Source organism: Bacillus sp. LK2, assembly GCF_001043575.1.
GTDB lineage: Bacteria > Bacillota > Bacilli > Bacillales > Bacillaceae_G > Bacillus_A > Bacillus_A paramycoides.
This window is the reverse complement of the sequence record NZ_LDUK01000001.1, coordinates 173,015-288,357: the sequence shown is the minus strand read 5'-3', so window position 1 is coordinate 288,357 and position 115,343 is coordinate 173,015. Positions and strand designations below refer to the sequence as shown.

The following is a 115,343-nucleotide window of genomic DNA, read 5'->3' as shown; positions in this document are numbered from 1 at the left end:
ACTCGAAAGACACCGGGCTGGCGGCTCGCAGATATTTGTTTTCGCTCGCACAGTGTATGCGTCATGAAATTCGTGTAAAATATAACAAGAAGTGCGAATGCGACAAAAACAACGGTTATAAGAGTCATGAGGCGAGACCTCCTTTTGGCTAAAATACATATACTTTATATATTGTATCATACGATATTTTGTTCGTGTTACAAAATTCAGAAATAGAAGACTTTGTGTTAGAAAGCGAGGGAGAAAATGGACGTTGTAAGAAGACTAGAACAAGCTGAATATTACGTAGACCTACTATTTAAAATGATTGATGAAGAAAAGTGTCCATTTTATTCTTTAATCATAAAGAAAAAAGCTCGTAAAAAAGATATTGAACGTATACTAAATCTTTGTGAAAATCTGAACGAACAATACGTAACGGAGAAAGCAGAAGGCCTTCTATTGTTCGATGCGCTGTTAGATCAATTTGAAAAAGCGCTTCCACATCAGCTCGAAGTAAACGAAACTGCGGAAGCGCTAGCAAAACAAGGCTTATTTGTGCCACTTATGAATGAATTCTTAGGCATGATTGCGAAAGGATAAATAGATTATTTCTTAACTAATTTTTGATCGGACTCCGTAAAGTTCTCCTCAATATTGTCTAATGATTTCTCAAAAATATCGATGAAGTCTTGTCCGTAAATATTGCGCAGGATCGCAATAAGTTCGATATTTTCTGGGAACTTACCGTAAAAATTACGAAGAGCAAGTGCCCCATTAAATACAGAATTATTTTCAGGTTCATACTCCTCCATTAAGCGAAGTAGTAATTCTTCCCCTTTGTCTGTAATTTCAATGTACGTATTTCGTTTATCATCTTCTTTTTTAGAAAATACAAGATAGCCGCGTTCTTCTAGCTTTTTAGAGAAGTTAAACGCCGTTGATACGTGCATAACTCCAAACTTAGCAATTTCAGAAATAGAAGCCCCTTTTAAATGATAAGCGATTGATAAAATATGGTGTTCATTAATGTTTAAATCGTAAGGTTTAATCCACTGTTGCCAATCTTTCTCTACACATTTCCATAACGCTTTCGATAATTGAGCAATGCGTTGGCTGAAAATCATTGCTTCTTTTACCGAGTAATCTTTTTCTCCACTTTTCATTTACTCACCCACTTTAACATTCTTTTTCATTACTATCTATTATGCCAGTAAAATAAAAATTAATAAAGTCTTTTTGTGAGAATTGTGAAAATTTTTCGGGAAAATGACATTCTATACAAATCATGCATATCTATGGAAACGTTTTATGAGTCGAGAATACATGTGTTGTCTGTACATGTTAAGGGATAACATATATTGTAAATGCATAAAAACACGGCATATCTATGTGATATGCCGTGTTAAGGTCAATTCGTATGAAAAATATTTGTTATATGCAAAAAACTAAGCGTGAATATGTTTACGCTTTTTCTGGAACAGCATCTTGTAGTTTCTCAATTGACTTTTGAATGTCTAAAATTTCTTGTTCAATATGACGCTTATTTTGAGAAATATCTTGTTTCCAGTTAGAAAGAGTGTCGTGCATATCATCTTTTAGCTCTTGAAATACTACTTTACCTTCTGAAGCAGTTTCAACGATTTGACGCTTTAATAACTTTGTATCAGCTGTAATATCAGCTAAAGTCTTTTTAATATCAGTTCCTTTTTCTTTCAGCTTACCGCGCATATCTTTACCAGAAGAAGGAGTTGAGAAAAGAACGGCTAGTCCAGCAACTGCTCCGCCGCAAATTACACCTGTAATAAAGGATTTAGCTTTTGACATAAAAGGAAACCTCCTTATTTTTCGTTCGTATTCATGATGTATAAAAGTGTGCATATGCTTAAGACAAGGAGGTCATTAGCGATAATTTATTTTTATCGTAATTTTTTTCTTCCTTGTACGTGCTATGCATTTACTTTTTTTCGTAAAACAGAAAAGGTTATATCCTCCGGCATTTTGGATGAAGAAACAAGCTATGCAATATATTTCTTTCGGAGGAATTAGCTTGTTATGTACAGTTATGTTTTACGTCTTTTTATAGTGGCACTATTTCACACTATTTGCAATTGTGCTTGCGATGTTTTGTAAATTTTCCATTGTGTATTCATTTTGGTGTGATTTCCAAACAGCACCGAAACCATCGTTTTCACCGTAGCGTGGAATTAAATGAAGGTGGAAGTGGAATACAGTTTGTCCAGCTTTTTCACCGTTATTGTTAAGTAGGTTAAAGCCAACTGGATTAAATTCTGCTTTCATTGCATTTGCGATTTTTGGAACGACAGCAAAAATATGTGATGCGATTTCTGGCGTTAACGCAAAAATGTCTTGTTTGTGTACTTTTGGAATAACAAGAGTATGTCCTTTTGTTACTTGACTAATATCTAAAAATGCAAGTACATGCTCATCTTCGTATACTTTTGAGCAAGGGATTTGCCCGTCAATGATTTTACAAAAAATACAATTGTCCGCTGTATGATTCATCGATCTCATCCTTTCAAATAGCCTTAGCCGTATTTTACCATAATTATATAGGAGAACAAACACGAAAAACAGGAAGCTGACTCAGCTTCCTGTTTTCTGAAGAGGGATTGAAAAAGCATTTTTTATAATTTACGGTTCGCAGACACCTCATTTATTTAAGAAATGCATGGTAAATCGGCTAAAGTTTCTGCCGTAGACACCCCATTTTCAAGTGAAATGATATTGCAATCTTTTTTAAAATGAAATTGTTTATTTTTTAAAACAGTATATGCTCTTTCGGAGACACCCCGTTTCGAAAATGAAACAAATGATCTGGTTATGTGTAAATTTCTTTGTCCAACATGGACACCCCATTTCATGATGACTTCACTATGTTGTTATACTCATCAATTGGTGGTTGCTTTTTCAATGTGTTCCTTCTTCACTAATTATGATGTCCGCTTTCGTAAAAATATATGCCAAGAAATTTAATTTTTTTTTGAAAACATCGATACTATGTAGTGCACGATGATTTTTGGTAAGATGAATATATACATTTCTTAGAAAAGAGAATGAATATAAATGAAGAAAGTGGTGTCGTATGAGCGAGTTATTGCGTGTAGAAAATGTTACAGGAGGATATACGAAACGACCTGTACTGCAAAATGTTTCGTTCTCTGTTAATAAAGGCGAACTTGTTGGCTTAATCGGTTTAAATGGAGCTGGTAAAAGTACGACAATTAAACATATCATCGGTTTAATGGAACCGAAAAAAGGAACTGTCACAATTAACGGGAAAACAATACGTGATGATATGACAGCGTACCGTTCTAGTTTCTCCTTCATTCCAGAAACGCCAGTATTATATGATGAGTTAACGTTAGAAGAACATTTGAAATTAACAGCGATGGCGTACGGTGTAGATGAAACACAATATGAAGAACGCGTAGGACAACTATTACAAGAGTTTCGCATGAAAAATCGTTTGAAATGGTTTCCGTCTCATTTCTCAAAAGGGATGAAACAAAAAGTAATGATTATGAGTGCATTTCTCGTTGAACCATCTCTTTACATTGTGGACGAACCTTTCGTTGGGCTTGATCCTTTAGCGATTCAATCACTTCTTCAAATGATGGATCAAATGAAAAAGAGCGGTGCAGGCATATTAATGAGTACACATATTTTAGCGACAGCAGAGCGCTATTGTGATTCGTTCATTATTTTGCATCAAGGTGAAGTAAGAGCGAAAGGAACGTTATCTGAACTGCAATCACAATTTAACATGCCTGGTGCAACGTTAGATGATATTTACATTGCGTTAACAAAGGAAGAAGATTATGAATAGCACAGCGTTATGGAAAGAACGATTCCGGCACTTTCTAAAAGAAGTTCGTACATATAGTAAATACGTATTTAACGATCATTTGAAATTTATTTTCGTATTTATCATCGGTGCAGGAGCGTATTATTACCAGCAATGGTTACAAACGTTAACACCTTCGTTTCCTACGGCAATCGTTATGGCAGTCTTACTTGGCCTCGTATTAACAGCCGGCTCCATACAAACGTTATTAAAAGAAGCGGATCTCGTATATTTGCTACCAGTTGAAGAAAAGTTAAAGCCTTATTTTACAAAGGCATTTCTCTTTACGTTTATGATTCAGTTATACATAATCGCAATCGTAGCAGCTGCGCTTGCCCCGTTATACTTCCAGCAAATGAAGCAAACAGGAGCGGCTTACATATGGATTGTAATCGCGTTTGTCATTGTAAAAGCGTGGAATTTATTCGTAGCGTGGGAAAAATCATTTTTAACAGATCAAACTGTTCAAAAAGCAGATTGGTTCGTTCGTTTTATCTTAAACGGCTTATTCGTGTACTTCCTTATAGAACGTACTTCAATCATTTTTATCGGCGTAATCATCTTTTTAATGGTGCTATACCTTGCTGTTATGCATCAAAAGGTAAAAGGAAAGCCGCTGAACTGGGAGTATTTAATTTCTGAAGAAGGTAAAAAAATGATGCTATTATACCGCATCGCGAATATGTTCGTTGATGTACCAGCATTAAAAGAGAGAGTATCACGCCGAAAATGGCTTGATTTCATTCTTTCGATGATCGGTGAGAAACGTACATATTTATACTTATATACGAGAACGTTTTTAAGATCGGGTAACTATTTCGGATTATATATGCGCTTACTCGTTCTTGGAGGAGTCATTCTTTACTTTATCCCATTTTTATATGGACGCTTTATCGTAAGTCTTGTTTTCTTATACTTAATCGGTTACCAGCTATTAACTCTTTGGAAACATCACCGCATGAAAATTTGGCTTGATTTATATCCAGTAGGGGTAGAGGAGAAGAAGAAAGATTTTCTTACTTTATTAAATGCGATTCTCGTCATTGGTAGCGGTGTATTTACAATTACATTTGCACTTGCGACGAAAGATTTCATGATGACAGTCATTTTATTTGTCGTAAGCATATTATTTAGTATCGGTTTCGTTTACCGGTACGGGGCGAAACGCATTGAGCGTTTAAACTGAAAGGAATGAACCTATGATTACATATGAAGAGAAGGTTATAAAAGAATTGGAGCAGTGGAAAGCTACATTCATGAAAGATTCTTCTATGATGACACGGTTCTCTAAAAAAGTGCAGGTGAAAGTGCAACAGCTAGTGCCCGCGAAAGTGCAAAAGGTACTAACAGAAACGATTCGGATGATGGTGCAAACGATTAGTGCTGGATCAAACTTTATAAAACCGAAGCTAAAAGAAACGAACTGGTCACTGCAAAGACGAGACGATGAAGTACGTAAAAAATTAGATGAATATAAAAAAGTCGCAGCGGCAGAAGGGGCAGGAACAGGAGCAGGTGGTATTCTCCTTGGCCTTGCTGATTTTCCGCTACTCCTCAGCATTAAAATTAAGTTTTTATTTGATGCGGCAACATTGTACGGATTTGATACGAGTAAAAAAGAAGAACGCCTTTTTATTCTTCACGTTTTCCAACTTGCTTTTTCTAGTGATGATCATAGAAAAGAAATATGGAAAGCAATTGAAACGTGGGATACAGAAGAAGAAAATCATATGGACTGGGAAAGGTTCCAAACAGAGTACCGAGACTATATTGATTTAGCAAAAATGCTCCAGCTCGTCCCAATCATCGGTGCCCCAGTCGGAGCATATGCAAATTATCAATTATTGCAAAGGCTTGGGGAAGTGACGGTGAATTGTTATCGTATGCGGTTGATTAATAGGAATTGATTTGCTTTACAAAAAGAAGGCACCTTAAATGTGTAATTTAGGATGCCTTCTTTTTTGTTGTTATAACTAACTGAATTGTGTCTTTTCTTAGAAACCAAGTCCGCTATAGCTGGCTCCAATTATGATTAATACGATAAAGAGCACAATGAGTAATATAAATCCGCTACCACCGCTCTTACCATCTTTACCATCTTCACCGCCGCCACTACCACCCTTACCGCCATATCCGATATTAACGCCCCTTGTTTTTTATGGGGTTATTTTACTTTATGCTTTTTTAGAAGTAAATTGTTGATTTGTAATAGTGATTTCTTGTCTCTCCGTTGTAACTTCTTGAGATTTGTATTTAGTTTTGGGATCGCCAAATATTAGCATCATAACGCCAAAAGTTGCAATAGCTCCGACAATAACAATAGCCCCCCAGCCAACGTATTCCCAAATCTTTGATTTCGTTTCAGCTTCCACCTTTATTTCACCCCTTATATATTTAGATCTTAATAATAACATACCATATATTCCCTTACTTTTATGTGAACTGTAAACTTTTCCTGATTTATTCATATTTTCCGTGTTTAGAGATTATTTTATTGCTTTTGAAATATTTATAGGTGTCCCCACGGTTTTTAATAGCTTGTATGTTTCTCGACTGTACTTAAGGATTGTAAAAAAACACTCGTAGATACAATCTACGAGTGTTTTTGACGGTATAGGTTTATTTGGGATTTTTATAAAGAAAAGATATTTCAACGAACCGTTAACTAATCATGTTTTAGTTCGAAATTTTTGGTGGTTGAAATGGTACTGATATGATAGTTATTAGAGTATTCAACTGCAACACTAAATTCTTTATTTTTGTCATCTGTTACATAACCAGATATAAAAATTGTTTGAAGATCATTTGGAGTGAATTTATGTTTAGTAATAGTTACATCTACGTTTTCCTCCTCCTTGAAGTATTTAATAGTTTCTTCTTTTGCTTTATTAATGATTTCTTCCTCTTTATTATTTTCCACAGTACACCCTACTAAAATAGTAAATATTAAAGCGAAAAATAAAAATAAAAATAAAAATATGCCAATACTCTTCTTTTTTATTTCCATATATACCCTCCAATAATGGTATCTTTATTATATGACAAAAAATTTACAAACATCGCAGAGTACGGCATCGAGAAGATGAGCCTTTCAATGATTGCGAAAGAAGTTGGAATATCAAAGCCAGCTATTTATTATCACTTTTCATCTAAAGAGGCATTAGTAGACTTTTTATTTGAAGAGATTTTTTCTGGGTATCATTTCGCCAATTACTTCGATAAAGAACAATATAAGAAAGAAAAATTAATCGCAGATGGCTTACATATGTTGTCTGAGTATGAAGGGGAACAAGAAATACTCCGCGTTATAAATGAATTTATTGTAACTGCGACGCGAAATGAAAAGTATCAGAAACGCTTATTTGAAATACAAGAAGAGTTCTTAAATGGATTTCACGATTTATTGAAAAAAGGTGTGGAGCTGGGAGTTGTGTCGCAACATGCAACAGAAGAAAACGCTCATACGTTAGCGCTCGTTATTGATAATATGAACAACTACGTGTTAATGGGATTCCAGTTAAAGCATAAAGAAATTTGGATTCAAAATGTGAAAAATGTAATAAAGGAGGAATAGAGATGAGAATGCAAAAAAATTGGTGGCTCGGTTTTCTTGGATTTATTGGGGTTTATAAAATCCCAAGTATGATTGATGCTTTTCAAGGTGATAAAGGTTGGTTTTCGTTAATTGGTTTCATTTGGCTACTTTGGTTCGGATATTTTATTCCTGAGAAAAAAGACAAGGAAGAAGGGAAATAATAGCATTCTCATTTTCTGTGAAATTATGTAAAATGTAACTTGAGAGAATTCATATATTAGATTACTAGATTTGGAGTGGTTACATGCAGCCATTGAAAAATGAAATTCACCCTGACATGGTCAAGGTGTGGAAAACGCGTTCCTTAATTGAGCTAGGAATTAGTATTATAGTCATTTTGGCATATCTTTTCCTTATGATTAAGTTTAATTGGTGGGCTTGGATTTTCTATGTGCTCATCGGATTAACAATCGTGTATACGCCGTTTGATTACTTTACGTTTCCGAAATTGCGTCAGCGTTATTATAGCTATCAATTAAATGAAGAAGAGCTTGAAATTCAACATGGTCTTTTCGTTGTAAAACGTGTATTAGTTCCGATGATTCGTGTACAGCACGTAACGATTGAGCAAGGGCCAATTATGAGACAATATGGATTAGCAGAACTGCATATTTCAACGGCGGCAACTTCTCACAGCATCCCAGGTTTAACGATGTATGAAGCAGAGATGCTAAAAACGAAAATCGCAGAATTAGCGAAGGTGAGTGATGAGGATGTATAAGAGGCAGCATCCAATCACGATGTTATTAGAATTAAAGGTAACAGACTTTTTACCATTAATTATTTTCATGTTTAGTTTAAACGGAAAGTTCCCATTTTGGTATTTAGTTCCCGCTGGATTCGCCTTAATTACGATTTTTTCAGTGATTGAAAAATGGTATTACACAGTATACTGGGTCGAAAATAACGTATTGCACATTAAGCAAGGCCTCTTTGTGAAAAAGGAGAGTTACTTAAATAAAGAACGTGTTCAAACGATTAATACAAGTTCGAGCGTGTTATATCAAATACTCGGTTTAAAGAAAATTAAAATCGAAACAGCTGGCGGAGGAAATGATCCGGAAGTTAGTTTAGCTGGTATTACGATAGAAGAGGCAACAGAGCTCATTGCGATGCTAAATGAGCCAGCTAAGGCAGTAAAAGCAGAAGAAACAGAAGAAACATCAGAAGAAGTAGTAGAAAAAGAAATCATTACAGAGGAAAAACAAGCGACAGAATACAAATTAACTTGGAAAGAAATTTTGTTAGCATCTGTTACATCGGGCCAATTTGGATTACTATTCTCTTTAATACTTTTCGTTTATAACCAAGTGGATGAGTACATTCCGAAATGGATAAAAAATAGAGTAGAGTCGTATGTAATGGATCATGATATATATGGCTGGATTTACATGGTAGCCATTTTCCTTGTCGTTTCTTGGATTATATCCACAATCGGTTACGCGTTAAAACATGGGAATTTCACGGTGAATCGAAGAAATGATGAAGTCCGTATTTCTCAAGGTTTGCTTGAAAGGAAAGAACTTGTACTAAAGCTACACCGCATTCAAGGGATTACAATAAGAGAAGGTATTTTACGCCAACCGTTCGGTTACTGTGCTGTGCAAGTAGAAGTAATTCAAAGTGAGGGAAAAGAGGAAAAGGTTACGCTGCATCCGATCATTCGAAAAGATCGTGTGCAAGATTTACTTGCGCACTTACAATTACCATATGAACTGAATACAAACATTACATCATTACCAAAAGCAGCGTTGCGTCGTTATTTAATAGATAGTTTTCTACTCTTCGCCATGCTGGCAATTCCGATTACGGGAATAAGTATATACTTTGAAAAGTACGTCATTATGTGGGCTTTATTACCGCTCGCTATCCTCATCTTTACACTTGGATATGCAACATTTAAAACAAATGGTTACAGCGTCAACGGAGAGCAAATTACAATTGTGTATCGCAGTGTCGGGAAATATACAGGGCTTGTAAGAAGAAGACACGTTCAATCAATTGAGAAGACACAATCATATTTCCAGCGCCGAGCACATTTATGTACGTACAAGTTTTCTAGTGCATCATCGAGTTACAAATTAGAGCATATAAGAGTAAAAGATGCGGAGAGAATGCAGGATTGGTATAAGAAGAGAATAAGTGAGAGTTAATTGAATGGCTCGTCTTTCGCGGAAGACGGGTTATTTTTCTATGTAAAAATGGTAGAAAATAATGAATAATATATGTGAAGCAAAAAAGTGAGGTGAATGAGATTGAGAATGAGCAAATTTTTAATTCCGTATTCATTTTCTATATTAAGTTTATTCGTTTCAGTAATGGTACTTCAGTTATATGATAGAATGGAAAGATTTAATGAGGAGACTTCGACCATACTTGGAAATTTAATTCAAGCTACTTCGCAAATGGGAGTCCTTACATTGTATTTTGGAGCACCTATTATTTTAGGTGGATGTCTTCTTGGAGAGTTATTGTTTAGATTTATCATTTTACCATTTAAATTAAGCTATATTATATCTTTACTAGTATATCTTCTTTTAGCCTTTAGTATTGTTTTTATCTTTTGTTTCTTAACGATAGGAATTCCAACTGTATATGAAGATTCTCGTACTTTTCAAGTGATGTGTCTCATGGGGCTAACTATGATTTGCGCTGTTACATTTTTTGTGAGTCGGAATATATGGGAGAAAAAATAAGTTGATAATGGAGTGACCAAATGAAATACACTTGCCCATGCTGCGGATATAAAACATTAGAAGAAGAACCACCAGGTACATATGAAATTTGTAAAATATGTTATTGGGAAGATGATCCTGTTCAGTTTAAAGATCCTGACCTTGAAGGCGGCGCAAATGAAGCTTCGTTAAGACAAGCGCAGAAAAATTTCATTGTGTTTGGTGCTTGTGAAAAGCGATGTGCTGGATTAGTTAGAAAACCGACTAGTGAAGATATAAAGGATGCTAGTTGGAAGAAAATTTGTTAAGTAGTTTATAAATAAAAATGTTATTACTTAAATAAAGAGAAGTAATAACATTTTTTTATTTAGTGAATAAAGAATTACCGCCGTCTTATAAGGTAAAACATTAAAGATGATAAAGTAATAGGAAGGCCGGTTTCCAAAAAGGCTTCTAAATTAAAGGATAGAAAATCTCTGTTGTTAAACCACATAAAGAATAAATGATTGTAGGAAATACCTAACAGTATAAATACAGGAATTCCAACTTTTAATTCGTGACTTCTTTTTACTTTTCTATAACAAAACTCCCCTAATAAACAACCAATAAGAACAGGAATACTTCCAAGAATGACATACATAATAATGGATACCCAAATCGGCCCCCATGAATCTGCATAATTTGGCATTAGTGTATACTGTAAAACATTCACAACAATAGAGAAAACTAGTAAGCATGTTAAATAACTAACGGCAAATTTTTTCAATGGGATCATCCTCTTACTATATAAGTTATGTAAAATGATATAAAAAAGGCATCTAGCAAAAGAACTAGATGCAAATAAAAAACACAAGGGAAGACAAAATTCTTCCCGTTTCCCGTATGTAATTATATCAAAAAATTTATAAAAAACTAGCTTTATTTTTATATAATTGATGTGTGAAGCTATGATGTTGTAGGATTACACTATTTTTATAGTGTTTTTTTATTAAAAGGAGTGAATTATAGTGCTCGAAGTAAAGTTTTATGATTGGAAAAAACAACGTCCTAAAAAACATTATTTGCGTGTGATAGAAGAAATGATTTGTAGAAAGAAGAGCGGCTATCGGCTCTTCTTTCTTTATAGATTACATCCGGCTTCAAGTGTATTCAATTAATGAAGGGAATTTTAAAGAAGTTCTTGATACGATGTAGAAAACTATAAATTTACAAAACTGTATATAAAAACTTATTTTCTGCTAATATGTAATTAATAAATTCATATAGTTGGAGTGATGTCATGCAACCGTTAGAAAGAGAGATTCATTCTAATATGCTTAAAGTGTGGAGAATTCACGCTTTAATTGGAGCAGCAGTTATACTAGCAGTCGTAATTGCATATTTCTTTTTTATGATTAATTTTCATTGGTGGGGCTGGTTGTTTGGATTGCTAGTAACGGGAGCCCTTATATACATACCGCTTGATTATTTTGTATTTCCAAATTTACGTCAACGCTATTATAGTTATAGGTTAAATGAAGAAGAGATTGAAATTCAAAAGGGCATGTTCGTTGTAAAGCGAGTACTTATTCCAATGATTCGTGTGCAGCACGTTACGATTGAACAGGGGCCAATTATGAGAAAGTATAATTTAGCAGAATTACACATTTCAACAGCGGCAACTTCTCATAGTATTCCTGGTTTAACGAAAGAAGAAGCAGAACAGTTGAAAAGACAAATTGGAGAACTGGCGAAGGTGAGTGATGAGGATGTATAAGAGGCAACATCCAATCACGATATTATTAGGTATTAGGGTTGCGAGTTTGTTGCCACTTATTATTCTTGTTTTATTTAAACCTGATGAACAAGTGGAACCTTGGTATTTATTTTATCTTTTCCTTTTGTTTATTTTATGCATTATGGCTATTTTTTCAGCAATTAAATGGTATTTTAAAGTGTACTGGATTGAGAATAATATTTTACATATAAAGCACGGTGTCTTTGTAAAGAAGGAAAGCTACTTAAATAAAGACCGTGTGCAAAATATCAGTACGTCTTCTAACATCATTTATCAAATACTTGGACTTACGAAGTTAAATATAGAAGTAGCGGGCGGCGGTAGTGAGCCAGAAGTGATGTTAGCGGGTATTAAGGAAGATGAAGCAAAACATTTAATCTCTTTATTACATAAGAAAGAAATTACCGTAAATGAAGAAATAGAAGAGGAAGAAAGCAAGACGGTTTATCAGTTAACATCGAAAGAAGTTTTAGCAGCAGCGATTACATCTGGTCGGTTCGGACTAGTGTTTTCTGGACTAGTACTTCTTTACACAAAGTTTGATTATGTTCTTCCGGAAAGGTTCACAAATAAAATAGAAGCGTATGTGATGGGGAATGGTGTCTATAAACTAATTTTGATTGCAGTAATTTTAATGGCGATTTCATGGATTATTTCTACGGCTGGATATGTGTTAAAATATGCAAACTTTAAAATTGAGCGAAAAGGGGAAGAGATTTGTATCGTTCAAGGGTTATTTGAAAAGAAAGAGTTTGTCTTAAAATTGCACCGCATTCAAGCGATTACTGTGAAAGAAGGTATTCTTCGCCAGCCATTTGGTTATTGTGCTGTTGAAGTGGAAGCAATTCAAAGTATTGGATCAGCAAGTAACGAAGTGATGCTACATCCTTTTATGAAGAAAAAATATGTACAGCACCTGCTCACATATTTAGAGTTACCTTATGAAATTGAAGAGGAGATCGTTCATTTACCAAAAACAGCGTTGCGTCGTTATGTCATTATGGGCTGGTTAATAAGTATCATGCTCACTGTTCCAATTGTCGGCGTGAGTATATATTTTAAACAATATATTGCGTTATTTGTTCTTTTACCGTTGTTTATCGTGTTTTCGTTACTTGCGTATGCTAGATATAAAAGTGGCGGTTATGCAATAAGAGAAAATCAACTAACGGTCGTGTACCGTGATTTTTCGAAATATACAGGAATGATGCGACGAAGACATGTTCAAGCAGTAGGCTATAATCAATCGTATTTTCAAAGAGAAGATAAATTATGTACAACTCCCGTAGCGGTAGCTGGGCGCGGTTATGAAGTGAAGCATATGCGAAAAGAAGATGCACTTCGTATATATAATTGGTACAAAGAAAAAGGAAACACCGGTGTGTAATGGTGTTTCCTTTTTGTGTGTCGTGATTTGTTGATAAGTCGATATATTCGAAAAATCGCTAATATAATTTCATGTACCGCGGTCTCTGTACCCCAAATCACGTACTCAAAACCTAAACTAACACATCAAAAGTAGTAACGAATGATGGTCGAGAGAAAATGCTTTTTTGCTGTTCGGCATGTGGATGCGCCTGCGCTTCTGCTTGTGCAGGGCGTTTTTTATGAGCATTTTCGAATGAACGTGATTCTGTCCAGTCTTTAAAGTTTTGCTCTGTTTCCCACATCGTTAAAATGACATATGTATCATTACTTAATGGGCGAAGAACGCGGATTGCCTGGAAACCAGGTTCGTTTTCGATAAGGCCTGCGCGGTTTTTAAAACGGTTTTCAAATACAGGGCGACCTTCGTCTGTTACAGAAATGTTGTTACAAACGATAAAGCCAGGTTGTCCTTTAAATTCTCCAACAGCGTCTAATACGTCATACTTAAGTGAACCTTCTACAGATTCTTCTGTATTTTCTTTATAAAACATATCTTTTTCATTATTTTTTGCAGTGAAATGTGCTTGTTCTAGAGGTGTTTCGTATGAAATAATAGCCTTCATTTTAATGCCCCCTTTTTAGTTTGTCTCTATTATATCAATTCCCTTAAAAAACTTCGAAGATTATATACATAAAGATAGTCCTTTTTCAAATAATAAATGTACCATCATTTGGAAAGAAGGCCGATGTATGAAGAAAGTAAAGTGGACTTTATTAGGCGGGGTAGCAACGTTTGTAGTAGCAATTGTACTCTATAAACTTATTGTGTTAGCTGGTGGCTATATGATGGATGAAAAGCAGCTCGTTTTCCACTCTTCATCACGTATCGTTGACCAGAAAGGAAAAGAAATTACGAAATTATATGTAGAGAATAGAGAGCTCGTACCGATTGAACAAATTCCAAAGTACGTGCAGCAAGCATTTGTGGCTGTGGAAGATTCTCGTTTTTATGAGCATCAAGGAATTGACTATCCTTCTATATTTCGGGCGCTCTATAAAGACACGTTAGCTGGAGAGAAGGTAGAAGGCGGTAGTACGATTACGCAGCAACTAGCTAAAAATGTCTTTTTAACTCGTGAAAAAACATTTACGCGCAAATTGAAAGAGGTCGCAATTTCTCTTCAGTTAGAGCAAAAATATACGAAACAGCAACTTCTTGAAATGTATATGAACCATATTTATTTCGGCCATGGAGCTTACGGTATTCAAGCGGCGGCCAAATTGTATTTTAATAAAAATGTAGAGGATTTAACAGTAGAAGAAGGGGCGATGCTTGCTGGTCTTCCGAAAGCACCAAATGGCTATTCGCCGTACTTATCTCTGGAAAAGAGTAAAGAGCGCCGTGATCTTGTTTTGTCACTTATGCATAAACAAGGCTATTTAACAGCGGAAGATAGTGTTCGTTATCAAGGGAAGACAATCGCTCTTTATAAAAATGTAGATGAACGCGAACTTGCATATATGCCGTATATCGATATGGTTGTCGATGAAGCGGCACGTATATATGGTTTGTCTCATCAAGAAGTACTGCGCGGAGGATATACATTTGTTGTACCGATGGATGAAAAAGTTCAAAAGGTAGCATATAACCAGTTTCAAGATGTAAGCAATTTCCCTGGTAAAGAAAACGGGGCGCAAGGTGCATTTTTATTAATGGATAATCGGACTGGCGGAATTAAAGCGGCGATTGGAGGAAGAGAGTATGTTCCGAGAGGGTTTAATCGTGTCTTTGCAAAGCGGCAACCTGGTTCTGTTTTAAAGCCGCTTATCGTATATGGACCAGCTTTAGAGACGAAAAAATATAATCCGTATTCTTTATTAACGAATGAAAAAAATTCTTTCGAAGGCTATGAACCTCGAAACTATAATCATCAATATACGAAAGAAATGACGATGTATGATGCAGTGTTAGAATCGGCCAATGTACCAGCTGTATCTTTATTAAATGAGCTAGGGGTAGAAGAAGGAAAGCAATATTTAGAGAAAGGGAATGTTCATATTGCGGACTCTGGTTTAAGCACAGCACTTGGTGGATTGAAAAATGGCGTTTCTCCATTTGATCTTGTTAAAATGTACCGCTCTTTTTTAGCGAATGGGAATATAATCGAACCGCACGTTATTGATAAAGTGCTAAATAGACACGGTGCAGTCATTGGTGAATCATCAAAATCTGAAACGAAAGTCTTTTCAAAGCAAACGGCATGGTATATGACAAAGATGCTTGAAGGAGTTGTGAAAGAAGGTACAGCGAAAGCAGGTGTATATAACGGAGCGCTAGCAGGAAAGACGGGTACAACTTCGCTTCCGAATGACGATCATGGCGCAAGGGATATGTGGTTTGTTGGATATACGCCGAATTTAGTTGGAGCGGTTTGGATTGGCTATGATCGCACTGATAAAGAGCATCAATTACAAGATGGAAATGCATCTGCAACGATTTTATTTAAGAAGATTTTAACGAAAGCCAACATACAAGATACAGCAAGTTTTCAAAGGCCAACAGGCGTTGAAACAATCGGACTACCGATTCGCTTACATAAGATTAAAAACGTGGAAGCAAAATTATCATTTAGTCCTTTCGGTTTATTTGCGATGAAACTAAGCTGGACACCGCTTCCTGATGAGCGAATTATGTATCGAATTTATAAAGTGGAAAAAGGAATTCATACTCATGTTGGAACAGTAAAAGGAGCGGGGAAATATGAGGAAAAGTTTATTAATATATTCTCAAAACCGAGTTTTTACGTTGTGCCATATAACACACAAACGAATCGTGAAGGAGAAAAGTCAAAAGTAGCTAAACCGTAGTTTTTCTCTGTGCTATAATAAGAATGTTGTGAAAATAGTAAGCGGTTTTACGAACGTTTGTGTCAATTTAATGAACAACGTACATAATATTATGCATTTTGTTTTTACAAGCTGTATAGTAAAAAAAGATAAATATCGGAATAGAACATATTTAAAGTAAAAGCATCGGTAAGGAAGGGAGCAAGGGTCTTGGTAAGAAATATAAATGAGACATTTTTAAAAGCATGTAGGGGGGAACGCACAAAGTATGTACCAGCATGGTATATGCGTCAAGCAGGTCGTTCACAGCCGGAATATAGAAAGATAAAAGAGAAATATTCTTTATTTGAAATTACACATAATCCAGAGTTGTGCGCTTATGTTACAAAATTGCCAGTTGATCAATATAACGTAGACGCAGCAATTCTATATAAAGATATTATGTCACCACTACCTGCAATTGGTGTGGATGTTGAAATTAAATCTGGTATTGGCCCAGTAATCGATAAGCCAATTCGCTCTTTACAAGACGTAGAAAAACTAGGGGAAATCAATCCAGAAGATGACGTACCGTACATACTAGATACAATTCGTTTATTAACGACAGAAATGTTAGATGTTCCGTTAATCGGTTTCTCAGGAGCTCCATTTACGTTAGCGAGCTATATGATTGAAGGTGGTCCTTCACGTAACTATCATAATACGAAAGCGTTCATGTATGCAGAGCCGAAAGCTTGGTTCGCTTTAATGGATAAGCTTGCAGATATGGTTATTACATATTTAAAAGCGCAAATTAACGCAGGAGCAAAAGCTGTTCAAATTTTCGATTCTTGGGTTGGAACAGTAAATGTAGCAGATTATCGCGTATTTATTAAACCAGCGATGGAGCGTATTTTTGCGGAAGTTCGTACGATGGGTGTTCCAATGATTATGCACGGTGTTGGTGCAGGACACTTAGTGAATGAATGGCACGACTTACCTCTTGATGTAGTAGGTTTAGATTGGCGCTTACCGATCGAAGAAGCACGCGCACGCGGTGTTCATAAGGCGGTACAAGGAAATATGGACCCTTCGTTCTTACTAGCACCTTGGTCTGTCATTGAAGAACATGTAAAAGGTATTTTAGACCAGGGGATGAAACAACCAGGTTACGTATTTAACTTAGGTCATGGTGTATTCCCAGAAGTAAATCCAGATACATTAAAACGTTTAACTACATTTATTCATGAATACTCTAAAGAACAGTTAGCGAAGTAAAGGAGAATAGCTGTATGAAAAAGAAAATTGGTTTGCTTGTAATGGCATACGGAACGCCATATAAAGAAGAAGATATTGAGCGTTACTATACACATATTCGTAGAGGAAGAAAGCCAAGTCCTGAAATGCTAGAAGATTTAACAGAGCGTTACCGTGCAATTGGTGGTATTTCTCCTTTAGCTACTATTACATTAGAGCAAGCTAAGAAGTTAGAGACGCGTTTAAATGAAGTGCAGGATGAAGTGGAATTCCATATGTATCTTGGTTTGAAACATATTGAGCCGTTCATTGAAGATGCAGTACAAGCTATGCATAATGATGGAATAGAAGATGCAATCGCATTAGTTCTTGCGCCTCACTATTCTACCTTTAGCGTGAAATCGTATGTAGGACGAGCGCAAGAAGAAGCAGAAAAACTTGGAAACTTAACAATTCACGGCATTGATAGCTGGTATAAAGAACCGAAGTTCATTCAGTATTGGGTCGATGCAGTGAAAGGTATATATAACGGTATGTCAGAAGCAGAACGTGAAAAAGCAGTATTAATCGTATCTGCACATAGCTTACCAGAAAAGATTATCGCACTCGGCGATCCATATCCAGATCAATTAAATGAAACAGCTGACTATATTGCACGTGGTGCAGAAATAGCAAATTATGCAGTGGGATGGCAAAGTGCCGGAAATACACCAGACCCTTGGATTGGTCCAGATGTACAAGATTTAACGAGAGAACTAAATGAAAAGTACGGCTACAATTCATTCGTATATGCACCAGTTGGATTTGTTGCTGAACATCTAGAAGTTTTATATGACAATGACTTCGAGTGTAAAGTTGTAACAGACGAAATTGGCGCGAAATATTATCGTCCAGAAATGCCAAACGCATCAGCAGCATTTATTGATTGCTTAACAGATGTTGTATTAAAGAAAAAAGAAGAAGTATTGTAATACTAAAAGGGAAGGGGAAACTATTTTGAGGAAAAAAGTTGTGATCGTCGGCGGTGGCATTACAGGCCTATCGACAGCGTATTACTTACAAAAAGAAATTCGCGAAAAAAACTTGCCGTTCGATACATTGCTTATAGAAGCGTCGGGTAAACTTGGCGGGAAAATTCAAACCGTTCGAAAAGATGGATTTACAATTGAACGTGGACCGGATTCTTTCTTAGCGAGAAAAGAGAGCGCAGCTAGGTTAACGAAAGAATTAGGACTAGGCAATGAACTTGTAAATAATGCGACCGGTCAATCGTTCGTTCTCGTAAACAATCGGTTACATAAAATGCCGAGCGGATCAATGATGGGAATTCCAACGCAAATTACTCCGTTTCTATTTTCCGGATTGTTCTCCCCAATTGGTAAATTAAGAGCTGGTTTTGACTTATTAATGCCTAGATCAAAACCAGTTTCTGATCAATCACTCGGGCAATTTTTCAGACACCGTCTAGGAAATGAAGTGGTTGAAAATTTAATTGAGCCATTATTATCTGGTATTTATGCAGGGGATATTGATGAAATGAGTTTAATGTCAACATTCCCTCAAATTTATCAAATTGAACAGGAGCACCGTAGTATTTCACTCGGTATGCGTACGCTCGCTCCGAAAGAAGAGAAGGCTGAGCTGAAAAAAGGAATCTTCCAAACTGTAAAAACCGGTTTAGAATCTTTAGTAGAATCTCTTGAAGTGAAGATTCATGAAGGTACGATAATGAAGGGAACGCGTATTGAGAAAGTTGCAAAACTTGGTGATGGCTATACGATTACTCTTAGTAACGGAAAAGAAATGGAAGCAGATGCGATTATAGTCGCAGCTCCGCATAAAGTATTGCCGTCTATGTTTGCGCAGTACAAGCAGTTTCGTTTCTTCCGTAACATTCCGTCTACATCAGTTGCGAATGTGGCATTAGCCTTTCCAAAGTCTGCAATTCAGCGTGATATTAACGGAACGGGATTTGTCGTATCACGTAATAGTGACTTCTCCATTACAGCGTGTACGTGGACTCATAAAAAGTGGCCGCATACAACGCCAGAAGGAAAAGCACTCCTTCGCTGTTACGTCGGACGCCCTGGTGATGAAGCGATCGTCGAACAAACGGATGAGGAAATTGTGCAGCTCGTATTAGAGGACTTACAAAAGACGATGGATATTACAGCAGATCCAGAATTCACAATTGTGAGCCGCTGGAAAGAAGCGATGCCTCAGTATACAGTAGGCCATAAAGAGCGAATGAAAAAGCTCACAACATTTATGGAGAAAGAATTACCAGGTGTATACTTAGCCGGAAGTTCTTACGCTGGTTCTGGTCTTCCTGCGTGTATTAATCAAGGAGAATTAGCGGCAAAGCATGTATTATCTCATTTGGAGAAAGTAATGGAGACTGAATTAGTCGCACAGTGAAATATTTCAAACAAAACGCCTTCAATTATATTGAAGGCGTTTTGTTTATTGAATAAAATACCTGTTAGCCAATAAACATATATAAGTTATTTGGTTTTATAACTGCATCTTCAGCATATATAACCCACTCAGTTAAATTTTCAAAATCTAAATGATAAGAATTACCTTCGTTCATATCTTCAATAAAATACGGTTCATTAATGAGTATTCCTTGAATCATATCTTCCGTAATGTCTTGCATGTCAAACCACATATGTTCACTTTTTCCCTCTTCGTAGGAGACACCAAACTTAGCGAGAAAACGAAAATCTTCATTCGATTGCTCAATGTAAAAAATGTTGCTGAAATACCCGAAAGTATTTTTCGCATTATAAGCCATACGATCCGTTTCACTATTTGTTTTATAGAACATGAGTCCTGTAGCTTCCTCGTGTTCTTTGAAAAAGCTTTCGATATATTCTTCGGTAGTATTACATTTAAACAAGAGAACAGATGGAGATTGATGGTATTCATCTCGGTCATCCATCCCACCGAGAAATACGTTTTGTGCATCGATTGGCTGTAGCTTCACTTCTTCATCCTCAATTGAAGATAATTGATCCATACTCGTTTTATGTCCAATGTAAGATAAACCTTTTTCCCACGGAACGGCTACTGTATGTATGGAACCTTGCTGACTATGTGCGATAACGATAGGCTCATTCATTGGGACTTGGCCATTCTCAACGGCATTATTAGCAAATGTTTGAAAAAGATCGCCAATGCCGTAGTAGGAAGAAATACGATTTGGAATAATTAATTCTATTTCTGTTACGCCTGCTCTTAAAAGGCCGTGTGTATGAAACCAATATTGCGTAGGCTCGCCTTCTGTATCGTCTTCATAAACAGAATGAATAACGTATAAGTCAGGAATGTCAGGCAATAATTCATTCTCAACGTGATATTCAATATAGTTTCTAGATATGACCTTCATGGCTGCACTAGAATCGATTACAAATAACAAGTCCGGTGCAAGGTGCCATAAAAATTGCAACTGATGGAAAAAACAGCTGAGTACATCGTCTACAAATAGTGTACGTGTGAAAATCTCAGTGCCAAAAGCAGCATCTTCAAAAGTACGATCTACGATTGTGGAATCTTGTCTATTGTACATTTTATATTCTTCTGGATCATCCGTTTCATCTATGTGTAGCTCATATGGTATGACTTTTTCATTCAGATGTAACTCTACAATAAGGCTTGTCTCATCACTATAGACAATTTTTAACTCATCAACTTTAGTAGAGATAGTTTCTAGCCGTTGTTTTAACTGATCAATTGTAATTCTAGTTGGTATAACAGCAATCATATCTGAAAAATGACGTTCTAATGTTCCATTCATAGCTGCGCGGTATGTTTCGGTTTGTGCTTGCATCCAATCACTCCTATTCAAATGAATCCATTTTACATGCCAATGAACTTTCGATATTTTCTGTTTTTTATCTCTTTAATATTATAAATCGCATTCGTAGAAGGTGTAAAATTATTATTTTGTATTATAGTTTGATAACTTGTAAATTAAATAAATTTTTTGTAAAACTTGTCGAAATATCATTCTATATAACGAATCATTTGTTATGATAGAAATGCTGAGAAAATATGAATTAAGGAGAGGAAAATGGCTGTGAAGAAACTCTTAAGTGTCTTTTTATCATTGATACTATTGCTTTCATTTACTGGAACTTTAGCGCAAGCAGAAGAAAATACTTCTATGTCGGTAGAAAAAGCAATTCAAGTATTTAAGCAGCAAGGGAAAACGAAGGGGATAGTGGAAGGATATATTGTCGGATATACGCAAAGTCCTTCTAAATACACCAAGGATCCGGCTAAGTTTGACGACACAAATGTGGCAATTGCCGATTCGCCAAACGAAACGAATCCAGACAAGATAATGCCTGTTCAATTGCCAAAAGGCGATGTGAGATCGGCAGTAAATGTGAAAGATCACCCTGAAAATATCGGGAAGAAAGTTCAATTAACAGGGACTCTTGAATTATATTTTAGTAGTCCAGGTTTAAAATCAGTAACAGCTTATAAGTTTCAAGGGGAAGAACAAAACCGTGTTAGCGATGTAGTGGCTTCACCAAACGGCGGGGAAGTTGCAAAAGGAACAGCGGTAACATTAACAACGAATACAGAAGGAGCAACAATCTACTATACGTTAGATGGAGCTAATCCTACAAATAAAAGTGTTCGTTATAACGGACAAATTATAGTGAATGAAAATAGTGTAGTGAAAGCAATCGCAGAAAAAGAAGGGCTTACTTCTTCAGCGGTTTCGACATTTTCGTTTATTATCGTAAAAAATGAACCAGTTCGTATTCATGATATTCAAGGGAAATCACATATTTCTCCTTATAACGGGAAGAAAGTAAACAATGTGGAAGGCGTTGTCACAGCGCTTGATAAAAATGGCTTTTATATAGAAGATAATCAACCGGATAATGACCCAGCTACGTCAGAAGGTATTTATGTATACAAAAAAGATGCAAATGTAGCGGTAGGAGATCTTATTCAAGTTGATGGAGTAGTAGAAGAATATGTTGGACCTGGATATGCAGAGCGATTTGAAACAGATTTAACGACGAAAGAAATTAAGGCGAGTCGTATTTCAGTACTTGCAAATAATCAAGAACTACCAGCACCGATTGTACTAGGGGAAAATGGTGTGAAAATCCCTGATCAAATTATTGATAATGATGGATTTGGTTTATTTGATCCGAATGAAGATGCGATTGATTTTTATGAGAGTTTAGAAGGTATGCGCGTTACGATGCCAACACCAAAAATTATCGCTCCTCAGAAAAATGGTAACTTATACGTAACGGTTAAAAATGGTGGCAATAAGGTGGCAACACAATTTGGTACACCACTTTTAGATGAAGACCAATTAAATCCAGAACGTCTTTCTGTAAAGGTACCTCGTGATTATGTAGCGAAAGCAGGTGATACTTTCACTGGAGATATAACAGGAGTAGTAGGATATGACTACGGTTCATACCGCATTTCGCCAGTAACGGAATTACCATCTGTAACGGACGGTGGATTTAAGCAAGTAGGGGCAAATATTCAGCCACGTCTTGATAAGTTAACAGTTGCTACATATAATATTGAAAACTTCTCAGCGAATAAAAAAGAAACATCAGATGAGAAAGTAAAAGCGTTAGCTTATTCTATTAAATACAATTTAAAAATGCCAGATATTATCGGTGTAGAGGAAATGCAAGATAATAATGGAACAATAAATGACGGTACAACAGATGCTTCTTTAAGTGCAAAACGTATCATTGATGCCGTATTAGAAATTCGTGGACCGAAGTATGAGTATGTAGAAGTTGCGCCGAAAGACAATCAAGACGGAGGAGCACCTGGAGCGAACATTCGCGTCGGTTTCTTCTATAACCCATCACGTGTAAAATTAGCGACAGTACCGAAGTTATTAGATAAAAACGTAGTTCGCATCGGAGACGAAAATGCATTATTTGAAAGTACACGTAAACCATTAGCGGCAGAATTTACGTTCCAAGGACAAAACATCGTTGTAGTTGCAAATCACTTAAATTCAAAATTAGGAGATGCAACGCCATTTGGAAAAGTACAGCCGCTCGTATTAAAGAGTGAAGAGAAACGAGTACAATTAGCACAAGAAGTGAATCGTTTTGTAAAAGGTATTCAAGAAAAGAACACGAATGCGCCAGTTGTTGTTCTAGGTGATATGAATGATTTCGAATTCTCAAAACCACTAAAGGAACTGCAAGGAACGATATTAAAAGATATGTTAAACACAGTGCCGAAAGAGAACCGCTACACGTACATTCATGAGGGGAACGCACAAGTGCTAGATCATATTTTAGTAACGAATAATATTGCACCGCACACAATTATAGACCCTGTACACTTAAATTCAAACATTATGAAAGAACATGGACGTGTAAGTGACCACGATCCAGTACTTGCTCAAATTGATTTGAAGAAGGCTTCTTAAAGTGAGAGAACGCTTAGGTATCTAAGCGTTCTTTATTTTGTGGAAAGAGGCCCGAGCAATAGTATATAACTAATTTTTAGGATTATATATAGAAAATCCTTTTTTTGTAATTTTTATGATAAAATTGATTGAATATTTAATTTTCGTGAGAGGAGGGGACAAAAGATGTTAGCTCGATTAAATGGGAGATTAATGAATCAGCTTGGTATTTTTTTCAGTCTTGTTGTACTGTTTCAGTTTGTAGCAGATATAACAGGGCTTATGCAACATTTAGATACGTTGTATTTTGCAATAAACAACGCAATTTCTTATATAACCTTTGGTTTGGCAGTTATCTTTACTGTATTAGGCGCTAAAGAGGAATTAAGTAAATACGCAATTATTTTATTATGTTTAGTAGTAGGTGTTAGAGCAATTTATTATGCAGCTATTGTTATTTTGTGGAGTTTGGCTGGTACACCTTAAAAGTGCAGTATCGCATTTAGCTTTTTTAAAATAATAAAACCTAATTTCCTATGTAACATAAGGAAACTAGGTTTTTATAATGGCTGAAACGCCTTTCTACATCGATCTCGCCTTTGAAGTCTTCTCATATACCTTTTTTTGTCCCGTTGTAAACCTTTTATATACATGAATAAGCCGATAAGGAAGAAAAATGCACATTGCATAATTAAAATGTACGGTGACATTCCCTGTAATGGTTGTTTCGGATCATACAAATGAATAGGTGCTCCGCCAATTGTAGGGAATATTGTATTTATTAGGACGTAAGGAATGGAAGTAACTGCAAATGGAAACAGAATTGCCATGTAATCTTTTTGTGACCATGTGGACGCTGCTAAACCTAAGAGGGCCATTAAACCAGCGAATAAAAAATTAATCCCAATATATATAGAAATATAAGTAAGGGGAGAAGAATAATATAACTCTGCGAACATCCCGTTGTCGTTTATCATGCCAGTACCGGTGGCTGGTTTTCCATTTGGAATTGTTAATTTGCAAAATAATAAAGAAAGAATGAATGGTAAAGTATAAAGAAATCCCCCACAGAAAAATGTAGCGATATACTTTGTAAAGGAATACGAGAAGATGGAAACGTCCTTACTTATAAAAGCTTTGAAACCATCGGATTTATCGGAATTATAACTTGTACTAAATGGTAAACTTGCAATAACTGGCATTAATAATAAATAAACATCCATTTCATTATCCCTAAATCCAATCCATTTAACAGCTGTTGTTATCGACCCATTCGCTACGTCTCCTAAATAACGAATAACATAATAATAATGATAAATAGAAATAAGAGCTAATCCACTAAACATAATAATTAAAGAAACACGATTACCAAAAGCTTGCTTTATATTTAAACGAAGCGCACGCACCATGACTGAAAAAGCCTCCACTATTTTTATAAATATGTCTATGTTCTATATTACTATTAATTGTAAAGATTTTCTTGTTTTTTTATTTGATTATTAGAAAAAGAGAAATTTATGTGCTGTTAAGTAAGGTTTCACTGTAGAAGAGGATTGTCAGAGTGAAAGGAAAAGAGAGGGCATATTGAATTCTAGTTTAGACAAACTAGAAAAAGCACTATTCGATCATATACATAAAGAAGAGTTAGAGAGAATTAGGCTTTCTATGTTGAAATAGTAAAACGGTGATGTTGAGATTTATATCTTAAGATCACCTTTTCTTTTTCTCTTTTCTTCTGATACACTATGACAGTATTATATAAATTGACTGGAATTTTTTCATACTGGGAATAACTAAAAAAGAGAACTTGTATAGAATGTAAGCGTGTGGTAATATCAAATATGTACCGGTTGACTATATTATCCAATTGGTCATTTTTGGAGGTGACGATGTGGCTATAGATCGAAAACGTTCTATTATTGAAGCTGCAACAAAGTCTTTTTCAGCATTCGGTTATAAGGCGACGACGATGGATCAAGTTGCGAAGTTAGCGAATGTAGGAAAAGGAACAATTTATACTTTTTTCAAAAATAAAGAAGAACTATTTGGCGAAATTATTTCTAATTTAATTACAGAAATGAAGCAAGTTGCAAAAGACGCAATTCGTTCAGATATTTCATTTTTTGAAAATGTACATAAGGCATTATATAGCATTTTAGAATTTAGAAAAGAACATCAGCTCATGATTAAACTCATTCAAGAAGAGCGTGATATGGGAACGAAAGAAGTACAAGAAGTGATGCAACAAGTAGATGTGGAAATCGTTTCTGTCATTCAATCTTATTTAGAGATTGCGATTGAAAAAGGTGAAATTAGCAAATGTGATCCAGAAATTACAGCATTTATTATGCTTCGCTTATACGTATCCCTTATTTTTGATTGGGAAAAGAATCATGAACCGTTAGAAAAAGAAAAAATCGCAGAATTATTTGAACTTTATTTACTAAAAGGATTGTCAAATTAAGATAATCCTTTTAATATTATAAAAAATGACCAATTGAACAAATTGGTCATATGTTTAATTTAGGGGGGATAATAGAAAATTTACTATTATATTGAGAAAAAGTTGCATAGTAATAAATTCGGGGATAAGGCATATGTATGAACAGAATATAGCCTTTTTGTTTGTGTAAAAATGACCGAAATGAGATTTTGGTCATTTTGAAAAGGGGGAGAAATTATGAGAGGGTATAAGTTGCTTAGTAAAGAATTTGCAGAGATTATAAAAAGTAAAAAAATATTAATCCCAATTATTGCGGTTTTATTTGTGCCGATTTTATATGCGGGTATGTTTTTATGGGCTTTTTGGGATCCGTATGAACAGTTAGGAGATTTACCGGTCGCGGTAGTCAATTTAGATAAAGGTGCAGTATTTGATGGGAAACCAATTGAAGTTGGGAAAGGGCTCGTTGATAACTTAAAAGATAATAAAAGTTTTAAATGGGAATTTGTAAGTGAAAAAGAAGCGAAAGAAGGAATGGAAAACAGGAAGTATTACATGTTAGTACGTATTCCTGATAACTTCTCTAGCAATGCTACAACGTTATTAAAGGACGATCCGAAACCATTAAACTTAGAATATATTCCAAATGAAAGTTTAAACTTCTTATCTTCACAAATTGGCGGGACAGCAATCGAAAAAATTAAAGGTGAAGTATCAAGTACGTTAACGAAAACATATGCAGAGAAAATGTTTGATTCCATAAAAGATGTTTCAAAAGGATTAGCAGATGGAGCGGAGGGAGCAAATAAATTACATGACGGAGCTAGTGAATTGCATGACGGTTCAAGTAAAGTGACGGATGGACTCTATACACTTCAAGGGAAATCAGGGGAGATGAAGGATGGAGTTGGAAGGTTAGTAGATGGATCTAATAAATTAATAGATGGGTCTGGAAAAGTAACAGCAGGTTTAAATACGTTAAATAGCAAAACGGGTGAGATGCAGACAGGTATAGGGAAATTAATAGATGGATCTGGAAAAGTAACAGCAGGTTTAAATACGTTAAATAGCAAAACAGGTGAGATGCAAAAAGGAATTGGCGAATTGCGAAATGGATCTGAGCAAGTAACCAACGGTTTGAATACATTGGTAAGTAAATCAGGTGAATTAAAAACGGGAACAACTGAACTATCAAATGGTATGGAAAAACTTGTTGGGGGACAAAGTCAATTAGAGAGAGGGTCCCAAGAGATTCAAAAGGGTTTGCAGGAGTTAAATAATAAAGTACAAAATTCTGTTGCAGGTCTAGAGGAAATGCAGTCGAAAGTTCCTTCTATATTAAATACAGTAAATCAGAAAATAGATGGAGCTGGAGAAAATGTAAATCAGTTAAATGAACTCACTCAATCCACAGCAGGGGATGCAAAAAATGCGGCACAAGATGTAGCTAATTTGCAAAAGCAAATTGAGAGTTTACCAAAAGAATATCAAGAGCAGTTACAACCATTTATAACAAGTGCGGCAAAAAGTACAGCGACAGTGCAACAGAAAGCCATTGGAGTAGCAGGTGGAACAAATAAATTAAATGAAGAAGTAAAACAATTAAAAGGTGAAATACATCAAACGACAAGTGGAATGCAAAATAAACTACCGAATCCAAAAGAGTTTAAAACTTTAACGGGTGGTATTGAGAAATTAAAGGATGCACAAAACGAATTTGTTAGTAAGTTTCATGGATTTGGTGAAGGGTTAAGTGATGCTAAAGTAGGTGTAGATAGGTTAAAGAATGGCTCAAGTCAATTAATTGATGGAGTAACTCAATTACAAAGTGGATCTGGAAAAGTAACAGCAGGATTAGGTCAATTATCTGTAGGAGCAAATCAACTGTCAGGTGGAGTAACTCAATTAGCAGAAGGCTCAAGCCAAGTAACAGGCGGTTTAGGAACGTTATCTGTAGGAGCAAACCAAATGTCAGGTGGAGTAACTCAATTAGCAGAAGGCTCAAATCAAGTGACAACTGGCTTAGGCACTCTAAATGGTGGTCTAAATACAATGTCAACTGGTTCAACCCAACTAATCGACGGAGTAAATAAACTAGCTGACGGATCAGGAAAAGTGACAGATGGACTCGTAAAAGTAAACGATGGATCTAGTGAACTTGCTGAGAAACTTGGTGAAGGCGCAGAAAAAACAGGTGAAGTAAAAGGAACAGATAAAACGTATGATATGTTTGCAAGCCCAGTAAAAGTGAAGACGGAGAAAATGGCGGAAGTTCCAAACTACGGAACTGGATTTACACCGTATTTCTTATCGCTCGGTTTATTCGTTGGGGCACTTTTATTATCTATCGTATACCCATTACGTGATACAGTAGGCGTTCCAAAATCAGGGTTTAGCTGGTTTATTAGTAAGTTTGGAGTTTTATTATCAGTAGGGATTATTCAAGCAATAGTAGCAGATTTCATATTATTGTTCGGATTAGGTGTAGAAGTACAAAGTATTCCATACTTCATACTCTTTAGTATTGTTACGAGTTTAGGGTTTATTTCATTAATTCAATGTTTAGTAACAGCGTTTGGTGACGCAGGGCGTTTCATCGCTATCTTAACATTAATTATGCAGCTTACAACAAGTGCTGGAACATTCCCGCTAGAATTAATTCCGAAGTTTTTACAACACTTTAATGCCTGGTTACCGATGACATACTCTGTATCAGGCTTTAAAGCAGTAGTATCGAGCGGAGATTTTAACTTCATGTGGCAAAATATAGGGATATTAATGATCTTTATCGTTTTATTATCACTCGGTACAATCGCTTCGTTAACTTGGATGCATAAACGACAATTTAGAAATATTGCTGAAAATCAATCGGTTGAAGCTTAAATAAGGAAAATAAAAAAAGGCACCGAAATGGTGCCTTTTTTATTTGTCTTGTTTTATTGGTTGAGAAAGTTCATTTGTTTTTCTATTTTTACGGAACAAGTATATAACAATACTTATAAGAATAATTGTAGCTACAATCCAAATAAATGGGCCATATCTTTCAGCAAAAGTATATAGTTTCATGTTGCTGGCAATGTCCTCTTTTGTTTTTCCTATTAGAATTTCAGAGCCACTATAACCTTCAAGTGTATCTCCTTTTTTTATACCAAAAATAAGAGTGTCTGATTTGTTTTCTATTCCTGTGTATCGGTATCCTTTACCTTTAATTGTTAATTGAGTATCATCTTTTTTTAGTGTGTAGTCTTCGGCGGAAATATCTTTGCCTGACAGTGTAATTGGTTCCATTGAGAAGCGGATTTCTTTTAATGCAGGAAGAGCTTCATTGTTTAGTAAGAGCTGCTTTGCAATATGCTGCTCGGTATCAATGTTTTTCCAATTTGCCTTTCGCCGTTTATATGTATTAATTTCAAGAAGTGCGAATTCTTTATTTTGAAGTTTTTCCTCTGTAATAGGTTGTGTAGTAGTTAATGTTCCTTTTAATAAAATCACACCGTCTTTTGCAGATTGAAAGGAAGAGACTTCCTTCGTTTCTTTTAATGTATTGATAGCACCTCTATAATCTTCTTTTCCTAACAAAACAGCTCCCGTATGTACAGTTAAAATAAGATATAGGATGCTTAATACTATAATAGCTTTTTTCACTATTTCCCCTCCAAAATATGTATAAGTTAATCATAACATAATTTTCCATATGAAATTTTTCAATTTGAATAATAGGTTACAGACATAAGAGTGATAAGTAAATTAAGAGAAGTGTGGATGAGAGGAGTAAAAATGAAAAAGAAATACAGTTGTAAGAAAGGTGAACTGTACTTCTCTTTTAGCTGAAAAGTATTTTATCCCGTAAAAGCCCGATTGGTGTGGGTTAATAATCAGTGGGGATGAATGAACCCCCACCGATTAAAGTTTCACTTTATTGAATTCTTTTTCTCTGTATTACATTTAAAAACTCTTCAATATTCGAGCTTAAAATTTGTCCCACCATTATATATTCGTCTTCATAGTAAAATATTAGTTTTTTATCAAATAATGTTTTTTTCGTCTCTATGGATAGGATTTTTTTATATTCAAATTCCGCAATCAATGCATTTTTACAATATTTGAATGATTGTCCATAAAAAATAACCCTCCTATTAGTGGCAAGTAACAATCCGGAACGAGGGACATTATGCGTAATAATATAGCCAGTAAGTGAACATCTTAAAGTGGATAAAATGTTTTCTTCATGATGTAATAGTTGTTTTGCATCCTCTAAAATTTGATTCATTGCATATAATCCTTTTTTATTTAAAATACAATCTATATGGATATTATTATAGCAAGAAAGACCATACACCAAATATGCAACATTGCATATTTGGTGTATGGTCTTTTGAATATTACTCAACATTGTTATTACTTTCCAAAGAATATCTTTTCCTTAATTTTACTATATTTTATGTGTAGACTAAACGAAAGAAAGGAATCACAACAATTTGAATAGAATCATATTACAGGTGAGTTGATAGTATGAGACAAAAATCTCACTTCTATTTCATCATATATCCGCTAGTCTGCTTCTTAGTTTATACACTATCTCCGATCTTGTTTCATAAAAAAGAATATACAAGTATGAAAGATATATTTGGAATGCTTGCATTCTACTATGTGTTAATTAGTGGATATTACCTTATTGATATTTTAAGTGAAAGAATAAAGAAAAACGGTAAAGAAAAATAGTAAAGTTTTATTATATAAAAACTGATGGAGGGTAACAAAATGACCGAAAGCGAAATGAAATTTCGAGATACGACCATTCGTAACTTTTTTGATAAAGAGGATCGTTTAAAATCGATTCCAGGTCAAAAAAAGAAAAAGTTAGTGTTATTAGAGCATTTAGTTAGCAAATTAAATACAGAGAATCAATATACAGAGAAAGAAATGAATACATTCATTAAACAATATCATGAAGATTTTTGTACAATTAGACGAGAGTTTATCGTGCATGGGTTTATGGATCGCGAGGATAATATGTATCGTGTAAATGAGAGAGAAGTGTGGACGAAGTGGGAAGAGTTATAAATGTAATGAGGAATAGGTTTAAAAACGATAACTAATTTAAATAAAGACAAACTTATTCTTCTTATTCTTGTACTTTTCGTTTTCACTAGCTTATTAGCGAGCATGGCTGGATTGATGCAGGAAATATCTAAACTGTAAAGATATGTGAGAAGTATAACTATACGCTTATATGAAAAAGGTGGTTTGGGTATGGACAAACCACCTTTTATGATTCTTTACACTAAAACTTTTGTCTCCAATCTTTCTTTCTGACGAAGATGATGTGCAAAATGCATAGAAATAAGCTGGAACCATTCTGCCGCATTTAAGTAACCAAGCCCGGGGTGCTCTACTTTACAATCATTTGGAATAGAAGTAAGTGTTGGCTCAATGTTTTTAACAACTGTAATTAATTCCAGAAAACGTTCTTGTACTTCCTCTTTGTTAGGTGGATTTTCGGGTGTATATCCCGGATGATCTGGTAATTTTATTTGTATGTCAGGGAAAGCACCCATTATATATACTTTTTCACCCATATCCGTTTTTTTGTTAGTTACAGATGGCGTTTCAGTTTTACATTTCGCGATTGCATCTAACTGCATATATGTAGCCGAAAGCAAATGATTATACATTTGACCAAGAGACCATTCTTCTGTAGAAGGTTTCATTCTAAATTGTTCGAGAGAGTACTTTTCTAATTCCCCTATGTAATACGTCGCTAAATCCTCAAATTTGTTCATATTGTTAGCTCCTTTTTATGAAAATGTATTTGTTGATACTTACTATAAAGGGGGGATACTGACAACATTATGTCAGTAGTGAAATAAAAAAATTAAAGTTTTAACATCTTTTTTGCTTCATCACGTATTTTTTCAGAAAGAATTTTTGGCTCTAGTACTTGCACTTGGCTCCCCCAGCTTAATACCCATTGAAAGACTTCATCTATATTTCTTGATTTCAAAAAGACATGAAAACTATTATCTTGATGTTCGTATGAATCTATAAAAAAGTACCGTGATTCAATAATTTTATGTGCAATATGGGGTGGGAATAATAAATGAATCGTAACAGTTCGATTGTTTTCAGGTTGATAGTCTTGTAAGGAAAAATCTTCAGTTTTTGTAAAGAAGGCTTGTTCTTGTTGCAATTCATCCATTCGATCTAAACGAAAATTACGTATTTGTTTTCGAAGTAAACAATGAGCAACGATGTACCAAATTCCTGAAATGTTGACTAAGCCATAAGGGTGAACAGTTCGTTTTATTTTCGTAGTTTCACGCGGCTTAAGATACGAAAAAGAGATAGCTTGCTCTTTCTGAATAGATTCTTGCAATAAGAAAAGTAGGTTTTCTAGTTTTTCTCGCTCAGGTTGCTGATGTGAAAATATAGGAGAAAGGAAACGGAAAGCTCCTCTCAGCTCTTCAATTTTCTTTTGTTGATCAGTAGGGAGGACAACCTCAAGTTTTTCTTTTGCTGATTGCGCATGTACAGAAAAAGAAGAAGTGAAAGTTTTCTCAATATAATCACCGCCTAATAAAAGAGTAACGGCTTCTTCGGGCGTAAGCTGAATGGGTGGTAAGAAATAACCATCCATTAAGGAATAACCGTGACCAGGCATTGAAAAAATGGGAACGCCGGATTCACTGAGTGCGTTCATATCTCGATAAATTGTTCTTTTACTTGTTTCAAATTTTTCGGCTAAGCTATGTGCAGTAACAGTTTGTCTTCTTTGTAATTCAATTAATATAGCTAATAAACGATCCGTCCGATTCATGAAATATCATCCTTTATTTTATAAATATTCGTACTGTGAAATTCTAAAAGTAGTATATATCTTTCTGTAATTAACAGACTTTTTCCTATGTATAATATTAATATAGTAAAATCATAAGAACCTGTATTGCAGTTTCCAATAATATACTATATAATCAGGATAAGAAAACGTTTTCATGCAAAGGGGGAAAATTTCGTGTCGACTATCGAGGACGTGGCGAAATTAGCGGGGTTATCAAGGACAACGGTTTCTAGGGTGATTAATAATCATCCATATGTTTCAGATGAGAAGAAAAAAAGGGTTCAATTAGCGATGAAGCATTTAGGCTTCGTTCCTAATTCTGCGGCGAGAAGGCTTCGTAAACAAAAAACAGAAACAATTGCGGTGCTTGTTCCAAGGATTACAAATCCTTTTTTTAGTAGATTTATTGAAGCAATCGAGATTGCTGCTTCTGAACATAAATATAAACTGATTATTTGTCAAACAAGATATTTACCGGAAAAAGAGATGGAGTATTTACAATTATTATCTACGAAACAAGTAGATGGGATTATTCTATGTTCACTAGAAAATCCGTGGGAGGATGTAGAGCCATACTTACAACACGGTCCAATCGTGTTATGTAATGAATATATTGAGGAAGCAAACGTTCCAACAGTGAAATTTGATCATGCGCAAGGAGCATACATAGCTGCCAATCATGTGTTAGAACAAGGATATCGTAATCTTATTTTTTGCCGTGGCAACGAAACGAAAGTAGTGAGCCAACAGCGAAAAATGGGCTTTTTACGCGCTATTACTGAAAAGAGTAGAGAAGTGGAAGCAATCGATTTTCTTGAAAACGCTTTCTCTTGGGATGATGGAAAAAGAATATTCCATGAAGTATTAAAGGACAAAAAAAATCCTACCGCGATTTTGGCAGGAGGCGACGAGGTTGCAGCTGGAATTATCTCAGAGGCGAAACGCCATAACTGGAGCATTCCAGAGGATCTCGCTGTTATCGGTTTTGATAATCAAATTTTATCACAGATTACAGAGCCAGGTATTACGACAATTGAACAGCCAATTGATGAAATGGCCCGAAAAGTTGTCGACTTAATGATGGATAAAATCCATACGAAAAATTATCGAAAAAAAGAATTGTATGAGTTTGAACTGGAGCTCTTGGTGAAAGGTTCAACGATGAAGGAAAAGATGTTATTAGCCTAGTAGACTATGTCTGCTAGGTTTTTTTATGTTCACAAACTACTATTCTTCGTGAACGCAATCGTCACATTTGTTATGGTATGCTTCGTGTTGCTCATCAATTTCCTTCCCGCAATGAGCACAAGTTTTCGTCGGTAAATTTCTGAAAAACTCCATTGGTTGATCGATCATGTCAATCCCTCCATTTCCATTTCTTACTATCATTGTATTAGTACAAAAAATAAAAGTCAATAACTGTTTTATAACAAAATTGAAAATTAATGAAAAAGTTTAGGAAATGGATTATAGTTAACAATGTAGGATGTAAGTAAAAAACTTTCTCAAGTACGGAGAAAAACTGCATTGCTACTCGGTTTTAGAAAGGATGGATACATATGAAAATGACTGTTGTCGGCTTTTGGGGCGGCTTCCCAGAAGCGGGAGAAGCAACGTCGGGGTATTTGTTTGAACACGATGGTTTTCGTTTACTTGTAGACTGTGGTAGTGGTGTACTAGCACAGCTTCAAAAATATATAACACCATCTGATATAGATGCAGTTGTACTGTCGCACTATCATCACGATCATGTTGCAGACATTGGGGTGTTGCAATATGCGAGATTAATTACGAGTGCAACGAAAGGACAATTACCGGAATTACCAATTTACGGTCATCTATTTGATGAGAATGGATTTAATTCTTTAACGTATGCACCGCATACGAAAGGAATCGCATACAATCCAGAAGAAACACTTCAAATTGGACCATTCTCCATTTCATTCTTAAAAACTGTTCATCCTGTTACATGTTTTGCGATGCGTATTACGGCTGGCGATGATGTCGTTGTATACAGCGCTGATTCAAGTTATATTCCTGAATTTATTCCGTTCACAAAAGATGCTGATCTTTTCATTTGTGAGTGTAATATGTATGCGCATCAAGAAGCTGCGAAAGCAGGGCATATGAATAGTACAGAAGTAGGAAGTATTGCAAAAGATGCGAATGTAAAAGAACTTTTATTAACGCACTTGCCGCATACTGGCAATCCATCTGATTTAGTAACAGAAGCAAAACAAATTTTCAGTGACCACACTACGCTTGCGCATAGTGGTTACGTTTGGAATTCATGAGGTGATACGATGTTATTTATTGATAATAAAGGGATTACAGATCCTACTATAAATTTAGCTATTGAAGAATATTGTGTGAAGAATTTAGATATTAACGAAACATATTTACTGTTCTATATTAACGAACCTTCCATTATCATTGGTAAAAATCAAAATACGGTGGAAGAAATTAATGCTGATTACGTAAAAGAAAAAGGCATTCACGTCGTTCGTCGTCTATCAGGCGGGGGTGCAGTATATCACGATTTAGGAAACTTAAACTTCAGCTTTATTACGAAAGATGATGGAGATAGTTTCAGCAACTTCAAAAAATTCACAGAGCCTGTAACGAAAGCACTTGGTAAATTAGGTGTAAATGCAGAGCTAAGTGGTCGTAATGACATTTTAGCTGAAGGTAGAAAAATTTCAGGTAACGCACAGTTTTCAACGAAAGGTCGTATGTTTAGTCACGGTACGTTACTATTTGACTCTGAAATCGATCACGTCGTATCAGCGTTAAAAGTAAAAATGGATAAGATTCAATCAAAAGGAATTAAATCAATCCGTAGCCGCGTTGCGAATATTACAGAGTTCTTAAACGAAAAAATGACGACAGAAGAGTTTAGACAACTTCTTCTAGAAACGATCTTCGAAGGTGAAACAAAAATTCCAACGTACGAATTAACAGAAGCTGATTGGAAAGAAATCCATAAAATTTCTGAAGAGCGCTACCGCAATTGGGATTGGAACTACGGAAAATCTCCAAAGTTCAACTTACAACATTCACACCGCTTCCCAGTTGGACAAGTTGACGTTCGTCTTGAAGTGAAAAAAGGAACGGTAACAGAATGTAAAATTTACGGCGATTTCTTTGGCTCACTAGATGTTCATGATATTGAAGAGCGTTTAACAGGCGTACAATTTGATAAAGACGCATTCACTGCAGCTTTAGAAGGTGTAGATATCGCGCGCTATTTCGGTAATATAACAACAGAAGATTTCTTACATTTATTCTTCTAAACAGAAGAGGCTGTCATAAAAGACAGCCTCTTTCTTTTTGTATAGATTGTCGTCTTTTGTCGGTAAATCGATATATTTAAGAAATCGCTGATAAAAATTGAGTTACGGTCGATATATCTGAAAAAGCGAGTGCATATTATCCTAAAATGATTTCAGCAATAGCTTAACTATATGCTTGCACCCTTTTCTTGTATAGATAATTCCCTTATCCTTCCAAAGTGTTCTGGGAAAAGTAGTCATTGTATATTCAGTTAATGGAATATCACTTGCTACTTTAATTTTCTTTTAATATAATTAATTTAGAATTTTTAAATATTCTAAATTTTATAAAGGTGGGATTTATGTGAATCTCGTTCAATCTTTGGCTGAAACGGCAAAAAAGAAGGGGGATAAACCGGCTTATATATTTATGGATCAGTCGGTCTCGTATGACCAATTAAACAAAATGGTCAAGAGGTTTTCTAGCAATTTAGCAAAAATGGGCATTGGAAAAGGGGACAATGTCGCATTAGCTGTCGGCAATTCGCCACATTTTTTAGTAGGCTTATACGGAACGATGAAAGCTGGCGCAACTGTCATTCCGATTAATCCAATTTATACAGCAGATGAAATGCATTATATTTTACAAAATGGAGATGTAAAAACAATCATCGTACTCGACGTCCTTCTACCTGTTATACAATCTCTTACAACAAGACTTCCTTCACTTGAAAATATCATCATATGCGAAACCTCATCAGATTTTACTCATACAGAAACGGAAAAAATGAAAACGTTTACTAGATTTATAGGAACTGGAGATTTAACTTACGAAGGCCCTCAACTAGATGAAGAAGATGTTGCCGTTATTTTATACACTTCAGGTACAACAGGAAAGCCAAAAGGTGCTATGTTAACGCATAAAAATTTATATAGTAACGCTAACGATGTTGCGTCATATTTACAATATACTGCGGATGATCGCATCGTTGCGGCACTGCCGATGTTCCATGTGTTCTGTTTAACTGTTGCGGTAAATGCGCCAATTGTGAACGGTGCGACCATTTTAATGTTACCAAAGTTTAGTCCGAAAGAAGTATTTCGCATTTGTCGTACGTATGGGCCGACGATTTTTGCGGGTGTACCGACAATGTATAATTACTTATTTTTATTTGAAGAAGCAAGTGCAGAAGATGTGAAGACGCTTCGTCTTTGTATTTCAGGTGGTGCATCTATGCCTGTTGCGCTTCTGAAAAACTTTGAAAAACGTTTTAACGTTATCGTTTCAGAAGGATACGGTTTATCAGAAGCATCACCTGTTACTTGTTTTAACCCGTTAGATCGTCCTCGTAAACCAGGATCAATTGGTACAAATATTTGGCATGTAGAAAATAAAATTGTGAATGAACTTGGTGAAGAAGTACCTGTCGGTGAAGTTGGTGAGTTAATTGTTCGCGGGCCTAACGTTATGAAGGGATATTATAATGCACCAGAAGATACAGCGGCGACACTTAGAGACGGCTGGCTTTATACAGGGGACTTAGCGAAAATGGATGAAGAAGGTTACTTCTATATTGTTGATCGTAAAAAAGATATCGTCCTCGTTGGCGGTTATAACGTATATCCTCGTGAGGTTGAGGAAGTGTTATATGGCCATGATTCGGTAGCTGAAGTTGTCGTAATCGGTGTTCCGGATGAGAACTTAGGAGAAGCAGTGCGAGCTTACGTCGTTCTGAAACAAACTAACGTAACAGAAGAGGAACTTATGCATTACTGTACGTTACATTTAGCGAAATATAAAGTACCAAAGAGTATTGAATTTTTAACAGAGCTGCCGAAGAATACAACTGGTAAGTTGTTAAGAAGAGCTTTGAGAGAGAAAGCATTGCAAGTATAAAAATAAAGATATCCATCTCTATGACTGTATGTTATAGAGATGGATATCTTTTTGTTTTTTAGAATTGGCTAAGCTATAAGTTCGTATAAAAGAGTTTGCTGATTTAAAAGATCATTGGGGCACGAAGTATACGAATATTTTAATCCAAGAAAATATTTCAGTTGGAACAGATAATGGATGGGCTCCAGATAAATCGGTAAGACGCGCAGAAGCAGCTCAATCTATTGCGAAGACAGATAAGTTAAAGAAATAAATCGAAACTAAAATCAGTGGGACGCCATTCCCGCTGATTTTTAGCGTGTATGGCGTTTCTTATATAATAATTTTAAATTCCGAGTTGACACATGTGAATTGCGGAATTAAAATGAAAAGAAATCAAACAGAATACAATAGAAGCTAATCAGAGAAACTGAAGGCGCACAACGTTCACTTTTGTGAATGGATTGTGTGCCTTTTTCTATTGTACAAACTAAGGGGGCTTTATATATGAAACAGTGGAGTAAGGCATCATTAATGAAAAGTACAGGTGTTTTATTATCAGCATTTGTCCTTTTGTCGGGGTGTGGATCGGCAACATCCACTAACAATTCTGAAGGAAGTGCAGATAAGAAGACAGTTGAACTTTTAAATGTTTCATATGATCCAACGCGTGAGTTATATCAAGATTTCAATAAAGACTTTGCGAAGTATTGGAAAGAGAAACATGGGCAAACAGTGAATGTAAAACAATCACACGGCGGATCTGGAAGCCAGGCGCGTTCTGTTATTGACGGGTTAGAAGCAGATGTTGTAACGCTAGCACTCGCTTATGATATTGACGCAATTAGTAAGAAAAAACAGTTAGCAGAAGATTGGCAGAAGAGACTGGCCGATAATTCAACTCCTTACACATCGACAATTGTATTTCTCGTTCGAAAAGGAAATCCAAAAGGGATTAAAGATTGGGATGATTTAACGAAAAAAGGTGTGTCTGTCATTACACCGAATCCAAAAACATCTGGAGGAGCACGCTGGAACTATTTGGGGGCGTGGGGATATGCGCTGAAGAAGTATAACAATAGTGAAGATAAAGCGAAAGAGTTTGTCGGTCAAATTTATAAAAACGTAGAAGTACTTGATTCTGGTGCGCGCGGGGCAACGACAACTTTCGTTGAAAAAGGAATTGGTGATGTGTTAATTGCTTGGGAAAATGAAGCATTATTATCACAAAAAGAGCTTGGAAAAGATAAATTCGAAATTGTAACGCCTTCGATTAGTATACTTGCAGAACCACCAGTAGCTGTTGTAGATAAAGTAGTTGATAAAAAAGGAACGAAAAAAGTAGCTGAGGGGTATCTTGAATATTTGTATTCAGAAAAAGGGCAAGAAATTGCAGCGAAAAACTTTTATCGCCCTCGTAATGAAAAAGTAGCGGAAAAGTACGCATCACAATTTCCGAAAGTTCAATTATTTACAGTAGATGAACTATTTGGAGGCTGGAAAAAAGCGCAAGAAAAGCATTTTAATGATGGAGGCGTATTCGACCAAATTTATAAAAAATAAGGGGGGATGAGGTGAAGGATTGTGAGGAAGAAGAAGCGTGTTTTACCGGGGTTTGGATTATCTCTTGGATTTACAATGTTATATATGAGTTTATTCGTACTTATACCACTTTCTATCGTATTTATTCAAACTTCACAGCTAGGCTGGAAGAAGTTCGCACAAGTTATAACGAGTGAACGCGTGTTGCATTCCTATCAAGTGAGTTTAACGACTTCACTTGTAGCGGCGGTTGTAAATGCTATTTTCGGTTTATTAATTGCATGGGTGCTCGTTCGCTACACCTTTCCAGGGAAACGATTATTAGACGGACTAATTGATTTACCATTCGCTCTTCCGACTGCTGTGGCTGGTATTACACTGACGACGCTTTATGCGGAAAATGGTTGGATCGGAAAAATATTTAGTGTGTTTCATATAAAAATAGCTTTTACACCGCTCGGAATTATTGTTGCACTTACGTTTATCGGCTTACCATTTGTCGTCCGAATGGTGCAACCAGTGCTGCAAAGTATTGATAAAGAAGTAGAAGAAGCAGCTTCTAGTTTAGGAGCCTCACGCCTTCAAATATTTGTGAAAATCATTTTACCAGAAATATTCCCAGCTCTCCTTGCTGGTTTTTCACTCGCTTTTGCGCGGGCGTTAGGGGAATATGGATCTGTCGTTTTCATCGCTGGTAATATGCCGATGAAAACAGAAATCGCACCACTTATGATTATGACGAAACTAGAACAATATGATTACGCCGGAGCAACAGCCGTAGCGGCTGTTATGCTTATTATTTCTCTCCTTTTTCTTCTCCTTATTAATATGCTTCAAAATTGGAGTAGAAGGCATGAACTGAGAAATGAATAGGAGGGGAGAAAATGGAACCAACATTACTAGAGAAGAAAATAGTAAAAAGCATATCGGCTAAAAAAGAATCTAAATTTGTACCAATTTTATTAATTACGATAACAATTTTATTTTTATCTCTCTTTCTACTACTACCGCTCGTGACAATTTTTATGAAAGCTTTTGAACGGGGAATAGATGTATACATTGCTGCCGTAACAGATCCAGAAGCATTTTCGGCGATTCGATTAACGCTTCTCGTTGCTTTAATCGTTGTACCGCTTAATACGATATTCGGAATAGCAGCAGCATGGCTTATTACGAAGTTTCAATTTAAAGGAAAGCAGTTATTATTATCTCTTATTGAACTGCCGTTTGCAGTGTCACCAGTTATCGCAGGGTTAGTGTTCGTTTTACTTTTCACACCGAGAGCCGCATTTGGCGGATGGCTATTGGAACATGGTGTGAAACTTATTTTCTCTGTCCCAGGCATTATCATTGCAACGATATTCGTAACGTTCCCGTTCGTTGCACGTGAATTAATCCCGGTTATGCAAGCACAAGGGAAAAGTGAAGAAGAGGCAGCTCTGTCACTTGGTGCAAGCGGATGGAAAATGTTTTGGCGTGTTACGCTTCCGAATATAAAATGGGGTCTTTTATACGGCATGATTTTATGTAATGCCCGCGCCATTGGTGAGTTCGGAGCTGTTTCCGTTGTGTCTGGTCACGTACGCGGTGTTACAAATACGATGCCGCTTCATATTGAAATCTTATACAATGAATATCAATTTTCAGCTGCATTCGCTGTGGCAACTTTAATGTCATTCATCGCAGTTCTTACGCTCGTTATAAAAAACTGGATCGAATGGCGAATGGAAAAACGACAATAAGGGGGGATTGCGATGAGTATTCAAATTCACGGCGTATCAAAACAATATGGTACATTTCAAGCGTTAAAAGACATCCGTTTAGATATTCCAAAAGGAGAACTTGTTGCCTTATTAGGCCCGTCAGGTTCTGGAAAAACGACGTTATTACGAATTATTGCAGGGCTAGAAGAAGCGGATGGAGGCTCTATTTCATTTGATGGGGAAGATTTAACAGACATTCACGTGAAAAACCGGCAAGTCGGTTTCGTCTTCCAGCACTATGCGCTTTTTAAACATATGAATGTGTTTGAAAATGTCGCTTTCGGTTTAAAAGTAAGGAAGAAAAGTGTAAGGCCTTCAGCAGAAGCAATAGAAGAAAAGGTAACAGAATTATTAAAGCTTGTAAAAATGGATGGCTTTGCAAAACGTTACCCAGCGCAATTATCTGGCGGACAACGCCAACGTATTGCATTAGCCCGGGCACTTGCAGTAGAACCGAAAATTTTATTGCTAGATGAACCGTTTGGTGCACTTGATGCGAAAGTACGGAAAGAATTACGAAGATGGCTCCGGAAATTACATGACGAATTTCAAATTACGAGCGTATTCGTAACGCATGATCAGGAGGAAGCATTAGACGTTGCAGACCGCATCGTTGTGATGAATGAAGGACGAATTGAACAAATGGGAACGCCAGAAGCAGTGTATGAAAATCCAGCAAGCCCGTTTGTATATGACTTTTTAGGAAACGTAAACTTATTTCATGGCCGTGTTCATAAAGGAAAACTAGATTTAGGCTCTGTAGAACTAGAAGCACCAGAGCATACACACGTTTCTAACGTAGACGGAGTAGCGTATGTAAGGCCACATCATTTATCGATTTCTCGTACGGAGCAAAGTGTAGAGGCAATCCCGGCGAAAGTAACATACTCACATGCAGTTGGCCCTGTCGTATATGTAGAATTAAAACGAGAGGGAACAGAGGAATATTTAGAAGCAGAAATTAGTAAAGAACAGTTTAGACAATTGAACATTCAAGCTGGTGAGTCTGTATACGTACAGCCGAAAGAAGTGAAGGTGTTTATTCCGGAGGATTTTGTGATTTAGGAGAGTAGTATTGTAAATAAACTTAAAATGAATTAATAATAAAAAACGATAATAGTAGGTCGTCCAAAAATGTCTTTTGGATGACCTCTTTTTTGTTTTACTGTGCTATCTTATTGTTATGTGAAGTATAGTTGAGGAGTAGTTTATGAACTTAAAAAGTAAAAATGGTTTTTATGTAAGAGAAGATGTACATGGGGAAACTGTATTGGTATCTCAAAAAAATTAGGAGAGTGTATAGAATATATAAATAGATTTAACGTTCCTGGAGTGCAAATATGTGATATGTACTATGAATTAGAAGATATAAACTTTTTAAATGAGTGTAAAAATATTACCCATTTAATGTTACATAACATGTATTTAAAAGATGTGTCGAGTATATATGATTTGAATAAACTTCAAGGTATATCAGTAATTGATTCTAATTATAAGTTAGAGTTAAATAAATTAACAAACTTAGAGAGCTTGACGATGTACTGTGATAAAAAGGTGACAGGTTTACAGGAACTAACGAATTTAAAATCACTTTCTTTATGGAAATACAGTCCTAAAAATAGAGATTTGACTGAATTGAAACATTTACGAAATTTAGAAGATATAAGGATTACACAATCCAGAATAGATTCAATTAATGGTATTGAAAATTTTAAGAAATTGCAGTCGTTACAATTAAATTATTTACGCACATTAAAAACGATAGAGCATTTAAAGTATGGGAGTAGAGAATTACTTACTTTAGAGATGGAAGCATGTAAAAATATCGAAGATTTTTCTGTTATTCAATATTTAGAGTCTTTAGAGGTTTTGTACCTTTTCAATTGTGGGGATATACCGACAATACGTTGTATACAAACATTAGATCATTTAAAACGTTTTTCTTTTGTGAGAAGTAATGTTGTAGATGGTGATATTAGTTTCTGTGAGGGAATAGAATTTGTTAGCTTTACAGATAAGAAGCATTACTCTCATAAAAATAAGGATTTTAATGGTATATAAGAGGGTATTATAATGAAGTTTCCATAAGATGAAGATGGGCAAGTACTGAATAAATAAAAAGAGTGTTTAATTACTTTCAAGGAGAAAATATGGATATATATATTGAAATGCACAAGCCTGCAACTGAAAAAAATGAATATTTTCTTGTGCTAGATGAAAATGATAACTTTGAAAATGATAAAATATTAAATTTATTATCATCGGTTAATAGATATATAGTTGATGTTGATACAAGCATGGAACGATTTATGGAAACAATGATATCGAGATTTCATTTATATATTTTAGTGAATTGTGAAGGGGTTCAAGAGGAATTAACAAAGGTACAAAATTACATGTGGGAAAAAGAATTAAAAGAGTTAAACTGGAAAAAATCCACTGTAAAGAGCACGATTTTAACGAATCAGTATGATAATACAACTAATATTTTCGATGTGATTTCTCCTGTATGTATGGAGGGGAGTCTTATGTTCCTTTTCTCTGAGAAGGAAGTAAACGAAGAAGAGTTAGAAAGTATCATAAAATATATAAAATTTGATCAGACAAGAGTATATTTTAATAAAGAAACAATTGAGCTGGCGGGGAAAATGGGTTATATAGTAGGACATTTTACAGATGAATATTATGTAGTATCTTTACGTTCGGAAAAGCAAGTATTTGTTTGTTATGCGGTAGAAGGTTTATAAAATTAGAACTATTTATAAGCGCATCACAGTATTATTTAGATGATTAATATGATGTGTATGGGAAAAATTAAAAATGGAGAGTTTTTATGCCTATAATATTCGATATCTATACGAAGGAAGATATTTCTTTGTATGAATATGCAAGCTTTTTCTTTGAAACAATCGGAAAAATCGGATTGGAGTTTACAAAAATAGCACACTACGAACCAATTAATAAAGTATTCGAAACTGAAAAAGCTATTGAGATGTGGATGCATGAAGAACCAGGGTGTTATGATGATGAGCTAGATGCAATGGTCGGTACTGCTGGTGGAATGCTTGGGAGAGGAAGCGGCTTTTGGTATAGTGTAGCGTGGTGGAAAGATCCTAGGGGGAAGAGTATCAATTATTTAACAATATCATTCGCAAAAAAGAGTTTTACTAAATATAAACAGGAAATATTAACGGTTTTTGAGGAACTATTAGTTAGGTTTAATGCTATATACGGATGTATTAGTGATGAAAAAATAATAGATAGACAACATATAACAGGTACGATAAAGAATAGAATACCTGGGATCTTTGCATATAATTATTTTGGTAAATTATTTGTTGAGGTTATAGGAGAGGGGAAACTTCAATCTCTTTCATGGTCTAACTCCGTTCCATTAAATGAGGGATTACTAACAGTTTTAAATGATAAGAAGGAAGAAGAGTTTTTACTATTAGAAAAACAAATGAAAGAGCAAATTGGATTGAACCTTTTTAATGGTAAATCAAATGATTACCCGGATGTGCTGAAGGGATAGGAACAGATTAAGTTTATTTTCAGGTGGGAGTCTTACTGTCCACAATAGCGTCTTATTATTAATAAAAATACATGAAAGTAAAAGGACAACAGGTAACGGTTGCGTATGCTAAAAAGAAAGGAAAGATATAGATCGAACGGGTGGTGAAATAATGCATGATTTGTTAAAAGATACAATTTATCGAGGAGACATTGTAAACGCGATAGCACATGCAAATAAAATAAGTATTGAGGAACTAGAAGATTTATTAATGGAATGGTCTTTTAATGAACCCAATATCATTGTATGCACTTTCTTGACTAGTTATTTAGAGAGCCGAAGTGATGCTAGATTACATTCACTAGCATCAGATATTTTATGTCATCCACTATGTCATTTGGAGGGTGCGTATCTAGCTGCTTTTTATCATGCAAAGAAGTGTATAGAATTGGAGCCTAATAATATGCAATATAGAGAGTTTTTATTGTTTTTTGCGGGTGTTTCAGAGAATGTTTTTGAAGAAAAATCAGCTATGAATTGGGCAAAAGAAATATTAAAAGATGACCCAAATAATGAAGTAGCTAAAAATTATATAAAAGAGAATTTATGAACAAATTGATATACAGTTAAATATTTAAATTCAATAATAGAAAAGTGATTTCTAAAAAGAAGAGCTGACGTGGGCTCTTCTTTTTTATACATATATTTTATATAAACAATTAGGTATGATGTAGATAATAAGTTAACGGTATTCTAAGATGCACTGCAACGTAAAATTACACATTAGTATGATGTGAATGCAAAATGATTGATGAATAATTCTAGAAGACATATCCAAAGGGATCCAAGGACGCGGCTAATTGCTAAGGTAAGAGAAAATAGACAGGGGCATTTTGAAAGTCTACAAAAGCAAACCTTATGCGTGCGTCTAATGATATAGGAAAAGAAAGAGGGAATTAGCGGTGTGGATAGATTTTTTAGAGTTTATTATAGTTTTGAGTTTAAGCCTTGTATTAACCTTAATTATTTTATTTCAAGACGGTTATCTAATTGATATTAAAGAAAGTACGAGTAAGAATAGGTTTTTATTAAGTATTCAAATTATACGTATGTTACTAGGAACATGGGTAATATTTGTTACGGAAACTACTATAATTGCCATCTCAAAATTGACCGCAATTCAACTAATTATTTTACTTATTATTTGGGCATTCTCGAAGTATGTACAAAAAACTCATGAAAATTGGTTAATTACTATAATTGCTTTTGGTATTTATGGTGTTGGTACTTACTTGTATATTCAATTTGCTTTTAGAGGCTATTAATATATCACCAGAAAAGTTAGTGGTTAGAAAGATTCATTTGTTAAATGTGTGTATGAATGGGTGGAAGGTGCGAGTCACTACGATTTATATGACCAACCAGAACCGGTCAAAATAGCAGTTGAAAAATTAACAAGTTTCTATAACGAAAATTTATAAAAGTAATTTTGTTTTGAATTGCACCTCTAATTGTTAGGTTTGCATCTAGCAATTAGGGGTTTTTATTGTGAAGATTGATGTGCTTAATATTTACGTTAAACGTGCATAACAAGATATAATAGAAGAAATCAATAAGGAGGCTGGCTGTGAAGAATCTTCGTTATTTCAATATATTTACTATGTTAATTGTTTACACACTACTTATGTTTTACATCGGCTGGAACGGTTGGGTTTGGCTCAGTACGGTATTCGGCTGGGAGTCTTGGGGGTATTACGCTTTTGTAGTCGGGTTTATCTCATATGCGTATATTCTCGTGCAAGTATTTAAGTTTCTTCCATTCCTACGAACGATTGGTTCGATATGGTTTGCGGTTATACAATATGCGCTTATGTTATTGCCGTTAGCCGATATTGCCGTCTTATTATTACAGTTTTCAGTGGAGAAAGAAACAGCAATTATTTGGACAGGAACGGTCGTTTTACTCGTGTTCGTCTTGATCTTCGCATATGGGGTATTTAATGCATATAGCCCGGTTGTAAGAAAGTATGATGTACATATACCGAAAAAAGTAGAGGGTCGCAAAAGTTTACGCATTGCGATGGCTTCTGATATGCATTTCGGTAAATTATCTGGTGTATCGCATTTAAAGAGACTAGTCCACCATGTAAATGAAATGAAGCCAGATATTATTTTACTGCCTGGTGATATTATTGATGATCATCCAGGTGTGTTCATTCAAAAAAACATGGGACACATTATGAAACAAATGAAAGCTCCATTGGGCGTATATGGTGTGTTAGGGAACCACGAATATTACGGACGAGCGGTTCCGGAATTTTTGCAAGAAATGGATAAGATTGATATTCGTATTCTTTTAGATGAAGTCATTACAATTGAAGATCATTTTTATCTCGTTGGAAGAAGAGATAAAACAGAGCGAGATCGTCAAAGCTTTGAAAGTTTAATGAGTACTGTGGATTTATCGCTTCCTGTTATTGCGATGGATCACCAGCCATTTGAATTAAAGCAGGCAGCGGATGCCGGCGTTGATATACTATTATCCGGTCACACGCACCGCGGACAAATGGCGCCGAATCATATTGTAACGAGAAGAATGTACGAACTAGACTGGGGATACGCACAAAAAGGTGCATTCCACGCCATTGTTTCTTCTGGATTCGGATTTTGGGGACCACCGCTCAGACTTGGAAGTAGATCTGAGATTGTGCAGGTGGAAGTTACGTTCGAATAAGTGTATTTAATAGAGAGCTAATGGCTCTCTATTTTTTTAAAACAGAACGTTTGTATTTGGATTGCAAAATGGTATATTTACTCTCCCTGGAAAAAGAGATACTATAAGAAGACTCTGCTTGAAAAAGGGGGATTATAAGTGGTCATATCAGATGTAATATACGGTGAGTTTAAAGCAGATCAAGTGTTAGAAGAATTAATTTTAAGTAAACCTGTACAAAGGCTGAAAGGGATTCATCAGGCCGGAGCGAGTTACTTAATGAACGAGAAATGGAATGTAACGCGTTTTGATCATTCAGTTGGTGTTATGTTGTTAATTAAAAAGCTTGGTGGTTCAGTAGAAGAACAGATTGCCGGTTTACTGCATGATGTATCGCATACTGCTTTTTCTCATGTGATTGATTACGTTTTTGATAACGAAAATGAAAGTTATCATGAAGAGATATTTAGCTCTGTCGTTAAAAACTCAGAAATTCCGGCGATTCTTTCAAAACATGGCTATCGCTATGAAGATATTTTGTTAGACGATTCGAAGTGGACATTACTTGAAAGATCAGCACCAGAGTTATGTGCTGACCGAGTTGATTACACATTGAGGGATATGTATACATACGGATATATTTCTTTAGAAGAAGCTCAAAATTTTTTAGAGGACTTAATCGCAGTAAATGGGAAAATGGTTCTTCAAAACATTGAAATTGCAGAATGGTTTACGAAGACGTATTACAAAGAAGTAATCGATTTCTTTATGAAGCCAATTAATATTTATGGAAATGATATGTTAGCTAAAACGTTAAAATTAGCTCTTCATAAAAAGATAATCCATCCAGATGATTTCCTTCTTGAAGATCATGAGCTTATATCGAAATTACAGCAATGCAAAGATCAAGAAGTAGATACTTTATTAAGCAAAGTTCATCCAAGTATAGACGTAAAAGAAGATAGAACTGATTATGATTTACAACAGAAAAATAAAGTACGTCTCATTGATCCTCCATTACTTTGTGAAGGGAAAATCGTTCAGGCGTCTGTCGTATCAGAAAAAATAAGGCAGATGAGTGATATCGCTTATGAAAAAGCGGTGAGAGGGATGTATGTGAAAGTGATTTCGAATTAAAAAAGAAGTAGTGCACCGTTTCTAATGCGCTACTTCTTTTATTAATTGTCAAACCAATTCCAAATCTCAATATCTCCAAGAGTCGCATAACGTACGTGCGGTGAATTTTGTAATTTTAATAACTCTTTCGACGGTCCAGTAATGACAATACCATATACTTTTACTCCGTTATCCTTTACATATTCATAGCGTTTATCTAAGTTTAGTTCGCTCTCATGAAGCATAGAGACTTTGCTTACCGTTTTTTTATGTGTAGAAAGAATGCGCATCATTTCTATTACTTTATCTTCTGGCGTTTTCTGCCTGTCTGTTTCATTATCAAGGAATCTTACATGTTCTGGAAACCCTATAGCTTCCCCGCCATGTAGGATGTAGTCTTCTACATTTGTTTTTTCTTGGCCCGTATCTAAAGCGTACCATACAGGAGTTGGAGGGAGTTCTTGTGCTTCAAATACACTATATAAAAGTGGTTCTAATTCTTGTAAAGTGTAGGGTTTATCGAAGGATATTGCTACTTCGGCAACGGTTCCATCGTGTACTTTTGCGAGTGTATCCCATACTTTTTTTGAAGCTTCTTTTAAATAATCGCCCTGTTTTGTTTTTGGATGAACAAAGAAAAGTTTTGGCTGATAGAATGTATTCATCCAAGATTTGTTCGTGACCTCTACAGATGACAAGAAGCTTTTTGTTTCTACTGTCCCGAGTGACATTTCTTTTTTACCGACGGTTTTCACTAAATCAAAGTGGCTGTTCGTGCGGAAAAAAGCTTCTACACTTGTTCCGCCCCCCATAACACGGCTATTTGGGATAGTCGCTTCAAGTGCAAGAGAAGGAACATCTCTTATTTCTTTTAGTCTTTTATCATTATCAGCTTGAAAATAAAAGGCGGATAATACCCCGCCGATCATATATATAACGATACAAATTGCTAGTATAAAACCAAGCGTTTGTAAACGGTGTTTCCACTTAATTTTCCAAAAAGGAACTTTAAGATCTTTTGGTGGTAACTTTTTCTTAACTAGTTCTGTTTTTGCTAACAATTCATCCAAATGAGCTTCACATTCTTCGCACGTTTCAATATGACTTTCTAACTGTTCTTGTTCATCATGTGTGAGCGTTCCTTTTTCATATTTCTCCCACAGTTTTTTAAACTCTGCACAACCCATCAGTATCACTCCTTTATGCTTCTCGTTTCTTTTCGTCCTCGGTGTAATTCAATTTTCACCTTTGCTAACGAGAGACCGATCATGTCTGCTATTTCCTTATAGGAGAATCCGTAGTAATCTCGTAGTAGTAACACATTTCGTCTTTCGAGCGGAAGAGAGGATAAACTTTGTAACCAACTAGTAATCTCATGTTTTACGAAATATGCATGCTCTGTACTTGGCACGTTTGGTAAATGGAATTCTTCAACTGTAGTTGTTTTATATTTCTTTTCTTTTCGGTGCCAATCGATAAAGGCGTTATAGGCGATTGTAAACAACCACGGCCTAATTTCTTCTCCTTTATAATAGTCAATGTGGACGAGCATTCGGTAAAATGTTTCCTGCATGAGATCTTCTGCACAGTAGAAATCTCCGGTTAGGGAGAGAAGATAGCGAAATAAATCGTGCATATGTTGTGAGTAAATTTCTTCTAGTGTTTGACTTTGTTTCACTACATTTCCCTCCCTTCATAAATAACAACGAAATACATATAAAAAAGTTACAATTTTTTATGGAATTATAGTAAAAAACGTCAAGAATTGGATAGAGTTCTCTTTTATCATAATACATATAAGGCGGGTGAACAGAGATGGAAAGCTATGAAACACAAATTCAAAGGTCAATTGATTATATTGAAGAAGATGTAATGGAAAAACAAACGCTGCGTAATTTAGCACGTATTGCAGGTTTTTCTGAATCGCATTTTCATCGTGTATTCCAGGCGTTAGTAGGTGATACAGTAATGGAGTATGTTCGGAAGAGGAGGTTAGCCCGGGCAGCTTATCAACTTTCTCATACGGACGAAAAAGTTATTGATATCGCATTTGAACATGGCTTCCAATCTCATGAAACGTTCACGAGAGCCTTTAAAAAATTATTTCAAATGACACCAAGTGAGTATCGAAAACAAGAAATTGAAACACCGATGTATTATAGAGTCAATGTAAAACAACGAAAATTAAATCCATATTTAGGGGGCATACAAATGGAATATCGTATTGTAAATAAACCGGAATTTTTAGTTGCTGGATATGAATTGAAGACAACGAGTAAAGAAGGGAAAAATCATCAAGATATCCCGGTCTTTTGGCAGGAATATTTACAAAAGGATCTTGGAACGACGATTCCGAATCGTAAAGATACGAGCCAATGGGTAGAGCTTGGACTATGTACAGATTTTAATTTAGAAACAGGGGACTTCACATATATTATCGGAATGGAAGTTACAGATTTTGAGAATGTACCGAGTACAATTGCACAGCGTACTTTCCCGGCAGCAACATATGCAGTATTTACAACACCAAAAGTTCCTCATGAAGAAATGGTATCTTCTATCCATCAAACATGGAATGCAGTATTCTCAGAATGGTTCCCGCACTCAGGATATGAACATTGCGGAGTTACAGAGTTTGAACTATACGATGAGCGTTGCCACGAAGATAAGAGTGAGTTTGCTCAAGTAGAGCTTTGGATACCGGTGAAGAAAAAATAATAGGAGAAGAGCGAATCATTGAGAGATGGTTCGCTTTTTTATTGTGTGGGAGAAGGCTACTATTGATAGTTTTTGTCGATAAATCGATATATCTTGAGAATCGCTGATATATTTAGAGTTACGGTCAATATAATTTCACTTACCGACATACCGCTCTGAAAAGAGAAAATATAAAAAGGTGCTATATAAAAGCACCTTTTCTTATGAAATAAACGGAAACACAATAATAATCGCCGTTCCTTTCCCAAGTTCACTATCAATGGAAATCGTTCCGTTATGAGCATGAACGAGCTGCTTTGTAATGGCTAGGCCGAGTCCAGTTCCGATGTTACTTTCTTCTGTATTTGTTCCTCTGTAATATCTTTCGAATAAAAGTTCTTTCGTTTTATCATCCATTCCTTTTCCGTTATCTGAAATAGATAGTGTAAATGAATTTGCATTTTGCGAAAGTTTTACGATTACGTTTGTCGTTTCATTATTATGTTTTACAGCGTTTGCTAATAAGTTTTCGATAATACGCTGGAACCATTTTTCTTCAATAAAATATTGGATTTTGCTTGAACTTGGCACAAATTCAATGTTTTGATTTTGTAGTGTCGGGTTATTAATAAATTGTAATAGTACTTTTTGGACGAACTGATTAATTTCAACATTTGCGTGTTGCGCAGGAAGAGTATCATTTTTTAGTTGATACGTTAAGCTTAAGTCGTCAATTAATGTAGTCATATATTGAGATTTTTCTTTCATTACATGACCAAATTGTTGAATGTCTTGATCAGTCCAATTGTATTGCTTCGATTCTAGTAATAATGCATAGCCGTATATAGAGCTAAGCGGTGTTTTTAAATCATGCGTCAAACCAGTAATCCATTCTTCACGTGTTTGTTGCAGTACTTCTCTCATTGCATCGTTCTTTTTCAAAGTAATAGAAAGGTGCTCTAGCGAGTTTGTAACATCTTTAAATATGCGGAATGACCATTTCTCTTTACCTGAGCGCCGGAATCGAATAGGTTTTCCTTTTTTACTAACAGGCTCTTCATATTTTCCTCCGGCTATGTTTTTAAGCCAGCGCATCGTGTGTAATAAAGGCTTTCCAAACTTATTTCCATACCAAATTGAAAGAATGACTAAATAAACAAACACAATAAGGAGGATTAAGCTGCATCCGATTAGAAATTTCTTAGTAAATACATCATCTATTTCATCATCTGGGTAGTAGTGCTCATTTTTTGCTGATACAACGGCGAGATGACCGCTATTTGAATCGTAAAAACTAGATGTGTTTTCTTTATGATTCCACGGTTCTTTTTCATTAAGGACAGTCTTTATCGCTGAAAATGTTTTTTTCTTTCCGGCTGGATAGGAAAAAACTTCTTCGCCATTGTTATTAAATATTTTCAGTGTTGCTTTTTCTTTAGAAAGTAATTGTTTTTCTTGTTCAGTTAATGCAAATTCATTTAATGATAAAGAAGGATGTCTTTGTTGTATCGTTTTTAGTAATGTATTACTTTTTAGTTTGGCACCGTAAATAATGAGTACTGGTTTCTCTTCTAATTTAATTTCCCAATAAGTAAATTTATAAGGATTCTCTATACTATTTTGTAAATATGCAATTAAGGATGTCTTTGTATAAGAGGTCGGAACATCACTAGGTGTATTGAAGTTGTAAAGGACCTTTCCATCCTCACCTACAATTTGAAGCCAATCATTTTTTTCTACTATTAAATCTTTCACCTCAGATTTTAAGGTTATGTCATTATTTTTGGAAGAAATATATTCGGAAATTGTAAAGCTATCAGAATCAGAAATGTTAGGTGCATATAAAGTGCTAGTAAGAAGGAAAATTAAATAAGAAAGAGAAGCAACTACAGCGATAAGGAGCGTAAATAAAACGAAAACGTGTTGTAAGATAAACTGGATTATAAGTCGCTTATTAAAATTCATATCGTTAACCTACTTTGTAATGAACTTATAGCCAAGTCCACGAACTGTTTTTATGTATTCTGGTTTACTTGGATCTTGTTCAATTTTTTCGCGTAGTTTTCGAATGTGGACCATAACGGTATTATCATCGCCATTATAGGCAGGCGCTCCCCAAACTTTTTCATATATTTCTTCTTTCGAAAATACGTAGTTCGGATTCTCACAAAAGAAGAGTAGTAGTTGAAAGAGTTGAGCGGAGCATTCGACAATGCTACCATCTACTGTTAGTTCCGCAGAATGTTGATCGATTTCAAACCTCCCAAATGAAATGGAGTGTGTTTTTTGTTCTTGTATGCTTTGTTTCATATGTCTTCTAAGTTGAGCTTTCATACGAGCCACTACTTCTAGCGGATTAAATGGCTTCGTAATGTAATCATCCGCACCGTATGAAAATCCAGATATTTTATCTAAATCAGATGTTTTCGCTGTTAGGAAGAAGATAGGACAATCTGTCTTTTGGCGAATGATAGGACAAATATCGAAGCCGGACTGCCCAGGAAGCATTACATCTAAAATAATTAAATCATATTCATTTTGTTCAATGAGAGATAAAGCTATTTCCGCAGATGTTGCAGTTGTAATATGAGAAAACCCTTCTTTTTCAAGAATGGTAGTTAGTAATTGTAAAATTGCTGTTTCATCATCAACAAGTAAAATGTTTGCATGATACATATGAATCCCTCCTAATTTCCTCGAATATCATATCATCTTTTTGTAACTTATGGAATTTTTAAGGAAAATTTAAGGTTTTCTTTCACAAAAAATTAAGATTCAAATGATATGATAAAAGTAACATGGGGAGGAGATGAGTGTGAATCCGTTTCAAACGATGCGAGCTAGATATTTTTTAATTGTATTTGCACTATTAATTTTGGTAGCACGAAGTAGTAATGAATTGCTAGAAAGTACATTTCATATACAGAATTCTTCTTTTATAAGTATTCTTATATTTTATATCCTTCCGATAATGTGGCTCTTTTATGAGTATAGAAAGCACCGTGTTTCATTTGTACACTTTATTAATAAAAACGAAGCATTTAACCTGATGCAAGTTTTGTATATCGCGATTATGCTATGTGTTTTTAGTTACGGCTATCTTATTTTGTACATGTACAGCTTTGCATGGATTACACCAGATTTTATTATGAATGCACTACATGAACCAATTATAGATAGTACAAGGGGATATTTATACCAAGTTATTATGGTTGTATTTATTGCACCTATTATTGGTGAATTTGTTTTTCGAGGATTTTTACTTCAGCGTTTTGCAGCAAAATGGGGAACTAGCATAGCGATGATTGCTGTAGCACTTTTATTTGCTTGTTTACATGTTGATTTCCTCGGTGCAGTCGTGTTTAGTATCGTACTATCAATTGTATATATTCGTACGAAAAGCTTACTCATGCCAATTGTTATTCATATGTTAAACAATGCGTTTGTGCTCGGTGCTTCTTTTCTAGTAAGCAGAGAAAATATAATGAGTTTTGCAGATTTTTCGAACTATACGACATTCTTTCCGGGACTAATTATTTTTATAGCGGGATTGAATTTAGTACTTATCTTTTTATTTGTTAATCGCAAATATTGGAGTAAAGAAGTTCCGGCTATATATGCGGAGAAGGCAAGAAGTTTTTCAAACGTAGTGGGAGATAAATAAGATGAAGAAGACGTTTGAGAAAATATTGAAGGAAATGTAAAAGCTTTTGTGAAGAGATCCTGTAGTAGATACAATCGTCTTCCAGGAGTCTTATTTTAGGGACATTAATAATAGTCAATTTTATTGTAGAAGAAATGATGAAGCGCATCTTCAGACAGTATGTGAAAAATGAAGAGAAGTATGTTAGGGTTCATAAAATTTTTGAAAAGTAATGGGGGCTTTCATTTCATTTTGTTTTATTTTATGAAAACTAAAGCATCATTAATTCGAAATTTGAAAGGGATGTATAAAATTATATGAATGAAACGATATCGTCAAATAAGTTTTTTTATTTGATTCTACTTAGTTTAGTGCTGATTACGACAGTAAATGTTGTTCTTCGCTGGGAGGAAGCTTACTTTTTCATGTATTTAGCGCTCCATTTATTAGGAATATTATGTATAAGTGGTGGAATAGTTGCTCAGAAAAAGCAAGAAGAAAGTGTTAACTACATGTGTGTGACCGGTCTTATTTTACTTTTAGCTGTACAAGGTATTATGAAATATAGTTCTTTTTCTTTGCAAGATTTTAGTTTATTAATAGATGTGCTTCCTTAAGGAGGATAATTATCTATGTTATCGAAGTAGCAAATAGGCTATATATTTGTTTTAGTCGGTTTTATTACGATTATTATAACGACGTTATTTTTCCAAGACTATGAATATGTACGCTATGTAAAAGGTGCTGGTTTGTAAGTGCGTTTCTTATACCAGATTATGAACCGAAGAAAGTGTCTAAAAATAGGTGAAACTCTTCTTGTAATAGAAGAGTTTTTTTATGTAAATAGAAGGAGCTAGAACAATTCTAACGATTAGCTTGTTCTAATTTAGAAAGTACGAACTTACAATAATAATAGACAGGCAGCATAGGGGAGGGAATAACGTGAGGAAAGTTATTAGGTGGTCGCTTTTTTTGTACGTTGGTTTTGCGCTATTTATATACTGGTATTTATTTGGATGGAATCATGAAATTATTCCGGATATGTATAAAGGAACGAGTGCAGATCCACAAACATTTATGAATGCAAGAGAACTTACGCTAAGCCAAGATTATTCGCGCGTGAAAAATTTGCTTTTCTTTTTAGCAACACCTCTTGAATGGATTATTTTACTGTTTGTGCTCGTGCTCGGTATTTCAAGACGATTTGAGAAATGGTCGAAGGAAACGACTAAAATAAGCGTCTTGCAAGTCGCGATTTATTTCTTTTATTTATCGTTACTTACAACAGCACTATCATTACCAGTACAATGGATCGGGCGTAAAGTATCTGTTGATTACGGAATTTCAACGCAAAGTACACAAAGCTGGATAAAAGATCATGTCATCGATTTTTGGGTGAATTATGCTACGATGTTACTCATTGTTTCTGTTCTTTTATGGCTCATCCGTAAATTCCCGAAGAGATGGTGGTTAGCAGGATGGGCACTCTCTGTACCGTTTACAATCTTTTTAACATTCATACAGCCTGTTATTATTGATCCACTTTATAACGACTTCTCGACGCTGAAAAATAAAGAATTGGAAACGAAAATTTTAGCTATAGCAGACAAAGCAGACATTCCAGCTAAACACGTATATGAAGTAAATATGTCGGAAAAAACGAATGCGTTAAATGCATATGTAACAGGAATTGGCCCTAATGCTCGCATTGTAATGTGGGATACAACACTTCAGCAATTAAAAGATAAAGAGATTTTATTTATAATGGCCCATGAAATGGGACATTATGTGATGAAACATATATATTGGGGCGTTGCGAGTTATGTCTTGATATCGTTTATAGGTATGTATTTAATTAGTCGTATTTTAAATATGTGTATTCGAAAATGGGGAGATACATTGCAAATTTCAAAATTGGCGTGTTTCTCAATTTTACCTTTATTTTTCTTAATTTCTTCTATATTATCTTTTGCGGTAAGCCCTGCATCAAATTACGTATCTCGTATAGAAGAACGAGCGGCAGATCAATATGCTTTAGACATGACGAAAGATGGTAAATCAGGGGTGAAAACTTTTCAATACTTATCAAAAACAAGTTTAAGCCAAGTAAATCCGCCGGCATTAGTGAAGTTTTTCTTATACACGCATCCGCCGATTTTTGAAAGAATTCATACGTTTGAACAATATGAGAAACAAAACAAAAAGAAGTAGCGATTATGCTACTTCTTTTTTATAGAAATATAAGTTTGATATTGGGAATATTTATCATTGCTTTTTATTGTGATTTTGTAAATAATAAGCTATAAAATTCTAAAAATCTGTATATAAAGGAATAAAGGTGGAAATATGTATTTTTTACAAAATTTAAAAGTGAAGTATAAATTATTCTCGCTTATCTCATTAGCTGTTTTGGGCATGGTAGTTATGAGTTGTGTAGCAATTAATTCTATTAATAAGATTAAGCAGGACACAGAGGTTGTAGTAGATGATTATCAATATTCTGCAATTTTATTAGAAGGAATGCTTCGTACACAAAATTCTTTAGAATATAACTTACTAGAATTAATTACAGTGTCACAAAATGAGGGGGCGAATAAAGAAGGGATTATTGGTAATATTGAAAAGGATCTTAAAAAATATGATTCTTTATTAAAAGAATATGATGATGGCTTCAATTTAAGTAAGCAAGAGGATGAGCTGTTCCAAAAGATGAAGAAGTCTTTACCAAGTTATATGGATACATATAAAAAGTTGTTTGAAAAAGCGAAGGTAACAAACGAATCTCAAATGGTAAACGAATTTCAAAAGGAATTAAAACCAAAGGGAGTAGAGCTAGCTGGTTATGCTGTAGATTTAGAAGCGTATGTTTCAAATTTAGCTGACCAAGTATTTAAAGATTCTCAAAAAATGATAGATCGGTCCATGATTACTTTTATAATTCTTGTAGTAGTTATCACAATCGTTATATGTATAGTAAGCTATATTATTAGCAAGCTTATAGTTGCTCCTTTACAAACAGTTAGTCGTATGATGGAAAGAGCAAAAGAAGGAGATTTAACTGTATATGGTGATTATAATGCTAAAGATGAATTAGGTGTATTAGTAAGTGATTTTAACGAGATGATTGCAGGGCTAAGAGCAAATATGCAAGAAGTAGAAAGTAATATTCAGCTTTTATTCCAACATGCAGATGGAGTAGTATCTGCATCAGAAGTATCTAGCAGTGCAGCAAAGAAAATTACTATAGATATTGAAGAAGTTGCAAATGGGGCAGAGAGCCAAAAACAAGCAATGGAACAAACGGCGGGTGCAATGGAAGAATTGACACAAGGAATGCAAAATATAGTGAATACATCCTCCTCTGTAAATGAATTATCTGCACAATCAGCATTAGACGCAGAGAGTGGCAATAAGTTAATGAAGCAAATGATTCAACAAATGGATACAATTCAAGTTTCAGTATATAGTGGTGTTAAGCAAGTAGAGGCTATGAAGGAACAATCAGAAGAAATTGTCAAAATCATTGATGTTATGCAAGGGATTACATCTCAAATTAATTTATTAGCATTAAACGCCGCAATTGAGGCTGCACGTGCTGGGGAAAGTGGAAGAGGGTTTGCGATTGTAGCGGATGAAGTACGAAAATTAGCAGAACAATCTAGTGATTCTGCAAAACAAATTGAGAAGCTTATTACTCAAGTTATGGGAACAACGAATCATACGGTAGACATGATGGGAAAAGTAGATAATGAGGTACAAGCAGGTACACAAGTAGTAATGCACACAGAAAAAGTATTTGGAAAAATCACAGAAAAAGTGCAACAAGTATCTGAACAAATTCAAACGGTATCTATGTCTACAGATGAAATTGCAGCGAGTAGTGAGGAGATTTCTGCTTCTGCAGAAGAAATGACTCGAATTTCTCAAAGATCATCTGATCGAACTGATAGGGTAAAAGAGTCTATTCAACAACAAGAAAAATCTGTTCAAGAAATCTCGGTTTCAATTGAACATCTGCACAGCGTAGCAGGGGGATTAAAACAGATTGTTTCCCAATTTACTCTTCAAAAGTAGTAATGTATTTAAGTATATATATTGGTGAAACTCCTCTCAATAAATAATAAAAGATCATCCTTTGTAAGAAAAAAAGGATGATTTTTTTATAGATCCTACCTTTGACATTCTCTTTTTTTACAGTTTTTTAATTGTAATATATAATAATATGTAATGTTTTTAGAATTTTTAGTTTATAAAAAGCAATTGGAGGAGGAGAAGGTTGTTTAATAAAAAATCAATGCCGGCTATAAAAATGATCCTTTCGATGTCTATTTTCGGATCGATTGGATTTTTTTCAGTACAAACAGGTTTACCTTCCTTTGAATTAGTGTTTATTCGCTGTATTTGTGCGACTTTATTTTTAACATTATGTTGGTTCGTAACGGGGCAATATAAAAGTGAGAAATGGAACAAAAAAGAAATTATACAAATATTAGCTTGTGGTGTATTTCTCGTTTTTAACTGGGTATTTTTATTTAAAGCATTTGAAGTAATGTCGATTACAATTGCGATTTCTGTCTATCATCTTGCCCCAATCATCGTATTAATGATTGGCAGTATCGTATTTAAAGAGAGGCTAACAGTATTTGCGGTTATGTCGATCGTTATTTGTTTTATCGGTACAGTGTTAGTAGCTGGTGTAGATGGGAATGTATCGTTAGAAAAGCTAATGTCATCTGGAATGGTGTGGGCACTTCTTGCGGCGTTATTTTATGCTTTTACAACGTTGCTAGGAAAAGGAATTAAGCATACGAGTGCATATGCGATGACATTTTTACAAACATTTTTAGGCATATTTTTATTATTACCATTTATAGATTTCGGGGCGTTTCAAGGACTAACACAAACTAACTGGACAATGATTCTCGCAACAGGACTTATACATACAGGGTTCGTGTATTACTTATTTTTTGACAGTTTAAGAGAGTTACCGACGAGACTTATTTCTGTATTAGTATTTTTAGATCCTGGCGTCGCAATTTTATTAGATACCGTCTTTACTGGATTCAAACCGACTAGTATGCAAATTGTAGGGATTGTTCTTATATTTGTAGGAATGGCGCTTACTTTCTGGAAGCCGAGGGATGAAAGAGTGAAAGTGTACTCAGAAGCATGATTTATTTTGATAATTGAATAATATTGTAAGGTTTTGGAGTTTTCAATACAATCAAAAAGAGGTGAAAAAAGAAAAAGGTGGATGACTAAGATGAGGAAAATTAAGCGAAACTTTTAAAAAATTAACGTTATAATTATATTGATATACTATTTTTTTAGAAAAAAGTGCGGAAATCCCGCGCTTTTTTCTTATTTTAAATCGTTAATTTGTATATTTATTCGATTGATTATAATTTGATTCATGGAAAAATAAGGTTAAAAATAAGGCGTATAAAGTTACTTTTCATAAGAAAAATATACGGTTTAGTAACTTTATTATTAATGAAGTTTAAAGGGAAGTATGTGAAATATAGTTCACAGATTAGACAAATATTATATAGATAAGTGTATTGTTACTTTTTCGTGAATTCTTTATATTAGAAAAAAATATGTTTTTTTTAGGGAGAGAATACAGTGAAGAAAAAGATTTTAAAAGTAGCAACAGCTTTAACAATTATGGGTGGAATTGGATTAAGTGCAGAAGGTACTACAGCAAATGCTGAAGTAGCTGTGAAACAACAACAAGCTTCATCTGTTACATTTAAAGATGTACCGAAAGGGCATTGGTCTTATGAAGCAATCCAAAATCTAGCAGATTGGGGAATCATTGCTGGTTATGGAGATGGAAAGTTTGGTTTTGGTGATAATGTAACACGTGAGCAAGTAGCGGCGTTAATTTACCGTACGATTGATGGGGACCAATACTTTGATGAAGATCATGAGTTTGTAAGTACATATAACGATATCGTTGATGATAACTCAACAATGTTCCCAACTGAAATTTTAGCATTAACAGAACTAGAAATCTTTAAAGGCGATGATAGTGGAAATTTCAGACCAAAAGATACGTTAACACGTGCAGAAATGGCACAAATTTTAACGGAAACATTTGAATTACAAGTAAAAGGTACACCAGGATTTAAAGATGTACCAGCAGGACATTGGGCAGCTAAGGCAATTAATGCAGTAGGTTCAAATGGTATTTCAGCAGGTGACGGTTCAGGTAACTTTGCACCAGGTATGAAAGTGACACGTGAACAATATGCACAGTTCCTATACAAAGCAATTTTAAATGATCAGCAACAATAATTTATGAAAAGAGCCGGTGTTATACAACACCGGCTCTTTTTTTGCTTAAAATAATAATGGATAAATACAATTTCGGAAAAAATCTGTTAAATTTTCAAAAAAAACTTCCTTTTCTGAAGATTTGTTATATAATATAAAACATAAAATCAAATCTGTTATAAGACAGTTTAAGAAGGGGATGCTAATATGTCGACGCAAACTTCACGGGTTACACTCGTCGGAGAAATATTACCAGCGTACAACGAAATATTGACACCTGAGGCGCTTAGTTTTTTAAAGGAACTACATGAAAATTTCAATGAACGCCGCACGGAACTTTTGCAAAAACGTGTGGAGAAACAAAAAAGAATTGATGCAGGAGAGTTTCCGAAGTTTTTAGAAGAAACAAAGCATATACGTGAAGGGGATTGGACAATCGCCCAGCTTCCGAAAGATTTAGAGGATCGTCGCGTGGAGATTACTGGACCGGTAGATAGAAAGATGGTCATTAACGCTTTGAATTCAGGAGCACATCTTTTTATGGCAGACTTTGAGGATTCGAATTCACCGACTTGGAGAAATGCTGTCGAAGGTCAAATTAACTTACGAGATGCTATAAAGGGAACGATTTCACATAAAAATGAAAACGGAAAAGAATATCATTTAAATAGTAAAACAGCTGTATTAATTGTGCGTCCGAGAGGGTGGCATTTAGAGGAAAAACATATGCAAGTTGACGGGAAGAACATGTCTGGCAGTTTAGTAGATTTTGGTCTGTACTTTTTCCATAATGCGAAGGAGCTTTTAGCAAAAGGAAGTGGCCCGTACTTTTACTTACCGAAAATGGAAAGTTACTTAGAGGCAAGATTATGGAATGACGTTTTCGTATTTGCTCAAAAGTATATCGGCATTCCGAATGGAACGATTAAAGCGACTGTATTAATAGAAACGATTCACGCTTCATTTGAAATGGATGAAATTTTGTATGAACTAAGAGATCATTCTGCTGGTTTAAACTGTGGACGATGGGATTATATATTTAGTTTCTTAAAAAGCTTCCGTAATCATAATGAATTTTTACTTCCGGATAGAGCGCAAGTCACGATGACAGCGCCATTTATGCGCGCGTATTCTTTGAAAGTTATTCAAACGTGTCATCGTCGTAATGCACCAGCAATCGGAGGGATGGCAGCACAAATCCCAATTAAAAATGATCCGGAGGCAAATGAAGCAGCTTTTGAAAAAGTGCGTGCTGATAAGGAGCGCGAAGCTTTAGATGGTCATGATGGGACTTGGGTTGCCCACCCGGGACTTGTACCGGTAGCGATGGAAGTATTTAATTACATTATGAAAACGCCAAATCAAATTTTTAGAAAACGTGAAGAAATACGTATAACAGAAAAGGATTTATTAGAAGTGCCAGTGGGAACGATTACAGAAGGTGGCCTTCGCATGAATATTAGCGTCGGTATTCAATATATTGCATCTTGGTTAAGTGAACGGGGAGCAGCTCCAATTTATAACTTAATGGAAGATGCGGCAACAGCGGAGATTTCAAGAGCACAAGTATGGCAGTGGATTCGCCATGAGGGTGGAAAGCTAAATGATGGCCGTAATATTACTTTTAAATTGATGGAAGAATTAAAAGAAGAAGAATTAGCGAAAATAGAAAGAGAGATTGGTAAGGAAGCGTTTAAGAAAGGGAGATTTGAAGAAGCTACAAAGCTGTTTACAAACCTTGTTCGTAACGATGAGTTCGTACCATTTTTAACATTACCGGGTTATGAAATTTTATAAAAAAAAGAAAAGGGGATGGAACATATGAAAAACGAAAGAATCGAGAAATTACAGGAAAGCTGGGAGTTAGATGAGCGCTGGAAAGGGATCGTGCGCCCGTATTCAGCTGAAGATGTAATTCGTCTGCGCGGATCTATTGATATTGAACATACGTTAGCATGCCGCGGTGCAGAGAAGCTTTGGCAATCACTTCATACAGAAGATTATATTAATGCACTTGGGGCATTAACGGGAAACCAAGCAATGCAACAAGTGAAGGCTGGATTGAAAGCAATTTATTTAAGCGGTTGGCAAGTAGCGGCAGATGCGAACCTTTCTGGACATATGTACCCAGACCAAAGCTTATATCCAGCGAACAGTGTACCAGCTGTTGTAAAACGAATTAACCAAACACTTCAACGTGCTGATCAAATTCAACATATGGAAGGAAGCGGTGATACAGATTATTTCGTACCAATTGTGGCTGATGCAGAAGCGGGATTTGGCGGACAATTAAACGTATTTGAGTTAATGAAAGGTATGATTGAAGCGGGTGCATCAGGCGTGCATTTTGAAGACCAATTATCTTCAGAGAAAAAATGCGGACATTTAGGCGGTAAAGTACTATTACCGACGCAAACGGCGGTTCGGAATTTAATTTCGGCACGTCTTGCAGCGGATGTAATGGGGGTACCGACAATTATCGTCGCAAGAACAGATGCAGATGCGGCAGATTTAATTACGAGCGATATCGATCCTGTTGATCAAGAGTTTATTACAGGGGAAAGAACACCAGAAGGATTTTATCGTACGAAAGCAGGACTTGATCAAGCAATCGCGCGTGGTTTAGCGTATGCACCGTATGCAGATCTCGTTTGGTGTGAAACGTCTGAGCCGAATTTAGAAGATGCAAAACGATTTGCGGACGCAATTCATAAGAAATATCCAGGGAAGCTACTCGCTTACAACTGTTCTCCTTCATTTAACTGGAAACAAAAACTAGATGAAAAAACAATCGCGAGCTTCCAAAAAGAAATCGCATCATACGGTTATAAATTCCAATTTGTAACGCTTGCTGGATTCCATGCATTAAACTACGGCATGTTTGAATTAGCGCGCGGTTATAAAGAGCGTGGTATGGCAGCCTACTCTGAATTACAGCAAGCAGAGTTCGCAGCAGAAAAACATGGTTACTCTGCAACGCGCCATCAACGCGAAGTTGGAACAGGTTACTTTGATGAAGTAGCACAAGTCATTACAGGCGGTACTTCATCAACGACAGCTCTAAAAGGATCTACGGAAGAAGCACAGTTTACGAAATAAAGATAGAAGTAGGTGCCGATTATAGGCACCTATTTCTATTTAAAATATCCAATCTAATATAGTGAATATGCCAGTAATAGCAGAAAAAAGAAGGAATGCGAATAATGCTAGACAGCCCCATTCAAATAGTTTGTCTTTCCATGTTTCTTCATAATCATCAATTAGTTCTTCTACCACTTTTTTCTGCAATGGTTGTAAGGGATGTTCGGTGTATAATCCTGTAATAATGTCATGTTCTCCTTTGAATTTTAAAGCACGTATAATATGATAAGGATCGTTTCCCATCGATTTTTCAAATTGTCGACATGCTTCATGCATAACATCGGTTTTGTCTTTTTCAAGATACCAATATCGTCCGGCCATTTCTGGGTATTGCAATGTATAGTAAATATCCCCGAGTCTTTTTCGAAAACCTAACTCATTAGGATAAGTAGCGATTAATCCGTGTAATCGATCTCTTGCTTTTCCTAGATTTTTATTTTCAATATCGTTTTCGATTTTCTTTAATGTTTTTTCAGGAACTTTGTATGTCATGTATTCCTCCATATTGAAATTGGCATGGTTCTATTTTATAAGAAATACTAAAATTTTGAAATTTTATTTTCAAAAAAGCTTGTACATTTTATTTTAAGTATGCTATGATAATTTCAGTTGAATAGTTAAATTAAGCAATCCATATATTATCAAGTGCCGAAAACGAACGAGAAAAAGTATGTGAGAACTAGTTTATGTTTCGTGTTTGATAATGTGTGGATTCTTTTTTTATACAGGAAGACTAAAAAAATTGTATTTTCTTAGGAGGAAATAATCATGGCAGTAACAGGACAAGTAAAATGGTTTAACAACGAAAAAGGCTTCGGTTTCATCGAAGTTCCAGGCGAAAACGATGTATTCGTACATTTCTCTGCAATCGAAACTGAAGGTTTCAAATCTTTAGAAGAAGGTCAAAAAGTTAGCTTCGAAATCGAAGAAGGTAACCGTGGACCTCAAGCTAAAAACGTAATCAAACTATAATTTTATAGTTTATGATGGAAAAAAGGATGGCTTATGCCATCCTTTTTTTTATTGAGATATATGTACGTGACTATTATATTGGTAATAAAGACGAACCTTCTGGTGAATAAAGGAAGGGGGATAAAGTGACGGTAATTGATTTGAAGAAACCACACTCTAATTTTTTAGATGAAGAACAATATATAATCATATTACAAGTTGAAAGAGACACAGAGAATCTCGGAAGAAAATATGAATATGAAGAAGAAAAAATAATAGTTTTTTTGAGGATGAAGAAGCGTGAAGGAAATGGTAATCGGTATGTAAAAAGGCTTTCCATAAAGGAAGGCCTTTTAGTGTTCTTTTACAGCTCTTTTCTTTTCACGTTTCTTACATTCAGGGCATTTAGATTTAAGAAAAGGTTTCGCAAAGAGCAGCAATATAAAAAATAAACCAAATATAATACTAGCTGAATTTTTTACGATAACAATGCTGCTATTTTTCATTTGGATCGTTGGATGATCATGCTTTTCTTCCATGAGAGACCTCCACATATCGAGTTTATACTTCAATTATAGCAAAAAGAACTGCTGTAATTATATGAAAAAAGGAATGTATTGCATAATACAAATGGCATGAATTCTTTTTTTTTACATATAGAATCCTCTTTTTATATAGGTTGTTTCGTTATTATCTTTATATTATTATTAATGAATTTATAGTGTGTTTGATAAATTATAAGTATTTGTAAAGAATTTTAGAATGTAAACCATTTCCTTTTTACAGATGCTACAATTATTTATGCAGCTGCTACTATAAATGGAAAATGAAAAAGGAGACAGTAGACTATGGAAAGTAAAGTAGAGCGTTATGTCGAAAATTATGTTGTAAGCAAAAATACGATGGCCTTACTTCCTGTTGTTCTAAGTGAAAAAAAGGTTGTTACGCGAATTGTTGAAATGGAAGATTCTTTTTTCGTATTTCAAAAGCCACTTGATATTATAGAAAGAAGTTGTCGGAAACATGGTTCTAGTTTTTTTGGTAGAAAAGAAGGAACGAAGGAGTTAACTCGTATTACACATAAAGCTCCTATCGCAATTAGCCCGACAGATCAACTTTATTTTTTCCCTACGTATTCTTATTCTAGAAAAGAGTGTGCGTGGTTGTCTCATTTTCATATTGAAAGTAATAAAGAGCTAAAGGATGGAAATCTAATTATTAGATTTATTAATGGTTTTGCTGTGAAATTAGAAATATCAAAAAGTAGTTTTGAAAATCAGCAAAATCGTACAGCGAAATTGCGAACAGAGTATGAAGATCGTAAGAAAAAACAAGGAAATCCTTGCTTTAAAGAGATTGATAAAAGGGATGAATCAACATTAAGGCCAGCTTATGAGAAAGTGTATTTTGTTAGGGAAGAGGAGGTGTAAAAGGAAAGGGATGGGGGGACTCATCCTTTTTTGATTTCCTTATATATTCCATTTAATTACCGAATTATTAGTTCTCTAATAATTTTAAATGGTGTAAAATTACAATATAAAGGTTATTTTCCTATATATAATTAATGTAGTGTGATTGCATATCATTTTATATTCCAGGCATACATGATAGTTCTCTCCTTATAAATTTCGAATGTTACCTATTCAGAGTACAGTATTAATACTATCTTTCTTATATTTATTAATACTTATCGTGATTGATAGTATACGCTTGCTAAAAATTTTTTTTGTAAGAACTAGCCAGTAGAAATAACCTTACGCGTAGTAAGGTTATTTTTTTGGAACATACGGATTATCACTTTCTATATATTCTTCTTTTTCATAATCTGTGCGTGGTGTCTAAATTATCTTCATATCCTGTCGAATATTGAAAGATTATTATAGTTTAATAAAGAAGGAATTCTAACGAAAGATATGGAACCTTAATAATTACATCTTCACATGTCATATCTACCATTTCCTCTTTCCTATAAGCAATGATACAGTAGAGGGAGTAATTAGAGTAAAGGGGTAAAGTGTAGAATGGATTTTCAGACAATCAAAGAGTATTTTTCACCAGAAAATATGGATCATATTGTTGAAAGTTATAAAGCGTTCGGACCACTTCTTGGTATTGGTTTACCGATGATAGAGGCGCTCATTCCAGCATTGCCACTCATTGTGTTTGTGTTGGCGAATGCTGTTGCATTTGGCTTTTGGTATGGATTTCTTTATTCATGGCTTGGATCAGTAATAGGAGCGTTACTTGTATTTTTCATTATCCGCCGCTTTGGAAGAAGTCGTTTTTTCTCTTTTGTAAATAAACATGAGAGAGTACGAAAAGCAATGGGGTGGATTGAAAGGAAAGGGTTCGCACCAGTTTTCGTCATATTTTGTTTTCCATTTACACCGTCTGCGCTTATTAATGTTGTAGCTGGTTTATCACGTATTAGTGTGAAACAATTTGGACTAGCATTAGCATTTGGAAAGCTTGTTATGATCTTTATTTTAACTTATATCGGTCATGATTTAACTTCGTTTATTCATAATCCGGTGAAATCAATTATCGTTGGGATTGTTATTTTTATTTTATGGTATGTCGGTAAAAAAATTGAAGTGAAATTAGAACTACATTAAGAATAGTCTTCTTGTAAAGGCAAGCTTCATTATTAAAGGGCGAGGGGAGAAGCGAATGAAGAAAACTTTGAAAAAAGAAGGCCTAGAGTGGATGAGAACAATCTTAATAGGTGTACTATTAGCTGTATTTTTTCGAACGTTTTTCTTTTCAACGTACGTTGTAGAGGGGAAGTCTATGATGCCGACATTGCAAGATGGCAATATGCTCGTTGTGAATAAGGTGAGTTATCAAGTAGGGGACTTGAATCGATTTGATGTTGTCGTTTTTCATGCGAATAAAAAAGAGGACTATGTAAAGCGAATTATCGGTTTGCCTGGTGATCATATTGAATATAAGCATGATAAATTATATATAAACGGACAATTTGTGGATGAACCTTATTTAGAGACATATAAAAAGCAAGTGAATGGGCGACAACTAACAGGTGATTTTAAATTAGAAGAATTAACGAATGAAAAATTTGTGCCACCCGGATATATTTTTGTAATCGGTGATAATCGTCTTGGTAGCTGGGATAGTAGGTATTTTGGTTTTGTGAAAGCTGATACAGTTGTCGGTAAAGTTGATTTACGATATTGGCCAATTCAAGAGGTGCAAACGAATTTTTCAAAAGGTTGATATACTAAGTAGAAGTATAAAAAAAGGCAAACAACTCGGTTTGTCTTTTTTCGTGTCCTATAATACAATTATAGTAGCAAACTAACGTTCGTTATGTAAGTGAAAGGTGTGGTTACATGTCACTTCGATTTGTGATTGGTAGAGCTGGAAGTGGAAAAAGTGCACTTTGTTTACGTGAAGTGCAAGAAGAGTTAAAACAGCGTCCACGAGGGAAAACAATATTATATCTTGTGCCAGAACAGATGACATTCCAAACGCAGCAGGCGTTAATTGGGAGCGAGGATGTAAGAGGTTCGATTCGGGCACAAGTTTTTAGTTTTTCGCGATTAGCGTGGAAGGTGCTACAAGAAGTGGGCGGAGCAAGTCGTCTTCATATTGATGAAGCTGGTGTGCATATGTTACTTCGTAAAATTGTAGAATCCCGTAAAGATGGACTATCTGTGTTTCAAAAAGCAGCAGAGCAAAACGGTTTCTTTGAACACCTTGGTAGTATGATTGCGGAGTTTAAACGTTATAATGTGACGCCGTCTAACGTATATGAAATGTGGCAACAATTAGATGCGCACAGCAGTAGTGCAGAGCAAAAGTTGCTCGCGAATAAAGTGTATGATTTACAGTTGTTATATGATGACTTTGAACGTGCTTTAATTGGAAGATATTTAGATTCAGAAGACTACTTACAATTATTAGTTGAGAAGCTTCCAGACTCTGAGTATGTAAAAGACGCGGAAATTTATATAGATGGATTCCATTCATTTTCTCCTCAAGAGCTAGAAATTGTTAGAGGGTTAATGAGATTAGGAACTAGAGTAACAATAACATTAACGCTGGATGAAAAAACGCTAGCACAGCCAGTGAATGAACTGGATTTATTTTATGAAACGATGTTAACGTATGAAAAAATAAAACAAGTAGCGCGTGAAGAGAAAATGGAAATTGAAAAAACGGTTCCACTTATGGAAAAGCAGCGTTTTCATTCGCCAGCATTAGCGCATTTAGAAACTCATTATGAAGCGCGTCCAAATGAAAAGTTTCACGGAGAGGCGAGTGTAACGATTAGTACAGCGGCTAATTTACGAGCTGAAGTAGAAGGCGTAGCTCGTGAAATTCGAAGACTTGTGGCGGATGAAGATTATCGTTACCGAGATATCGCAGTACTTCTTCGTAACGGAGAAAGTTATTACGATGTAATGCGAACTTTATTTATGGATTATAATATCCCGCATTTCATTGATGAAAAACGCCCGATGTCACATCATCCGCTAGTAGAATGCATTCGTTCTGCTTTAGAGATCATTAGCGGGAATTGGCGCTATGATGCGGTGTTTCGCTGCATAAAAACAGAGCTTTTATATCCATTAGACGTAAGAAAAGAAGCGATGCGTGAAGAGATGGATGAATTTGAAAACTACTGTTTAGCGTACGGTATACAAGGAAAGAGATGGACTTCTGAAGATCCATGGATGTATCGACGTTATCGTTCACTTGATGATGCAAGCGGAATGATAACAGATAGTGAACGTGAAATGGAAGAGAAAATTAATCGCCTTCGTGACATTGTAAGAACGCCAGTTATTCGTATGCAAAAAAGACTGAAGCGTGCTGGAACAGTTATGCAAATGTGCGAAGCAGTATACTTATTTTTAGAGGAGCTTGAAGTTCCGAAAAAGTTAGAAGAGTTACGTATTCGTGCAGAAGAAAGCGGAGATTTCTTATTTGCGACAGACCACGAGCAAGTGTGGGAAGAGGTGATGAGTCTTCTTGATACGTTCGTTGAGATGCTTGGCGAGGAGAAGATGTCCCTTTCTATGTTTACTGATGTCATGACGACAGGTCTTGAGGCGCTTCAATTTGCGAACATTCCACCGTCACTAGACCAAGTGTTAATTGCTAATATTGATCGTTCTAGATTATCAAATGTTAAAGCGACATTCGTTATTGGCGTAAATGAAGGAGTGATTCCAGCAGCACCTATGGATGAAGGTATGCTTTCTGATGAAGAAAGAGATGTTCTTACCGCTGCGGGTATCGAATTAGCACCGACAACGAGACAAACATTATTAGAAGAACAGTTCGTTATGTACCAAATGGTGACGAGAGCGTCTGAGAAATTATATATATCTTGTCCGCTTGCAGATGAAGAAGGCAAGACGTTACTTGCTTCTAGCTTTATTAAGAAAATAAAAAGAATATTCCCTGATGTGAAAGAAGCGTTTATAACAAATGATGTAAATGACTTATCACGTTCGGAACAAATCTCATACGTAGCCACGCCAGAAGTAACGTTGTCTTACGTAATGCAGCAACTGCAAACGTGGAAGCGCTACGGATTTGAAGGCAATTTAGATTTTTGGTGGGACGTATATAACTTCTACGTTACTTCAGATGAATGGAAGCAAAAAAGTAGCCGTGTGTTATCAAGCTTATTCTATCGAAATCGTGCACAGAAATTGAGTACAGATGTAAGTAGAGATTTATATGGAGATACAATTAAGGGAAGCGTCTCTCGTATGGAGCTATTTAATCGTTGTGCGTACGCTCATTTCGCACAGCACGGTTTATCGCTAAGAGAGCGTGATATTTTCAAACTTGATGCACCAGATATTGGTGAACTATTCCATGCGGCGCTGAAGAGAATTGCAGACAAGCTATTACGTGAAAATCGTACTTGGGCGGATTTATCAATAAAAGAGTGCGAGCACCTTTCTGCTTTAGTAATAGAAGAAATTGCACCGTTATTACAAAGACAAATTTTATTAAGTTCGAATCGTCATTTTTATTTAAAACAAAAACTACAACAAATCATTTTCCGTACGTCACTTATTCTTCGTGAACATGCGAAGTCGAGTGGATTTGTACCAGTTGATTTAGAAGTTCCATTCGGTATGGGTGGTACTGGATCACTTCCGCCAATGGAATTTGCATTGCCAAATGGTGTGAAGATGGAAGTAGTTGGCCGTATTGACCGTGTTGATAAGGCGGAAGATGAGAGTGGTACGTTCCTTCGTATTATTGACTATAAATCAAGTTCAAAGGCGTTAGACTTAACAGAAGTGTATTACGGATTAGCACTTCAAATGTTAACGTATTTGGATGTTGTTACTTCAAATGCACATACGTGGATGAAAAAGGGTGGTACTGCATCACCTGCGGGCGTATTGTATTTCCATATTCATAACCCGATCGTTGAGATGAAAGGCGATGCATCTGAAGAAGAAATTGAAAAAGAAATTTTAAAGAAATTTAAAATGAAAGGACTTGTACTAGGAGATGCTGACGTTGTTCGTTTAATGGATAATAAACTTTCAACAGGAAGCTCTGATATTATTTCTGCTGGTCTGAAAAAAGACGGTAGTTTTAGTGCGCGTTCTAGCATTGCAAGTGAGCAAGAGTTTAACGTACTTCAAAAATATGTACACCATACGTTTGAAAATATCGGTAAGGACATTACAGAAGGTGTTATTGATATTGCTCCGTACAAAATGGGGAATAAAGCGGCATGTACATTCTGTAACTTCAAGTCTGTTTGTCAATTTGATGAATCACTTGAAGATAATCAATTCCGTACGTTAAAAGATATGAAAGATAGCGAAGCGATGGAGAAAATAAGAGAGGAGGTCGGCGAAGAATGATAGAAAATTGGCCTAAAAAACCAGAGGGTAGTCAATGGACAGATGACCAGTGGAAAGCGGTTGTAGCGAATGGACGTGATATTTTAGTTGCAGCAGCAGCTGGATCAGGGAAAACAGCGGTATTAGTTGAACGTATTATTAAAAAGATTATTAACGAAGAAAATCCGGTAGATGTCGACCGCCTGCTTGTTGTAACGTTTACGAATGCAGCAGCGCAAGAAATGAAAAACCGAGTTGGGGAAGCGTTAGAAAAAGTATTGATTGATGAGCCAAGCTCACAGCACATAAGAAAACAGCTTAGCTTATTAAATAAAGCTTCCATTTCGACAATTCACTCCTTTTGTTTACAAGTCATTAGAGGATATTATTACATGCTTGATGTCGATCCTCGTTTTCGTATTGCGAATCAAACAGAAAATGAGTTATTAAAAGAAGAAGTGCTAGATGACATATTAGAAGAAGAGTATGGAATCGAAGATAATCATATCTTCTTTGAACTCGTTGATCGTTATACGAGCGACCGTAGTGACGATGACTTACAACGAATGATTTTAGCACTTCATACAGAATCAAGAGCGCATCCAAACCCAGAGAAGTGGCTTGATAAATTAGTAGAAGCATACGATGTTGAAGGAAAGACGATTGAAGATTTAGTGTATGCTTCTTACTTATTAGAAGATGTGAAATTCCAGCTTGAAACGGCGGAAGAGCATATTCGTAAAGCAACTGAACTAGCAATGCTTCCTGACGGTCCAGCACCTCGTACTGAAACTTTACAAGTAGATTTAGCTTTACTTGGAACGTTATCAGGCGCAGCTCGCGAGTCGTGGACAAGCGTTTATGAAGCGATGCAAAATGTATCGTGGCAAACGTTAAAGCGTATTAAGAAAAGTGATTATAATGAAGATGTTGTAAAACAAGTAGATTCTCTTCGTAATAAAGCGAAAGATGAAGTGAAGAAATTACAAGAAGAACTATTTAGCCGCAGACCAGAAAGTTTCTTACGAGATTTTCAAGATATGCATCCTGTATTAGAAAAGCTTGTTCAGCTCGTAAAAGTATTTACAGGTCGTTTCCAAGCGATAAAACGAGATAAAGGAATGGTCGATTTCACAGATTTAGAGCATTTCTGTTTACAAATTTTAAGTGAGCAAAATGAAGATGGTGAAATGCGTCCATCAGCAGTAGCGCTTCAATATCGTAATAAATTTGCTGAAGTATTAGTCGATGAATATCAAGATACGAACTTTGTGCAAGAATCGATTATTAAATTCGTAACGAAAGATTCTGAGAGTGAAGGAAACTTATTTATGGTTGGTGACGTAAAACAGTCAATCTATCGTTTCCGACTAGCAGAGCCAGGCCTATTCTTAGGGAAATATAAACGTTTTACATCAGAAGGATTAGACGGCGGAATGAAGATTGATTTAGCGAAAAACTTCCGTAGTCGTCATGAAGTGTTAGCTGGTACGAACTTTATCTTCAAACAAATTATGAGCGAAGAAGTTGGGGAAATCGATTACGACGCTGATGCTGAATTAAAGCTAGGTGCTAGCTATCCAGAAGGTGAGGATGTAGCGGCTGAACTATTATGCATCCAGCAAACGGAAGAAGAAGTAATAGATGGAGAAGAAGGTGCAGAAGTAGAAAAAGCGCAGCTTGAAGCTCGTCTTATTGCGCAGCGTATTAAAGCGATGGTCGATTCAGGTTATGAAGTGTATGATCGTAAAAATAATAGTATGCGCCCAGTACAATACCGTGATTTCGTTATTTTACTTCGCTCAATGCCATGGGCCCCGCAAATCATGGAAGAGTTAAAGTTACAAGGAATTCCGGTATATGCTGACCTTGCGACTGGTTACTTTGAAGCGACAGAAGTAAATATTATGATGAACGTATTCCGCGTTATTGATAATCCGATGCAAGATATTCCACTTGCAGCTGTACTTCGTTCGCCAATTGTTGGACTAAATGATGAAGAACTTGCGACGCTTCGTGCTCATGGAAAGAAAGGCTCGTTTTATGAAGTGATGAGTTCATTCTTAAAAGGAGCACCACTTGAAGAAGAGAAAGAACTACATGATAAATTAGAATGGTTCTATAATTTACTGCAAGGATGGCGTGAATTTGCACGCCAACAATCTCTTTCCGATTTAATTTGGAAAGTGTACGGTGAGACAGGTTATTATGATTTCGTTGGAGGCTTACCAGCTGGAAAGCAACGACAGGCGAACTTGCGAGTATTATATGACCGCGCAAGACAATATGAAGCAACATCGTTTAGAGGATTATTCCGTTTCTTACGTTTTATAGAGCGTATTTTAGAACGTGGTGATGATATGGGAACGGCGAGAGCTCTCGGTGAACAAGAAGATGTTGTACGAATTATGACGATTCATAAAAGTAAAGGGCTAGAGTTCCCAGTCGTATTTGTAGCTGGACTCGGTCGTCGTTTTAATACACAAGACTTAATGAAGCGCTTCTTACTTCATAAAGATTTCGGTTTCGGTTCACAATTTATCGATCCTCGTAAACGAATTAAATATACGACATTATCGCAACTTGCAATTAAGCGTAAAATGAAAATGGAATTAATTGCGGAAGAAATGCGCGTACTATACGTAGCTTTAACCCGTGCGAAAGAGAAGCTAATTTTAATTGGAACGGTTAAAGATGCCAATAAAGAAATGGAAAAATGGCTTGATGCACGGGAACATGGAGAATGGTTATTACCAGACCACATACGTGCTGGAGCGTCATGTTATTTAGATTGGATTGCCCCTTCACTATACAGGCACCGTGATAGTGAGATGCTTCTTGAGTTAGGGCAAGGAAATATTCCGGCTGAAATTTATGAATATGATACTAGCTGGAAAGTAGAATTTATTGAAGGAAAAGATTTACTTGCACCAGAACCAGTTCAAGAAGAGAAACAAGAATTGTTAGAAGCACTTCGTGAGAAAAAGGCTGTTCCGTTAGAAAGTGAACGGAAAGAAGAAGTGTACGACAGATTAATGTGGGAGTACGGACATGAGGATGCAACATCTCACCGTGCGAAACAATCTGTAACAGAAATAAAGAGAAATTATCAGTCTGAAGAAGGCAGCGATAACGCCTTTATTAAAAAACTTCGTGCACCAATTAAAACACGTCCACGCTTTATGGAGAAAAAAGGATTAACGTATGCCGAGCGAGGAACAGCAGTCCATGCCGTTATGCAACACGTAGATTTGAAGAAACCGATTACGATTGAAGTTCTTCAGGAACAAATTGCAGGAATGGTAAATAAAGAACTATTAACATTCGAACAAGCTGAAGAAATAGCAATCGAAAAAGTGCTTTCATTCTTTGAGAGCAATCTTGGTAAAAGGGTATTAGCAGCAAAAAGTGTTGAACGTGAAGTACCATTTACGATGATGCTTTCAGCAGAAGAGGCGTATCAAGATTGGCAAGGCAAGAGCGAAGAAACAATACTCGTCCAAGGGGTTATCGACTGCATGATTGAAGAAGAAGATGGAATTACTTTAATCGACTTTAAAACAGATACGATTGAAGGAAAGTTCCCAGGCGGATTTGATCAAGCGAAACCAATCTTAGAAGACCGATACAAAGTGCAGCTTTCACTATATGCAAAAGCGTTAGAGAAAAGCTTGAAACATCCTGTGAAAGAAAAGTGTTTATACTTCTTTGATGGGAATCATCTTGTAAATATTGATGAATAGAGAATTTCGTTAGAAATGGGCTGTAAAATGGCAACTTCTGAGAAAACATTAAGAACGTGTGAAAAGGGACACAAATACTATAAAAGTAGTGATTGTCCAACTTGCCCGGTTTGTGAGAAAGAAAAGCATCCAAAAAGTGGCTTTCTATCTTTGCTCTCATCACCAGCGAGACGTGCGTTAGAACAGCATGGAATAACGACTGTAGAAGAGCTCGCGAAATATAGTGAAAAAGAAATTTTGAAACTGCACGGTATGGGACCTGCATCTTTGCCAAAGCTTAGAAAAGCGTTGGAAGAGAGTGGACTATCATTTAAATAAAAGGTGATGTATTGAATAGTTTTAAAAGAAAAGACGTGAATGTAGAACCTATTCATGAAAAATTAAATGTATTGCGTAATGAAATAAAAGAGATGGGTGGAATAAACGATCTCGATTGGTGCGGTAAATTGTTGTACCCGTATTATGAACATTTTAATGATGGTAAATTGAGATATCGATCAGGTTCATTGGTAGCATTTTTGGGACTTCTCTGGGAGTGGGAAGATGAAAGTGGGTTTCCATTTTATACAGGTACTCAGGAGTACGATTGTCATCACTTTGATATGTATTTAAAGGAATTTCTAAAGTACGCTCCTAAGGTTAAGAGGCAATTTCCGAATATTTATCTTGCTATTGTTGAATCACTGATGAAGTTGGATGAAAGAGAACGATGGGAAAATGAATTTCCTAACATATGTAAGGACCTATTTGATAATGTTAGAGAGAAATTGTTCCATAAAGATGTTCAAAATATAGATTATGATAAGGTATACCAAGAAGGGCGAATGCTTTATTAAAAGCAATATCGGTTACTATGTTACGTGAAAAGAGGTGTCACCTAATGGGACACCTCTTTTATTACGCTGTTGCAATTTGATCTTGGTCTGCAACGTCCGAATCAAATGTATTTGTTGCACTAACGCCGCTAAAAGTATTAACGACAAATCCAACATTGGAAGCCCCAGACCCGTTATAAGCTTTCGTATTTTCTTTCGGAGATACGTTATAAAAATCCCCTAAATTGAAAGAGCCATTACTGTTTTGAACGACGAGATTCCCCACAACTGAAGGCATACCATTCACCTACTTCACTAAGCTTTTTAATTATTATATGAATTATTTATTGGAAGGTTCATCAGTAATGTATTGGCGGATTTGCATAATCCGAGAGTTATTAAAAGCATAATCAACATTTCCAATTTGAAAGCAACCAGAAGTTAAAAGTGTTCGCACTTCAACGTTGTTTACTTCAATAAAAGGACACTCATTTATAATATTTACTTTTACATCTGTTGTTCGCTTTGGAATAGTAATGTGTTCATCTGTGAAAATTTCAAAATCCTCTAAGCGACCTTCTCCTTTTAAATAACAAGGAATTTCCCGATGAACCAAAAGCGCCCTGCTTTTTAATTCCATTTGATTTGCATCACCAACTTGAAATACTGCAGCAATCCCCAAAGAAATAATAGAAGCATTTTGGACAACTGGAACATGATGTAACATAATTTTGAGTCTCCTTAACCTCGAGTCGCAGGGACAGCTGATACTAATGGTACAAACGGTCCCTCTGTAACGGATTCGAATGGCGTATCAAGAATAGAAGTAAGGATGAGAAGGTTTGCATCACCAATTAAAAATAATGCGGAAGAAGAAACCCCGTTCATTTTAATTTGCCCTACTTTTAACTCACGGTTTACAACATTTAAATTCATCCATACTCACTCCTTTCGGAAATTGCCCGGTATGTGTTGAATAAAAGATAGGAAGGCTTTGTCAATATCTTGTTTCATCGCTTGAATAATGACTTCGCGCAAATACTCTGGATCTGTTGAAATACCTTCATATGACTGAACTTGTGATAAATAATAAGGGAGTCTATGTTCCATCTGTTTTTTTATGTCATCAATCATCATTTGTCGATACATCTCATCAAGCGGTGTTCGCTCTTCGTGTTCAAAATGGAGAATTCGATTATATGCTTCTTCATCTAAGTAGCGATGCATTTCTTGAAGGATACCTTGATAAAAGTCTGGATTTGTTTCTGTTTCAGGATTTACTTTCAGCGTTTCTGTATCCACTTCAAAATCTTCAATTTGCTGCCCTTTTTTCGCAAATGGATTCAAGCCAATATTTAAAGTACCATTTAAGTTTTCTACTTTTAATTGATCGAATTTATATTCCACTTTTCCTATAGAAGAGGAGGGGCGACTTTTTAATTCATTAAGCTCTTCTTGTAATAGGCGAACTTGATTTTCAAGATTGAGAATGGTTTCTTGCTGCATTTGAAGAGCTTGCTGAAGTTGGTGTAAATAAGTATATATATCTTGATTCATTTTGTGAAACCTCCTTTTCAATAGGGAGGGTATATTACTACTATATATTTATGATAAGGATGGCCTAAGAAGAACTAGTGAAAGGCTTAAGGGAAATAATTTGTCCTTTTGCAGTTAAAGGGCGAAGAGGTGCTGTAAACCCGCCGGTATTTGAGAATTTAGAAAGAGCCTTAATACTACCCGCAGTTCCGATTTGGAAAACGGAAGATGTCGTAATGCTATCGATTTTAATATTGTTAATGATGATACTTTGGTTTACATAGAAATTCAATGTAATCGCCTCCTTTAGGTAGAACCGATTATTGCTTGATCGATTACATCTGAATCATTTACAGTCGTTGAACTTTGATAATTGTAGACAGAGATATTATCACCAACATTAAAGGAGCCGGCCCCGGCAAAAGCACGTGAATAACTAATAGGTCTAATCGCAAATACATCTCCAATATGAAAAATACCACTTGATCCAATATTAACGATACGAATATGTCCGACCATAGCTGGCATACAAAACACCTTTCATTTTTAAAATTTTCTTTTCTACTATTGTATGGGCGTTTTCAATAAAATGTGTACTTTTTTTAAATAAAAGAAACACACACGTTATTACGTATGTGTTTCGAGCATTTGAGTGTGCATGTAATCCGTATGTGTATGCCAAATAACATTTAAGAGCCTGTCCAGTTCCTGGCTACAATCCACTGTTTTTTGAGAAGTCATTCCGTAGCGTTCAGCAAAATAGATCATTTTTTCGCGTTTTTTTTCGATTGCTTGCTCAAACATTGAAATCGGCTCCATCTCTCAATAAATTTTAAGTATATATGTAGTACATATTATACAAAAATTCCATAAAAAAGAAACATCTTCGCTAAAAAAAGTATAATTTCTACATTTTATGTCAAATCACGGATGAGGAACGAATATAAGAAGGGAGGAATATTGTAAAAATTAGCGTGCAGGGGAAGGTTTTTTTCTTAAGGATGCGAATACAATTAAAGGGTATGAGTTTTAGGATGGAGAGTGGAAATATTGCGTTTTGTAACAGCGAAGAAGGAAGAAAAGGTATTTGTTGGTATTGTGGACGAAGAGGAAGAAAGAGTATTACATTTAAGAGAAGCGCAAAGACAAAAGGGTGAAAAGGTCACAATTCCGATTACAATGTTAGAATGCATTGAAAGAGGAAGCGAATGTCTTGAGAAAGTGTGTGATATTGTAAAGTGGGCGAAGAAAAATGCGGGAGCGGCGTATTATCCGTTAACAGAGGTGAAAATTTTAGCGCCGATTCCAAGGCCGAGAAAGAATATTTTGTGTGTTGGAAAAAACTATCGTGAGCATGCGGTAGAAATGGGTGGAGTAGAGTCTATCCCAGAAAATATAATGATCTTTACGAAAGCGCCAACAACAGTTATTGGAATTGATGAGCAAATTAATGGTCACCCTCATGCAACGAATGAACTAGATTACGAAGGAGAACTAGCGATCATTATTGGTAAGCGAGGAAAACAAATTAAAAAAGAAAAGGCTCTTGACCACGTTTTTGGATATACGGTTATAAATGATGTAACTGCTCGGGATATTCAAAGGAAACATAAACAATTTTTCCTAGGGAAAAGTTTCGATACATTTTGTCCGATGGGACCGTATTTAGTCCATAAATCATTAATTGAAACGCCGAATGCATTACACATTGAAACAGTAGTAAACGGAGAGGTAAGACAAACTTCAAATACGAAAGAAATGATTTTTTCAGTAGAAGAAATTATTTCAACTATAAGTAAAGGCATGACATTAGAGCCAGGCGATGTCATTGCGACGGGGACACCAGCCGGTGTTGGGAAAGGTTTTACGCCACCGAAGTTTTTGCATGCTGGTGATGAAGTTGTTATTACGATAGAAGGAATTGGTACGCTGAGAAATATAGTGAAGTGAAGGAAAGAGCTATCTTGTGAAAAGATAGCTCTTTATTATGGGCGTGGATTATTGGAATAATCTAAAATAGCGAAAATATACAATCCGATTAGTGCTAAAGTACAAATCCCAATTAGCATTACCGCAAGTGCGCTTCTTTCGCGACCAAAACCGATAATTGTAAGAAAAACAGCAGTCCAAAATGACGCTTTAAGTAGTGTGAATGTATGAGGAGTTGAATAGTGACTGAGTAACGTTGTGGATAATATGAAGCCGATGAATGTAATAGAAATAAAAATTGTAGCTAAATGGTTAATGTGTTTACCATATTTCAACAGCATACAGTTGTCCTCCTCTTAATAAAAAAACAGAATATTCGATTTTATTTTACTTTAAATTATTGAAAAAGGAAAGAGGCTGTCCTAAAATATAGGACAGCCTCGCTATTATTAAGATAATACAGCTTTAATTTTTTGGAATGCCCACTCTAAATCTTCTTCAGAGATTACTAGAGGTGGTGCGATACGAATTACGTTTTCATGTGTTTCTTTACATAATAGACCAGCTGCTTTTAGTTGTTCACAGTAAGGACGAGCTGGCTCGTTTAATTCGATACCGATGAATAAACCTTTACCGCGAACTTCAGTAATCATTGGGTTATCAATTTCTTTTAATTGCCCAACTAATTTTTCTCCTAATTGAAGAGAACGCTCTGTTAATTTTTCTTCTTCTAATACTTCAAGAGCTGCGATAGAAACAGCACATGCAAGTGGGTTACCACCGAATGTAGAACCGTGAGAACCTGGCTCGAATACGCCTAAAATGTCGCGGTTTGCTGCAACACAAGAGATTGGGAACACACCGCCGCCAAGTGCTTTACCAAGTATGTACATGTCAGGAGTTACATTGTCCCAGTCGCAAGCAAATACTTTACCAGTACGGCCTAAGCCTGTTTGGATTTCATCTGCTACGAATAAAACGTTTTCTTTTTTACATACTTCAAAAGCTCCTTTTAAGAAACCAGCTGGTGGAATGTTAATTCCTGCTTCACCTTGGATTGGCTCTAAAATGAATGCAGCTGTATTTGGTGTAATCGCAGCTTTTAACGCTTCTAAATCACCGTAAGGAATTACAATAATGCCAGGAAGCATTGGACCGAAGCCACGCTTGTACTCTTCGTTTGATGACATAGAAACAGCACCCATCGTACGTCCGTGGAAGTTATCTTCACAAACGATGATTTCTGCACGGTTTGCTTCTACTTTTTTCACATCGTAAGCCCAGCGACGAGCTGTTTTAATTGCAGTTTCAACAGCTTCTGCACCTGTATTCATAGGAAGTACCATATTTTTATTAGTTAGTTTCGCAACTTTTTCGTACCAAGGGCCTAATTGATCGCTATGGAAAGCACGAGAAGTTAACGTAACGCGATTTGCTTGATCGATTAAAGCGTTGATAATTTTTGGATGACGATGACCTTGGTTAACTGCAGAATATGCACTTAGTAAGTCCATATAGCGGTTTCCTTCAGGATCTTCTACCCAAACACCTTCTGCTTTAGAAATAACGATTGGAAGTGGATGATAGTTATTTGCTCCGTATGTGTCTGTAAGTTCGATAATATCCTTAGTTTGAATCATGATTGTTCCCCCTTTTGTTATTACAAGAAGTTTGTAAATACTCTAAATATTATAGCATTTAAATATAAAAAAGCGAAACATTTCCTGAAAATAAATGAACATGTTATCATATAAAGTGAAAAAGTGTGAAAAGAGGAGGTAGGGATACGATGATACATATGCATATTACAGCATGGGCGTTAGGATTAATTTTATTCTTCGTTGCGTATTCACTTTATTCGGCAGGAAGAAAAGGTAAAGGTGTACATATGGGACTTCGTCTTATGTACATTATCATTATTGTGACAGGTTTTATGTTATATATGAGCATTGTGAAGACAGCAACAGGTAGCATGCACATGTGGTATGGTTTAAAAATGTTAGCTGGTATTTTAGTTATTGGTGGAATGGAAATGGTTCTTGTAAAAATGAGCAAAAACAAACCAACAGGGGCGTTTTGGGGCTTATTTATTATCGCGCTGGTAGCGGTATTTTATCTTGGACTGAAATTACCATTGGGCTGGCAAGTATTCTAATAAAGAAAATAAAACCACCTTATGCTCTCAAATATTTGGGAGATAAGGTGGTTTTTTATTTTATGTTGCATCGAGATGCAACTCTTCTCCGCTTACTTTCGTAAATCTTAAAATATTCTTATTAGAGGAAGAGTAGCGCACGAAATGATGTTGCAATGTACAAATCATTTCTTCGTTATCGAACAAAAGAATATTTACTCCTTCGCACGGTCCATCTTTCGGTAAGAATGATAAATAATTATGACAATACATGCAATCATATAAAGAGTAATTAAGCGATTGCAATGAGTCGGTTAACAATGTAAAGACAGAGTCGGGTAACTCCTCAAGCCATTCATTATAGCTAAGAAGTAATTTTTTTCGAATTCGTATCATTTCCCCGTTTTGAAGAGGATGTTGTTCATTTGCAATTTGTAATATGTTTTGTTCATAAAAACGCGCTGGTAGCCAATTGTTGTTATATAAAATTTCAAAACCATCATCGGCGATATCTTCTAATAAAAAAGCTTCATCATTTTCATCATCAAAGAATACCCATTCATTGTTTATATATTCCACATTACCGATTGTATGGGCGCGCGGTTGGTTATACAAAATATGTTTACGTTGTGCCATAGTTCATTTCTCCTTTTATAGAAGTAGTTATTCTTGTTATGGACAGTTCGTACGTTCTTTATAACTAGACACACCTAAAGATAGATGGGCATACAATAAAACACGCTACACACAGTGAAACTGCTATTCCATATATGGATAGTTAGTTATCGTCAAGTTTGTTGTTTTTATGTATCCGCACTCATAGGGTGGGGATTACTGCACGTTCAGAAACTGATATTAGATTAGGAAGGATGATTCTTATGTGCGGGATTACAGGATGGGTGGATTATAAACGCTCATTAGAAGGGGAAAGGGACGTCGTGACGAAGATGGCGGAAACGCTAGCGAAACGCGGACCAGATGATAACAAAGTTTGGATTAAAGGGAACGTCGCATTTGGGCATAAGCGGTTAATCGTTGTAGATCCTGAAGGTGGTAAACAGCCAATGACTTGTTTAAAAGACGAAACGAGTTATGCGATTTGCTATAACGGAGAGCTCTATAATACAGAAGATATTCGGAAAGAGTTATTAAGAAGAGGTTATACATTTAAAGGGCATTCTGATACAGAAGTACTATTGGCATCTTATATTGAATGGAAGGAAGAATGTGTCGATCATTTAAACGGTATATATGCGTTTGCAGTATGGGATGAGAAAAATGAAAGAGTCTTTATTGCCAGAGATCGATTAGGTGTAAAGCCACTATTTTATAAATATGATAGCGGCCGATTATTATTTGGTTCAGAGTTAAAAGCGATATTGGCACATCCAGATGTAAAGACTGAAGTAACGTTAGAAGGGTTGTCAGAAATATTCGGTTTAGGGCCATCTCGAACTCCTGGTCACGGTATATATGCTGGTATTCAAGAACTGCGCCCGGGCCATGCAATGACGTTCTCAAAAGACGGTTTATGTATATGGAGATATTGGAATGTGGAAAGTAAAAAACATGAAGATTCATTTGAAGAAACAGTAGAGAAAACACGTTTTTTATTACAGGATGCGATAACGAGACAATTAGTTTCTGACGTACCGCTATGTACATTTTTATCGGGTGGTGTAGATTCAAGTGCTATAACAGCAATTGCCGCAAAAGAATATGAAAGATCAGGGAAAGGGCAATTGCACACGTATTCTATTGACTATGAAGATAACGAAAAATATTTTAAGGCGAATGCATTTCAGCCAAATTCAGACGCACCTTTTATCAATTTAATGACGGAAACGTTTCGAACGACCCATCATCGTTGCGTCATTTCAAATGAACAACTAGCACAGTATTTAACAGAAGCAGTGCTCGTTCGCGATTTGCCTGGTATGGCAGATATTGATTCTTCATTATTATGGTTTTGCCGTGAAATAAAACAAGATTTTGTCGTTGGTTTATCCGGAGAATGTGCAGATGAAATATTCGGTGGTTATCCATGGTTTTATAGAGAAGATGATTTACAGTCAAGTGCATTCCCATGGATGCGCTCTACAGAAGCGCGTGAACAACTTCTAAAGAAGGAGTGGAGAAGTAAACTAAATTTGCAACAATATGTACAGCGTCGCTATGAAGAATCCATTCAAGAAGTACCGATTTTAGAAGGAGAAAGTGCGCTAGAAGCGAAGAGACGACAGTTATTTTATTTAAACATGGTTTGGTTTATGACAACACTATTAGACAGAAAAGACCGTATGAGTATGGGGGCAAGCTTAGAAGTACGCGTTCCGTTTGCGGACCACCGACTTGTCGAATATGCTTGGAATATTCCTTGGGAAATGAAAATGTATAAAAACCGCGAAAAAGGTCTATTGCGTAAAGTGTTAGAGGGATTACTTCCAAATGATATATTGTATAGAAAGAAAAGCCCGTATCCGAAAACGCATAATCCGCACTATACGAAAGCAGTAACAGTATGGCTCCAAGATTTATTAACGGATAAAGGATCAATTTTACATGAACTGTTCGATAAAGAGCAGCTTAGTGGATTGATCGAGTCTGGCGGAAGTGCATTTCAAACGCCATGGTTCGGTCAATTAATGACAGGGCCACAACTTTTAGCTCATTTAGCGCAAATTCATGTTTGGTTTAAAGAGTATGGGGTAAATATTAAAGAGTAGGGAAAGGGCGGCTTGCATGTTGTGTAAGCCGCCTTTTCTTCTATTTCACTTGAATATAAATATATCTATTGTATTTTCCATCATCTGTTGTTGCGGTTAAAACAACGCGTCCAGTTTTTAAAGCTTTCACATGAGTCGTATTATTTTTGTTTTCCAGTGCAATGATGCTTGTGTCACTACTTTTCCAAACTATATTTTTATTTGTTGCATTTTCTGGAAGAACGGAGGCAGATACAAGTTTTTCATCTCCTTGCTTGATCTCAAAAGATCGTTCGTCTACTTTGATGCCTGTAACAGGTACATGATTTGGCTCAACAGTTACTTGACATGTTGCTACATATTCGCCAGTAGCAGTTGTTGCAGTAAGTGTTGCAGTACCAGCTTGTACAGCATGGACAATTGCTTTTTCATCCGTTGCTTGTATTGTTGCAACAGTTAGATTGTCACTTTTCCAAATTAACTTTTTATTTGTAACGTTTGGAGTGATCTTCGCAACGAGTTCAAAGGTTTCTCTTTCTCTTAAAGAGTGTTCTGATTTGTTAAGTGTAAGGCTAGTAGGGAATGTTTCTAGTAAATTCTCAGGTGTTTTTGCATCCCAAGTCATAGGTTTATTCGAGCGTAGTGCTTGTGCTACAACTGCCGCTGTATCCATATTCGTCATAGGAGTTGTAATAGATGATTTTGCTAGAATTCCAGGGCCGTTCGCCGCCCAGAAAATTGTCTTTTCTTCAGGAGATTCTCCTCCATGTCCGTAGTCTTTTCCTCCATGATCCGTTGTCATAATAACAAGGCTATCTTCTAATAAACCAGCGTCACGAATTGCATCTAATACAATCCCTACATTTTTATCTGTTTTTTCAATTTGTTGCATATATGCGGGGCTGCCGTAGCCTTTAGAATGACCAGCTCCATCAATATCATCAAAATGAATGAATGTGACCGCAGTATCTTTGCCTTCCGTTTTAATATAATTTGAGATTTTTGGTGCCAATTGGTCATCCGGGACAGACTCTAAGTGAGCGCCTACGGATTGTTCGATAATCCCTTTATTAATTGGACTCCATCCAGCAAATGAAGCCATTTTTGCGTAAGGTCGTTCTTGTTTTAGTACTTTCATAAAGGATGGATAAGGTGAATTTTCAGGGAATGCTATTGACCCTGCGATTGTATTATCCAGTTTTGTTTTATCAGGTGTTACACCATGTAAGATTCCGCCCCAGTTTTGAGCGCTAATCGTTGGTGAAAGAGCTTGCGCATTATAAGTGCTGGCACCATTAGCGATAAAATTTTTAATATTAGGGGCATTAGCATCTTTAACAGCAATACCAGCTCCATCTAACCCGATAATAAAGACATGTTTGTATGGATAGTTTGTAGATTGTTTTAGCTGTTCTTGAAGAGGGAGTATGTCCTTTTCATCAATTTTTCCATCTTCATTTAAATCAGCCCGCTTAATTTCATTCCAGTTTTGACTATTTACATCTGATCCGATGTATTGTTTTACAAAGTTTAAATCATTTTGTTCAAGTAAACCATCACGTGTTATATCTAAAGAATTTCCAACAGTTAGTTCTGCTGTAGCGGCTTTTTTTCCGTCTTCAGAAATGGCTTGAATTGTTGTTTTCCCAACGCCTTTTCCAATTACTTTGACTTTTCCATCTATCGCTTCAACGTCTGCGATGTTTTTATTACTGCTTGTCCAAGTTACCTTTTTATTTGTTGCGTCTAAAGGCTGGATATTGGTTTGTAAATAGGTGTAACCATCAACATTTAAATGAATAGTTGGTTGGTCAATGGAAATGTCAGTAACAGCAATCGGAGGAGCGGATTGATACATTTTTTGAACATCTGTAGCCGTTACTGCTTTTCTTAGGATAGATACTTCATCTAGTGTTGCGTCAAAGTTGTTTCCAAATAAAGTTCCTTTCCCATCAACTCCAATTTTTGTTGTGTAATTTGTATCGATTGTACCTTTCATTTTACTAATATCAATTTGTTGTTCTAGCTTTCCGTCTTTATAAATAGTTGCATATCCATCGCGGTCATGAGAAATCACAATATGATGCCAAACGTTATCAGCGATATTTGGAATAGAGGCATCCAGGCGGGAGCTACCGGATGTTTTGAAATTCCAAAGGAGAGCCTTATCCTTTAAACCGATAAACCGATAAACCACCCTAAGTTTCCACCGCTATTCCAATCTTTATTTGAAATGATGGCTGGATCAGCATTTACTCCGGAAGATTTTACCCAAAAGGATATTGTGAAGTCTGTATGTTCTCCAAATTTTAATTGTGAAGTATCTCCTAAGTCGATATAGGAAGCATTTTTCTGTGAGGTTGATTTAAACTTGAGAGCTTTATTTATGCGTCCGTCTGTAAATGAAGGATTACCATTTTCATATGAAATTATGTGATTGGATGCGGAGCTATCATTTAGATTTCCCTCGAACGATAGCTTCATAATTTCGTCAGTGAGATTTTCTTGTTGCATTTGTATTGCTGGATTAGGTGCTGCTAAAACGTTAAATGGAATTGTTGTGGATAGGATTGTACTCATGGTAAGTGTAGAAATCAGTACTGCTTTTTTAATAAAAGGCTGTGTCATTTTAAATCCTCCTTATAGGTTCCTTTAATTAGAATTCAACGGAATTCTGTTTCCTTTTCTAAGATAAATAGTAAAGTACAAATTTTGAGAAATAATAACCGGAATATTGAGATTTTTTTAAGCTGTTGTGAAGTTCCACACTGATTAAGAATAATACGAGAATATGACAATTAATATTAAATAAATTGTCATATAAAATTTAAAATTATATTATAAATAATACTTAATTAGAATTATTATTTTGACGTATTTATTATTACTTGTTATAATTTGAAACAAACGTTCTTGAAAAAGATTCTCATTTCCAAAATTGAGGTGTTATATAGATGACGAAAAAGAAAATAGGTTTGCTTGTAATGGCGTATGGAACGCCAGAATCATTAGATGATGTAGAGGGATATTACACTCACATTCGCCACGGGCGTAAGCCGTCTGAAGAAGCGCTTCAAGATTTAATTGAGCGTTATACAGCAATTGGAGGAATTTCGCCACTTGCAAAAATTACGAAAGAGCAGGCACATAAATTAACAGATTCATTGAATAAAATGTATACAGAGTATGAATTTGTTTGTTACTTAGGGTTAAAACATATTGCTCCATTTATTGAAGATGCAGTAGAAGAGATGAAGCGAGATGGAATTGAGCAGGCGATTAGTATCGTATTAGCACCGCACTATTCTACATTTAGCATTAAAGCGTATAATGACCGTGCCATTCGTCTTTCAGAAGAAATAGGTGGTCCTGTTATTGAACCAATTGAACAATGGTACGATGAACCAAAATTTATTTCCTGTTGGGCAGATCAAATTAAAGAAACGTTTACTAAAATCATAGATAAAGAGAAGGCAGTTGTTATTTTCTCCGCACATAGTTTACCGGAGAAAATTATTGCAGCGGGAGACCCTTATGTAGAGCAATTACAGCATACAGCGGACTTAATTGCGGCAGAAGCAGATATAAAGCATTATACGATTGGTTGGCAAAGCGCTGGAAATACACTAGATCCATGGATTGGGCCAGATGTGCAAGATTTAACGAGAGATTTATATGAAGAGCATGGCTATGAATCTTTCGTATATTGTCCGGTTGGCTTTGTGGCAGAGCATTTAGAAGTTTTATATGATAACGATTATGAATGTAAAGTTGTAACTGATGAATTAAATGTTGCATACTTTAGACCAAATATGCCGAACGCTCAACCCACATTTATCGATTGTTTAACTGAAATTGTTTCCGAAAAAATGAAGGAAATAGTTGACAAGAATTTAGTTTTCAATAATAATTAGTTTATAATAATTTTAAATAAATAATAATTACTATGAAAGAAAGAGGAGGATCTCCCTTGATGAATCCAAATAATCGCTTAACAACAAACCAAGGTGCTCCAGTTGGAGATAACCAAAATTCTCGTACAGCTGGTCGACGTGGACCGGTATTGTTAGAAGACTATCATTTAGTAGAAAAACTTGCGCATTTTGATCGTGAACGTATTCCAGAGCGCGTTGTGCATGCACGCGGTGCAGGTGCTCATGGTGTATTCGTAACGAAAAACAGCATGAAGCAATATACAAAAGCAGCATTTTTACAAAATGAAGGAACTGAGACACCTGTATTCGTTCGTTTCTCAACGGTTATTCATGGTCAAGGTTCTCCGGAAACAGCTCGTGATCCACGTGGGTTCGCTGTTAAATTTTATACAGAAGAAGGAAACTACGATATCGTAGGTAACCATTTGCCTGTTTTCTTCATTCGTGATGCAATTAAATTCCCTGACATGGTGCATTCTTTAAAACCAGCACCTGATACAAACGTTCAAACACCAAATCGTTATTGGGATTTTATGACGTTAACTCCAGAATCTACACATATGATGACATGGGTATTTTCTGATTATGGTACACCGGCAAACTACCGTGAAATGGAAGGTTTCGGCGTACATTCATTTAAATGGATTAATGCAGAAGGTAAAATTGTATACATTAAATATCATTGGAAACCACAGCAAGGCGTACGTAACTTGAGTGCGAAAGAAGTGGAGCAAGTACAAGGGAAAGATTTCAATCATGCTACTCGTGACTTATTCGATGCAATCGAAAAAGGAAACTATCCAAAATGGGATTTACACGTACAAGTAATGCAACTAGATGAAACGGATTCTTTAGATTTCGATCCACTAGATCCAACGAAAGTATGGCCAGAAGATCGCTTCCCATTAATAGAAGTAGGGACAATGACGTTAAATCGTAACCCGAAAAACTTCTTTGCGGAAGTAGAACAAGCGGCGTTTACTCCGAGTGCAACTGTAAATGGTATTGAACCATCTGAAGATAAATTATTACAAGGTCGTTTATTCTCTTATCCAGATACACAGCGTTATCGCCTTGGTGCAAACTATCTACAAATTCCTGTAAACTGTCCATACGCAGCTGTTCGTAATCAACAACGTGATGGTGCGATGCAAATTAATCAAAACCCATCTACAATAAACTACGAACCGAGCCGTCATACTGAAAATCCAGTTGAGGACCCAGCTTACCGTGATTCAACTATGAAAGTAGAAGGCTACGTATCTCGTGAAAAAATTGAGAAACCAAATGACTTCAAACAAGCGGGTGAGCGTTACCGTTCATTCTCTAAAGAAGAGCAAGACAATTTAATTGCAAACTTAACAAATGACTTAAAAGACGTAAATGAACGCACAAAACTACTCGCTATTTGCAACTTCTTCCGTGCAGATCATGATTACGGAATGCGTTTAGCTCAAGCGTTAAATGTTGATATTACGCAGTATGTAGGGAATGCTCCAAAATAAATAGGAAAAGACGTCCGATTCTCGGGCGTCTTTTTTTATGTAAAATATGTTGTAATCTTGTCGAATAAATTTTACGTATAAGAGGTGTATTTCATGAATGTCGCTATTTTTATTATTGCGTTATGTGTCTTTTTATTTGTAGTGTTTGCTATTGTAAAAATGTTTATAGCAATCGGGAAACAAGGTGATGAACGTGCTACGTTTATAAAAAATAAAGCGATGGCTGAGACATTCCAAATTGCTATGGGATTAATGGCACTTGAGATGATGCCGTTTATTTATCATCGATTTAATGAAACAGTAGGAACGCCGTTTAATCCAGTTCGCTTTTTAGCTGTAATAGCGGTGGCGTTTCTTATTATATTAAGCGCAAATAAAAGGAAGTACGGTGATTCGTAATTTATGCGGGGGTATTGTTCATTTCAGTTATGTCGGAATTTGTTGGTAAATCGATATGTTGTATCGAAACGTCGATATAACTAAAGAAGCAATCGGTATAATTGAAAAATCGTCAATATATCCGAAAAGTCGTTGATATATTTACCATAATGCTAGATGGGATATGCACGGGCTTAAAAAAACAATATGTATCAATCCCGATATAAAGCAAAAACGATAATCATAACAATCCCTCCTTTATTTAATAGGGTTAAGCAGCCTGAGTTCTACATTGATAGGAACTCAGGCTTTTTTATGCGAAAAATTTATGAAATCGTTTCGGAATAAAGCTTAAGACAAGAAAGAGTGCGATTTCACCTAAAATAGCGACAATGATATTGAATAAGAAAGTACGGAAATTTACAGTAATGTGATTGAGGATAGCGTATTTCCAGTAGGATAAGCTCATGAAGATCCCTCCTTATAGCGTTTTTTATAGTATATAAAAATTGTTTCGTAAAAGTGCATGTCCTAGTTTGTAATTTGTAAAAATACAAAATAAATTCTCAACAAAATCTCAACAATTGAGTAAGAAAAGAACATGGAATATATTACCTGTTCCATTACATAGAAATAGGAGTATTTACAGAAAAAATTTTTAGAATTAACATAAAATTTACAAAAAACAAATAAATTGTTGAAATAATACAAACAAAAATATATACTCGTTATATACTTTTTACAAAAAAAGGATGTGATAGGGTGATTTACACTTTTACTTAGGGATATATGATTGATTCATTTTACAGATTCGAAAAAAATTAAGTGAGGAGAAATGAATATGTTTCGATTTATGAAATCTCCAATCGGTATAGCGGTTGGGGTAGCAGCAGTAATATTGGCATCACCAAAAGCGAGAAAGGGATTACGAAAACTTGCAGTAAAAACAGTATCGGCTTTTCTTGGTGCAAAAGAACAAATGCAAAGTGCTGGTTCAGAAATGGAAGAAGCTTTGCCAAAAGTGAAAGAAGCGGCACGTAAAGTGGCTGTGAAAACGGTATCACCAATTATCGGAGCGGTAGAAGCTGTTCCAAATACAATTTCTAAATTCCAGGAAAAATGGGTTTCTCGTGTAAATGCGTATCATTCTGAGCAAAATATAGATTATGAAAATTTGCCCGTCAGTCCTTAAGTACTACATGAGTAATAAATCTTTTTACTTCCTTCAAGACGATAAGGAGGATGATGATGCAAAGTAAAACATTAAAAACGAGATTTATACGATCGTTACCTGGAAGAATTCGAATTGAAATTTATAAGTTAAAATACAACAAGAATATGGCGAACTTGATATTAGACCGATTTAGTCAAGCGGAAGGTATTTATCAAGTAAGTCCCTCAATTTCTACAGGAAGAGCCCTTATTACTTACGATATCAACAAGACATCTCTACATAACATTTGCAAAATAATTCAGCTTATAGAAGAACAAGTGACGAAGCGAAAGAAAAGTAGTACAGATAACGGTGACGAAAAGAAGGAATTAATAGATTGTTCATCTAGTGTAGTTTCTTGTAATAATGACACTGTTCATAGAAAAAAGGATGAAGGTGTGCCGTTACCGCTAGCACTTTCGGTTGTTGGGTTAGGTGCTTTCGGCATAAAACAATTATTTATGGGTAGATCTGCCTTAGCTAGAAGTCCTGGTCTTTTTTATGTATCCGGAGCTTTATCCGTTGTGACGGGTTATCCGTTCCTGAAACGAGGATTCAAAAAAATGGTTGCTAGCAAAAAGGTGAATTCTGATCTTGTGCTTGGTGTAGGGACTCTTGCACTTGCGCTTGCGCGGGAGAATATTGTCGTACTTGCCGGTCTTAGTCTATTAAACTACTTAAATTGGAAGCGTAGTCAAGCAAACATAAACGAAGAAAATGAGGCGTATAAAGAAAATCTCCTCTCTCCAGAGATTAAAGCGTATAGTGAAAAACAATCAAAGTGGGGAATGATTTTTGGAGGAGCAACTTGGGCTTTCACTAGAAATCCTTTGCGTGGAATGGCAGTGTTGTTAGCGGCTAATCCGAAACCAGCTGTCTCATCGGCAGAATATGCGTGGCGACAAGGTGACCTCGTCGCGAGAGAAAGAGGATATGTCATTCCAAGCGGTGGGTCGTTATCGCAATTGTCTCGAACAAAAACGATAGTATTAGATGATACATCTCGTATATTCCAGGCCTCAGCAGAGGGGATGAGTTGTATTTCGCAAGATGAAAATGAAGGGCAAGTTTGGTGCACGGTGGCTTCTCTTATTGAGAAAAGTGAGCATGTATGGAAAGAGGAAGTCGTGCAACGGGCTGCGCAAACTGGAAGAACATTAAGAAAAGCGTTTGAAGTTCACGTAGAGAATGAAGGAATAAAAGGTGAAATTCAAGGAATAACTTCCTTTTTCGGAAGTAAAGATTTTGCCGAGCGAAATGGTGTAGATATAAGTGCGTATGAGCTGGAAGCGAAGAGGCTTGAAAAAGAAGGATTCCAAGTTCAGTACGTCGCTAAAAATAAAGAATGCCTCGGTCTACTAGTTGGATCAAAGGTTACTATTATTCCTGAATTCAAAGAAGTAGTGAATGGGTTACATGAAAACAAATGGAGTATAGGCGTTTTGCAAAATAATTTACATGTAAACCGTAGCATTCTTTCTCATTATGGTGTGGATGATAGCTGGCAGCAGGGGGATGCTGTCGAACGGGTAAAATTGCTTCGTTCAAATGGAGAAGAGGTATTATTTGCAACTGATCAAAATACCGATTTTCCGTCTATATCATTTGAAGAAATAAAAAATATCTCTCAATCTACAGCGTATGCAAACCGAATCAATATGTTGGTGAATGAGCATTTCCGCGCAGCGAAAGTGTGGAATGTGGTGGGAGAGATGTTAGCGGTTTGGTCTATATTCACAGCACCTGTAATCGCCTTATTTGCAAATGCTTTATCGTTAACGTTTTTATCTAGGGCGAAAAGAATGAGCGAGAAGATATTTTCTTATGGAGAATTGTCGAAAATGGATTCTTCTCAGCCAAAAGTGGTTCCTGCCAAACAAGATCAAATTCCGTGGTATACATTTAATCAAGAAAAAGTAATGAATAGATTACAAGTTGAGAAGCAATATGGATTAAGTAATGCACAAGTGAATATGCGAAAAGAAGAATACGGAATGAACCAAATTGAACCGAAACCGTCAGTTCCTTGGATTGTATCGTTTATGGGCCAATTTAAAGAATTTACATCGCTTATTTTACTCGGAGCAGCTGGATTATCTGTTATATCTGGTGGCTGGTTCGATGGATTAGCGATGGGGACAATTCTCGTTGTAAATGCAATAATTGGGACGCTTCAAGAGCGGAAGGCGGAAAAGGTAGTTGAGGCTTTAAATCAATTCCGAGCCCCTATTTGTAAAGTAATACGAGAAGAAGCGGAAATAGAAATATCAAGTAGTGAACTCGTTCCTGGAGATATTGTCTGCCTTGAAGCGGGAGACCGTGTACCTGCTGATCTTCGCGTTGTTAACTCTTGGAACTTAGAAATTAACGAAGCGATGTTAACGGGAGAATCACTTCCAGTTGAAAAGAAAGCGGACGCTGTGTTAGAAGAGTGTTCGTTAGCAGAGCGAAACAATATGCTCTTTATGGGGACGTCTGTAACACGAGGTAAAGCGGTAGCAATTGTAGTAGAAACAGGTATGCATACAGAGATGGGCTATATGATCTCCTTAATGAAAGGGGAAGAAACAGAGCCTACGCCATTGCAGCAAAAGGTGACATCTATTAGTAAAACATTTATTAAAGGAGCGTTTGTGGCTGGCGGTCTTGTACTTGTGGCGGGGCTACTAAGGGGACTGCCAATTACGCAAATGATTACAACATCGGTTGCTCTTACTGCTTCTGCTGTTCCAGAAGGATTACCAATTATGATTACGATTGCTTTAAGTGCGGGTATATTCCGTATGCAAAAGCAAAATGCGCTCGTTCGAAAGCTTTCGAGTTTAGAAACACTCGGTAGAACGACGGTTATTTGTTCTGATAAAACGGGAACTCTTACGAAAAATGAAATGACGGTTAAAGTAATTGCTACGCCGAATCGTTTATGGAGTGTAACCGGTGATGGGTATGAGCCAGTAGGGACGATTGCTGATGTAACTTCATCTAAAGTCGCTGCTGCTGTCGATACGGAGATAGAAGAGGCTATTTATCATAAAACGGAAAATGTGCCGCTAGAAAATCCGGATTTAGCTCGTATTCTTCAAATTGGTGTTCTTTGTAACAATAGTAAATTAGAGCAGGAAGATGATTTGTGGGTTGTAAAAGGTGATCCGACTGAAGGAGCTTTATTAAGTTTGGCTTCTAAAGCAGGGGCATTACAGGAAGGTATGGCGTCGTTTGAACGCCATCATGAAGAACCATTTGATTCAGAGACGAAAATTATGAGTGTTGTTTGTAAAGAGAGTAACGCTGAAGAGTTATATAAGTTTTCAAAAGGTTCTGTAGAGGCGATTCTTACTCGTTGTAAATGGTATCAAGATAACGGTCAAATATATCCGTTATGTGATAAGCAAAAAGAAGTTATTTTACAACAAAATGAAGAGTTTGCAAAACAGGCCTTACGAGTATTAGGTTTTGCGTACAGCAACGGCGAAAGTGATGATCTTACTTTTGTTGGATTAGTCGGTATGATCGATCCGCCAAAACCTGAAGTGGAAGAGAGTATTCGTGAAGCGATTGAGTTAGGTGTGAAGCCAGTAATGATTACGGGGGATCATCCGACTACAGCGATTTCTATTGCGAAACAAACTGGAATTTGGAATCGTGAAGATCGTGTTTTAACGGGATTAGAAATTGATAACATGACAGATGAGGAATTAAAAGAAGTTGTGAAAAGTACATCTGTTTTTGCTCGTGTGACTCCGGCTCATAAATTACGAATTGTAACGGCCTTCCAATCCGACGGTCAAATCGTCGCGATGACTGGAGATGGTGTAAATGATACACCGGCTATAAAAAAAGCGAATATCGGTATTGCGATGGGGCAAACCGGAACAGAAGTTACGAAAGAAGCCGCTGATTTGATTTTGAAAAAGGATCATTTCGGTTCAATTGTTGAAGGGGTAAAAGAAGGTAGAACGATCATCGGAAATATTCGTAAAGCAGTTGGTTGTTTATTGACGGGGAATTTAGCGGAAGTGTTAGTGACTAGTGCTGCTGTTATAGCGGGAATGCCGATTCCGTTAGTGCCAATTCAAATTTTATTAATGAATCTTATTACCGATGCTTTACCAGCGATGATTTTAGCTGTAAACCCTGGAAACAAAACGAAGCAAACGAAACGCCAAGATATTGTTGATAAAGATTTGTACAAAAAAGTTATTACAAGAGGAGTATTACTTGGGGTAGGTTCGCTCGCTGTATTTGGTATTAGTTTAGCGGCTGGAGTACCACTTCCAGTAGCACAAACATCAGCATTTGCAGCTTTAGTTGCCGGGCAGCTCATTCAAACTTTCTCTTGGAGACAAGAGGGATCAGAAGAAACAATTCGCGATTGGTCAAAAGACCGGTTCTTTATTACAGCGTTAGGAACGTCTTGGCTTGTATTATTATCAGCTATATATGTACCTCCGCTAGCTCGTATATTCCATACCGTTCCGTTAACGCTCACACAATGGATACCTGTTCTTCTCGTAGCGGGCACAGTGTCTCAAATCGCGAAACCTATTATTAATTTAGTTTCATATAAGAATACTGATTTAGTAAAACCAGTAGTTTCTGAATCTGCATTATTAAAAACAGTGTAAAGGAGCAATGAAAATGATACGAAAAGTTTTTATTGGATCTACTTTAGCGCTAGCAAGTGCCGCTTTATTACCTGTCGTAAGAAATACACTTCGTCCACTTGTTGAATCGGGGGCAAGAGGTGTGAAGTCTACTTTTGAAACAATTAAAGAGGAAGTAGAAGATATTATTGTGGAAGCGAAAATGGATAGAATGCAAAAGCAATTTGAGAAAGAACTTTCTTATGTGGAAGATGACATTACTGATGAGCAAGAAGTGATAGAAGCGGCAGCTGAACAAGCGCAAGATGAAGTGGAGGAGATTAAACATGATGCATAAAGCTGTAGAAAAAGATGTGGATCACCATTTGGAAAAAGCGTTAGAGCACTTTGAACAGGCATTAGATTTAAGTGTAAAAGCAGCATCGGAAAATAAAGCGATGCAAAAAGAAATTGCTACGAAAATGGGTTCATTCACTGGTGACATTTTCCACTCGGTTCGTGAAAAAGGAAAAGAAAACCGCATGAATATTATGAAATGGTTCACTCTTCCTCGCTTTTAAGGGCGGAGTACGAAATGGAAAGAATATAGGGGGCTTTTACCTCCCTTATTCATATTCCATACTATGTATGTCGCATTAATTTTCGGAATGTTCGGAATTATAAATTTTATCAAGGGGTGAAAGAATTAAATGGCGGCATGGATGATGATATTAGCATTAACGTTTTCATCAAGTATCGATAACTTAGGGGTAGGAATTTCTTATGGGATTCGCAACATACGAATTAGCCATTTTTCTAATCTTATCATTTCGGTTATTTGCTTTTTGTTTAGTGTGGCCGGGATTTATTTTGGATTATGGCTTTCAAAAATTTTGCCTGGGATTATGCCAGTAGTCATCGGTTCTTTCTTATTAGTTGTCATTGGTCTTCGAATTGTATTATTAGCAATTCCGCGTAAGGTGGTAGCTGAAGGAGCGGAAGGTGAAGTAGCATCTACGGAAATAAATGGTTTAACGAAAAATATAGGTGAATCTGGAGGAATCGGGTTTGTAGAATCTATCTTTCTTGGCATTGGTCTGTCTGCTAATGCATTAACGAACGGATTAGGTGCTGGTTTATTCGGTTTGAATCCGATAGCAATATGTGTTACTGCGGCAATTGGTAGTTTCATAACAGTTTGGGGCGGAGTTGCATTAGGGAGAAAGATAGCTCACGTTCGTATTGGAAAATTTACTTTAGGGCAATTTGGAACATTGATCAGCGGAACGTTACTATTAATTATTGCATTTGCTGCCTTTTTTTGATTGATTTATCCCGCTATTTTCGGGCTGATAATCAGTGGGGTGAACAAAACCCCTACTGATTAAAGTCCCACTTTATAGAAAGAGAAAGGGATGATAGTTTTAACATCAGATGAATAGAAGGTGAGAGAAAGTGAGATTGCTTTATAAAAGGTTGAAGTACTCTGAACTTGAGGCTGAATTACAATTAGTAGAAAGTGTTTTAAGTTCAGGATATTTTATTTTATTAGATATATTCTTTTTGTCTTCGTTATTAACAGTGTTAACTTTTTCCTTGCACCATTCATTTCTAGTTGCATTTTTCATTTTTATTAGTTCTTATATTGCTTGTAGTTGCATATTTTTTTTATTGAGAAAATGGTTGCAATAAGTTGCACTATTAAACTTTGCAGAAGAAGCTGTCTTGAAAAATTTCGATTTTTTGAGGTGGCTTTATTTTATGAATTGTAATATATGTTTACAAAATGTAAACATATATTACGAATTCCCGCCTTGTAACTTGGCAAAAAAATTTGTTAATATAATTGTATAGAAGTTGTAGTTATCTTGCGTGTGTCAACTATGATTATTCTCATGAATAGAGGGGAATGGAATATGTCTGAAGGAACTGAAAGAAGTAATCTTGGGTTGTTATTAAAAGAATTACTGAAGGAAAAGTCTTTGTCAATGCGAAAACTGAGTGTGCTTACTGGAATTGATACTGCTACTATTTCAATGATTATAAATGGTAAGCGAAAAGCAAATCCGAAGCATTTGCAAAAGTTTGCAGATTGCCTTGGTATTCCGATTGCAGATTTATTTGTGGCGGCAGGTTATTCTATTGAAACAAAGCAGGAAGAACAATCTGATATTCAAGTATCCATTAATAACATTGAACATTTACTTGAATCTTCACAGTTATATGATCAAAAGTTTAGTATCGCGAATGTAGAGCAACAATTGGCTAATTACGAACAATATTCGCAAACAGAAGAAGGAAAAGAAACGATTGAAAAGGGGTTTACTGAGAAGATTCAGAAGGTAAGTAGTATTGGACCATTTATTAATGATTTGAAAGAATTGTATGAGAGATTTACGAAAAAGAAGGGGACACCTGTAGAACTAGCTTTAATGGGAAGTGCTCTCATCTACTTTATTCTATCAGTTGATGTAATTCCGGATTACATTTTTCCTATCGGTTATTTAGATGACGCTGTTGCTGTGCAACTTGTTTTAAATTTGTTATTGAAAAGATAAGATGCTTATATGAATAGATAGATAAAGATATTTATATACCAATAGTTTGGAATATTTGTGTTGTTATGAATATACGAAAAAGGTGTACCCCGTGTTAGAACGGAGTACACCTTTTTCGTATGTTGGTAAGTTTTAGTTCATGGATCTTTCTGTATACTCATAAGCTTTCTCGCCATGCATCGAAATATCAAGCCCCATTTGTTCTTCGTGCTCATCTACACGAACAGGGAGGAAGAAGTTAATGGCTTTAATGATGGCATACGTCATAATGATCGTGAATGCATATGTTGCCCCAATTGCTATAAGTTGTTTGAAAAGAAGAGCTGCATTTCCGTAAAATAATCCGTTAGCGCCATCGCTATTTACAGACGTTGTCGCGAAAAGTCCAGTTGCAATACCGCCCCAAGTTCCTCCGATGCCGTGACATCCAAATGCATCGAGTGTGTCATCATATCCGAATTTGTTTTTTAAGAAGAAGACAGCGTTGAAGCATAATATACCCCCGATTGCCCCGATAAGAAGGGTGGAGAATGGTGTAACAAATCCGCAAGCTGGCGTAATTGCAACTAGACCGGAAATCACCCCACAAGCAGCTCCCATTGCGGTTGGTTTTGATTGGAAGAACCATTCTGAGAGCATCCAAGTTAATGCAGAGGCAGCAGCGGCTATATTTGTATTAATAAATGCAGTTAAAGCTACGTCATTTAAGGATAATGCACTACCGACGTTAAAACCGAACCAGCCGAACCATAGTAAGCCCGCTCCTAACATCGTAAATGGTAGATGGTGAGGGGAGGTACCGCTTATGTTTTTTCGTTTTCCGAGGAAAATCGCTAATACAAGACCGGCAACACCAGATGTGATATGAACGACATTACCGCCAGCGAAGTCTAACGCGCCGAGTTCTTTTAGCCATCCACCGACGCCCCATACCCAATGAGCGACAGGGTTGTAAACGATTGTTGTCCAGAGAAGGATAAAAATAAGAAAGGCTGAAAATCGCATTCTTTCAGCGAATGCACCTGAAATTAAAGCGGGAGTTAAAATAGCGAACATGAGTTGGAACATCATAAATAAATTGTGAGGAATAGTAGATGAGTAGTCTGGATTTGGTGCGTAGGTAACTCCGTTTAGGCCGAACCAATCAAGCGTACCTATAAGTCCGTGCCAATCTGGTCCGAATGATAAAGAATAACCAATAACAACCCATTGAATTGAAACGATAGCCATTGCACTATAGCTGTGCATTGTCGTGCTGAGTACGTTTTTACTGCGAACCATGCCTCCATAAAAAAGTGCCAATCCTGGTGTCATCAGCATGACCATTACTGTAGATACAAATATAAAAACCGTATCTCCTGTATTCATTCTTTTCCTCCTCCTGTAATGTTAGAAAACATTACATTATTTCGTTATGTTTCATATCATATTAGAAATTAAAATGAAAATCAACTGAATTTTTAGATAATTTTATATCTTATGTGAGAAAATCTCACATGTGTTATTTTTGGTGAAGGGAATTAGCCGTATGCGATTTGTTCTAATAATTGGTATAATATTCTTACAATTAGGGATTTGGGGGATGCATGTGAAAAAAATATGGACTAAGGAACTATTCATTTGTTTTTGTTTAGCTGTCGTTTTGTTTGTACCAGTACATACTTTTGCGGACGAGAAAAGAGAATGGCGGGATGAAGTGATATACTCCATTATGATTGATCGCTTCAATAACGGAGAGCCGAAAAATGATAAACAATTGGATGTTGGAAATTTAGAAGGGTACCAGGGCGGAGATATACGAGGGATTATAAAAAGATTGGATTACATAAAAGAAATGGGTTTTACTACTGTTATGCTTTCTCCACTTTTTGAAAGTCAAAAATACGATGGATATGATGCGCGTGATTTTCAAAAAGTAAATGAACATTTCGGAACAGAAGCAGATGTGAAAGAACTTGTAAAAGAGGCTCACGGAAAAGGGATGAAAGTTGTATTTCAATTTCCATATGGAGAAAATGAACAACAATTAATTGATTCGATGAAATGGTGGATAAAAGAAGCCGATTTAGATGGAAGTTATGTTATAAATAGTGAAAAAAAGCCGCGAGCTTTTTGGGATGAAGTGCAAAAAGATTTGCAGGCGATAAAGGAAGATTTTCGCATTATGACAAAAGAAGATAATGAATACTATAAAAAAATAGTAGAATCATTTTCAAAAGCAGATATGTCTGTGAAGTCTTTATATGATGTGAGTGAAAAAGAAGGAGAATTCGCTACGTTTTTAGATAATCAGGAAACAGAGAGATTTGCACGTATTGCAAAAGAAAATATGTATTATCCGCCGTCTCGTTTAAAACTAGCGCTCACTTATTTATATACATCTCCGGGGATACCGAATTTTTATTACGGAACTGAAATCGCATTAGATGGAGGGAATGCTCCGGATAATAGACGATTAATGGATTTCAAATCAGATGAGAAATTTATGCAGCACATAACAAAGTTAGGTGAGCTTAGACAAACTAGACCATCTTTACGACGTGGTACGTTTGAACTTCTGTATGATAAAAGTGGAATGAGTGTGTTAAAGAGAAAATATAAAGATGAAGTAACACTAGTAGCGATTAATAATACGAAAGAAACGCAAAAAGTTTCCTTACCTGTAAGTGCAATCGGAGAAAAGAAAGAGTTAAGAGGGTTATTAGAAGATGAAATTATAAGAGAAGAAAACGGGCAGTTTTATCTCGTTTTAAAGCGTGAAGAAGCGAATGTGTATAAAGTTGGAGAAGAAACGGGTATGAATTGGCTATTTATATCTCTAATCGTTGGTGTAAACGTGTTATTTATTGCGTTCTTAATTGCGGTTAAAAAGAAGCGTAAATAATGAGACATTCTCTTTTGAGATTCAATTGATAGTGTAGGGTGAGGTGTGGCGTTTGAGGAAAAAGAAGTTGTTCGTTCTATGTTTATGTCTTCTTATCGTATTTGTAAGTCTGTATTTTTGGGACAACGGTGACGATGGAAAGTTTGTTCAGTGGGGTGATAGTGTTCATTCTGTTGATACAGCAATTCTGAAGAGAAATAACATTAAATACAAAATAGAAAATGATAAAGTATACATTCCTGAAAAATCATTTAATGAAGCGATAATGTGTTGCTCTTAAAAATGTGTACAACTTAAAATGTGATAACTCTTAATAAGTAAAAAACTCCTCTAATGAGAGGAGTTTTTCTTTTTAGCGGTAGTTAATGAACTGTACGTCGATTGGTAAGTCAGCGCTACGAACGGCTGCGATTACTGCTTGCAAGTCATCACGGCTTTTCGCTGTTACGCGTACTTGGTCATCTTGAACTTGTGTTTTTACTTTTAATTTCATTTCTTTAATGATGTTGTTGATTTTTTTAGCGTTATCTTTATCGATACCTTGTTGAAGTGTTGCGCGTTGGCGAACAGTGTTACCAGTCGCAGCTTCAACTTTTCCGTAGTCCAAGTTTTTAATTGGAACGTTACGTTTTACAAGTTTAGAAATTAGAACGTCTTTTACTTGGTCTAATTTGAACTCATCGTCAGAAGTTAAAACAAGTACTTCTTTTTCTAATTTAATATCACTTTTACTTCCTTTAAAGTCATATCGGTTTTGGATTTCCTTTAATGCGATGTTAATTGCGTTAGTTACCTCGGGTAATTCTACTTTCGAAACGATGTCAAAAGAACTATCTTTTGCCATAGTTAGCACCTCCAAATAAAATTCTAATCTTTCTTGCGCCTAAAGGCTATGTACTGTACATACTAAAGTATAGCTGAAAACGAGTCTAGACTTAAGTGTTTTCATACTTATATTCATGTAACCTCATTTTATTATAGTGAATTTTGGGCAGTTGGACAAATAAAGGAAAAATCGTGTTATAATTAACTTTTGTTTGGAATGATAAAAAAGATAATTTTATATATATAGAAGGGAATTAAAAAATATGTATTTGCAATTAGGATCGATTGAACAGGTAACTGTTTTACGCGAAACGGAAATCGGATATATGGTTGGGAATGAAGAAGAAGAAATCTTCCTACATAAAAACGAAGTAGCTGGAGAAATTCAAGAAGGCGATACGATTGATGTATTCTTATACCTTGATCACCAAAATCGTATTTCAGCAACAATGAAGGAACCAATTATTACAACATATGATTGGAATTGGGTAAAGGTTGTAGAAGTTATTCCTAGTTTAGGTGTCTTTGTTGATATTGGTGTATCAAAAGATATACTAATTCCAGCCGATGAGTTCCCGATTTATATGCCAGTATGGCCAGAAGTAGGCGATGAATTATATTGTACGCTAAAATTAACGAATCGTGATCGTTTAATTGCTCTTCCGGCAAGAGATTCAGATATGCAAGAAATTATCGTAGATGCAACGCCATCTATGCGTAATAAAAACGTAAATGGACGTGTGTATCGCTCACTTCAAGTTGGTTCATTCATACTAACTGACGAGCATTTCCGTGCTTTCTTACACCATACAGAAAGAAAAGAACAAGTTCGCATTGGTGAACGTGTAACGGGCCGTATTATTGACGTGAAAGATGACGGTACAATCAACATTTCACTTCTTCCTCGTAAAGAAGAAGGAATGGAAGACGATGCAGCGGTTATTTATGAATATATGGAAGAACGAGGCGGAGCAATGCCGTTTTGGGATAAGAGCCACCCAGAAGATATTAAAGAACGTTTCAACATGAGTAAAGCTGCATTTAAGCGTGCGCTTGGTAAAATGATGAAAGAAGAAAAGATTTACCAAGAAGAAGGCTGGACTTACTTTAAGAAGTAAAGTGAATGAAAAAAGAACCATTTTTTCTCTAGATTTTTAAGAGAAGAGATGGTTCTTTTTCTATATTTTATTCTTACAATCCGCGCGGTGATGTAGTAGAAATGGCAGATGGAGAAGGAAAAGTAGTCGCGAGCTACGAATATGATGCTATTACTCTAAGGTATTGTTCGCAGAAGGATAACCAATGGAAGAAGGTCATATGGTGGAAAATTAGGGGAGCTAATCAAATAATTGAAATGAACCTTCATTCTTTAGGAAATATGAAGTAAAGAGGCTGATAATATGCATATTTGGACGCTGACGAATTGGGAAGAATATTATAATTTAGAAGAGGAGAGCCACCGTGCTGGATTACGATTGAAATTTGATAAAGATGTTGATCCTGAAGTAAGAAGAGCCATTAAGGAATTTTGTAAATGGTTGCGCCGAGAATACTTTTTCCCAATTAGAGTACCTATTTATGTGAAAACTTCATATAAAATAAAGGCAATGGATGGAGAGTTAGTCTATGGTACTTTCTTTGGGCCGTTTGATCGAAATGTTGAGCCGTATATTCGCATTTCGACAGGGGATTATTATGATACGCTAGAAAAAATGGGAAAAGATAACGCTTTGGGAGCATATCTGGTTACTATTGCGCATGAGTTGACCCATTATTTCCAATGGATTAATGATATAAAACTAACGAGAATTGGATATGAGAGGCAGGCCACTGTTTATTCAAGGTATATTATTGATGAGTATCAAGAAACTAGAGAGCATCCGTAAAGTAGAAACTGTATAGCTAATCGGAAGTATGGCATAAGCAGTGCGTTATGGAGTGAAATACGGGAAAAAGACAGCTAGATGGACAATGAATAAGGTGAAGGATAAATGAAAAAAGTGAGAATAATATAATTGTAATTTTGAGAGAAGAGAAGGAGAATTATGGATTTTACATTCGAAAAAGTTCAACGTATTGAAGAGGAGAATATATATCGTGTCAGCAATGTAATTGATATATATGAAACGGATTTGTTTGATGATGATGATCGTAATGTTGAGAATTTAAATATACTTTTTCAAGAAAGAATGAATCAGTTTATCGTACAGGTAGATAAATCTGACAAACAAAGTTTAAAAGAAGAATTAAATTCTAAAAACATTTCCTATACAATTTTTGATTTGGGAAGAAACAATATTTTCTTTGTATTCGAGTCTATAAGAAAGGAAGAAGTATCATATATAATCAATTTATTTTATAGCTTAAGCATAGAAAACGCTATGGCTATTATTTGTTTTGGAAACTGCGTTAGCATTAAATTTGAGAAAATAAGTCAAAGTAAATTCATGGAGTGTTTAATGGGAGGTTGTTTGGTTCCGCAAATCAAATTAGTGCCATCATCGGCGTGTGCGTTCATTCGATATGATGGTGCACTGTTAACAGTTGCTAGTAATGATTTGAATATCTGTAACGAATTTGTAGGTTATAAAAAAATGAATGATTGAATTACTTCTCTGATATTTAGGAGCTATACGGGGGGATGTCTGAATTATCAAATGGAAATAAGTGTGAGGAATCCCCCTTTGAAAAGGAGATATGCATATGGAATTTTATAACACCGGATATCTTATAATTTCCTACGATAGAGAACTTATCTATAAAGATTGTATTATTGAGGGATTATCACAAACGATTTTAACAATATGTAATGAGATTCGGCCTACATTTCCGGATTATTGGTTTTTCCCTTGGTGTCATTCAAATAAAAATGATCCCATTGCTCAGGTGATAAATGGAAGGTTAAAGATTAGTAAAGAAGAGCATGAAAGTGGTCAAACTTTTTTAAATACACTAATGGAGGAAGAAAAGTTCTCATGGCCGAATGCTTTTAAAAATTTAGAAGATGCAAGATTCTTTAAGCAAAATTACTTAAAGGGGATAGAAAATTTAGAGATAATTAGTGTGAATCTTTCAGAAGAATATCGGACGGATTTTTTGATGAATCAATTGGTAGGAAGGGACCCTAGTGTTTCTATATATGATTTTCTCGAAAGTTCATTACCTGTTGATGTTAAAAATGATGAAATATTAGGATTTGATATATGTGGCTTTAGTAACAATGATTTTTATTCCTTTATTCATAACAATCTACAAGAGGATTTTGGCAAGAAATTAAATGCCTTATCACTTGTTGATAAGTATGAAGATGCAAAGCAGATTATCCATCTAATTGATAATGGGGAAATTGAGGCAGAAGAGATATTGTGGTATCCGTGGTTAATTGTGAAATGCATATAATTTGTTAGAGAAAGAGGTATAAGCATCGAATTAAAAGGGAGGTATGAAAGTGCAAGATAATGTACTGGAACAATTAATAAAGAGCCTTTCAGTATTATCCCCCGAAAAAGAACGTGAAATAGCAGCGGTTGATTTAAGTGATATATATGAGAGTACTGAAAGATTCGAAAAATTGCTTGAAAATATTATAAGATCTCAGCAAGATAAAGAAGATTTAATAGATGCGCTAATTGAAGTGGAAGTAGAGTTAGATCATATTAATTGGCATTATAAAAGTTTGAAGAAAAAGTTGAAGATATTGATGAAAGATTAAAAAGCACGATCTTATCTTTTTAGATAAAATCGTGCTTTCTTTTAGTTCCCTTGCTCCAAAAGATGAGAAAACGTATCTTTTAAGTCGCTATCATTTATTTTAATATTTGCCTTTTTTAATTCATCTTGTAATAATTTTTGACTGTATGAAGGATCGGCAAGACGTTCTTCTTCTATGTTTTTACGTATAGAGTCTTTCACTTCATCGTAAGGTTTTAAATCTTTTTTGTCAGTTAGTTTAATAATGTGATAGCCGTTTGGTGATTTAACAGGATTGCTAATTTGCCCAACCTTTAATTTGTAGGCAGCTTTTTCAAATTCAGGTGTCATTTTGCCTGCCCCGAAGTATCCAAGGTCTCCACCCTTATCTTTTGATGCTATATCTTGAGATTCTTGTTTTGCTAATTCTTCAAATGAAGCACCAGCGTCTAACTTTTTCTTTATTTCATTCGCTTCATTTTCGTCACTTACTAAAATGTGACTAGCTTTAATCTCTGGTTTATAGTAGTCTTTCACATCTTTTTCGGTAACGCTTTTCTTAATGGCCTCATTCATTGCAAGTTTGAATTTGATTTGCTTTTTGAAATCATCTTCATCTTTTAAACGATTGTTTTCTAGTACTGCTTTAAATTGATCTCCGTATTGATCTTTCGCTTTTTGTAATTCTTTATTCACGGCATCGTCAGATACTTTATATTTTTTAGTGATAACATCTTGTGCTATCATTTCGTATAGCATGTCTTTTCCGTAACGGTCTTTCAATTGCTTTTCGAAATCGCCCTTCGTAATCGTTGAGTCTGTTGCTGTAGCGATTGTGGCCGAGTCGTTTTTTTGTCCGCAAGCAGATAACGTTAATATACTTATTAGTGCAGTGATAATGAATATATGTTTCCCTCTCATGCTAACACCTCATCCGAATATGTTATCGCTATTGTAGAATATAGAAGTGAACATGAAGTGAATTTTCAATGTTTTTTCCCTGTAAAATGTAAAAAAAGTACATCAACATTAATGTTGATGTACGATGTAATCAAAGATGATCTGTTTTCTTAGAATATGCACGCTTACCTTGTTCTATATTTTTTTGCTCTTGTTCATTTTTTTGAGTACGTTTTGCATTATTATCACGTGCTTTTTTGTCGTTATCGCTCGTATGTGGCATATGTATCAACTCCATTTCTAAACGTTGTACGTTTATCATTTCCTTTTTCGTAAAGACTATGTATAGCGGTGCATTCATGAATAATAAAGGTGGATTAGAAATGGATTTGAAGCTGAATTATACTGAACTTATTAAGAAGTTAGTCGTCGTAATTATTGCAGGCTTATTAAATGCGATTGGGATGAATTTATTTTTAACACCAGCGAAAGTATATGCGAGTGGATTTGCTGGATTGTCTCAGTTATTATCACAAATATTAGGTGACTTTTTGTCTATTCATATATCTACGGGGGTATTGTTTAGTTTATTTAATATTCCTGTCGTTATTTTGGCTTGGAAAAAGGTTGGGAAGGCTTTTACATTTTTTAGTTTTCTTTGCGTTATATTTATGACTTTGTTTTTAGAAATTATCCCAGTTAGAGCGGTTTCGAACGATATAATATTAAATGCCATTTTTGGTGGTATTATTTCAGCTATTGGGGTAGGAATTGCTTTAAAGTGGGGCGCCTCTACAGGTGGCTTAGATATTATCGCCATGATTTTATCAAAGATAAAAGATAAGCCTGTCGGTACGTATTTTTTCTTCTTTAATGCACTTATCATTATCGCTGCTGGTTACGTATACGGATGGGAAAAAGCGTTATATACTTTGGTCACTTTGTATGTATCGACGCGAATTATTGATGCAATTCATACTCGTCATGTGAAGATTACCGCATTAATTGTTACGAAGAATGGAGCGGATGTGCGAAAAGCGATTCATTCTCGTTTAGTGAGAGGGATTACAACTATACCAGCAACAGGTGCGTATACAAATGAAAATAAAGAAATGTTAATGATTGTTATTACTCGTTACGAGCTATACGAATTAGAGAGGGTCATTAAACAAGTGGACCCAGGTGCATTTACAAATATACTGCAAACGGTCGGAGTGTTTGGATTGTTTAGAAAAGATTAAAGAGGACCAAAGCTGGTCCTCTTTTTTAATGTGAATTCGTAATGTTTTGCAATTGCTCCTGCATTTCATGTAGCTGAACTTTTTCAGCAGTTGAAGAGTTTGCATAAGCAGAGTGCAAAGCGTTTTTTGCCCTATAAACGAGTTCCTGTTGTTCAGCACCGCTTGAACAAGAAACGGCATTTGCAACAGCGTCTCTAGCTTGTTGGAATAGTAAGTTCCCCATTTAAACCCCTCCAAGAGAAGAGTTACTTCTTGCTTTTTCTGCCTCAGCTAATGTACCTCTGTACGGGAATCTTGCAGCATGCTTCATAACAGCATCGGCTCCTTGTTGGATAAAACGTTTTGATTTGTTCTTTTTACCCATTCGAAAAACCCCCTTTATTTAACTGAAAACAATTGACACGCTTTTTCGCGTCTAATAATAGTATGAGCGTTTTGCGAGAAACTATAAGCAGGGAATTTTTAGATTACAATCCAAGAACCTCTTCTAAATATAGAGCGATACCATCTTCTTCGTTTGTTAACGTTGTGTGGTTTGCGAGTGATTTTAATTCAGGGATCGCATTTCCCATTGCAATTCCATGACCAGCAAATTCGATCATTTCAAAGTCGTTATCCTCATCACCGAAAGCGATGATTCGCTCTTTTGGAATGTTGTAATGCCCTGAGATTTTTTGTAATCCGACAGCTTTATTTAGTCCGCTTTTTACAATTTCAATAATTGGCCAAGGTGCACCCCATTTTCGATGGTCAATTACTTCAGCGTGCATATCTGTTAAATGCTGACGAATTGCAGCGGAATGCTCGTCATGTGCGTCGATTAATAAGCAAGTTGGATGGTCGTTTAAAATATTTAATAAATCTCCTGTGAAAATCTTTGGAGAACCGAATTCAAAAATATGTTTTTTATCTTCATCAATTTCACGAACATACACATCATCCATGACTTCGGCATATACATTTTTCACGCCAAAATCAAAGCAAGCTCGGACGATTTCTTGCGCTGTTGAAAGTTCAAGAGGAGAGTGGTGTGTTCCCCAACTTGAATCAAGAGGGTGATGCACGTAAGCTCCATTGAAGTTTACGATTGGTGTATTAAGACTAAGCTCTTTATAATAATCGTAACTAGCGCGGAATGGACGCCCTGTTGAAATAACGACAATATGTCCTTGTTCTTTTGCTTTTGCAATTGTGTTTTTAGTTCTTGGAGAAATTATTTTGTTGTCTGTTAATAATGTTCCGTCTAAGTCTAATGCGATTAAATGTTGTTTGTTCATAATTTCACCTCTTATAATAATTTTTTTGTGTCTATCTGTATTTCCGTTTTTAATATGCAGAAATAAGAGGTTGGGCTAGGTGAAACCACCGTAGATGGAAGTTTCACTATATATCCATCTTACGTCGCAAAGTGCGGTGATGTCCACTATTTCTCGCTGGAAATTAGGAAAAGTCAACATCTTTTTAGAAAGTTCAAACAATGTTTCTTTCATTATGTACAATTTGTGAAAAGGGTTACATTGCTTGGGCGATGAGACATATAATGAACATGTAATCTTCTCGTATATGTTTGACTCTCCTTTGAAACTAGCCTAAAGATAGGTTGGTTTCTTTTTTTTCAACAAATATAACGGAGATTCCTGCTTAAGCTTGTGTAATTATATATATGTAAGTGGATAAACAGTAGTACTTGTTTCCTAAACATGACAGAAAAGCTTTCTTTTAAAATGGATATACTAATGAGGCAAGACGTCATGGAAGGAGAATGAAAATGGGACAAAATCGTAGGTTTCGTTCTGGGCAAAAAGCACCAAATGATGGTATTTATGTAGAAATTGGTGAAACGGGAAGTATGGTAAAGGATCCGCAAATGGTGAAATTAACTGTCGGGGAAAGGTTTCCAGAGAATACAAATCATAACCGTCAGTGGACATATAAAAGAAAACCGTAACAGAAGCCGCAATAGTTATTGCGGCTTTTTTGATTTGGAAAATGAATGTTACCTTGTTCTTTTTCCGATAATAAGTTTGAAATACATAAGCAAATTTATTGTATAAAAAAGTAAGTTGGCGTATAATCAAATCAAAGGTCAAAGAAAGTCAAACATTTGGAGGGCTGTAAAGATGGACTTAAATCAAATGACAACGAAAACACAAGAAGCGATTATGAGTGCTCAATCTTTAGCGGTATCTCATCATCATCAAGAAGTAGATACTGTTCATCTATTGCTTACATTATTAGAGCAGCAAGATGGATTAGCAGTACGTATTTTTCAAAAAATGAATGTCGATATAGAAGCATTAAAAACAGGTGTAGAAAGTTTAATTAAGAAAAAGCCTTCTGTAACTGGAGGCGGGGCAGAAGCAGGGAAATTGTATATAACGGGTGCTTTGCAACAACTGCTTGTTAGGGCAGGGGCTGAAGCGGAAAAATTGCAAGATGATTATATTTCAATAGAACATGTATTACTTGCCTTTTGTGAAGAAAAGGGCGATATAAATCAATTATTTATAAAATGTAACATTACAAAAGATACTTTATTACAGTCTTTAATGACAGTTCGGGGGAATCAAAGAGTGACTAGTCAAAATCCAGAAGCAACTTATGAAGCGTTAGAAAAATATGGCCGTGATTTAGTGGCTGAAGTAAGAGCGGGGAAAATTGACCCTGTTATTGGCCGAGATAGTGAAATTCGCCGTGTAATCCGCATTCTTTCACGCAAAACGAAAAATAACCCTGTTTTAATCGGGGAACCAGGTGTTGGTAAAACGGCAATCGTTGAAGGATTAGCGCAGCGTATCGTGAAAAAAGATGTACCAGAAGGGTTAAAAGATAGAACAATTTTCGCTTTAGATATGAGTGCGCTCGTAGCTGGAGCAAAATTCCGCGGTGAGTTTGAAGAACGTCTGCAAGCTGTATTAAATGAAATTAAAAAGAGCGAAGGCCGCATTTTATTATTCATTGATGAACTTCATACAATTGTAGGGGCTGGTAAAACAGAAGGAGCAATGGATGCAGGAAATATGTTAAAACCAATGCTTGCTCGTGGTGAACTGCATTGTATCGGGGCAACAACGTTAGATGAATATCGTAAATATATCGAGAAGGATCCAGCGTTAGAAAGACGTTTCCAACAAGTATTAGCAGAAGAGCCAACTGTTGAGGATACAATTTCAATTTTACGTGGTTTAAAAGAGCGTTTTGAAATTTATCACGGTGTAAATATTCATGACCGTGCAATTGTAGCGGCATCAGTGTTATCAGATCGATATATTTCAGATCGCTTTTTACCAGATAAAGCAATTGACCTTGTTGATGAAGCTTGTGCAACAATTCGAACAGAAATTGATTCTATGCCAACAGAATTAGATGAAGTAACGCGCCGCATTATGCAGTTAGAAATTGAAGAAGCTGCCCTTGGGAAAGAAAAGGATCTTGGTAGCCAAGAACGTCTAAAAACATTACAACGTGAATTATCGGATTTAAAAGAAGTTGCAAGTGGCATGAGAGCAAAATGGGAGAAAGAAAAAGAAGACATTCACAAAGTTCGTGACTTACGTGAACATTTAGAACGTTTGCGTCGTGAGTTAGAAGAAGCAGAAGGTAATTACGATTTAAATAAAGCAGCTGAGCTTCGCCACGGAAAAATTCCAGCTATCGAAAAAGAGTTAAAAGAAGCGGAAGAAATGGGCGCGCATAATAAACAAGAAAATCGTTTATTACGTGAGGAAGTAAGTGAAGAAGAAATTGCAGATATTGTTTCACGCTGGACTGGTATTCCTGTCGCAAAACTCGTTGAAGGCGAACGCGAGAAATTACTACGCTTAGAGCAAATTTTATCAGAGCGTGTAATCGGACAAGAAGAAGCAGTAAGCTTAGTATCAGATGCAGTTCTTCGTGCTCGTGCTGGTATTAAAGATCCGAATCGTCCAATTGGTTCATTCATTTTCTTAGGTCCTACGGGTGTAGGTAAAACAGAGCTTGCAAAAACGTTAGCACAAACGTTATTTGATAGCGAAGAGCAAATGATTCGTATCGATATGTCTGAGTATATGGAGAAACATGCGGTGTCACGCTTAATCGGTGCGCCTCCTGGATATGTTGGATATGAAGAGGGCGGTCAATTAACGGAAGCAGTAAGACGTAAACCGTATTCTGTTATTTTGTTAGACGAAATCGAAAAAGCACATCCAGAAGTATTTAATATTTTATTACAAATGCTAGACGATGGGCGCATTACAGATTCACAAGGACGTACAGTAGACTTTAAAAACACGGTCATTATTATGACTTCAAATATTGGATCTGCGCATTTATTAGAAGGGTTAGAAGAGGATGGTTCTATTAAAGAAGAATCACGAGACCTTGTTATGGGGCAATTACGAGGACATTTCCGACCAGAGTTTTTAAACCGTGTCGATGAAATTATTTTATTCAAACCTCTTACAACGAATGAAATTAAAGGTATTGTTGATAAAATTGTAAAAGAATTACAAGGTCGTTTAGCTGACCGTCACATTACTGTAGAATTAACAGACTCTGCGAAAGAATTCGTTGTAGAAGCCGGTTTTGATCCGATGTACGGAGCTCGTCCATTGAAAAGATACGTACAACGTCAAGTGGAAACAAAATTAGCACGAGAATTAATTGCAGGAACGATTACTGATAATAGTCACGTAGTTGTTGATGTAGAAAATAACGAATTAGTCGTTCATGTGAAATAAAAAAAGAGTTCGGATAAAATCCGGACTCTTTTTAGTGTTGTTCTACTGGCTCGTTTGGAATTGCAGCTGAAATCGCTAATACTAATACCGCAAGAACAACTGAGAAAATAGACGCTTGGTTAAAATCGTATGCACCGCCAGTCATAGAGCCGATTACATAGCTCATCATATGTACAAGCAAGAACGACCAAATTAATGCCCAAATAAAACGCATATTTTACACCTCTATTCGTTCAATCTGTCCTTATTGTAACACAATTGAAAAAAGAATATAGAAAAATATTTGTAGATTTTTCAACGCAAATTTGCATTCTGTTCATACAGTATAAAAGAGTGGTTTTATACGTTTAGAAAATAAGGCGGGAGAAAAATGAGTATTACGGAACGTTTCTTTTACTTAGAAAAAGAACCAAGTGTAATGTATTTACCGGAGAAGCCAAATGGATTTTCTGTTATGCTCCTTGGGGACTATAACTATTTCATTGAGAATGGTACAAGTTTATGGACACAGCATGCGGGAAGAGCTTGTTTTTTAAATGGCCTTATTGAAAGGGGCTACACGGTCTTTTCATCTAATTTATACGGAAGGCATTGGGGAAACGATCAATCTGTTCGTCTGGCAAAGCGTTTATATGATGTCGTTCTAAGAAAAGAGACATTAAATGCGAAAATGCACATTATGGCAGATGGTATGGGGGCGCTTGTAGCGCTTGAGATGATGAACAAATACCCTGAATGTATACGATCTGTCGTTATGTTAAATCCTTGTTTAGATTTACCAGAATATGTGGAATTTGAGAAGGAACACAAGTTTTTTTATAAAAGATTAGTTAAAGAATTAAGTTTGGCATACGAGTCAAAAGAAGCAGAGTTGGAATCAAAAATAAATAAGAAATCATTTGCATATCTTCCTTCTTGTGTACCGGTTAAAATTTTCGTATCCACACAAGAAAAAAGAGGGAGAAAACAATTATTGCGTAAATATGAGCAAATGAGGCAATTAAAACAATGTGATACCTCTGTCTTATTCCATCTACAGGATGTGAAATATAAAATGGTTAGGCAAACGTGTGATTTCTTTAAAAAATATGAAGAAGAATTGTGAAGCTCCCATATACATAAATGAGGAGCTATTTGTTTAAAGGAGAAAGGGCTGGTGATATGAAACGCGTGCTTATTATAGGTGCACTTACGTTTGTAGGTTATCACCTTGTGAATAAAATGATCGCAGAAGAAGTGGAAGTGTATGGGCTTGATTTTGATGATTTAGATGGTATGACGAAAATTAATGAAGAGAAATTATTTTTAATTGGCCGAAATGCGTTGTTTACGTACTATTCTATCAGGGATGAAGACGGATGGCGGGTAGTAGAAGAAGATAGTTTTGATACGGTTTACTTTTGCTTGTATGAGCCGAATCAGCAAAGTGGATTTCGGAATGAAAGGGTCATATTACAATATTTAAAGCGTATTGTAAGGCTGTGTAAAAAAAATAAAGTAAAGTTAAATTTAATTTCTTCTATTGAAATAGGGAGCACTGAAGAATCCGAAAATAAACGTCTATTTTCGAAAGTAGAAGAAGGGTTGAAGAAAGGAGAACTGCAATATAGTGTATTTCGAGTTCCTACATTATATGGACCGTGGCAACC

122 protein-coding genes and 6 pseudogenes (2 of these 128 running past the window's edge) are annotated in these 115,343 nt (G+C 35.8%); 85 read left to right on the top strand and 43 right to left on the bottom strand.

The window, feature by feature from the left end:
* Positions 1-128, bottom strand: partial view of a hypothetical protein gene (locus tag VK90_RS01470; RefSeq protein ID WP_000172692.1) — the 5' portion only. It extends 67 nt beyond the left edge of the window; only the first 128 of its 195 coding nucleotides appear in the window; the start codon lies at positions 126-128; the stop codon falls past the left edge of the window.
* A 118-nt stretch (positions 129-246) separates the two neighbouring features.
* Between VK90_RS01470 and VK90_RS01465 the strand changes: the two genes are divergently transcribed.
* Positions 247-582: a DUF1878 family protein gene (locus tag VK90_RS01465; protein ID WP_048369843.1), complete on the top strand. Its 336-nt coding sequence runs from the start codon at positions 247-249 to the stop codon at positions 580-582.
* A 5-nt stretch (positions 583-587) separates the two neighbouring features.
* On the opposite strand, the gene VK90_RS01460 is transcribed toward VK90_RS01465, so the two are convergent.
* The 3 genes from VK90_RS01460 to VK90_RS01450 form a co-directional block, all read right to left on the bottom strand.
* Entirely contained in the window at positions 588-1,145 is a 558-nt protein-coding gene (locus VK90_RS01460; protein ID WP_002170706.1) for an HTH-type transcriptional regulator Hpr, read from the bottom strand.
* 298 nt (positions 1,146-1,443) lie between these two features.
* The gene (locus VK90_RS01455) at positions 1,444-1,806 is read right to left on the bottom strand and encodes a YtxH domain-containing protein (protein WP_048369842.1); all 363 of its coding nucleotides are present in this window, start codon (positions 1,804-1,806) and stop codon (positions 1,444-1,446) included.
* 264 nt (positions 1,807-2,070) lie between these two features.
* The gene (locus VK90_RS01450; protein ID WP_001016832.1) at positions 2,071-2,505 is read right to left on the bottom strand and encodes an HIT family protein; all 435 of its coding nucleotides are present in this window, start codon (positions 2,503-2,505) and stop codon (positions 2,071-2,073) included.
* A gap of 580 nt (positions 2,506-3,085) precedes the next feature.
* Here VK90_RS01450 and ecsA point away from each other — a divergent pair.
* Genes ecsA through ecsC form a run of 3 tightly spaced genes read left to right on the top strand, consistent with a single transcriptional unit; the run spans position 3,086 to position 5,754 of the window.
* Entirely contained in the window at positions 3,086-3,829 is a 744-nt protein-coding gene (gene ecsA / locus VK90_RS01445) for an ABC transporter ATP-binding protein EcsA (protein WP_033718801.1), read from the top strand.
* Positions 3,822-5,033 (top strand): ABC transporter permease, encoded by a 1,212-nt coding sequence (locus tag VK90_RS01440; RefSeq protein ID WP_048369840.1) that lies wholly within the window; start codon positions 3,822-3,824, stop codon positions 5,031-5,033. Before ecsA ends, VK90_RS01440 begins: the two co-directional genes overlap by 8 nt.
* A 13-nt stretch (positions 5,034-5,046) precedes the next feature.
* Entirely contained in the window at positions 5,047-5,754 is a 708-nt protein-coding gene (ecsC, locus tag VK90_RS01435) for an ecs operon protein EcsC (protein ID WP_002170710.1), read from the top strand.
* Positions 5,755-5,841: 87 nt separating this feature from the next.
* Here the strand turns inward: ecsC and VK90_RS27875 are convergent, their stop codons facing one another.
* The 3 genes from VK90_RS27875 to VK90_RS01425 all read right to left on the bottom strand — a co-directional run bounded on the left by VK90_RS27875 (position 5,842) and on the right by VK90_RS01425 (position 6,854).
* Positions 5,842-5,985, bottom strand: coding sequence for a YjcZ family sporulation protein (locus VK90_RS27875; protein ID WP_082147747.1), 144 nt, complete (start codon positions 5,983-5,985; stop codon positions 5,842-5,844).
* A 36-nt stretch (positions 5,986-6,021) separates the two neighbouring features.
* Positions 6,022-6,219: a hypothetical protein gene (locus VK90_RS01430; RefSeq protein ID WP_176547725.1), complete on the bottom strand. Its 198-nt coding sequence runs from the start codon at positions 6,217-6,219 to the stop codon at positions 6,022-6,024.
* Between the two features lie 293 nt (positions 6,220-6,512).
* Positions 6,513-6,854: a hypothetical protein gene (locus tag VK90_RS01425; protein WP_048369837.1), complete on the bottom strand. Its 342-nt coding sequence runs from the start codon at positions 6,852-6,854 to the stop codon at positions 6,513-6,515.
* A 15-nt stretch (positions 6,855-6,869) separates the two neighbouring features.
* Between VK90_RS01425 and VK90_RS01420 the strand changes: the two genes are divergently transcribed.
* The 6 genes from VK90_RS01420 to VK90_RS01395 all read left to right on the top strand — a co-directional run bounded on the left by VK90_RS01420 (position 6,870) and on the right by VK90_RS01395 (position 10,425).
* Positions 6,870-7,421, top strand: a complete 552-nt coding sequence (locus VK90_RS01420) for a TetR/AcrR family transcriptional regulator (protein WP_048369835.1) — start codon at positions 6,870-6,872, stop codon at positions 7,419-7,421.
* A 2-nt stretch (positions 7,422-7,423) separates the two neighbouring features.
* On the top strand, positions 7,424-7,603 hold the full coding sequence (locus VK90_RS01415) for a hypothetical protein (RefSeq protein WP_048369833.1): 180 nt from the start codon (positions 7,424-7,426) through the stop codon (positions 7,601-7,603).
* An 83-nt stretch (positions 7,604-7,686) separates the two neighbouring features.
* Positions 7,687-8,163 (top strand): PH domain-containing protein, encoded by a 477-nt coding sequence (locus VK90_RS01410; RefSeq protein WP_025149436.1) that lies wholly within the window; start codon positions 7,687-7,689, stop codon positions 8,161-8,163.
* On the top strand, positions 8,156-9,595 hold the full coding sequence (locus VK90_RS01405; RefSeq protein WP_048369828.1) for a PH domain-containing protein: 1,440 nt from the start codon (positions 8,156-8,158) through the stop codon (positions 9,593-9,595). The genes VK90_RS01410 and VK90_RS01405 overlap by 8 nt, the downstream gene beginning before the upstream one ends.
* Before the next feature lie 108 nt (positions 9,596-9,703).
* Positions 9,704-10,138: a hypothetical protein gene (locus VK90_RS01400; RefSeq protein ID WP_048369826.1), complete on the top strand. Its 435-nt coding sequence runs from the start codon at positions 9,704-9,706 to the stop codon at positions 10,136-10,138.
* 20 nt (positions 10,139-10,158) lie between these two features.
* A complete protein-coding gene (locus VK90_RS01395; protein ID WP_048369822.1) occupies positions 10,159-10,425 on the top strand; it encodes a CPCC family cysteine-rich protein in 267 nt (88 codons plus the stop codon).
* Between the two features lie 74 nt (positions 10,426-10,499).
* On the opposite strand, the gene VK90_RS01390 is transcribed toward VK90_RS01395, so the two are convergent.
* A complete protein-coding gene (locus VK90_RS01390; protein WP_048369821.1) occupies positions 10,500-10,883 on the bottom strand; it encodes a hypothetical protein in 384 nt (127 codons plus the stop codon).
* A gap of 356 nt (positions 10,884-11,239) precedes the next feature.
* Between VK90_RS01390 and VK90_RS27870 the strand changes: the two are divergent.
* The 3 genes and pseudogenes from VK90_RS27870 to VK90_RS01380 all read left to right on the top strand — a co-directional run.
* Positions 11,240-11,311: pseudogene (locus VK90_RS27870) on the top strand (protoporphyrinogen oxidase); the annotation flags it as partial.
* A gap of 85 nt (positions 11,312-11,396) precedes the next feature.
* Complete coding sequence (locus VK90_RS01385; protein WP_048369819.1) at positions 11,397-11,873, top strand: PH domain-containing protein; 477 nt, start codon at positions 11,397-11,399, stop codon at positions 11,871-11,873.
* The gene (locus VK90_RS01380) at positions 11,866-13,281 is read left to right on the top strand and encodes a PH domain-containing protein (protein ID WP_048369816.1); all 1,416 of its coding nucleotides are present in this window, start codon (positions 11,866-11,868) and stop codon (positions 13,279-13,281) included. Before VK90_RS01385 ends, VK90_RS01380 begins: the two co-directional genes overlap by 8 nt.
* A gap of 112 nt (positions 13,282-13,393) precedes the next feature.
* Here the strand turns inward: VK90_RS01380 and hmoB are convergent, their stop codons facing one another.
* Positions 13,394-13,885 (bottom strand): heme-degrading monooxygenase HmoB, encoded by a 492-nt coding sequence (hmoB, locus tag VK90_RS01375; RefSeq protein ID WP_002170722.1) that lies wholly within the window; start codon positions 13,883-13,885, stop codon positions 13,394-13,396.
* A gap of 127 nt (positions 13,886-14,012) precedes the next feature.
* On the opposite strand from hmoB, the gene VK90_RS01370 reads away from it, so the two are divergent.
* From VK90_RS01370 to hemY, 4 genes are all read left to right on the top strand, one after another.
* Entirely contained in the window at positions 14,013-16,130 is a 2,118-nt protein-coding gene (locus tag VK90_RS01370) for a transglycosylase domain-containing protein (protein ID WP_048369814.1), read from the top strand.
* 189 nt (positions 16,131-16,319) lie between these two features.
* Positions 16,320-17,366 (top strand): uroporphyrinogen decarboxylase, encoded by a 1,047-nt coding sequence (hemE, locus tag VK90_RS01365; RefSeq protein WP_048369812.1) that lies wholly within the window; start codon positions 16,320-16,322, stop codon positions 17,364-17,366.
* 14 nt (positions 17,367-17,380) lie between these two features.
* Complete coding sequence (gene hemH, locus VK90_RS01360) at positions 17,381-18,316, top strand: ferrochelatase (protein WP_048369810.1); 936 nt, start codon at positions 17,381-17,383, stop codon at positions 18,314-18,316.
* 25 nt (positions 18,317-18,341) lie between these two features.
* Positions 18,342-19,763, top strand: a complete 1,422-nt coding sequence (gene hemY / locus VK90_RS01355) for a protoporphyrinogen oxidase (protein ID WP_048369808.1) — start codon at positions 18,342-18,344, stop codon at positions 19,761-19,763.
* A gap of 64 nt (positions 19,764-19,827) precedes the next feature.
* Here the strand turns inward: hemY and VK90_RS01350 are convergent, their stop codons facing one another.
* Positions 19,828-21,177 carry a DUF4026 domain-containing protein gene (locus VK90_RS01350; RefSeq protein WP_048369805.1) on the bottom strand — a complete coding sequence of 450 codons (1,350 nt, stop codon included), beginning with the start codon at positions 21,175-21,177 and terminating at the stop codon, positions 19,828-19,830.
* Positions 21,178-21,420: 243 nt separating this feature from the next.
* Between VK90_RS01350 and VK90_RS01345 the strand changes: the two genes are divergently transcribed.
* Both VK90_RS01345 and VK90_RS01340 read left to right on the top strand, forming a co-directional pair.
* Positions 21,421-23,787: a DUF6359 domain-containing protein gene (locus VK90_RS01345; protein WP_048369803.1), complete on the top strand. Its 2,367-nt coding sequence runs from the start codon at positions 21,421-21,423 to the stop codon at positions 23,785-23,787.
* A 165-nt stretch (positions 23,788-23,952) separates the two neighbouring features.
* The gene (locus VK90_RS01340; RefSeq protein ID WP_002170728.1) at positions 23,953-24,252 is read left to right on the top strand and encodes a hypothetical protein; all 300 of its coding nucleotides are present in this window, start codon (positions 23,953-23,955) and stop codon (positions 24,250-24,252) included.
* A 74-nt stretch (positions 24,253-24,326) separates the two neighbouring features.
* Here VK90_RS01340 and VK90_RS01335 read toward each other — a convergent pair whose 3' ends face one another.
* Positions 24,327-25,175: a hypothetical protein gene (locus tag VK90_RS01335; RefSeq protein WP_048369801.1), complete on the bottom strand. Its 849-nt coding sequence runs from the start codon at positions 25,173-25,175 to the stop codon at positions 24,327-24,329.
* A gap of 482 nt (positions 25,176-25,657) precedes the next feature.
* Here VK90_RS01335 and VK90_RS01330 point away from each other — a divergent pair, with 482 nt between their 5' ends.
* Together VK90_RS01330 and VK90_RS01325 are read left to right on the top strand one after the other, a co-directional pair.
* Positions 25,658-26,230: a TetR/AcrR family transcriptional regulator gene (locus VK90_RS01330; RefSeq protein WP_002170730.1), complete on the top strand. Its 573-nt coding sequence runs from the start codon at positions 25,658-25,660 to the stop codon at positions 26,228-26,230.
* Positions 26,231-26,446: 216 nt separating this feature from the next.
* The gene (locus VK90_RS01325) at positions 26,447-29,092 is read left to right on the top strand and encodes a YhgE/Pip domain-containing protein (protein ID WP_048369799.1); all 2,646 of its coding nucleotides are present in this window, start codon (positions 26,447-26,449) and stop codon (positions 29,090-29,092) included.
* Between the two features lie 39 nt (positions 29,093-29,131).
* On the opposite strand, the gene VK90_RS01320 is transcribed toward VK90_RS01325, so the two are convergent.
* Together VK90_RS01320 and VK90_RS01315 are read right to left on the bottom strand one after the other, a co-directional pair.
* The gene (locus VK90_RS01320; RefSeq protein ID WP_048369797.1) at positions 29,132-29,854 is read right to left on the bottom strand and encodes a hypothetical protein; all 723 of its coding nucleotides are present in this window, start codon (positions 29,852-29,854) and stop codon (positions 29,132-29,134) included.
* 271 nt (positions 29,855-30,125) lie between these two features.
* Entirely contained in the window at positions 30,126-30,479 is a 354-nt protein-coding gene (locus VK90_RS01315; RefSeq protein WP_048370055.1) for a PH domain-containing protein, read from the bottom strand.
* A 242-nt stretch (positions 30,480-30,721) separates the two neighbouring features.
* Between VK90_RS01315 and VK90_RS01310 the strand changes: the two genes are divergently transcribed.
* The 3 genes and pseudogenes from VK90_RS01310 to VK90_RS29720 form a co-directional block, all read left to right on the top strand.
* On the top strand, positions 30,722-30,931 hold the full coding sequence (locus VK90_RS01310) for a hypothetical protein (protein ID WP_048369796.1): 210 nt from the start codon (positions 30,722-30,724) through the stop codon (positions 30,929-30,931).
* Between the two features lie 39 nt (positions 30,932-30,970).
* Positions 30,971-31,273: a DUF2087 domain-containing protein gene (locus tag VK90_RS01305; RefSeq protein ID WP_025148724.1), complete on the top strand. Its 303-nt coding sequence runs from the start codon at positions 30,971-30,973 to the stop codon at positions 31,271-31,273.
* A 9-nt stretch (positions 31,274-31,282) separates the two neighbouring features.
* A pseudogene (locus tag VK90_RS29720) lies at positions 31,283-31,411 on the top strand (YIP1 family protein); the annotation flags it as partial.
* Between the two features lie 77 nt (positions 31,412-31,488).
* On the opposite strand, the gene VK90_RS01300 reads toward VK90_RS29720, so the two are convergent.
* Positions 31,489-31,992, bottom strand: coding sequence for a DinB family protein (locus tag VK90_RS01300; RefSeq protein ID WP_048369792.1), 504 nt, complete (start codon positions 31,990-31,992; stop codon positions 31,489-31,491).
* A gap of 92 nt (positions 31,993-32,084) precedes the next feature.
* Positions 32,085-33,026, bottom strand: a complete 942-nt coding sequence (locus VK90_RS01295) for a helix-turn-helix transcriptional regulator (RefSeq protein WP_048369789.1) — start codon at positions 33,024-33,026, stop codon at positions 32,085-32,087.
* Positions 33,027-33,221: 195 nt separating this feature from the next.
* Here VK90_RS01295 and VK90_RS01290 point away from each other — a divergent pair, with 195 nt between their 5' ends.
* The gene (locus VK90_RS01290; protein WP_048369787.1) at positions 33,222-34,235 is read left to right on the top strand and encodes a LacI family DNA-binding transcriptional regulator; all 1,014 of its coding nucleotides are present in this window, start codon (positions 33,222-33,224) and stop codon (positions 34,233-34,235) included.
* 39 nt (positions 34,236-34,274) lie between these two features.
* Here VK90_RS01290 and yhfH read toward each other — a convergent pair whose 3' ends face one another.
* Positions 34,275-34,403 carry a protein YhfH gene (gene yhfH / locus VK90_RS27465; protein WP_000567010.1) on the bottom strand — a complete coding sequence of 43 codons (129 nt, stop codon included), beginning with the start codon at positions 34,401-34,403 and terminating at the stop codon, positions 34,275-34,277.
* Positions 34,404-34,606: 203 nt separating this feature from the next.
* Between yhfH and VK90_RS01285 the strand changes: the two genes are divergently transcribed.
* The 16 genes and pseudogenes from VK90_RS01285 to VK90_RS01220 all read left to right on the top strand — a co-directional run bounded on the left by VK90_RS01285 (position 34,607) and on the right by VK90_RS01220 (position 48,864).
* Entirely contained in the window at positions 34,607-35,341 is a 735-nt protein-coding gene (locus VK90_RS01285; RefSeq protein ID WP_048369785.1) for an MBL fold metallo-hydrolase, read from the top strand.
* 9 nt (positions 35,342-35,350) lie between these two features.
* Positions 35,351-36,340, top strand: a complete 990-nt coding sequence (locus tag VK90_RS01280; RefSeq protein WP_048369783.1) for a lipoate--protein ligase — start codon at positions 35,351-35,353, stop codon at positions 36,338-36,340.
* 343 nt (positions 36,341-36,683) lie between these two features.
* Entirely contained in the window at positions 36,684-38,216 is a 1,533-nt protein-coding gene (locus VK90_RS01275; protein WP_048369781.1) for a fatty acid--CoA ligase family protein, read from the top strand.
* 88 nt (positions 38,217-38,304) lie between these two features.
* Positions 38,305-38,469: pseudogene (locus tag VK90_RS27865) on the top strand (S-layer homology domain-containing protein); the annotation flags it as partial.
* A gap of 233 nt (positions 38,470-38,702) precedes the next feature.
* Positions 38,703-39,758: a sulfate ABC transporter substrate-binding protein gene (locus tag VK90_RS01270; RefSeq protein WP_048369779.1), complete on the top strand. Its 1,056-nt coding sequence runs from the start codon at positions 38,703-38,705 to the stop codon at positions 39,756-39,758.
* A 21-nt stretch (positions 39,759-39,779) separates the two neighbouring features.
* Entirely contained in the window at positions 39,780-40,610 is an 831-nt protein-coding gene (gene cysT / locus VK90_RS01265; RefSeq protein WP_082147729.1) for a sulfate ABC transporter permease subunit CysT, read from the top strand.
* Between the two features lie 11 nt (positions 40,611-40,621).
* On the top strand, positions 40,622-41,479 hold the full coding sequence (cysW, locus tag VK90_RS01260) for a sulfate ABC transporter permease subunit CysW (RefSeq protein ID WP_048369777.1): 858 nt from the start codon (positions 40,622-40,624) through the stop codon (positions 41,477-41,479).
* 12 nt (positions 41,480-41,491) lie between these two features.
* Positions 41,492-42,565 (top strand): sulfate/molybdate ABC transporter ATP-binding protein, encoded by a 1,074-nt coding sequence (locus VK90_RS01255; protein WP_048369775.1) that lies wholly within the window; start codon positions 41,492-41,494, stop codon positions 42,563-42,565.
* 282 nt (positions 42,566-42,847) lie between these two features.
* Complete coding sequence (locus VK90_RS01250) at positions 42,848-43,561, top strand: hypothetical protein (protein WP_231595820.1); 714 nt, start codon at positions 42,848-42,850, stop codon at positions 43,559-43,561.
* 89 nt (positions 43,562-43,650) lie between these two features.
* The gene (locus tag VK90_RS01245) at positions 43,651-44,247 is read left to right on the top strand and encodes a hypothetical protein (protein ID WP_002170754.1); all 597 of its coding nucleotides are present in this window, start codon (positions 43,651-43,653) and stop codon (positions 44,245-44,247) included.
* Positions 44,248-44,333: 86 nt separating this feature from the next.
* Positions 44,334-45,035 (top strand): hypothetical protein, encoded by a 702-nt coding sequence (locus tag VK90_RS01240; RefSeq protein ID WP_002170755.1) that lies wholly within the window; start codon positions 44,334-44,336, stop codon positions 45,033-45,035.
* A gap of 151 nt (positions 45,036-45,186) precedes the next feature.
* On the top strand, positions 45,187-45,624 hold the full coding sequence (locus tag VK90_RS01235) for a hypothetical protein (RefSeq protein WP_048369774.1): 438 nt from the start codon (positions 45,187-45,189) through the stop codon (positions 45,622-45,624).
* 439 nt (positions 45,625-46,063) lie between these two features.
* On the top strand, positions 46,064-46,339 hold the full coding sequence (locus VK90_RS01230; RefSeq protein ID WP_442853647.1) for a hypothetical protein: 276 nt from the start codon (positions 46,064-46,066) through the stop codon (positions 46,337-46,339).
* A 60-nt stretch (positions 46,340-46,399) separates the two neighbouring features.
* Positions 46,400-46,495 (top strand): annotated as a pseudogene (locus VK90_RS27860) (alpha/beta hydrolase); the annotation flags it as partial.
* Between the two features lie 146 nt (positions 46,496-46,641).
* Entirely contained in the window at positions 46,642-47,748 is a 1,107-nt protein-coding gene (locus tag VK90_RS01225; protein WP_048369772.1) for a metallophosphoesterase, read from the top strand.
* Positions 47,749-47,886: 138 nt separating this feature from the next.
* Entirely contained in the window at positions 47,887-48,864 is a 978-nt protein-coding gene (locus VK90_RS01220) for an HD domain-containing protein (protein ID WP_048369771.1), read from the top strand.
* A gap of 41 nt (positions 48,865-48,905) precedes the next feature.
* On the opposite strand, the gene VK90_RS01215 is transcribed toward VK90_RS01220, so the two are convergent.
* Positions 48,906-50,030 (bottom strand): anti-sigma factor, encoded by a 1,125-nt coding sequence (locus VK90_RS01215; RefSeq protein WP_048369769.1) that lies wholly within the window; start codon positions 50,028-50,030, stop codon positions 48,906-48,908.
* Between the two features lie 5 nt (positions 50,031-50,035).
* Positions 50,036-50,521 carry an RNA polymerase sigma factor gene (locus VK90_RS01210; protein WP_048369767.1) on the bottom strand — a complete coding sequence of 162 codons (486 nt, stop codon included), beginning with the start codon at positions 50,519-50,521 and terminating at the stop codon, positions 50,036-50,038.
* Positions 50,522-50,658: 137 nt separating this feature from the next.
* Between VK90_RS01210 and VK90_RS01205 the strand changes: the two genes are divergently transcribed.
* Entirely contained in the window at positions 50,659-51,561 is a 903-nt protein-coding gene (locus VK90_RS01205) for an AraC family transcriptional regulator (RefSeq protein ID WP_002170763.1), read from the top strand.
* Positions 51,562-51,762: 201 nt separating this feature from the next.
* On the opposite strand, the gene VK90_RS01200 is transcribed toward VK90_RS01205, so the two are convergent.
* Together VK90_RS01200 and VK90_RS01195 are read right to left on the bottom strand one after the other, a co-directional pair.
* Positions 51,763-53,505: a sensor histidine kinase gene (locus VK90_RS01200; protein ID WP_048369765.1), complete on the bottom strand. Its 1,743-nt coding sequence runs from the start codon at positions 53,503-53,505 to the stop codon at positions 51,763-51,765.
* 9 nt (positions 53,506-53,514) lie between these two features.
* Entirely contained in the window at positions 53,515-54,216 is a 702-nt protein-coding gene (locus tag VK90_RS01195) for a response regulator transcription factor (RefSeq protein ID WP_002170765.1), read from the bottom strand.
* A gap of 139 nt (positions 54,217-54,355) precedes the next feature.
* Between VK90_RS01195 and VK90_RS01190 the strand changes: the two genes are divergently transcribed.
* From VK90_RS01190 to aceA, 9 genes and pseudogenes are all read left to right on the top strand, one after another.
* On the top strand, positions 54,356-55,204 hold the full coding sequence (locus VK90_RS01190) for a CPBP family intramembrane glutamic endopeptidase (RefSeq protein WP_048369763.1): 849 nt from the start codon (positions 54,356-54,358) through the stop codon (positions 55,202-55,204).
* Positions 55,205-55,293: 89 nt separating this feature from the next.
* A pseudogene (locus VK90_RS31175) lies at positions 55,294-55,504 on the top strand (hypothetical protein); the annotation flags it as partial.
* A complete protein-coding gene (locus VK90_RS01185) occupies positions 55,501-55,800 on the top strand; it encodes a hypothetical protein (RefSeq protein WP_002170767.1) in 300 nt (99 codons plus the stop codon). The pseudogene VK90_RS31175 and the gene VK90_RS01185, both read left to right, overlap by 4 nt.
* Before the next feature lie 325 nt (positions 55,801-56,125).
* Positions 56,126-57,394 (top strand): M48 family metallopeptidase, encoded by a 1,269-nt coding sequence (locus tag VK90_RS01180; RefSeq protein ID WP_048369760.1) that lies wholly within the window; start codon positions 56,126-56,128, stop codon positions 57,392-57,394.
* Positions 57,395-57,529: 135 nt separating this feature from the next.
* Positions 57,530-59,257 (top strand): methyl-accepting chemotaxis protein, encoded by a 1,728-nt coding sequence (locus VK90_RS01175; RefSeq protein WP_048369758.1) that lies wholly within the window; start codon positions 57,530-57,532, stop codon positions 59,255-59,257.
* Between the two features lie 202 nt (positions 59,258-59,459).
* On the top strand, positions 59,460-60,356 hold the full coding sequence (locus VK90_RS01170) for a DMT family transporter (RefSeq protein ID WP_048369757.1): 897 nt from the start codon (positions 59,460-59,462) through the stop codon (positions 60,354-60,356).
* A gap of 452 nt (positions 60,357-60,808) precedes the next feature.
* Positions 60,809-61,483, top strand: a complete 675-nt coding sequence (locus tag VK90_RS01165) for an S-layer homology domain-containing protein (RefSeq protein WP_048369755.1) — start codon at positions 60,809-60,811, stop codon at positions 61,481-61,483.
* A 186-nt stretch (positions 61,484-61,669) separates the two neighbouring features.
* On the top strand, positions 61,670-63,259 hold the full coding sequence (aceB, locus tag VK90_RS01160; RefSeq protein WP_048369753.1) for a malate synthase A: 1,590 nt from the start codon (positions 61,670-61,672) through the stop codon (positions 63,257-63,259).
* Between the two features lie 24 nt (positions 63,260-63,283).
* Positions 63,284-64,561 (top strand): isocitrate lyase, encoded by a 1,278-nt coding sequence (gene aceA / locus VK90_RS01155; protein ID WP_048369751.1) that lies wholly within the window; start codon positions 63,284-63,286, stop codon positions 64,559-64,561.
* A gap of 39 nt (positions 64,562-64,600) precedes the next feature.
* Here the strand turns inward: aceA and VK90_RS01150 are convergent, their stop codons facing one another.
* Entirely contained in the window at positions 64,601-65,095 is a 495-nt protein-coding gene (locus VK90_RS01150; RefSeq protein WP_048369749.1) for a DUF6584 family protein, read from the bottom strand.
* 276 nt (positions 65,096-65,371) lie between these two features.
* Between VK90_RS01150 and cspA the strand changes: the two genes are divergently transcribed.
* Positions 65,372-65,575 carry an RNA chaperone/antiterminator CspA gene (gene cspA / locus VK90_RS01145; protein WP_000301522.1) on the top strand — a complete coding sequence of 68 codons (204 nt, stop codon included), beginning with the start codon at positions 65,372-65,374 and terminating at the stop codon, positions 65,573-65,575.
* Between the two features lie 332 nt (positions 65,576-65,907).
* On the opposite strand, the gene VK90_RS27460 is transcribed toward cspA, so the two are convergent.
* On the bottom strand, positions 65,908-66,093 hold the full coding sequence (locus VK90_RS27460; RefSeq protein WP_053081311.1) for a hypothetical protein: 186 nt from the start codon (positions 66,091-66,093) through the stop codon (positions 65,908-65,910).
* Positions 66,094-66,402: 309 nt separating this feature from the next.
* On the opposite strand from VK90_RS27460, the gene VK90_RS01135 reads away from it, so the two are divergent.
* The 8 genes and pseudogenes from VK90_RS01135 to VK90_RS01105 all read left to right on the top strand — a co-directional run bounded on the left by VK90_RS01135 (position 66,403) and on the right by VK90_RS01105 (position 76,978).
* Positions 66,403-66,984 (top strand): competence protein ComK, encoded by a 582-nt coding sequence (locus VK90_RS01135; RefSeq protein ID WP_002170779.1) that lies wholly within the window; start codon positions 66,403-66,405, stop codon positions 66,982-66,984.
* A 190-nt stretch (positions 66,985-67,174) separates the two neighbouring features.
* Positions 67,175-67,300: pseudogene (locus VK90_RS31320) on the top strand (DUF4306 domain-containing protein); the annotation flags it as partial.
* A 275-nt stretch (positions 67,301-67,575) separates the two neighbouring features.
* Positions 67,576-68,169: a TVP38/TMEM64 family protein gene (locus VK90_RS01130; protein WP_048369746.1), complete on the top strand. Its 594-nt coding sequence runs from the start codon at positions 67,576-67,578 to the stop codon at positions 68,167-68,169.
* 55 nt (positions 68,170-68,224) lie between these two features.
* Positions 68,225-68,788, top strand: a complete 564-nt coding sequence (gene lepB, locus VK90_RS01125; protein ID WP_048369744.1) for a signal peptidase I — start codon at positions 68,225-68,227, stop codon at positions 68,786-68,788.
* Positions 68,789-68,904: 116 nt separating this feature from the next.
* On the top strand, positions 68,905-72,420 hold the full coding sequence (gene addB / locus VK90_RS01120; RefSeq protein WP_048369742.1) for a helicase-exonuclease AddAB subunit AddB: 3,516 nt from the start codon (positions 68,905-68,907) through the stop codon (positions 72,418-72,420).
* Complete coding sequence (gene addA / locus VK90_RS01115; RefSeq protein WP_048369740.1) at positions 72,417-76,142, top strand: helicase-exonuclease AddAB subunit AddA; 3,726 nt, start codon at positions 72,417-72,419, stop codon at positions 76,140-76,142. The genes addB and addA overlap by 4 nt, the downstream gene beginning before the upstream one ends.
* Positions 76,143-76,169: 27 nt before the next feature.
* The gene (locus VK90_RS01110; RefSeq protein WP_048370049.1) at positions 76,170-76,460 is read left to right on the top strand and encodes an RNA polymerase alpha subunit C-terminal domain-containing protein; all 291 of its coding nucleotides are present in this window, start codon (positions 76,170-76,172) and stop codon (positions 76,458-76,460) included.
* An 11-nt stretch (positions 76,461-76,471) separates the two neighbouring features.
* Positions 76,472-76,978, top strand: a complete 507-nt coding sequence (locus VK90_RS01105; protein WP_231595819.1) for a hypothetical protein — start codon at positions 76,472-76,474, stop codon at positions 76,976-76,978.
* A gap of 61 nt (positions 76,979-77,039) precedes the next feature.
* On the opposite strand, the gene gerPF is transcribed toward VK90_RS01105, so the two are convergent.
* The 7 genes from gerPF to VK90_RS01070 all read right to left on the bottom strand — a co-directional run bounded on the left by gerPF (position 77,040) and on the right by VK90_RS01070 (position 79,297).
* Positions 77,040-77,255 (bottom strand): spore germination protein GerPF, encoded by a 216-nt coding sequence (gene gerPF / locus VK90_RS01100; RefSeq protein ID WP_002170786.1) that lies wholly within the window; start codon positions 77,253-77,255, stop codon positions 77,040-77,042.
* A gap of 42 nt (positions 77,256-77,297) precedes the next feature.
* On the bottom strand, positions 77,298-77,684 hold the full coding sequence (locus VK90_RS01095) for a spore germination protein GerPE (protein ID WP_002170787.1): 387 nt from the start codon (positions 77,682-77,684) through the stop codon (positions 77,298-77,300).
* A 14-nt stretch (positions 77,685-77,698) separates the two neighbouring features.
* The gene (locus tag VK90_RS01090) at positions 77,699-77,893 is read right to left on the bottom strand and encodes a hypothetical protein (RefSeq protein WP_002170788.1); all 195 of its coding nucleotides are present in this window, start codon (positions 77,891-77,893) and stop codon (positions 77,699-77,701) included.
* Between the two features lie 6 nt (positions 77,894-77,899).
* On the bottom strand, positions 77,900-78,514 hold the full coding sequence (locus VK90_RS01085) for a spore germination protein GerPC (protein ID WP_048369736.1): 615 nt from the start codon (positions 78,512-78,514) through the stop codon (positions 77,900-77,902).
* 64 nt (positions 78,515-78,578) lie between these two features.
* The gene (locus VK90_RS01080; protein ID WP_048369734.1) at positions 78,579-78,785 is read right to left on the bottom strand and encodes a spore germination protein GerPB; all 207 of its coding nucleotides are present in this window, start codon (positions 78,783-78,785) and stop codon (positions 78,579-78,581) included.
* Between the two features lie 14 nt (positions 78,786-78,799).
* Positions 78,800-79,021 (bottom strand): spore germination protein GerPA, encoded by a 222-nt coding sequence (gene gerPA, locus VK90_RS01075; RefSeq protein ID WP_002170791.1) that lies wholly within the window; start codon positions 79,019-79,021, stop codon positions 78,800-78,802.
* A 99-nt stretch (positions 79,022-79,120) separates the two neighbouring features.
* Positions 79,121-79,297: an aspartyl-phosphate phosphatase Spo0E family protein gene (locus VK90_RS01070; protein WP_048369731.1), complete on the bottom strand. Its 177-nt coding sequence runs from the start codon at positions 79,295-79,297 to the stop codon at positions 79,121-79,123.
* Positions 79,298-79,543: 246 nt separating this feature from the next.
* On the opposite strand from VK90_RS01070, the gene VK90_RS01065 reads away from it, so the two are divergent.
* A complete protein-coding gene (locus VK90_RS01065; RefSeq protein ID WP_002170793.1) occupies positions 79,544-80,443 on the top strand; it encodes a fumarylacetoacetate hydrolase family protein in 900 nt (299 codons plus the stop codon).
* Positions 80,444-80,478: 35 nt separating this feature from the next.
* Here the strand turns inward: VK90_RS01065 and VK90_RS01060 are convergent, their stop codons facing one another.
* Together VK90_RS01060 and rocD are read right to left on the bottom strand one after the other, a co-directional pair.
* A complete protein-coding gene (locus tag VK90_RS01060) occupies positions 80,479-80,763 on the bottom strand; it encodes a hypothetical protein (protein ID WP_048369729.1) in 285 nt (94 codons plus the stop codon).
* Positions 80,764-80,871: 108 nt separating this feature from the next.
* Positions 80,872-82,062, bottom strand: a complete 1,191-nt coding sequence (rocD, locus tag VK90_RS01055) for an ornithine aminotransferase (RefSeq protein ID WP_048369727.1) — start codon at positions 82,060-82,062, stop codon at positions 80,872-80,874.
* Positions 82,063-82,211: 149 nt separating this feature from the next.
* Between rocD and VK90_RS01050 the strand changes: the two genes are divergently transcribed.
* On the top strand, positions 82,212-82,577 hold the full coding sequence (locus VK90_RS01050; RefSeq protein WP_002170796.1) for a YisL family protein: 366 nt from the start codon (positions 82,212-82,214) through the stop codon (positions 82,575-82,577).
* Between the two features lie 60 nt (positions 82,578-82,637).
* On the opposite strand, the gene VK90_RS01045 is transcribed toward VK90_RS01050, so the two are convergent.
* A complete protein-coding gene (locus VK90_RS01045; RefSeq protein ID WP_048369725.1) occupies positions 82,638-83,192 on the bottom strand; it encodes a DUF2777 domain-containing protein in 555 nt (184 codons plus the stop codon).
* 242 nt (positions 83,193-83,434) lie between these two features.
* On the opposite strand from VK90_RS01045, the gene asnB reads away from it, so the two are divergent.
* On the top strand, positions 83,435-85,282 hold the full coding sequence (gene asnB, locus VK90_RS01040) for an asparagine synthase (glutamine-hydrolyzing) (protein WP_048369723.1): 1,848 nt from the start codon (positions 83,435-83,437) through the stop codon (positions 85,280-85,282).
* Positions 85,283-85,322: 40 nt separating this feature from the next.
* Here the strand turns inward: asnB and VK90_RS01035 are convergent, their stop codons facing one another.
* Complete coding sequence (locus tag VK90_RS01035; protein WP_231595818.1) at positions 85,323-87,458, bottom strand: Ig-like domain-containing protein; 2,136 nt, start codon at positions 87,456-87,458, stop codon at positions 85,323-85,325.
* Positions 87,434-87,889 (bottom strand): hypothetical protein, encoded by a 456-nt coding sequence (locus VK90_RS30475; RefSeq protein WP_231595817.1) that lies wholly within the window; start codon positions 87,887-87,889, stop codon positions 87,434-87,436. Before VK90_RS30475 ends, VK90_RS01035 begins: the two co-directional genes overlap by 25 nt.
* Before the next feature lie 326 nt (positions 87,890-88,215).
* Here VK90_RS30475 and hemH (VK90_RS01030) point away from each other — a divergent pair, with 326 nt between their 5' ends.
* The 3 genes from hemH (VK90_RS01030) (at position 88,216) to VK90_RS01020 (ending at position 91,100) form a co-directional block, all read left to right on the top strand.
* Complete coding sequence (gene hemH / locus VK90_RS01030) at positions 88,216-89,175, top strand: ferrochelatase (RefSeq protein WP_048369721.1); 960 nt, start codon at positions 88,216-88,218, stop codon at positions 89,173-89,175.
* 59 nt (positions 89,176-89,234) lie between these two features.
* On the top strand, positions 89,235-90,701 hold the full coding sequence (gene katB / locus VK90_RS01025; RefSeq protein WP_048369719.1) for a catalase KatB: 1,467 nt from the start codon (positions 89,235-89,237) through the stop codon (positions 90,699-90,701).
* A gap of 93 nt (positions 90,702-90,794) precedes the next feature.
* Positions 90,795-91,100, top strand: a complete 306-nt coding sequence (locus VK90_RS01020) for a hypothetical protein (protein WP_048369717.1) — start codon at positions 90,795-90,797, stop codon at positions 91,098-91,100.
* Positions 91,101-91,392: 292 nt separating this feature from the next.
* Here VK90_RS01020 and VK90_RS29715 read toward each other — a convergent pair whose 3' ends face one another.
* The gene (locus tag VK90_RS29715) at positions 91,393-91,548 is read right to left on the bottom strand and encodes a hypothetical protein (protein WP_156185339.1); all 156 of its coding nucleotides are present in this window, start codon (positions 91,546-91,548) and stop codon (positions 91,393-91,395) included.
* A gap of 372 nt (positions 91,549-91,920) precedes the next feature.
* Between VK90_RS29715 and VK90_RS01015 the strand changes: the two genes are divergently transcribed.
* The 7 genes from VK90_RS01015 to VK90_RS00990 all read left to right on the top strand — a co-directional run bounded on the left by VK90_RS01015 (position 91,921) and on the right by VK90_RS00990 (position 99,433).
* Positions 91,921-92,271, top strand: coding sequence for a YtxH domain-containing protein (locus VK90_RS01015; RefSeq protein ID WP_048369714.1), 351 nt, complete (start codon positions 91,921-91,923; stop codon positions 92,269-92,271).
* Positions 92,272-92,327: 56 nt separating this feature from the next.
* The gene (locus VK90_RS01010; RefSeq protein ID WP_048369712.1) at positions 92,328-96,917 is read left to right on the top strand and encodes a cation-translocating P-type ATPase; all 4,590 of its coding nucleotides are present in this window, start codon (positions 92,328-92,330) and stop codon (positions 96,915-96,917) included.
* Between the two features lie 13 nt (positions 96,918-96,930).
* Positions 96,931-97,233, top strand: a complete 303-nt coding sequence (locus VK90_RS01005) for a hypothetical protein (RefSeq protein ID WP_048369710.1) — start codon at positions 96,931-96,933, stop codon at positions 97,231-97,233.
* The gene (locus tag VK90_RS01000) at positions 97,223-97,456 is read left to right on the top strand and encodes a hypothetical protein (RefSeq protein WP_048369708.1); all 234 of its coding nucleotides are present in this window, start codon (positions 97,223-97,225) and stop codon (positions 97,454-97,456) included. The genes VK90_RS01005 and VK90_RS01000 overlap by 11 nt, the downstream gene beginning before the upstream one ends.
* Before the next feature lie 129 nt (positions 97,457-97,585).
* A complete protein-coding gene (gene ytaF / locus VK90_RS00995; RefSeq protein WP_033718808.1) occupies positions 97,586-98,200 on the top strand; it encodes a sporulation membrane protein YtaF in 615 nt (204 codons plus the stop codon).
* A gap of 130 nt (positions 98,201-98,330) precedes the next feature.
* On the top strand, positions 98,331-98,567 hold the full coding sequence (locus VK90_RS31170; protein WP_071717640.1) for a hypothetical protein: 237 nt from the start codon (positions 98,331-98,333) through the stop codon (positions 98,565-98,567).
* A 224-nt stretch (positions 98,568-98,791) separates the two neighbouring features.
* The gene (locus VK90_RS00990; RefSeq protein WP_048369704.1) at positions 98,792-99,433 is read left to right on the top strand and encodes a helix-turn-helix domain-containing protein; all 642 of its coding nucleotides are present in this window, start codon (positions 98,792-98,794) and stop codon (positions 99,431-99,433) included.
* Between the two features lie 132 nt (positions 99,434-99,565).
* Here VK90_RS00990 and VK90_RS00985 read toward each other — a convergent pair whose 3' ends face one another.
* Positions 99,566-100,801, bottom strand: a complete 1,236-nt coding sequence (locus tag VK90_RS00985) for an ammonium transporter (RefSeq protein WP_048369702.1) — start codon at positions 100,799-100,801, stop codon at positions 99,566-99,568.
* A 160-nt stretch (positions 100,802-100,961) separates the two neighbouring features.
* Here VK90_RS00985 and VK90_RS00980 point away from each other — a divergent pair, with 160 nt between their 5' ends.
* Together VK90_RS00980 and VK90_RS00975 are read left to right on the top strand one after the other, a co-directional pair.
* Positions 100,962-102,317 carry an alpha-amylase family glycosyl hydrolase gene (locus VK90_RS00980; RefSeq protein WP_048369701.1) on the top strand — a complete coding sequence of 452 codons (1,356 nt, stop codon included), beginning with the start codon at positions 100,962-100,964 and terminating at the stop codon, positions 102,315-102,317.
* A 52-nt stretch (positions 102,318-102,369) separates the two neighbouring features.
* The gene (locus VK90_RS00975; protein ID WP_048369699.1) at positions 102,370-102,597 is read left to right on the top strand and encodes a hypothetical protein; all 228 of its coding nucleotides are present in this window, start codon (positions 102,370-102,372) and stop codon (positions 102,595-102,597) included.
* 72 nt (positions 102,598-102,669) lie between these two features.
* Here VK90_RS00975 and VK90_RS00970 read toward each other — a convergent pair whose 3' ends face one another.
* Positions 102,670-103,161 (bottom strand): YajQ family cyclic di-GMP-binding protein, encoded by a 492-nt coding sequence (locus tag VK90_RS00970; RefSeq protein ID WP_001040146.1) that lies wholly within the window; start codon positions 103,159-103,161, stop codon positions 102,670-102,672.
* 244 nt (positions 103,162-103,405) lie between these two features.
* Between VK90_RS00970 and VK90_RS00965 the strand changes: the two genes are divergently transcribed.
* From VK90_RS00965 to VK90_RS00945, 5 genes are all read left to right on the top strand, one after another.
* Positions 103,406-104,260, top strand: coding sequence for a CvfB family protein (locus VK90_RS00965; protein ID WP_002170815.1), 855 nt, complete (start codon positions 103,406-103,408; stop codon positions 104,258-104,260).
* 282 nt (positions 104,261-104,542) lie between these two features.
* Complete coding sequence (locus VK90_RS00960; protein WP_048369697.1) at positions 104,543-105,028, top strand: hypothetical protein; 486 nt, start codon at positions 104,543-104,545, stop codon at positions 105,026-105,028.
* A gap of 159 nt (positions 105,029-105,187) precedes the next feature.
* On the top strand, positions 105,188-105,748 hold the full coding sequence (locus VK90_RS00955; protein WP_048369694.1) for a hypothetical protein: 561 nt from the start codon (positions 105,188-105,190) through the stop codon (positions 105,746-105,748).
* A 97-nt stretch (positions 105,749-105,845) separates the two neighbouring features.
* Positions 105,846-106,541 (top strand): hypothetical protein, encoded by a 696-nt coding sequence (locus VK90_RS00950; RefSeq protein ID WP_048369692.1) that lies wholly within the window; start codon positions 105,846-105,848, stop codon positions 106,539-106,541.
* A gap of 49 nt (positions 106,542-106,590) precedes the next feature.
* Positions 106,591-106,854, top strand: a complete 264-nt coding sequence (locus VK90_RS00945; protein WP_048369690.1) for a hypothetical protein — start codon at positions 106,591-106,593, stop codon at positions 106,852-106,854.
* A gap of 41 nt (positions 106,855-106,895) precedes the next feature.
* On the opposite strand, the gene prsA is transcribed toward VK90_RS00945, so the two are convergent.
* Together prsA and VK90_RS27835 are read right to left on the bottom strand one after the other, a co-directional pair.
* Complete coding sequence (gene prsA / locus VK90_RS00940) at positions 106,896-107,753, bottom strand: peptidylprolyl isomerase PrsA (protein ID WP_048369688.1); 858 nt, start codon at positions 107,751-107,753, stop codon at positions 106,896-106,898.
* A gap of 130 nt (positions 107,754-107,883) precedes the next feature.
* Complete coding sequence (locus VK90_RS27835) at positions 107,884-108,015, bottom strand: DUF3941 domain-containing protein (RefSeq protein WP_001120850.1); 132 nt, start codon at positions 108,013-108,015, stop codon at positions 107,884-107,886.
* Positions 108,016-108,115: 100 nt separating this feature from the next.
* Here VK90_RS27835 and VK90_RS00935 point away from each other — a divergent pair, with 100 nt between their 5' ends.
* On the top strand, positions 108,116-108,973 hold the full coding sequence (locus VK90_RS00935) for a YitT family protein (protein ID WP_002170817.1): 858 nt from the start codon (positions 108,116-108,118) through the stop codon (positions 108,971-108,973).
* Positions 108,974-108,998: 25 nt separating this feature from the next.
* On the opposite strand, the gene VK90_RS00930 is transcribed toward VK90_RS00935, so the two are convergent.
* The 3 genes from VK90_RS00930 to VK90_RS00920 form a co-directional block, all read right to left on the bottom strand.
* Positions 108,999-109,196, bottom strand: coding sequence for a DUF3813 domain-containing protein (locus VK90_RS00930; RefSeq protein WP_002170818.1), 198 nt, complete (start codon positions 109,194-109,196; stop codon positions 108,999-109,001).
* On the bottom strand, positions 109,197-109,337 hold the full coding sequence (locus tag VK90_RS00925; protein WP_025150364.1) for a hypothetical protein: 141 nt from the start codon (positions 109,335-109,337) through the stop codon (positions 109,197-109,199).
* Between the two features lie 103 nt (positions 109,338-109,440).
* Positions 109,441-110,250 (bottom strand): Cof-type HAD-IIB family hydrolase, encoded by an 810-nt coding sequence (locus VK90_RS00920; RefSeq protein ID WP_001041222.1) that lies wholly within the window; start codon positions 110,248-110,250, stop codon positions 109,441-109,443.
* A 491-nt stretch (positions 110,251-110,741) separates the two neighbouring features.
* Between VK90_RS00920 and VK90_RS00915 the strand changes: the two genes are divergently transcribed.
* Positions 110,742-110,921 (top strand): YjzC family protein, encoded by a 180-nt coding sequence (locus tag VK90_RS00915; RefSeq protein WP_002170820.1) that lies wholly within the window; start codon positions 110,742-110,744, stop codon positions 110,919-110,921.
* 172 nt (positions 110,922-111,093) lie between these two features.
* Positions 111,094-113,694, top strand: coding sequence for an ATP-dependent chaperone ClpB (gene clpB, locus VK90_RS00910; protein WP_048369683.1), 2,601 nt, complete (start codon positions 111,094-111,096; stop codon positions 113,692-113,694).
* Positions 113,695-113,725: 31 nt separating this feature from the next.
* Here the strand turns inward: clpB and VK90_RS00905 are convergent, their stop codons facing one another.
* On the bottom strand, positions 113,726-113,908 hold the full coding sequence (locus VK90_RS00905; RefSeq protein ID WP_002170822.1) for a YjzD family protein: 183 nt from the start codon (positions 113,906-113,908) through the stop codon (positions 113,726-113,728).
* A 156-nt stretch (positions 113,909-114,064) separates the two neighbouring features.
* Here VK90_RS00905 and VK90_RS00900 point away from each other — a divergent pair, with 156 nt between their 5' ends.
* Together VK90_RS00900 and VK90_RS00895 are read left to right on the top strand one after the other, a co-directional pair.
* Entirely contained in the window at positions 114,065-114,799 is a 735-nt protein-coding gene (locus VK90_RS00900) for an alpha/beta hydrolase (protein WP_048369680.1), read from the top strand.
* Positions 114,800-114,828: 29 nt separating this feature from the next.
* On the top strand, positions 114,829-115,343 hold the 5' portion of the coding sequence (locus tag VK90_RS00895) for an NAD-dependent epimerase/dehydratase family protein (RefSeq protein WP_048369678.1). It continues 358 nt past the right edge of the window; the window shows 515 of its 873 coding nt (coding positions 1-515); the start codon lies at positions 114,829-114,831; its stop codon lies beyond the right edge, outside the window.

Excerpts from the sequence above, each read along its gene's own strand:
- VK90_RS01465 (WP_048369843.1), top strand. The coding sequence starts at position 247 with ATGGACGTTGTAAGAAGACTAGAACAAGCTGAATATTACGTAGACCTA.
- VK90_RS01460 (WP_002170706.1), bottom strand. The coding sequence starts at position 1,145 with ATGAAAAGTGGAGAAAAAGATTACTCGGTAAAAGAAGCAATGATTTTC.
- VK90_RS01455 (WP_048369842.1), bottom strand. The coding sequence starts at position 1,806 with ATGTCAAAAGCTAAATCCTTTATTACAGGTGTAATTTGCGGCGGAGCA.
- VK90_RS01450 (WP_001016832.1), bottom strand. The coding sequence starts at position 2,505 with ATGAATCATACAGCGGACAATTGTATTTTTTGTAAAATCATTGACGGG.
- ecsA (WP_033718801.1), top strand. The coding sequence starts at position 3,086 with ATGAGCGAGTTATTGCGTGTAGAAAATGTTACAGGAGGATATACGAAA.
- VK90_RS01440 (WP_048369840.1), top strand. The coding sequence starts at position 3,822 with ATGAATAGCACAGCGTTATGGAAAGAACGATTCCGGCACTTTCTAAAA.
- ecsC (WP_002170710.1), top strand. The coding sequence starts at position 5,047 with ATGATTACATATGAAGAGAAGGTTATAAAAGAATTGGAGCAGTGGAAA.
- VK90_RS01425 (WP_048369837.1), bottom strand. The coding sequence starts at position 6,854 with ATGGAAATAAAAAAGAAGAGTATTGGCATATTTTTATTTTTATTTTTA.
- VK90_RS01420 (WP_048369835.1), top strand. The coding sequence starts at position 6,870 with ATGGTATCTTTATTATATGACAAAAAATTTACAAACATCGCAGAGTAC.
- VK90_RS01415 (WP_048369833.1), top strand. The coding sequence starts at position 7,424 with ATGAGAATGCAAAAAAATTGGTGGCTCGGTTTTCTTGGATTTATTGGG.
- VK90_RS01410 (WP_025149436.1), top strand. The coding sequence starts at position 7,687 with ATGCAGCCATTGAAAAATGAAATTCACCCTGACATGGTCAAGGTGTGG.
- VK90_RS01405 (WP_048369828.1), top strand. The coding sequence starts at position 8,156 with ATGTATAAGAGGCAGCATCCAATCACGATGTTATTAGAATTAAAGGTA.
- VK90_RS01400 (WP_048369826.1), top strand. The coding sequence starts at position 9,704 with ATGAGCAAATTTTTAATTCCGTATTCATTTTCTATATTAAGTTTATTC.
- VK90_RS01395 (WP_048369822.1), top strand. The coding sequence starts at position 10,159 with ATGAAATACACTTGCCCATGCTGCGGATATAAAACATTAGAAGAAGAA.
- VK90_RS01385 (WP_048369819.1), top strand. The coding sequence starts at position 11,397 with ATGCAACCGTTAGAAAGAGAGATTCATTCTAATATGCTTAAAGTGTGG.
- VK90_RS01380 (WP_048369816.1), top strand. The coding sequence starts at position 11,866 with ATGTATAAGAGGCAACATCCAATCACGATATTATTAGGTATTAGGGTT.
- hmoB (WP_002170722.1), bottom strand. The coding sequence starts at position 13,885 with ATGAAGGCTATTATTTCATACGAAACACCTCTAGAACAAGCACATTTC.
- VK90_RS01370 (WP_048369814.1), top strand. The coding sequence starts at position 14,013 with ATGAAGAAAGTAAAGTGGACTTTATTAGGCGGGGTAGCAACGTTTGTA.
- hemH (WP_048369810.1), top strand. The coding sequence starts at position 17,381 with ATGAAAAAGAAAATTGGTTTGCTTGTAATGGCATACGGAACGCCATAT.
- VK90_RS01350 (WP_048369805.1), bottom strand. The coding sequence starts at position 21,177 with ATGCAAGCACAAACCGAAACATACCGCGCAGCTATGAATGGAACATTA.
- VK90_RS01345 (WP_048369803.1), top strand. The coding sequence starts at position 21,421 with ATGGCTGTGAAGAAACTCTTAAGTGTCTTTTTATCATTGATACTATTG.
- VK90_RS01340 (WP_002170728.1), top strand. The coding sequence starts at position 23,953 with ATGTTAGCTCGATTAAATGGGAGATTAATGAATCAGCTTGGTATTTTT.
- VK90_RS01335 (WP_048369801.1), bottom strand. The coding sequence starts at position 25,175 with ATGGTGCGTGCGCTTCGTTTAAATATAAAGCAAGCTTTTGGTAATCGT.
- VK90_RS01325 (WP_048369799.1), top strand. The coding sequence starts at position 26,447 with ATGAGAGGGTATAAGTTGCTTAGTAAAGAATTTGCAGAGATTATAAAA.
- VK90_RS01315 (WP_048370055.1), bottom strand. The coding sequence starts at position 30,479 with ATGAATCAAATTTTAGAGGATGCAAAACAACTATTACATCATGAAGAA.
- VK90_RS01310 (WP_048369796.1), top strand. The coding sequence starts at position 30,722 with ATGAGACAAAAATCTCACTTCTATTTCATCATATATCCGCTAGTCTGC.
- VK90_RS01305 (WP_025148724.1), top strand. The coding sequence starts at position 30,971 with ATGACCGAAAGCGAAATGAAATTTCGAGATACGACCATTCGTAACTTT.
- VK90_RS01300 (WP_048369792.1), bottom strand. The coding sequence starts at position 31,992 with ATGAACAAATTTGAGGATTTAGCGACGTATTACATAGGGGAATTAGAA.
- VK90_RS01295 (WP_048369789.1), bottom strand. The coding sequence starts at position 33,026 with ATGAATCGGACGGATCGTTTATTAGCTATATTAATTGAATTACAAAGA.
- yhfH (WP_000567010.1), bottom strand. The coding sequence starts at position 34,403 with ATGATCGATCAACCAATGGAGTTTTTCAGAAATTTACCGACGAAAACT.
- VK90_RS01285 (WP_048369785.1), top strand. The coding sequence starts at position 34,607 with ATGAAAATGACTGTTGTCGGCTTTTGGGGCGGCTTCCCAGAAGCGGGA.
- VK90_RS01280 (WP_048369783.1), top strand. The coding sequence starts at position 35,351 with ATGTTATTTATTGATAATAAAGGGATTACAGATCCTACTATAAATTTA.
- VK90_RS01270 (WP_048369779.1), top strand. The coding sequence starts at position 38,703 with ATGAAACAGTGGAGTAAGGCATCATTAATGAAAAGTACAGGTGTTTTA.
- cysW (WP_048369777.1), top strand. The coding sequence starts at position 40,622 with ATGGAACCAACATTACTAGAGAAGAAAATAGTAAAAAGCATATCGGCT.
- VK90_RS01255 (WP_048369775.1), top strand. The coding sequence starts at position 41,492 with ATGAGTATTCAAATTCACGGCGTATCAAAACAATATGGTACATTTCAA.
- VK90_RS01250 (WP_231595820.1), top strand. The coding sequence starts at position 42,848 with ATGTACTATGAATTAGAAGATATAAACTTTTTAAATGAGTGTAAAAAT.
- VK90_RS01245 (WP_002170754.1), top strand. The coding sequence starts at position 43,651 with ATGGATATATATATTGAAATGCACAAGCCTGCAACTGAAAAAAATGAA.
- VK90_RS01240 (WP_002170755.1), top strand. The coding sequence starts at position 44,334 with ATGCCTATAATATTCGATATCTATACGAAGGAAGATATTTCTTTGTAT.
- VK90_RS01235 (WP_048369774.1), top strand. The coding sequence starts at position 45,187 with ATGCATGATTTGTTAAAAGATACAATTTATCGAGGAGACATTGTAAAC.
- VK90_RS01215 (WP_048369769.1), bottom strand. The coding sequence starts at position 50,030 with ATGGGTTGTGCAGAGTTTAAAAAACTGTGGGAGAAATATGAAAAAGGA.
- VK90_RS01205 (WP_002170763.1), top strand. The coding sequence starts at position 50,659 with ATGGAAAGCTATGAAACACAAATTCAAAGGTCAATTGATTATATTGAA.
- VK90_RS01200 (WP_048369765.1), bottom strand. The coding sequence starts at position 53,505 with ATGAATTTTAATAAGCGACTTATAATCCAGTTTATCTTACAACACGTT.
- VK90_RS01195 (WP_002170765.1), bottom strand. The coding sequence starts at position 54,216 with ATGTATCATGCAAACATTTTACTTGTTGATGATGAAACAGCAATTTTA.
- VK90_RS01185 (WP_002170767.1), top strand. The coding sequence starts at position 55,501 with ATGAATGAAACGATATCGTCAAATAAGTTTTTTTATTTGATTCTACTT.
- VK90_RS01175 (WP_048369758.1), top strand. The coding sequence starts at position 57,530 with ATGTATTTTTTACAAAATTTAAAAGTGAAGTATAAATTATTCTCGCTT.
- aceB (WP_048369753.1), top strand. The coding sequence starts at position 61,670 with ATGTCGACGCAAACTTCACGGGTTACACTCGTCGGAGAAATATTACCA.
- aceA (WP_048369751.1), top strand. The coding sequence starts at position 63,284 with ATGAAAAACGAAAGAATCGAGAAATTACAGGAAAGCTGGGAGTTAGAT.
- VK90_RS01150 (WP_048369749.1), bottom strand. The coding sequence starts at position 65,095 with ATGACATACAAAGTTCCTGAAAAAACATTAAAGAAAATCGAAAACGAT.
- cspA (WP_000301522.1), top strand. The coding sequence starts at position 65,372 with ATGGCAGTAACAGGACAAGTAAAATGGTTTAACAACGAAAAAGGCTTC.
- VK90_RS27460 (WP_053081311.1), bottom strand. The coding sequence starts at position 66,093 with ATGGAAGAAAAGCATGATCATCCAACGATCCAAATGAAAAATAGCAGC.
- VK90_RS01135 (WP_002170779.1), top strand. The coding sequence starts at position 66,403 with ATGGAAAGTAAAGTAGAGCGTTATGTCGAAAATTATGTTGTAAGCAAA.
- VK90_RS01130 (WP_048369746.1), top strand. The coding sequence starts at position 67,576 with ATGGATTTTCAGACAATCAAAGAGTATTTTTCACCAGAAAATATGGAT.
- lepB (WP_048369744.1), top strand. The coding sequence starts at position 68,225 with ATGAAGAAAACTTTGAAAAAAGAAGGCCTAGAGTGGATGAGAACAATC.
- addB (WP_048369742.1), top strand. The coding sequence starts at position 68,905 with ATGTCACTTCGATTTGTGATTGGTAGAGCTGGAAGTGGAAAAAGTGCA.
- addA (WP_048369740.1), top strand. The coding sequence starts at position 72,417 with ATGATAGAAAATTGGCCTAAAAAACCAGAGGGTAGTCAATGGACAGAT.
- VK90_RS01110 (WP_048370049.1), top strand. The coding sequence starts at position 76,170 with ATGGCAACTTCTGAGAAAACATTAAGAACGTGTGAAAAGGGACACAAA.
- gerPF (WP_002170786.1), bottom strand. The coding sequence starts at position 77,255 with ATGCCTTCAGTTGTGGGGAATCTCGTCGTTCAAAACAGTAATGGCTCT.
- VK90_RS01095 (WP_002170787.1), bottom strand. The coding sequence starts at position 77,684 with ATGTTACATCATGTTCCAGTTGTCCAAAATGCTTCTATTATTTCTTTG.
- VK90_RS01090 (WP_002170788.1), bottom strand. The coding sequence starts at position 77,893 with ATGAATTTAAATGTTGTAAACCGTGAGTTAAAAGTAGGGCAAATTAAA.
- VK90_RS01085 (WP_048369736.1), bottom strand. The coding sequence starts at position 78,514 with ATGAATCAAGATATATATACTTATTTACACCAACTTCAGCAAGCTCTT.
- gerPA (WP_002170791.1), bottom strand. The coding sequence starts at position 79,021 with ATGCCAGCTATGGTCGGACATATTCGTATCGTTAATATTGGATCAAGT.
- VK90_RS01070 (WP_048369731.1), bottom strand. The coding sequence starts at position 79,297 with ATGTTTGAGCAAGCAATCGAAAAAAAACGCGAAAAAATGATCTATTTT.
- VK90_RS01060 (WP_048369729.1), bottom strand. The coding sequence starts at position 80,763 with ATGCTGTTGAAATATGGTAAACACATTAACCATTTAGCTACAATTTTT.
- rocD (WP_048369727.1), bottom strand. The coding sequence starts at position 82,062 with ATGATTCAAACTAAGGATATTATCGAACTTACAGACACATACGGAGCA.
- VK90_RS01050 (WP_002170796.1), top strand. The coding sequence starts at position 82,212 with ATGATACATATGCATATTACAGCATGGGCGTTAGGATTAATTTTATTC.
- VK90_RS01045 (WP_048369725.1), bottom strand. The coding sequence starts at position 83,192 with ATGGCACAACGTAAACATATTTTGTATAACCAACCGCGCGCCCATACA.
- asnB (WP_048369723.1), top strand. The coding sequence starts at position 83,435 with ATGTGCGGGATTACAGGATGGGTGGATTATAAACGCTCATTAGAAGGG.
- VK90_RS30475 (WP_231595817.1), bottom strand. The coding sequence starts at position 87,889 with ATGACACAGCCTTTTATTAAAAAAGCAGTACTGATTTCTACACTTACC.
- hemH (WP_048369721.1), top strand. The coding sequence starts at position 88,216 with ATGACGAAAAAGAAAATAGGTTTGCTTGTAATGGCGTATGGAACGCCA.
- katB (WP_048369719.1), top strand. The coding sequence starts at position 89,235 with ATGAATCCAAATAATCGCTTAACAACAAACCAAGGTGCTCCAGTTGGA.
- VK90_RS01020 (WP_048369717.1), top strand. The coding sequence starts at position 90,795 with ATGAATGTCGCTATTTTTATTATTGCGTTATGTGTCTTTTTATTTGTA.
- VK90_RS29715 (WP_156185339.1), bottom strand. The coding sequence starts at position 91,548 with ATGAGCTTATCCTACTGGAAATACGCTATCCTCAATCACATTACTGTA.
- VK90_RS01015 (WP_048369714.1), top strand. The coding sequence starts at position 91,921 with ATGTTTCGATTTATGAAATCTCCAATCGGTATAGCGGTTGGGGTAGCA.
- VK90_RS01010 (WP_048369712.1), top strand. The coding sequence starts at position 92,328 with ATGCAAAGTAAAACATTAAAAACGAGATTTATACGATCGTTACCTGGA.
- VK90_RS01005 (WP_048369710.1), top strand. The coding sequence starts at position 96,931 with ATGATACGAAAAGTTTTTATTGGATCTACTTTAGCGCTAGCAAGTGCC.
- VK90_RS01000 (WP_048369708.1), top strand. The coding sequence starts at position 97,223 with ATGATGCATAAAGCTGTAGAAAAAGATGTGGATCACCATTTGGAAAAA.
- ytaF (WP_033718808.1), top strand. The coding sequence starts at position 97,586 with ATGGCGGCATGGATGATGATATTAGCATTAACGTTTTCATCAAGTATC.
- VK90_RS00990 (WP_048369704.1), top strand. The coding sequence starts at position 98,792 with ATGTCTGAAGGAACTGAAAGAAGTAATCTTGGGTTGTTATTAAAAGAA.
- VK90_RS00985 (WP_048369702.1), bottom strand. The coding sequence starts at position 100,801 with ATGAATACAGGAGATACGGTTTTTATATTTGTATCTACAGTAATGGTC.
- VK90_RS00980 (WP_048369701.1), top strand. The coding sequence starts at position 100,962 with ATGCGATTTGTTCTAATAATTGGTATAATATTCTTACAATTAGGGATT.
- VK90_RS00970 (WP_001040146.1), bottom strand. The coding sequence starts at position 103,161 with ATGGCAAAAGATAGTTCTTTTGACATCGTTTCGAAAGTAGAATTACCC.
- VK90_RS00965 (WP_002170815.1), top strand. The coding sequence starts at position 103,406 with ATGTATTTGCAATTAGGATCGATTGAACAGGTAACTGTTTTACGCGAA.
- VK90_RS00960 (WP_048369697.1), top strand. The coding sequence starts at position 104,543 with ATGCATATTTGGACGCTGACGAATTGGGAAGAATATTATAATTTAGAA.
- VK90_RS00955 (WP_048369694.1), top strand. The coding sequence starts at position 105,188 with ATGGATTTTACATTCGAAAAAGTTCAACGTATTGAAGAGGAGAATATA.
- VK90_RS00950 (WP_048369692.1), top strand. The coding sequence starts at position 105,846 with ATGGAATTTTATAACACCGGATATCTTATAATTTCCTACGATAGAGAA.
- prsA (WP_048369688.1), bottom strand. The coding sequence starts at position 107,753 with ATGAGAGGGAAACATATATTCATTATCACTGCACTAATAAGTATATTA.
- VK90_RS27835 (WP_001120850.1), bottom strand. The coding sequence starts at position 108,015 with ATGCCACATACGAGCGATAACGACAAAAAAGCACGTGATAATAATGCA.
- VK90_RS00935 (WP_002170817.1), top strand. The coding sequence starts at position 108,116 with ATGGATTTGAAGCTGAATTATACTGAACTTATTAAGAAGTTAGTCGTC.
- VK90_RS00930 (WP_002170818.1), bottom strand. The coding sequence starts at position 109,196 with ATGGGGAACTTACTATTCCAACAAGCTAGAGACGCTGTTGCAAATGCC.
- VK90_RS00925 (WP_025150364.1), bottom strand. The coding sequence starts at position 109,337 with ATGGGTAAAAAGAACAAATCAAAACGTTTTATCCAACAAGGAGCCGAT.
- VK90_RS00920 (WP_001041222.1), bottom strand. The coding sequence starts at position 110,250 with ATGAACAAACAACATTTAATCGCATTAGACTTAGACGGAACATTATTA.
- VK90_RS00915 (WP_002170820.1), top strand. The coding sequence starts at position 110,742 with ATGGGACAAAATCGTAGGTTTCGTTCTGGGCAAAAAGCACCAAATGAT.
- clpB (WP_048369683.1), top strand. The coding sequence starts at position 111,094 with ATGGACTTAAATCAAATGACAACGAAAACACAAGAAGCGATTATGAGT.
- VK90_RS00905 (WP_002170822.1), bottom strand. The coding sequence starts at position 113,908 with ATGCGTTTTATTTGGGCATTAATTTGGTCGTTCTTGCTTGTACATATG.
- VK90_RS00900 (WP_048369680.1), top strand. The coding sequence starts at position 114,065 with ATGAGTATTACGGAACGTTTCTTTTACTTAGAAAAAGAACCAAGTGTA.